We start from the raw sequence: 82913 nt of genomic DNA, 5'->3' as shown, positions 1-82913 counted from the left end.
TAAGCAGTCGCCCATCCCCATCTATTATGCCTCAAATTCCTGACTTAATTTTACGTCATCATTAAAACGTAGATATTATGTCAAAAAAAGCAGAAATGTATGCTCATATAGCATCATGGAAAATTAGTGGTTTACAACAAAAAGCTTATTGTCAACTTCATTCAATTAAGCTATCCACTTTTCATTATTGGGTAGTAAAACAACGTAAAGAAAATACAAATCCAGCTAAGGGGAGTTTCATCCCTGTCAAAGTACCGAAGAAGGTTGAACAGACCGTTAAGACCGTTACTCTCGAATATCCCAATGGAGTAAAACTCCATCTTTCAGATCGAGAACTATTAAAAGAAGCAATTCATTTTTTCTAATGTTATCTCTTCGTAATACAGATCGTATTTACCTGTACAGTAAATTTACAGATATGCGAAAAGGGTTTAATGGGTTGAGTAATATCGTTATTTCTTTAATGGAACTGGATGTGACTAATGGAGATATTTTCGTTTTTATTAATCGAAGTAAAGATAAATTGAAACTGCTTCGGTTTGAAAAAGGCGGTTTTTCATTGTATTATAAACGTTTGGAAAAAGGTCGGTTTGAGCTTCCAAAAGGGTTCGACAAACAGAAAAACATCTCTTTATCTTCGACAGAAATTATGATGATAATTGAAGGTGTTTCTTTAGAAAAAAGAGGTCAAAAAGTACGTTTTTAGTATTAAAATCGCTACTTTTGTAAAGTGAGTAAGGATGATAAAATAGCGAATTTAGAACAAGAAAATGCACAACTGAAGACACAGTTGTCAATGCTTCAAAGTATGCTTTACGGTTCTAAATCAGAGAAACGAAAACAAGCGGATATACCCGATAATCAGCTCTCTATTTTCGCTCAAGACAAAGAGCAGAAAACGGAGCCTTCTCAGGAGATTACCGTTCCTGCTCACAAACGCAAAAAGAAAAAGCCTGTACGAACAGCTTTACCAGAGCACCTGGAACGTGTAGAAGAAGTGATTGAACCTGATCACGATTTGGATGGATGGCATAAAGTGGGTGAAGATGTCACGGAAGTACTCGAATGCGAGCCTGCCCGTTTATTCGTTCGTAGAATTATTCGCCCTCGTTACGTTCGTGATACACATCAAGAGAACAGCGAGTTTAGTCAAGCAAATTTACCATCAGATCTACCATTTCCTAAGTCAAGTACATCGGCAAGTTTAGCCGCACAGATGGTCGTGAGTAAATTTATCGATCATATCCCCATCCATCGTTTTATCAAGCAATTTGAAAGACAAGGTGTTTATCTAAAAAATACAACGCTCATAGACTTACAAAAAAGAACGGCGGATAAACTGAGTATTTTATACGACACGCTCACTCAAAAAATACAGCAAAGTAACTACCTTCAAATCGATGAATCGACCATAAAGGTGATGGGAACAGGTAAAAAAGGAAAACCACACCAAGGATATATGTGGTATTACCTTGATCCTAAAGCCAAATTATTATCGATTCATTATGCAAGCGGTCGAGATCGGAAATATTTAAAAGAACATCTGCATAATTTTTCAGGTTATGCTCAAACCGATGGCTATAAAGCTTACGATTATTTTGATCAGACAACAACAATTACACAGCTCAATTGTTGGGCCCACGCACGTCGATACTTTTTTGAAGCACATAAAGGTGGAGATAAAAGGGCATTGGAGGCGGTGAACCTTATTGGTCAGCTGTACGAACTAGAAAAATCACTGAAAGAAGAATCTAATCCAAAAATCATCTATCAGCAAAGGCAAAAGTATGCTCTTCCAGTAATCAATACACTTTTTGAGTGGGCAAAAAAGCTAACCGTCTTACCTAAATCTCAGTTAGGAAAAGCAATACATTATCTTCTCAATAGAGAAAAAGGACTCCGAATGTACTTAACTGACGGTAAACTTTTGATTGATAACAACCCCATAGAAAATAAAATTCGTCCACTTGCTATTGGTCGAAAAAATTACATGTTTGCAGGAAATGAAGAAGGAGCAAAACAAGCTGCCATGTTCTATGCCTTTTTTGCAACAGCCAAAATGAACGACATTGAACCTTTTGAATGGCTAAAATCAACGCTAGAAAAAATAGATGATCAGCCAATCAATAAAATTGAGGAATTACTGCCGGTGAAGTAGTATTTAGCGGGATGGGCGATTGCTTACTTTTTATATTTTCCTTTCATATTTAAAATAATAAATCAGGTTTATTGTTCTAATGTATTTTTGAGAAAAAATCAATAGTTACATATTTCAATATCTTTATTATTATTTGCTTATTACTAATAGATAAACATTTATTAGTAACTGTATAGACAATAATATTGTTGTTATTTACTCATATTAGCGATAGTTTATTTTTAGATGGAGGGGATTTTTTCATAAATAGTATCTGTAATTGATATTCATTTTATGAATAGTAGGTATAAAAAATTGAAGCAATTTCTAAAAGAAAATTGCTTCAAATAATAATTAGTCGTTTTATGATATATTTCAATATTTGTAGGTAAAGAATCAATGTTTTTTACATCGAAAGAGCTTAATCTTTGATAGGATAATATTCAAAATTAATACGAATTTGCACCTTTTGAATATTAAAATATGTAACCCTAATTACATATTTGTATATTTATTGGTTTTCATAGAATAAAAAATAGTTGCCGATTTTAAAAAGAAGATTGGGTCAATATATAAATCTTTCTCTTTAAGTTAGTTAACCTTTAAAGCAGATAAGAACACTAATTAATGTTATTTGTATTTTTACTTACCAGTATTAAAGAATATTTAATCGTATATCTGTATTTGCAGAAGTATAACTAATTAAATATAAATCTTGGTACAAGATCCCAGTGTAACTCCGGAAAGCACCCACTAGATTTAGACTTAAAATCTAGTGGGTGCTTGAAAATATTAAAAAAGTGTCCTGTACCAGGATGGTTAAAATTATAATATTATTTACATATCAAAACAATATTTTATCAGACATTATTGAGCATATGGATACAATTAAGTTTATTCTTTTTCGCCAAATTAATAAAATAAAATATTTCCTTTTTAAATATGGGATACATAAATTATTACCATATTCAAAATTATATTTTTGGAGTCATTTTTTTATTTTATCAAAGTGGATATCTGATAATAATAGAAATATTAGTTATTCTATGTTCCCTTCTAAAAAATATTTATATGATAAGAGATATTCTCTGTATCAATATATTATCGATACCGAAATACAAAATATAGAAATTGATTATTTTGAGTTTGGGGTTGCAAATGGGAAATCATTTGAATGGTGGTTAGATAATATAAAGAACAAGAATGCGTCATTTTTTGGATTTGATACTTTTACGGGATTGCCTGAAAATTGGGGATATTTTTTTAGAAAAGGAGACATGTCCTGTCATAATATATTACCTACAATTAATGATACAAGACATCAGTTTATTCAAGGTTTATTTCAGGAAACATTATTAACATTTTTAAAATCGCACAAAATAAATAAGAAAAAAATAATACATCTTGATGCTGACTTATATTCCTCTACATTGTTTGTGTTAACTACAATATCCTCTTATTTAAAAAAAGGGGATATAATTATATTTGACGAATTTAATGTCCCACTTGGAGAATTTAAGGCTTTTAAAGATTGGATCGAATCCTATTATATAAAATATTCTGTAATTGGAGAGGTAAACAATTTTCATCAAATAGCTATTAAATTAATATAATAACAGTATAAATAGACCTTGAAAATAATCTATTTTCTCGAAGTAACCCTTAAGTTCTTTAAAAACATTTGTGGATTTTATAGATTGATGAGATCACGCCTTATCTAAAGCATTAAACAACCAAAAAAACTTTATAAGGTAGAGAATCACGAGATAAATTTTATTTTTATATACAAAAATGCTACTATAATATATAGTAGCATTTTTCAAATGAAATTAACTATTATTTATTTTTTACCTCTACTTTATATTTGATAATATTAAAGAATATCTAATTATTAAATTGTGTCCAGACTTACATAAACATAAGTAATTAAGTTTTAGGGTTAAAATAGATGAAAAATTGTCAAGATAAATCATTAAAATACTATTCATCAGTAAGTAGTAGGAAATTATTAGCATTATACAAAAAAGTAGTAATTATAAAATATTAGGGAAATTCAGGTTTATTACTGAAAATGATCATAAGTCAATTATACAAAATAGTAATCAGCAAATATGGAGCAGTAGTAATGAGATTTATTAAAATCGATTTAGTATTATATCTGGTAGAGTGATTTACAGTTGGAGGGTTGTTACTTAGTATTTTTTTTTAAAATATTATAATGTAAATAAAATCTAATGTATATAAACATATAGTAACATAATAAAAGATGTTTAGATAATTTTCGTTGTTTTAAAAAACAAATTTAAATTTCAATGAAAAATTCGATTTTTTACCTATTCAATTTATTGCTATTAATTTCTTTTCCCTTATTAGCTGATGATGAGGATGAAAAAAATAAAAACATTAGTTATAATGAAGTTAATGCTCCTGAAATAAAAACAGATCCATTTTCTGAAGGCTTAATAAATGAAACTTCTTTAGATCTTTTTATACAAGGGGAAAGGATAATGTTAATAGATATAGAAACTGATAATGTGCTATTTCATTCTTTAAAAGAAGGGAAGGACTTTGTAAGAGTCTATACTGATGTTACAGATGGTAATAAAGTTTTATTAATTTGGGAGATTAAGGGAGATGATAAAACAGGAAATATAAAATGGAAAATATTTTCTTATAAAAAATTCCCATCTACAGGCTGGAGACCTGTAAATAATAATACAACAAAGGTATTGTCGTTTAAGTAGGTTTAAGTATAAATTAAAACTTTAACGTCTGCATAATGTAGCAAATAACATACAGTCTTTTAAGTGTAGACCCAAACTTTGTGATTTATTGTTCTCAATAGATATTTTATATAAGTATAGTTATGTTAAATATAATTATTTTAACCTTTCTATTACAAGTTATATATTCATCTATCCATCCTTGAATTTGATCTATAACACTTTCAAGATTTTCTAAGCAACTTTCATATACGTAGTTTCTCTTAAATGTCCCAATAAATGAATGATTCACACATACCATTAGATTGAGGTGAATACGTTGGAGTATTACAGTTTTGAACTCCCCACTCATTTAATGACTTCACTAATTTATTTTCTATATATTCAGGACCATTATCATGTAAAAATTGTAATCTATCTTCTTCAGAAGACTGTTGCATTTCTTTTATCTCACTTTCTGAGAAACGCTTATATAAAGCATCTTGATGAATATGATATATTTCTATATATAAATGTAGCAACTAAGCAGCATGTATCAAGAATCCAATTGATTGTTGATGTTTATGTATTAAATCATTAAGCTACCAAAAAAACATTATTATGAGATAAATTTCTATTTTTCACATACAAAAATGCCACTATAATATATAGTGGCATTTCTTAGATTTAATTTTAATTAACTATACTGTACTTAATTCTTTAACTTAGTATTCTTTATCCGAGGTAATATTAAAGAATATGTAATCATAGAACTGTACCTGTGATTACATAAGCATAAATAATGTGATTTTTGTCTCAAAAAGGATCGGGGGTTGTTTACTTTTGGGTTAAAATATAGGGAAAACACAAGTTTGTCTTGTAGATGATCATAAGCCGATTATACAAATATGGTATTTGGACACATAATATTAACAGTTGTAGGAATTTAAAACAAAGAGGGCATAACAAGAGGCATTAGAAATTATCTTATATGGCTCTTCTCATTCTAAATTTCAATATAGTTCAGTGTAAAACAAGATATTCAGACATATCACCAATAACCTCATCATCATTTCAATTCAATATAGTTTAGTGTAAAACCAATTGGGAAGGCGAAGCACAGCCAGACAATATCATATTTCAATTCAATATAGTTCAGTGTAAAACGGTGGCTGAACCAATTTTAAAAGAAGAAAGAAATTTCAATTCAATATAGTTCAGTGTAAAACAAAGCGGGGTTGTTGATCCTGATCGATTGAAAGGTATATTTCAATTCAATATAGTTCAGTGTAAAACGAAAACGTGTAGCATCAAACCCATGTAAAAACAACAATTTCAATTCAATATAGTTCAGTGTAAAACTATCAGTTGATGATCTTGCAATCATATCACCTTGTTTATTTCAATTCAATATAGTTCAGTGTAAAACGATTTAGCGGGAAGAATATTAAAGAAAGAAAATGATATTTCAATTCAATATAGTTCAGTGTAAAACATTAATAACCCTTCTGAATCTTCCATCATTTCCATATTTCAATTCAATATAGTTCAGTGTAAAACTCCATTTATGGAAGAGTTAACAACTTATCTTAATCAAATTTCAATTCAATATAGTTCAGTGTAAAACACATGTCGAAATTATGATGGCGTAACTCATATACAGTATTTCAATTCAATATAGTTCAGTGTAAAACGAAGCAGGCACAGAAGCAGTCGTTCCTCTAGAGAAAATTTCAATTCAATATAGTTCAGTGTAAAACTGATATGCCTCCACTATGAATCCAAAACCCTGCAGTATTTCAATTCAATATAGTTCAGTGTAAAACTTGTCGCTGCTATCACGATGAAGATGACGAACTTATATTTCAATTCAATATAGTTCAGTGTAAAACATTTAGAAGGGGATGCTACGTTAGAGGGATTGCTATTTCAATTCAATATAGTTCAGTGTAAAACTCCAGTCGTCAATGTCCTGCTGGGTGTCTATGACTCTATTTCAATTCAATATAGTTCAGTGTAAAACATTAACAGGCGTTGATGATCTTGGCCGTACTGTTACATTTCAATTCAATATAGTTCAGTGTAAAACTTAACATGCAAACAATTATACCCAGTATTTCATTATTTCAATTCAATATAGTTCAGTGTAAAACTAGTTTAACTCCCCTAGTTATTATTTCGCGAGAAATTTCAATTCAATATAGTTCAGTGTAAAACTTACTTTTAATCCAAGCTCAGGAACTTCAGCAGTATTATTTCAATTCAATATAGTTCAGTGTAAAACTATCATCTGTCTACACCTCTTCTGTGAAAGATCAAGATTTCAATTCAATATAGTTCAGTGTAAAACTCTTAACGTAAACCTTAAGAAGAGAACCTGGTACTATTTCAATTCAATATAGTTCAGTGTAAAACAGTTGCTTTGTTGTCCACTCCTGCGTCACGTCGTCAAATTTCAATTCAATATAGTTCAGTGTAAAACTCTGTATCGGGGCGATTCGGGGGAGTGCTTGTGTGATTTCAATTCAATATAGTTCAGTGTAAAACATGAAGTATAGCTAAACGACCTCCTTTATTATCCAAATTTCAATTCAATATAGTTCAGTGTAAAACCAGGGGCCGTATAAGTTACTAAATAAGTACCTTCATTTCAATTCAATATAGTTCAGTGTAAAACCGTGTGTCAATCAATTATTTTGCCCGTATGATGATATTTCAATTCAATATAGTTCAGTGTAAAACTTGTCGCTGCTATCACGATGAAGATGACGAACTTATATTTCAATTCAATATAGTTCAGTGTAAAACATTATTCTTGCAATGAAACTTCAAAGGCTCCGTTGGATTTCAATTCAATATAGTTCAGTGTAAAACAATAACGAAACCAATATTACTTTAACTGAGCTTACCTATTTCAATTCAATATAGTTCAGTGTAAAACTGAAAGAGCAGACCCAACGAGTGAAACGTATAGTGAATTTCAATTCAATATAGTTCAGTGTAAAACAAGATAAATGTACTTTCTATCTTTTGTTTTTCTTTTATTTCAATTCAATATAGTTCAGTGTAAAACTGTTTTACAATCGTGAAGAATCGCCTTCTAATCATATTTCAATTCAATATAGTTCAGTGTAAAACGAACAAAACAGCGATAAATTAAGAGTTGCTTTTGTATTTCAATTCAATATAGTTCAGTGTAAAACCCGCCACTACTTCTAATAGCTGTATCGCCTGCAAAATTTCAATTCAATATAGTTCAGTGTAAAACGCTGCCCCGAAAGAAAATTTAGATTTATCTTTTCGCATTTCAATTCAATATAGTTCAGTGTAAAACTATTGTGTCCTTTAGAATTTAGCTCACTAATTAATCTATTTCAATTCAATATAGTTCAGTGTAAAACCCCGTGTAAAAAGGTTTAAAAGTATCGTAAATATAAGCAAATAGGTGTGAAAAGTTTTCTGTTTTTTTACTAGAAAAGTCGTCGATCCTTATTCATAAGATTTACCCCTTTCTACGACAACAACTTTAAATGACTGAAAAATAATAATTTATGAATATCAAAATTAATACTATTAAGATTGTAGTATTGATTTTAAGTTCATCGACGACTAAAGAAAGTTATCTATAGAAGATTTTTCCTGACCGATGATTTCCTTGTTTAGCCATTTTTTACTTTTGTTATTGAAGATAATTAATGAATCACCTTCCTGCATAATTTCATTAGCGTCTGCTTTTAGACTTGATAATTGACTGTTTGTAAGTTCTCCTTCAAATACCGAATTTTGGATCCAATTGAGGTATTTCCTACATAATCTGAGCATTTTTCCTACTCGCTTTGTATTGATGTCATATACCAAAATTATATACATAATATAATATTTTACTTTTGTTCTACTACTTACCACCATGCTTTAAAACCTTGATATTGTTCGATACTCATTAGGTGTTTTGAGAGTTTATAACATTCCAGTTTTATGAGATGCTTATAGCTTACATGTCGTCCAATTTTTCTGTGTTTGATAGTATCTGTAAGTTTATCATCCCATGCTTTCATAATTATTTTCCTTCCAGATTCTTTGAGTAAGCAAGCATTTATTTCACTCTTAAAATGTTTTACCTGAATGTGCTTTTTGTTTACCAACGAGAAAATTAATCGATCAACAAGAATTGGTTTGAATATTTCTGCTATGTCTAACGCAAGTGAATACCTTCTGACACCCGGTTCATGTAAAAAGCTAATTGTTGGATCTAATTGTGTGTGATATATCATGTCAATACATGCTGTGTAACAAATCATATTACAGAAACTAATTAGAGCATTGATTGGGTCTGTGGGAGGTTGTCTTTCTCTTCCATTGAAAGGAAATGTAGGAATAATTTTATTGAAAGCTGAATAATAAACTTGTCTGATATTGCCTTCGATTCCCATTAACTCATCTACTCTGGTAGTGTGTTTGATTTGCTTTATCAGTTCCTCAATGATAAGAATCTCTTCAGAAGTATTTTTATTTCTGTTCTGATAGTATTTCAAATTTTTAAGCATGTTAAATGCTCCAACATTGATAAACTCTTGGGCTAAAGTGATTCTTTTTTTAGGATCACTATAATGAAGGCTTTGCTGTACATGTAATTGCCCTGCATGAAGGTATTCTTTGGGGTAAAAAGAACCGGTGTAATGTTCGTAATAATCAAAAAAATGAACTCCTATTCCGTTTTTGCCGAGGAAATTATATAGTGCAGAGTTGGCATCTAGGCTCCCAAATACATACAAATTAGCAACTTGTTCAATTGGTAAATATCTTGTTTGCCCTTCGTTTTCATTTTCATCTACAGGTACAAACTTCAAGGTATTGTCTTTTCGGCTAAGTCGACCAGGATTAAATAAGTAAAATGATTTTTTCATAATATTTTTATTCTCCGCTCCAGCAAAAATCAAAATAGGAACACTTTTTACATTTACTTATTGGAAGCTTGTCGGGACAAGCTCCTTGGATTATTGTATCTGCTTGGTTAATCCAACTTTCAACAAGGTCTTGATCTTCTTCTTTATCCCATTCCACTGTTTCTGTGATTCTCAATTTAGGGTATTCGATAATAGCAGTAGGTTCAAGTATTCCAATCTTATGTAATAGATATAAGTAATATTTTACTTGAGCATTGTGAGCGAATGATTTTTTATTTGATTTTTTGATTTCATGAATTGTATTTGATTTCGGATCAAAAAAGTCGATTTTTGCTATTCCTAAATCTAATTCCTGCCATTTTAGTGCTCTTTGCGGGTAAGTCGTTTTTCCTATTAATTTACCTTCAGCAACAAGCTCAGAGGTACTTTCCATTCTTAAATGATGGGCGTGCAACCAAAGCTTTCTGTGACATATGTATAGGTAAGAAACGATTGTTGGTGTTATGGTCATGGTATTGGCATGAAGAAAAGAGGTCTCCTAATTTTTTAACTAAGAGACCTCTTTAGAGTTAAAGAGTGACTTTCTCTTGTGCTGGATTGTGTTTTGATAAAAGCTCAATTATTTTTGATTTCGCATCATTGATAGCCGTTGGAGAAGCATTAAAACTATTGGAATAAGCAGCTGCAGATTCTGTGATAAATGCATCATCACTTAAAATTAATTGAGCGTGCTCTTCTTGATCAAGCTCTGCTCTGATTGCTCCTGATACTTCATGTACGTTTGTGGATGTTGCAACTGCCAATATTTCCATCATAGAGAAGTTACGAGATTGATTGGAAGTAATTCTCCAGTTCAAAATACCATCTACAATATGAGGAATAAGCATTTCTCTTTTCTCTTTTGGAAGAATTAGCTGATCATCCTTCTGTTCCCAACCTTGTTCTAGAAGTTTGTCTTTCACTTCTTCTGTAAGTTCGGAGTCAATTTTAGAAAACTTCACGCTGAAAAGACGGTTGAGATCTATGGCTACATCAAATATAAAAATACCTGTAGCAGATCTTTGCTCTTGAAGGAATTTAGAAGTGAAAGATCTTGAAGAAAATTCTTCTAATAACTGATCAACTGCCTCTTCATCTAAGATATTATCTCCTTCTTTGAATACCACAACATTGTTGTTTCTATCTCTTCTATCGAATGTACCTGTTGTTTCATTTACTCCTGCTAAAAGCGGGTGAATAGGTCTCATAGCTGAAATGGATAGGGGAGATCTTCTTTTGATATTTGAAGATTTATTGATATTCATCCAACCGCCAAGTAATTGATCAACATAAGTTGGATCACATGGTGTAGAAACTGCACCTTCTGATACTTCAGTTTTACCTTTCTTCTTGGAAACGACACTTTCAAAAGTGGTAGGAGCAAGCTGGAAATTTCCCGAATTAGCTATTTCTTCAATGATACAACGTTTTACTTGTTGTCCTGAAGAATAGGGTAACCTTTTATTAAAGGTAGGATCCCAATACGTCTTTTGACCATCTGCGACGTTGAAGATAGTATGGTCTACCTTTTTTGCGATGCTAATATATAATGTATTCATGATATTTATTTTTTGGTTTAATTGATTAGTTAAATTTTTCCAGTTTGGCATATTCTAGTTTTACTAGTAATGCAAACATCTTGAAGTCTGATTTATTCAACTTCAGTAAAACGGATTGAATTTCTGTGATTAGGTTTTTGTAATCACCTTCTAGATCAGGAATAATTTCACAAAGTGTATCGATGTAATTTGCTTTGGTATTATTACCGAAAAGATCTTTTTCCACTTTGTTTTTACGATCTGTTTTCTTTGTGGAGTTTCTATATTCCACTAACATTTTAGCTGTTTCTTCTATTAATTTCTGTGCTTTTTCCAGTTGTGTTCCTAACATTACTAATAGATATGTTTTTAGTTGAAAATAATTTTTTTCATCATACTTATATGCTTTCTGCATTTCGAGCATTTTTTCAAGGGAAGGAGGTTGTAGGGTTCTCATACTTACACGCATGGTATCTACAATTCTCATGGATGATAATCCAAATAATGCTCTGAACTCTTTGCTATCTAGCTTTTTACCTGTCAAGTGTTCATACATTTTGCTCAGAGATCTGCAGTATTTGAAATCAAGGACTAAAAATCCCATGGTAGATTTCATCTGTCCAATAGCTCCCATAGAGGGGGTTACTTTGTTTAATTTCTTGCCATAGTATTTGTTCAGTGTAAAGTAAAGCTCAGACCAATAGATAGGTTCAATCATTACTCCTTTTTTATCTGGTTTAAAGAACCCTTCTCTATCTAAAGTTTGAAAGTCTGTTTGACCTTTATAGCGATTTGAAAGTCTATAATTCAGCCATTGACCATTCCAAGATGCTAACTTATTAGGTTGCAAGTTTGTGGATTCATCATTAAGAAGCTGTCTGTAAATTTTCCATCCTTCAAATACTATAGTAAGTATTTCGGGTTCAGAGAAGTATAAATTTTGACCTCCAGCCATTCCAACTTCTAATGAATAGCCTATAAAAGCTAGCATTGAATCTTCTTTTCCGTTTCTCATCAAGATATTAGAAACTCCAAAAGATGTAGCTTTTAATGCTTTCGCATCACTTGCAGGAAACCCAGGAGCTATAGCATCATCCAGAACTTCAAAATCTTTACTTTCATAATCTGCAATATGATCGGCTAGACTTCGATTTTTAAATGCTGCATTTGAAAATGGAGAATTGATACAATATATAAGGTTATTATTCACTCCATCATCAAAAAGAATATGAACACATTCCTTAAAAAAATCTTCTAAAGATTTTTTTTGGGTGTTATATAAAATTCGACCCGTGTCTGTTGTTATCATCGTTTATCATTTTAGTATTTAACCCTAGTTCAGAATAAGCTCTATTAGGTATTACAAATGGTCTTGCTCCAGTTTCTAACTGAGCACAATTTCTAACATGATAGGTGCTAGCAGGAATTTCCATCAACATCTTTTCTTCATAGTTTGCTCTCTCATATTGACTTACTTCTGATTCAAGGATTACTTTTACTGAATCAATTTCAAGAAGTTCTATGAAGGTAGATTTAGTATTACTACAGAGCTTTTCTATGTTGATAGATTGATCATTTTTGAAAATACAGTGTGTATCAATATCCATAAGATCCACCTCTGGATAGACGTAATCAATTTTTTCCTGCATACTCGTCTGGTGAAGAATTGCGTCATTTGGAAGCATTTCGTAGGTTCTGTCTAGTATTTCTAGTTCATAAGGAAGAGCTTCTTTTTCATCTTCTGGCGGTGCAATGACGTAAATTGGTTTATGAATTCTTGTCTTTGCATCTAAAGATGAAGCAACTCTTTTCCGGTGTACTCTGCCTAGTCTCTGTATCAGTGCATCTAATGGAGCTACTTCTGTGACCATAATATCAAAGCTGATATCAAGAGAGACTTCAACAATTTGTGTAGAAACTACAATACATGCTTCTTCCATCGTATTGTAATGATCAATCAAGTCTTGCTCTTTTTGGTTTCGTTCACCTTTTTTGAACTTACTATGCACCAACATAGTATCGACATCAGGGTAAAGTTCTGATAGGGTAGTATACATCTGTTGTGCATTAGCCACTCTATTACATATTACAAGCACCTTTTGCTTTTTCTGTATTGCTTTTTGAAGTACTGGTAAAGTTGATTCGAAGTCATCAACCTTATGAATTGTATGTCTGTCATAGGTAGATAGTGTCTCATCATCAAATGAAACTTCATAAGTATCTTCTCCCAATCTTTTCAAGATTTCTTTATACAACTTTGTTGGAATAGTGGCAGTACCTACGTGAATTCTACATCCTAGATCTTTTAATACTTCTATGAGCTTCAGGACTATTGCTTGTGATGCTCTATTATAAGTATGCACTTCATCTAGGATAATATCACACCCTTTGACATCTAACAGTTGAGCTTCATACCCTTTCAGCCCAAATATCAAACCTGCTAGTTGATGAGGAGTTAAGATAGTAATACTTGCTCCCACTTTTCCTTGAAGTTCTGTTTCAAAATCAGTACCTCTCCGCACCACTTTAGAAGCAGAGTGTTGTACTCTAAGGTCGAGTTCAGGATTATCAGCTCTTAAATCTTTACCAATACGGTGAAGCATGGCATTGATGGAGGCTTGAAAAGGGAGTGTATAAAAAACTCTACCTTTTGTTCGCTTCATCATAAAATTGGTTTTGCCTGCTCCTGTTGGTGCTACACATAGTGTATGTTTTTTCTCAGATGGAGGTATTTCAGATATTGGATATAACGGGTGGGTTGTGTTGTAAAACCTAAGATCAGGTGTTTTGAACATTCGCTCCAATGAAAGTTCTGTATTGTCTACCATTGCAGATGCAATATGATCAGCGCCCATTAGTATACCTTTCCATGTTGATACACCAAAATCAATACTTTCACAAAAGTCTAAAACATAATCAAATGCTTCTCTTGCTTCATCTTCAGAAATATCCCTATATTCAATACCAAATGCTTTCCATATAGGTGCTGTTTCTTTTGACCATATTTCCCAACCTTCCAGGTGCCAATCGATGAATTCTTCGTCTTCCTTCAATAAATCTAATATTCCTCTGTTACTAGGATCATTCTGTATAGATTTATGATGCGATACTACTAACTCAATAAGTATATCCCATTCCTCTTCAGGGAATAATGGAAGGAAAAATAAGGCCCCCAATTCATGCCGATATGCTCTTTCTGGTCGAATACCTTTTAAATATTCTTGAAACCAAGGGTGGGCTTTTCCCATATCATGTAATACAGCACCTTTTTTACAGATTTCTACATCAACATTGAGGTATTGAGCAAATTTGATAATGGAATGATATACATCTTCTGTATGTTCAAAAAGACTTAGCTGATGCCCTTTATAGTCTTCCGACTTGGCTTTTAGTTTATTAAGTTGTTCTTTCAAAATATTCCAAGTTACCAGTCATTTTATCACCTGTATACCTGTTATACCCTACTACAATAGTGTCTCCTTTTACCAATTCAAAACCTTCATATTGAAGGTCGAATTCTTCTTCAGTTATCTCTTCTATGTGAATGGGGAAGATGATATCCTCATTACGAGCGAGAAATAAATGAGAATTAAATGCTACTTCTGCTTCTTCTTTTGTCTCGAATAAGAGTGAAAGCTCTGGGTTTAGCATAGTGTACCTAGTGGCTATTCCTGTTTCTTTTTGATTCATTTTATTCTTCACAAAGAAACCTCTTCCTTGGACAGTCTCCTGTTGAGGGGTGAGAATATCAAACTTGATTCGATGTCTTTTGATCGCTCCGTTTGCTTCACCAAATAGCATAATTTCCATTCCTGTGACCATAGATGGTGTGAGAAATTGCTGTGATGCAATCTTATCATTTCTTACGGCATCCCAAGGTTTGATGAAACCAAAGTCTCCTTTATATTTTACTGCAAACATAATTATTTACTTATAGCTCCTAGACCAATACCTGTTGAATTTCCTATGCCTACATTCCATGCAAAAGCAATGGTTTCAGGTGTACCTTTGATGTATACAGGGCATATACTGCATATATTTCTTATATCTCTGTACTTTACTTCAGTGGTACTGCTTTTTTTATAGTGTGGGTCAAACATAATCTGAACCTCATCATCATATCCTGCAGCCTTCAATTTTTTATTCATGAGGTCAGTCATGTATTCATCTGCTTTCTTATCACCTGCAAAAAAGTATTTATTGTCCCTTTTGACTAGTACTGGTGAATCCACAAAAAAGTGTTCGATTTTTTTATCGAAAACGGGATCTGATTCAATACTCACTTGTTCTACGGTAATGCCTGAAAACATGGTATTGTCTTTCTTTATACCGAGAATTATCTTTTTTATAAATTCTTTATCAATAGAAGAGATAAAGAATTTTAAGCCTGATTTCTTTGCTGTACCAAAATCACCATTGAACTTAATTCCATCAATATTTGAAATTGAGTAAGTGGAATATTTTCCATCATGTGATTGGTAATTACCTAGCCATTTGTGAAGTGTACCTTTTAATTTAGGTTTATAATACCGAGGTATTTTTCCCGTATTAGTAGTACATGATAAGTGTAGTCTCATTGAATATTTTATTTTTATTTATAAACAAATTTATTCCATTTCTATCCATTATTAGTGGGCAAAGAAAATCAATAATTCTTGCAGTTCAATGTTTTTTATATTTCTAGTTATACTTAAAATAAACTTACTTACGAAGTGATTCGTCACTACCAATGTTCAATTTTAATTACTTTTCCGCTATTTTATTTTATCATTTTATTTCAATTTTAGTTATTCACGGTAAGATATTCTGTTAGAACGTATTCTTAGTATATTCTTAAATTTTCAGTTATGTCAATAGTATTGATTATTAAAAGTTATAATTATCAATTATTCGTTAAGATAATATCAAAGAACGTATTCTACTTACGTAGTTAAGAAATTATTTGATTCTATAAGAATTCTCTACAACCACCTTCGGCTCCACTCGATTAAACAATAGCTCCCTATATAACTTCATACTATTCTCAGCTGTCGGCTCTTGTCTTTCTGGCCACTGTACGACTTCTGAAGTTTCAGCATCAATAATTCCAAGTAGTTCCTTATAACCACTTTCTGCTATTTTCTGTTGTGCAACTTCTACTAAATGACTAGGAACAGCGAAGAAAAAGAAGTTGGTCCAGCCTAAATAATCCAGATACTTATCATCTCCCATAAGATCTGACTTGGACACTTTGATTTCAATTCCTGCTGTGAGTAAATCATCTCCATAAGCTGAGTAATATGGTTTCAAAGTAAATATCGCATCAAATCGTCTTCTTTGTGGTTTAAGTTTCCCAAATCTTGTTTTCTCTTCGGTTGGAATGCGAACAGTCACTTCTTTGTAAGTATGACATTCAGGTGGAGTGCTCATTTTTTTGATGAAGGAAAATTCTCTTTCGCAGAGTGTTTTCATCCAATCTTGTTTGATAGAAATTGCTTCGTAGACTTCTGCTGCATTCATTTTACTTTGCTCTTCTCCTACTAGCATGACGGCATTTTCTTCTTTCAGCTCTAAGGCTTTTTTAACCTCATTGTCTTCTAATTGAAACTGTTGGTCGTGTTCTGATTTTAAGGCTTCCCATGTGAGCTTAATGTCTGTATGGTTGGAAGTGCCGTCTATAATTTGTTGTGCGTATTTGTAGGTCACATCATCGGGAGCTAATTTCTCAATCTTGGAGAATGTTTCTAGTTGGTAAGGGGTAGTTTTTGCTTCGTGTATGTCTTTAGGATTATCCGATGCTATAATTCCAAGAAAGGTTCTAGATGCTTTGAAAATTCTCCAGATGTAACCACTTGTTACTTTGGTATCAAAAGAGATATGATTTACCCAAGCGGTAAAGTTCTTGAAACTTCCTTTGAATAGTTGCTCTTTTTTGACAATCAACATCAACTCCCCTATTTTCTTCCAGGATCTCTCTTCTGTGGAAAGTAGGGTTTTGATTTCAGATTCTATGGAAATTAGTGTATTCATATTTACTCTACTATAGTTGAGTAAATATAGTGAAGTTTTATGTATTTTACTATACTATGGTATAGTAATAATAAGCCTTTTATGATTTTAATATATATGAGTTAACTTTGATTTTAGAAACAGTTACAATTCTTTTTAGTCAAAAAATAAAATTCCTTATGAAGGCAAGAAAATCACAATGTTTTTAGATGATGCAGGAAACATTAAAACAACATTTCCAAATCTTTAATTATGAATTTATTTAGTAAGTATAATTTAGAAATCAATAGTAGTAAGACTGTTGTAACGGTTGATGAAGACAAGCAAATACTTTCACATTTTATTGATTATTGGAATAATGTAGATGAAATAAAAGAGGATTTGTTACCTGAAATCGAATCTGTATTAAATGGTTTAAAAGATTATAATGATATAGGAGGAGATGTTGTAAGTCTTGCTTATGTTAAAAAAGACAACACATCGTTAGAGATGAGTGATTTAGGTTTTGTAGATTATATTCTTCCTACATCAGATTTTAAGGGTTTGATGTTAGAATGGATTGAATTTTTAGAGAGCCAAAGGAGCTAAAAAGATAAATATTGATCGAGAGATCAGGCTTTTTTACTTATATGTGAGCTTCTTATTTATAGAAATAAGGAAGGAAACGAAAGCAAATCATCCCTAATAACCTACAGTATTTCCTGGAACAATATGGCTGCTTGAAATATTTTCGCTAGGCACATACATAGACGTGAATATGAAAACACTAAGCTATCATGACTTGAATGGTTACATTAAGAAAAATTCTGGAATACCATTGTAGGATTTAAAAAACTCTGTAATCTTTAAGGTTGATAGTTGAGTGATAAATAACATAATTATTACCTTAACTAGGTAATAAGAAGAATTGATCCATTAAATCTTAATTTAAGATTTGTATATTTTTGGGAATAATTAAGCAGTCATACGTATCATAATGAAACAATGTTCTAAATGTAATGAGGTAAAGTCTATGGAAGATTTCTTCAACAGAAAGGCTACCAAGGATGGAAAACAATCTTTTTGCAAATCATGCCATAAAGAGGCAAAACCATATAACGAAGAACGTAAAAAGTACTACGTTGAATACAATAAAAAGGGAAAAGAACATATCGCTGAGGTTCAGAAAAAGTACCGAGCTAAGAATGTCGAAAAAATAAAATCGGACCACAAGGCTTGGTATGAAGCAAACAAAGAGCATAAAGCTGAATACTATAAAGAATGGCATGCAAAGAACCCTACTAAACAAAAAGAATACAATGATCGAAAACGAGATAAAAAACTCTCAGAAAAAGACTTGCATTAAATGTGGAGAAACAAAGCCCAAAGAAGAGTTTAATAGAAATAATTCGAAAGATGGTAGACGGAGTGACTGTAAAGTATGTAGTAGAAAAGCAAACAAGCTATATCGTGAAGCCAACAAAGAGAAACTTGCACAATACAATAGAGAATACCGTGTAAACAACTTGGAAGCTGCTGCTGAACGTCAAAGAAGATATTATCAGATGCATAAAGATGATCCTGTGTTTAAGGAAAAGCAGCGACTGAAAAGATTGAAACTGAAAAGAAATAAATCTTAAATGTATTTACCATTATATTGATTTAGTATTTAGAGCAATCAGTAAAATATTAACTATGAAAGTCATTGGCACCACAGAAATTTCATTTGAAATTGAAAATATTCTAAACAAAGCAAACAAACAGTTAATTCTAGTCACACCATATATTAAACTAAACCCCAGGTTACAAGCTCGTTTATCTGAAGCTTTTTCAAAGGTTGAAAACATCTATATTTTTCATCGACAAAATGAACTCTTGGCTGCTTCAAAAGAGTGGTTAAGTTCATTCTCCAATGTTAGATTATTTCCAATTAGAAATCTACATGCTAAGATCTATGCTAATGATTCTCATTTGATTATTTGCTCTATGAACTTGTATGAATACTCTCAAATCAATAATCATGAAATTGGGGTTATTTTAGAAAAAACTAAGGATAAAGAAGCTTTTGAAGATGCCTTAAATGAGGTGTCATTAATTCTGAAAACCGAGTTTCCGGATCAGTCATTATAAGAATACAAGATCCAATACTATGGAGTGTTATTGCTAAATACGGTACTAATAAATTTACTAAAACTACCCTCCTCCTTACTCAACTCAACATCTTCAACCCTCACCAACTCTAAAAACAAAGGAACCAACTTCACTACGTCATACTTCTTTAAAATTACCCTAGAAGACAACTCATAACTATCAGGTGTACTTTGCATCACCTTCAAGCAAATAGAATCAATCATACGGTACAATTCTTCTTTCTTGTAATCAAAAGGAATAGGGCCATTCTGCTTGATGTAAAGGTTTTTCGTTTTGGTCACTGTTTGCACTGATACTTTTAAAGTCTTGGCAATCTCACGAACCGACATTCCAAAGGCAGTATAGGTGATAATATCCTTTGTTCTTTGGCTGGAAACGAAGTCTTTTTCCTCAATCTTCTTTCGACCAAGAGATGTTTTATTCTTCTCTAATGTGGTTACTCGTTTGCTTATCGTACTAAGTGATCTCAGTTGCTTTCCTATGGTTTCTAGTACATGCTCAGGAAGTGAAAAGTATTCTGTTTTGGCATCAAAGGCTGTTATATTATACATCTTAAATTGCATCTTGAAGAAGTATTCCAGGTAACTTTTCTTGTTGATGATGTATAAGGGAGTGATCTCAATTTTCTCGAAGTAATGCTTTAGGTCTGTTTTGATTTCTTTCTCCCGACTTTTAAAATCTCTCCCTGTTATTCCAATCTTATAGAAAGTGCTTCCATCAGCAACTACTTGTATAAAGTAGAGTTTCTTAGCATCAAGATTAGAAAGGTATAGTAGCATATTATTGACATCTTCCAAAAAGTATTTATCAGCTTTATTAAAGCTCTTGATACATAGAATGACCTTCTGATACAATGCATAGAAATTACTTGGTAGAGGTTTGTTATCATGATAAACAAAGATCTTCTTATCATCTTCATCAATGTCAATTACATCAGGTAACCAATGAACTGATTTCTCAATCAACTGTACCTTATGATCGAATTTCTCATATTTGAAGTGTCCTTTCGTATAATGAAACTCCTCAACAAAATCTCTAAATGAACCTATAATGCGTTGATTAATACCTTTCTTTAATGTTGCTGCAAAGTTCTTGATTAACTCATCATTCTTTTTCGTCCTTGATAGTTTGTTTGCTTTCTTGAAGTGATTGAATGTGGTTTTTACTTCTTTGACTAATACTTCTTCCTCCTCTAATACAATCTTAATACCTTCATACATTTCAATGGATGAGGGAATGTAATCTTTAGCAAATTGAATATAGCTTCTAAAAGTATTGAACCCTCCTTTAGTAATCAATCCTGGTGTTCGCATGTACTCTTTGTACATATCAATCATTGAAGGACTACCTGCAGGATTTTCGCCTGTCAAAGAAATACACGATGTACCTTTATCCTTATGAGCAAAGTGACTTTCTTTCACTCTACCCTTTTTGGGAATCAGTGTTTTTCTACAATTGTTGCAAATGAAGGAGTGGCTCTTGTCTGCTTCTTCGATATTGACAAGTTTCTTGAGGTCAGTATCAAAAGCATATTTTATAGCAATCATATTTATTAGTACATGATGTAATGATAAATATACATATAAAGACGTAGAGTTATAGTTTTCCTTACCAATTTCTAGGTGCCTTGTATTTATTCTTGACTGTAATAATAGTCATGATGATACTGAAAGTTAAGACTGTAAATTCTAGTATAGTCATTTTAGTAATCGTCAGGTTGGTATTTTGTATTTAAGGAATTGATTTCTTTAGATTTCCTTTCTGTTCAAATCCTCATTATTCTCTTCCTTTTGCTTCTTAGCTTCTTCTAGCTCCTTTTTTCGCTGCCTATTTAATTTAGCCTTAAATGTCTTCAAATCTGTATATTTCATCCAAAAGGCTTCGCATCTATCTTCAAATAAATCCATGTCAATGTCTAGATATTTTCGTTCATACCCTTCAAAATTCTGTTCTGGCTGATCGTTGTATATGACAGTTGCAATTTTACTCTTTATGAAATCTACCCTTTCCCAATATGTATGATCTTTTAATAATTTGGGATTATTCAAGAGCATTAATGCAAACTCAATATCCTTCATACGCTCTTTTGGAACTCTGTAGTTATTGATACTGTCTTTGATATATAATGACAAAATAAAAGTGACTGATTCTAAAAATGGAACAGTGAGTTGTGTAATTTGTTTCTCTCTTTCAGGTGTAGGGCTTCTATCTAATTTTTTCTTTAAACGATCAATTTCTCTTTGATGAATTTCTCGTCTTAAATCCTCATAAGCTCTATGAATGGAAACCTCACCATTGATCACTCTTTGCATTTCTTCCAAGCTACGTTCCTTTTGAAGCTTATTAAACTTAGTGACATTGGCTCGAGAAACTTTGGCTATTTTTGCAATTTCAGCATTGGTATTGATCGGTTTTTCACCTTTGGCTAAATTTAGCTTAACCCCTGCTTTTTGATTGCTTTTGGCTTTTTCGGAAATAAACTCAGTCAGCTTAATCGCTAAATCTATACGTTCAGCATCTGTGGCATTTCTTCTGCCTAACTGATTTTTAAGCATCCATACTTTGATATCTTCAATAGAATCAAATTGTAATTCTAATGTTGCAAATTCTTTTACTCCTAGCTCCTTCCCTACTTTGAATCTGTGGTGGCCGTCAACGAGTATCTTTTTTCCATTCAACTCTGTTAGAATCAAGGCATCCCTAATTCCTTCAGCTTCTATAGATTGTTTAAATTGTTCTAATTCGGCAGGCTGTTGCTTTCGAATGTACAATTCTAATTCTTTTAGAACATCAATGTCTTTTTCGGTAAGGTATGTTGGTCGGTTGCTTTGATTCAAGGTTCTAAGATTTTTACTTTTATAGATTTTATCTTAGTCTAAAGATAATTATCGTTAGTAAAATTAAGGTTTTTATGTAGCACAGAAAAGAAACTAGCATTTAAAAATTACCATTTCTAAACGGTATGAATCCCATGCGTGATTTTACCCCAAGAAACCACAGGTCTTTTCTCTACTACATTAGGGAAACGGTAGATACAATCTACTCCTTGCATCATGACTTTGAATTCTTGATTGACGATACCAATAAATAACTCCCCTACGGATACTTCATTTTGCTTGCCTTTATCTACAACCAATATATCGTCTTTGAATAGCTTCCAATTTTTAATGTCAGCTGCCATTCTTACGAAATAGGTGGCATAGCTTCTATTAATGATGTTGTCTGCATAGTCTTCAAAAAATGCATTTCCGTTGATGCTTAAAATATCGTTCATTTTTGTTTCCAGTTGTGTCTAATTTTTGTGTAAAAGTAGATGAGAAGAACGTATTGATGGTACGTGCTTAATATTTTTAATAAGAGATAGACAAAGCTATATGATCCGCATATTCTTTATCCACCTTTACTGCAGCGTCATACAGTTCTGAATAAAACTCATTCTTTCTCTTTTTATGTTTCAATAGATTGGTAAACACGTTCTCAGATGGTAAATACCACATGAAATTAATCAAATGTGGGTAGGCTTGCTCAGGTAATTTGTCGGTAGATAAATCCCTAAATAATAATGCTGATCCTGTAGTCAGATGGTCCATAGAATGCATGATAGATGTTAGAAAGAAAGCCTCTGGATTTACAGGTAATTCATGTTTGGTAGCTAGATAATATACAGCTTTTCTTGTTTCGATTAAAAAGTTGGAGAACCTTGAATAATCTTTCAGAATTGAAACTGTCGCTCCATGGTTTTTTAAGTCTTTACTCACGTTATTGAGATATATCTTAGAGGCAATATGTCTTTTGATACCTACATGGTCAGCTGGGTAAGTATGAGCTACACTATTAAGGTATTGGCCATAGATAAATATATCATCCCACTTTTCTTTATCCTGTTCTGATAAAGTTAAGTAGTCTGCATAAACGTTATTGGAAAAAGAATGTAATAGTGGATGAATATAAAAAGAAGTGACTGTACTTAATACCAATAACTGCTCTGATCGTTTTACGATGTCTAATCCATCAAACTTAAATTCAATAATTTTTGTCCTCTCCAGACTATAATCTCCTTCTTCAATTTCAAACAACACAAAGATGTTTACTTTCTTCCCGTCCTGAAAAAATGGAGAGCTTAAATCTTCAATCCTGAGAATGACTTCCAACTTATCTCCCCTATCTTCAACATCCAATAAAGTAAGAATGGTACTATTTAGCATATAAGCTACCAATTCATTTTCAGAAGGTGACTTGGCGAAGAATATATGTAAAACTCTGTAAGCTATAAATTTTAGAAACTGTAAAGAGTAGTTGACTTTTAGTTTAATGATGTGAAGAGAGTGTTTCCAGGATATAGCAATAGGTCGTATAGGATAACGATCAACATGTTGATAGAAACCATCTTTCCATGGTAGTTTTTTGCTATCTACTTCATTGTTTATTTCATTAAAAACAAGGATTGAATCTTTGATTCTTAAATGAATTACTAATACTATTAAAAGTTGAGATACTCCAAAGAGTAGAACACAATTCCTATAGTAAGGATTGGACAAGATACCTCCTATGTGAATGGAAAACAGCCCAGATGAAACTAATAAATAGATATACTTTTTCGATGTACTGATTGCTTTATCACGCTTTGTAAATTCCTCCTTGTTGAGTCTTACACCTTCTAATTGATAGTTGTCGTCGTATAACATAGAGTATAATTAGTTGTATAGTTGATTATTTTAATCTGTCGTAAATAGTTATTGTATTATCTTTTCACTAATTAGTGTCAGGTAATACTTTCACAAATGTATTAGCAAAAGAAGAAGGATAAAATCCCCCAAAAGGGGTAAAAGTCAACATCTATAAGAAAAAATAAACCCAAAGAACAAAGTCCTTTGGGTATTTCTGTTTAACGATTCTATGTTCCTAACGAACTTACTGTATTTATGTTTTTATAAACCAAAATGTTTTTGAATAATCTGCTTTTTAAATTTCATTTTAAAAACCCAAGGAGCAAAACCCCTTGGGTTTAACTGTTTTTTTACGATTCATAATTTTTATCTTTTGAATATTTTTAAACAGTATCATAGTTACTTAAATGATATAAATAAGTACTATTATAAATGTTGACCCAATCAGCTTAATTTCATTTTCTTGAAAGTAAGTTGGTCTAAAATATTTTTTGTGGAATTATGACTTACAACAATCTGTTTTTGTTGCAAATGTGATCTGAATCTCTATAAAATTGATCTAAAAAAAGAGTTTGATTTTTCATGAATCCTTAAGTTGTAATTAGTTTTTGATAAATCGTTGACAGGTGCAATTATAGTATATGTTATTTAATATTTACAAATAATTAGTTCGATTTTATATGAATATTATAATAAAATATTCATATATTTAAATTAAATACAAAAAATAATACGTTTTTCTAAAACTATTTACTCAAATCTCATTACTACATTATGGCTAAAAAAATCATTATCTGTGCTGATGGCACATGGAATCGACCTGAACAAAACATCAACCCTCTTCTGGACGAAGTAGATCACCCAACGAATATTTTGAAAATTGCTAGAGGTATCAATTGCGATAATAATCAACAAGTATTTTATGATTTCGGTGTAGGTTCGTATGGTACTATTTTTTCAAAAGGTTTCAATGGAATGACAGGAAACGGACTGGATAAAAACATCAAAGATTGCTACCGATATATCGTTCAAAACTATTCTAATGACGACGATATTTATCTGTTTGGTTTTAGTCGTGGTGCTTATACGGTAAGAGCACTATGCGGTCTAATTAATAACTGTGGGATCTTGAAAAGCCAAAACGCGAATAAAATCGAAGAAGCATTCAGTCTCTATAAAAATGAAGATAATAAACCAAGCGATGATGAATCAGAAAATTTTAGACAAACATTTAGTCACGCATCTAAAAGAATAAAATTTGTTGGTGTCTTTGATACTGTTGGAGCTATGGGTATCCCAATTTCATTTCTTGGTCTATTTGATGATGATGTAGAGCTATACGATCGAAAAATTGGGAAGAATATTGACACTGCAAGGCAAGCACTTGCTATTGATGAGGAAAGAGGTGATTTCAAACCAACTATTTGGGATAAAAAAGATGATATTGATATTCAACAAGTATGGTTCTCTGGCTGTCACTCTGATGTTGGGGGATTTTATGGTCCCACAGAAGGTTACGGAGTTTTGAGTGATATTCCATTGCATTGGATGGTCAAGGAGGCTTAAAGTGCAGGCTTAGAATTTGAAGATCATTTGATTAGTCCATTGCCAGATCAAAACCACCTTGCTCCTATTCATGAATCTAGAAAACGAATTTACAGATTGAGATCTAAATATGAACGACCAATAGATGAAGTTCCAACAGGAGTTTGGATTCATGAATCTGTTAAGAAAAGGTGGAATGATAATGATGGATATCGTCCTGATAATTTACAGAAATATTTAAACGAAAACTCTGATTGGGATGGTATTAGAAATAAAGTATTGGGTTCCTAAAATGATTTAAGGGAGTATTACAGATATGTGATACTCTCTCCCTCCCCTCAATAAATAGGAGTGAAATCTGAACTCTATCTCCATTAATTCAGAGTTTAATTTCTTTACTATTTCATAATTAAGTTTCCTTTTTTAAAAAGAACAACTTTTATGATACATCTAAAAGAATATTGCCATTTCTATAAAAAAAGAGATCTTCAAAACTTTGAAAATCTCTTTTTTGTATAAACCTCGTTTGCTAGAACATCATAATATAATTCTAAGCATCTTTCTTTGATTTCATCATCGTCGAATTCTGGAACAAATTTGTTCTGCATCTTTCTTAGATGTTTAGTGGTAGTAATACTATTAACTGCTTCATCAAATTCTTCTGCTGCTTCATCAGAATCACTTTCAAAGACTCCATTGTCAATTTTTTCAATTAGTGAATTTAAATCTCGCTTACCTAAATCAAGCATCACTTCATGCTCTTCTAAAGATTCTTCGAGTAAGCTTACATAGGATAGAATGAATTATGATTCCAGTTTGTAATTTGCCATTGATAGTTTGTGTAAAAAATCCAACATTTAATTAATAAGTATAATTTATACCTAATCATCTAAATTGATCTTTAGCAATAAACCTTATTAACAAAAAACCTAACCGTAAAACCTATACAACAGTTGAATTCTTTATATTTAAATCTCTAATCCAAAAAATTAACATTTAGCAATATGCCCTCTTCTCAAAAAAGTACAATTTTCGGCAAAAAGTATTACGTATCCAAACCACTAGTTGAGGGTATCCATAGAATGGTTATTTTGTATCCCCCCCCTATCCCCCCATTAGGTAAAGGACTTTTCTTTGTTTTTCTCTTTCTATTGGAATCACAACATCTAATAGCACAAAATTCAATTTCAGTTAAGCAAAATTTTGACACTATATCCATAGCTAAATTGACCGATCTTGAAGAGAGCATCATGGTATATTACCAAAAGGATTTTATTGCTGACTACATTGCTTGGCAAGACGATGGTAAAGGTAGAATTTGGAGCTATATGCCTGATGTTGGTTTTGCATTTGGATTACCTACTATGAACTTATCAACACGACATATCAAGTCTGCAAAGAAGCAAGAGAAACAAAGAAAGCAGAAACTCGAATCCATCAAGGAAAAGCGAACCTTACTCATGAATACAGACATCCAAAAACTTAGAGTCTTGTATGAGAAGTTTATCAATGACCAGGAACAGCTTGCAGAGAAAATGAAAGTTTTGGAAATCGATCAGAAGATACTCGACATCTACACCGAAGGTTACGAGCAGAATGAAATTGATCCACTCACCTACTTGAATCAACAGAAGTCACATCTACAAAGTGAGTTGATCATACATGAGTTCATCCGAAACCTCCAGGAGCAGAAGACGATGATCTATATATTGGCCAAGTATCAGCTTCCCAATTACACTCTAGCAGTAGAAAACCTGCCAGAAAATTGATGAAACAAATATGATCTTAATCATAATCGAACAATGTTGTACAATAGAATCTTAGAATAATATCACAATTACTTAGTTTATACTTAGGCAACAATCCGTTCATTTTGAGTTTATACTACTTGATAATATATTAGCGACCGATTTGAAATTGTAAGGATAGTAATCTTTACTAATAAAGCTATATCTCAAACTAATACTACTAAGAGAGCGATTCTCTTAACGATTTTTTTACTACATCATGGACATACAAATATCAAACTCTCTACCTCAAAGCTATTCTATATTCGATAACTCGCTATTTAAGAATAACCAACTATCGGTTAGAGCAAAATTTCTCTTACATTATTTATCCAACCGTCCAGAAGGTTGGATCGTTCAACAAATGGATCTTCGAAAGGTGTTGGGTGATCAAGGAAAAGTACTTGGAGAAAAGACTCTACGAAAAGTCAATAAAGAACTTGTAACTGCAGGCTATATGAAACTTGAAACTATTTACTGCAAAGAAAATAAAAGAGCACATGGCCGAAGGTATCTCTTCTCGCCTACTCCAATTTTTGACAATCAACCTAAAATCAAAATAAAGGATAAGCATATAGTAGATAGTGTGCATTCCAACATAGAATTGGAAAGTTCGATGGACTCTAAATCACAGAAAAGGCCAAAAGCAGAAAGTGACAAAAGTGCCGTTTCTGCTGAAAGTGGTCTAAACAGAAACGGCACAAAGCAGAACTTCTGCAATGGAGAAGTTCACCAAAATGCCTGTATTAGTAATTCTAGAATTCAATTAGTAAATAAAGAAGAAACTAAAAACAAAGAAAGCTATAGCTTGCAGCTCTCTTTTGAAAATTGTTTAAAATTTTGTGAGGAATATATAAAAGAGCGTCAGTTGAATATCAAGATTGATCAAAGTAAAATTCCGGAATTTATCAACTACTACCAATCAAAAGATGTGGCCTTTCAAGAACATTACTCCTGGCAATCTGCCTTAAAAACTAGGATAGAAAAATATCCTTCAATGATTGTGGAAAAGAAGAATAGTAAAACTTCATCAGGAAGGGTAAAACTCACCGACATCAAAACGATACACGAGTTTAAAGAATACTGCAGCAAGAAGAAACGTTACCAGGAGTTTTACAACAACATCAGCAATCAATGTTGGGCCGAATCCGATAATAACGAAGCAAATTATGCCATGATGATGGAAGCTCGATTCAGATTGATCAAGTCAGAAATAACGTTACAGAAGACATGGAGTAAAATGGAATATAAGGTTTGTCAAAGGTTGAGTTTAACAACGTAAAATTAGGTTTAAACGTATTTGCCTTATTCTATTCCTCCTCAATAAACTTCTTTAGGGTATGTTTATTCGGGAAGTTTTGACTATCTCTGATAGCCATTTTAGTATCATTGATTTCCTTCCAAATACCCCATTTCGGATTTTGGGAATATCTATTTTGTGCTTTTTTGATCACTGCTTGAGTTATTCCTAATTCCTTTAAACGTACCGCTAATTTTGAAATTTTCTCTTGAAACTCTATTTCTTTTGGAGACATTGTAGGCTCTTGATTAAATAAGTCTTGTTGTTGTGGCTGCGGTTTGGCCTTGGCTTCAGGCATTGGAGTAATATCAATACAATTTCCATTTTGCTGAACCAATAACTCTTCAATAGTTGAATTAATTATCGCATTTGATAAGCCCATAGATCTCATTGCCTCTACCTTAAGCTTATTCTCTGGAGATAAACGCTGCTCTTTCGATAGGTTTAACTGAGGTTCTATGGTTTTCTTACTAAACATAAAATGAATGTGGGTATATTTTCTTCCCATCATTCTTAAAGCTTGATAAGAGAGGTTGATATCTGACGTTTCATTAATACTATTTACTGCTAGTTCTAATACTGAGTTTTTAAAAGTGCTATAATTGTTATACGATTTCTTGTCTTCAACACCAAGCACCGCTTTTAGTTCATTAAGTGCTACCTTTCTTTCATCATACTTCCCTACTCCTCCTATTAGAAAATCATATAATCGAACAGCATGGGGAGATTTCATATCCTTCAAATTACTGTAAAGATATTGAGTAAAGTTTTTAGAAGGACCTAGAAACTTTTTAAATGAGCGGTTAAACTTAAAAGCTACTCGTGTTTTATTGAGTTCTATAGTTTCAAAGAGTGTGATGTATTTTCTATTGAAATCATCCGACTCATAATCTTCCATTGTCACCCCACTACCCTCTTTGATTTTAGCTGAAGTCAGCTGATCACAAGCATTGTCAATATTCTTAATATCCTTACCACCCGGTTTCCTACCCAAAAATTGAGATACTGGAAATTCCAATACCTTATCAAGATCTTGATCTTTTAGGGTAAATGCATACAATAACAGCTTCTGTGCTGTTAAGTTCAAAGATGTTTTTTGATGGGCACGAACTAAACCATTGTGCCTTTTCACCATTACTTTTGAAAATATGCTTTTCATTCCAAGTAAATTTTGAGTTGTAGGTAAATCAATAGAGCCTTAGCATACACTAAGATTGCTGATATTCGCGTATCGTAAAACAAAGTAGTATTTCATCCATTAGTAATAAAAAAAGTCGGACTTCTACTATGTTTAATTTAAATCTATGGATAAACAAATGAATAAAAACATAATACCCTCAAGTTTTTTCATAAAAGGTGGTCTATCCACTATGTTTTAAATGAGTAAACTCCTATGTTTTAGAAAAAACTTTGATTTTAAAGTAGCTAGTAGGTTTTAAGAAGCCAATACTTCAATCAAATAGTGGACTATTCACTACGTTTTAGAGTAATATTCATCTTTTGATACCTGAAAAAGACTTCAACATTGTATTTAATTGATTGAAATACCCCAGTCTTATACTTATTCACACGAAAAGGTGGTCTATTCACTATGTTTTAGGGTAACTTCCTATGATTTGATGCAAAGTCCTACGTTTAATGGGGCAACCTCCTACACCCTTTTCGGACTTCTACTATGTTTTAGGTGGTCTAACTACTAGAATTAATTTTATTATATTACACTAAATCAAGTAGTTACGGAGTACATAAGAATAAATAATATAAATAAGAATATATAAGGCTAATAGATCAATATCTCTATTTTTTATTATTTAATTTTCTTTTTTCTCTAATAATACTACCCAATTACAGGGAATTCATGCTACTAATTACAATAAATTCTCTTCAAGGTGGTCTATCTACTATGTTTTAAAGCCAATTATTAGTGTTTAGACCATAAAATAGTGGTCTAAACACTATGGTTTACATCAAAAGCATAGGATTTTGCACAAAATACAGTTGATAATAGCTATCCTTTTGGTCTATCCACTATGATTTAAGTTAAAACGTAGTGAATAGACCGTACTTTAGAAGTAACTACTATTTAAAAGGTGGTCCATCCACTATGGTTTAGAATTAAAACATAGGAATTTACTCAAAATACAGATGAAAATGATCTATTATAGTGGTCTATTTACTACGAATTAGGTTAAACCATAGTGAGTAGACCAACTTTTAAGCCTAATCGTATGGACTATTTACTATGTTTTAAATAGAATTGCCCCATTCTAGAAGCAATAACAGGACATCTACTATGTTTTACGATAAGTCAAAGATCACATCAATACTAAAAAGTACATTTTTTGTCTTTTTGGTAAGTATTGACTCTGTAAAAGTGAAAAAAAACACCCAAAAAGTCAATATTTGTACTAATATTATTGATTTATCCTCTGAAATAGTAAAAAAATGTACTAATTATTTTTTTTGATTCAATTTTTTGTGTTGATTTGAAGTATCAAAATAACCGTTGTAATACATGACACAGAAAGATATACTTGATTTCCTTCGTGAAAACGATATGTTTAAAGTCTCAGTAGTAGAGAAAAAAGCTGGGATTCCCACTAGGTCTTTATACAAGGCTTTGAATGGAGAACAAAATTTAAAACCTGAATACATCGAAAAGTTGATCAAGGTGCTGACACCTATGGGATTAAATTTAAAAGAGAAGTTCAAGGTCGTGAGTATCATTAATAACAAGGGTGGGGTTGCCAAAACTACTACAGCTTGTAATTTAGGTGCGGCTCTTTCTCGATTAGGAAAGAAAGTATTGTTAGTAGATGCGGATCCTCAGGGAAACTTGACACAACATTTAGGTTATAAAAATCCTCAAGTGTTTGAAGGGAAGGAGCTTTCTGATATTATCGAAAATAAATGCGATGTCAATATAGCGATTTTGAAATACCAGGATAATCTACATTTAATACCTTCTACCACCAATCTTGATTTTACCAATAAGAACTTAAACCGTAATTCAGGTCCATCTTCTTATAAATTGGTAAAACGTTTATTGATTGATAAGTTGGAAGCAGATTACGATTATATATTCTTTGACTTATCACCTTCTTTTGCATTGATAACAAATGATGCTTGTTTGATTGCTTCTAACCGAGCGATTATTCCTGTAGATGCGAGTGAATTTGCTTTTAGAGGGATCCAAAATGTAATCAATCACATTGATGATTACAAAGAAGAAAATGCGAGTCTTGATATCTTAGGTTTCTTGTTCACCAAATCCGGAAGGACGAAAGATATGAATAATTACAAGAAAGCCCTGAGAGATACAAACTACAGAGTTTTTGATACTGAAATAGCTGTTCGTGATATGGCTTACAATAAAGGTCCTATTTTAGGTAAAGATATCTTCAGCCTTTATGAAGATAAAAGCTTAAAAAAACAGGAAAAAGATGGGATCAAGAAAGCAATGGAAGAACACACAAGTCTAGCCCAAGAGTTTATTGCATATGTCTAGTGAGATTAACATGAACGATTTTTTACCTGGTAGCAAGAAAAAATCGAAACTAATTGAGTCAAAAAAAGAAGAGATGTCTTCTGATCCTATCCATATTTTACCAGAGTTAAAAGAATGGATTCGTCCTTTGACAGAATCGGAGCGATTCAACTTGAAGAAGAGTATCGAAGACGAAGGAGTGCGTGATCCAATAACAGTTTTCCATAATGAAAGTGGACAAAAGGTATTGTTGGATGGCCATAACAGATACGCAATAGTTCAAGAGCTAGGAGGAGAAGATAACGGTTATGAGCTTCAAGAAGCAGTAGTTGAAATCGACTCTTTGGAAGATGCTAAACTCTGGATGATTAAAAACCAAGTTGGTAAGCGTAATCTATCAAAACGAGAGATGTCTTTCTATCGTGGTAATCATTATCTGACAAACAAATCTGGTCAAGGGCAATCTACGGGAGCTGGAAAATTGCATGAACTTTTGGCTGATGAATACGGCGTTTCTCCAAAATCTATTCAAAATGATGCAATGATTGCTACTATTTTGAATTGTTGTTCTGCAGACTTCCGTTATGCCTATTTTGATGGAGAAATAAAAGTAACTCTAGAGCAGTTTAAAGCAGTCAAGTCAAAACTTAGCAACGGAGAATTGGATGATGAAGCTTCTATCGAAGCCTTCTTGAAAGGTGAAGCAATAGCTATTAAGAGAGATTCACGACCTGCAGTAAATCCTCAAAAGAAGTATAGCTTCAATAAATTTGTGAAGACATTAAATACCTTAGTGGATGCAGAGCTGACAGATGAAATTTCTGAAGCTGAAAAGTTATCCATGGAAGGACACATTAAATCTCTTGTGAAAAAATATAATCTAGACGTTTAAGTCCTTAGATCGTAAGTAAAAAGTAATCCCCAATTACTATCACTTATTCCAAAACTCAAAGTCTTAAAAATAAAAAAGGGATACCCCCCGGTATCCCCTATTACTCCAGTTACTCCCCAGTAACTAGAATAAATCAATTCCATATATCTTATTGGTGTCTCTCACAACGACCAATAGGGTCATGTTTCACCTCAAAGATAAAAAGAAAAATGAAACCTTTGAAAGTCATTGACTACTCATTGATAGTTTTGTCAATGTTGTATTCAACGTATGTTACCTTCATGTATTTGAATGAGTACACCACCCCCTTGATTTCTATTCCCTCAGCATTATTTCTCGTATTCTTAGGTCATCATTATACCTTTCAATCCTTAGAGTATTTCAAGCGAAGAAAATCACTCAATCAATATTCTATATTAGCCGTTGTCATTATGGGTTTGGTTTTCTATTCCGAATGGAACGGACAGCTTCAGCACGCAAAGTCTGTAACAGGAATACCAACGACAGATTTGATCGATCAACAAATTTTACAAGTACAAGAAACCATCAATGAATCTTCCAAACATACAGTTAATGGAAAAACCAATTGGGCGAAATACCAGACGTTTTTAGATTCACAAAAACAACTGAGAAAGTTAGAAGAAAAGAGAGAAGCACAATTGCTCTTGATTGATGATAAGTTAGTAGAAGCGGAAAATACCGCCAATAACTTTAGAGTATTTTCTATAGTCTTGTTTGTATTGGCTTTCCTTGCTTCATCCGTAAATCATGATACGATTGACTCTAGTTTAAAGGAAGTAAAATATGACTTAGAAGAAGAGATCGACGAGCAGAAATTGAAGGTGATTTCATTGATCAAAAAAGGAGAAATCAATAGTGTGAAAATGCTTATGGATTACTTCAATATGCAATTGAAAGAGGCAGAGTATTTATTTGAGAAATTTTCACCTAAGTCTAAGTTTGGATTGAAAGCTAGTTGAAAATTGTATTATTGTAATATGAATAATGTTATTTGATATCAAAAATTGTATTATTTAAAGTGGTAAAATTTACCACTTTCATAGTAGTAATTTTTTACCACTATGGATAGTTGAAGAAAAGCGGTCATTAGATCGCTTTTTTTTGTGTTCTATGGGAATATTTTTTTGAACGTACTTCTGGTAGGTTCAAGTCGTCTACTTTAGCTACAAACAAACATTTGATGATGGAAAAACTATTGCCTTATACCGACCTGAAGAGTTATGTGATTTTAGATATTGAAACCACAGGCTTGACACCTCAAGATGAAATCCTACAAATAAGCATTGTAGATTATAGAAATGTGATCCTCTTGGATCAATACTTTATGCCACGAACTATCAAAGAATGGAAAGAAGCAGAAATGATCAATGGCATTACCAAAGAGAAAGTACAGTATGCCCCCTACTTTGATGACTATTGGATGAATAAAATTATTAGCTTGATAAAAGGAAGAACAATATTGATTTACAACAAGAAGTTTGAAGAACAGTTTTTAGATTTATCTGCAGCCAAGGAAGTGGTGTGTGTGATGCAGCTGTTCGCTACTCAGGTATTCAAAGAATGGAAAGCGGACATTGGAGAATATAAAATGCAGAAGCTAACAAAAGCTTTTCAGTTCTATTGGAGTAATCTTGATATCAAACAGAGAAAAATTGTGCAGTCGGCACATAATGCCGTTACAGATTGTATGATGACAAATATCGTTTGGAATCAGATGATGAATGATGTGGAAGAGAAGGTGAAGTTGGTTTCTTGAAATGAATATTAATTATCATCCCAGTCTAATCTTCTACCTGTTCATTTGATAATAACCTGTCAGATATTATCTCCGAACGATATCCCTCCCGCACAAAAAGGAGTACCTTCTACCTACAATAATTCCAAGTACGATAATTATTTCATCTAGAAGCTACCCCTTTTTTTCTTTCCCGCCTGTTAATCACCCCCCGCTTGTCTGCCCTAAGAAACTATTACTAAAATTTAGAATTCTTTTTCGATCAGAGCATCCAAGCTCCCGCATAGGCCACCACCTAAAAATCACTTCCGCAAGCTTCAGTCATTTTCATGTGGTTACCTATCTTTCACACGCTGAAGGGCGAGTCTTGTAGTATATTTCAAGTATTGTGTTCCAAGTTAGTTCTGTTGGGTTTCTATGTCGTTTGAAATATTATCCATCGTACCCACCCACCGATAGATTCGTGTGGTCTGTTAGTTATTCAACGCCCCTGATTAGTTGATGGTCCGTTGTGCCACCCTCACAAAAAGCCATGCTCTAAAAACTTACAGGTGGGGAAAATATAAACCTTTCAGTCTTTAGAGCATCGCTTTTTTCCTTCCCGCCTAACGTAAGGCCCCGCTTGTCTGTCCTGTTTTAAAAGTGTCAGGTAACATGAAATAAAACCTTCCAATTTTAAAACATCACAGACAAGATCCCGCATAGGCAACAAGAACAAAACCACTTCCGCAAGCTCCAGTCGTTTTATCCTTGTTACCTATTTTTGCCAACCCGCGATGGATAGTTTTGTGGAGGGTAGAGAGGATTGTGTTTCAAGGTTGTTTTGTTGGGTGTTGTGTCGTCTAAGAGAATGTCAACCATGCCCACCCTCAAAAGAGGGTATCATTATTTATTAGATTGTCAATACCCCGATTTTTGGTATTAGCGGTATTATCATAGATGTTGAGACTCTCTAAAGTAGGGTACTTTCTATTTAATAATCGTAGCTATTATCTTAATTTTTATTTGTTACTAGGTATACAATTAAAGATAAACTATAAAACTATATTTAATTCGACCAAGCATACTATTTTTAGTTTTAGCAATTTTATTCGGTTGTTCATCTTCTGAAGAGTTGAATCAAAACGGTGATAATTAATTTAAGAATATACTGATTACAAAATGATATTATAATGGAATCTCTATTTAAAAACATGTACTCCTATAGGGAGAGAAAAGATAAAGGAAATTTAGAAAACTATTTGATTGAAATTTTCTCATATGTATTAAAGTATGATCCGGATTTTAGAGTAGCATTTATGTCTGAAATTGGAGTAATTGATCTTTCAGGTTTTGATGTAAAAACACAATCAAGTTATAGTGTTTTAGGTAGGCCAGATGTAGAAATTAATTGTAATGACCATTTCATATTGATTGAATGTAAAGTAGATGCTTCAGAAGGACAAGATCAATTGAAAAGATATTGCGATATTCTGAATCTAAATTCGAAAAGTAAAAAGAAGACATTGGTTTATTTAACCAAATATTATGAGAATAAAGAAATTGATAAAGATCTAAATATAGATTTCAAGTCTATTCGATGGTATGATATATTCCAATTGATTAATAAACAAACAAAAAATCAATTAAAGGAACAATTGATTATATTTTTAACTGATATGAAGATTGCAATGAATAATAGTATAAAAGACCTTAGTGATTTACAAACTTTGCCAGGTACTATAGCTACTATGGACGAAGCTATTGATAATGCTCTTAAAGCATTTAATCATAAATTGATTAAGGGAACAGTATCTCGTTTTAAAAGACTTGAAGTAGGTAATTATTATCAGATCATGCATTTTGATGAAAAAAGGAATTATAATCTTGATATTGGATTTTTTGGTATTGATAGTGAAAAACCTAAAATGGGTGTCAGAATATATATTTCAAACAAGAGAAAGGAAAACTTTAATATCGTTCACTTTGATTCTTTATCTGATAATTGGAATAAAACAAAATCCATTACTGGCTTTTATTTTGAGTATTTAGTTGACCTTTCTCATATGATTAATAATAATGAAGGAGGGGTATTAAATCTAAATAAGCAACTAATTGAAATAATCAATGACTATGATAAAACGATTAATATTTAGTTAGTGATCATTTTACTCATGATATACTAATTATTCATTTCTGACTTTGGTTATCTATGGTCTGTATATTTGTTTTAATAAATTGATGTTTCACTAAAGGCTATCTTATTCAAGATTTCGAGTCTGCAAGGCTTGTTATTTATTTCACCCAGATTATTTGATATTCATCGATATAATATGTCTTCGCATCATGGCCGACGCTCACAAAAAGCATAAGCAAAGAGTAGTGGGAATTGATTGAAAGTGCTACTCTTCACTTATTCCTTTTTTGCTGACCCGCCGGAACGTTGTGGCCATCGCAAAAGCCAAAGAAAAAAGCTCATGTTGTCAATCGAGGTGTTCACTTTTTTCTATAGCTTTTGCTACCCGCTTGCCAGTAAAGAAGAAAAGAAAACTTTCGCAAGCTTCAGTATTCTTTTTTACTTTACAGGCAATTTCCCTCTTAGTGACAATTGTTTTTCAATTAAGCTTAATTATTGATAATTAGCTTTGTTTTAAATAATGTACGTATAATATCGTTAGTAGAAATAATGTTATTTCATAGTGACATTCTTTTTTCAAGTCGTAGCTAGGATAGGGGTTACTCCACCGTTCGTTCGTAAAGAAAAGCAGAAAAGCAAGGCGGCATCTCCAACTCCGGCAAACCCCTAACTCCCCAAATGCTTCAAAATTTGGTCAGAAAAAAAGTAACAAACAAGGGTATATAAAACTCGTACCTCGCCCTTGTTTGTTACTTTTTTCCTGCCCTTTTAAATTTTCGCATTTGGGGGTGTTAGGGGCTTGCCTCAAGTGCGGGGTGCGGGCTTGCTTTTTTTCTGCTTTTCTCTACTCACTCACTACTATTTATTTAGGGGGCGAAGGGGGGCGTGGTCTCGCTATTTGGCTTCTTTTTTCCAAACATAAACCTCTAAAAATCAGTAATTTAAATACTGATTTTAATCATTTAATTAACTGTAAATCAATTAGTTAAGTATAGTAAAAAGCCGTATATTAGAGTATCGAAAGTAAGGGAAGACGTTCTTTTACAAAGGCCAATAATACTAGTTTAGGCCAAACTATTTTTCACAAAAAAAGTGGTAAAACTCAAATGCCAATCTGCAGTTTCACCACTTAAACAAAATGTTATTATGCAATCTATACATTTCATTGTTGCAGAACAAATCATCCCTATGTTTGTTCATTCAGCAGCGTGTGCTATTGCAGATTATAAAACTGCAAAGAAAGAATCTTACAACAGCCTGGTATTTGCCGGCAACATCAAAGCCGCTCAAGAGCTGGGTATCTCTCCAGAGGTCAACAAAATGCAAATGCACCGAGAAAGTGCATTGTTCTTCTTAGAACAAATAAAAAACCTGTACAAACTAGCTACTGCAAAAGGCTTTCATTCTGTATTCATTAAATCCCTAGAAAACGCACGTTATCACATTCGTTGCAAGGTCCAAGAAATCGAGCAAGCCAGAGAAATCCAAAAGCAAAAAGAATTCGCTTGGGCTTCTCAATATACAAAACACTACGAAGGAGGTTCATTCGAGTTACCATTTTAATTTTTACGGTTCAAATTTCTCATTTGCTCACTGCTTTTGCAGTGGGCACAAATTCAAAAAACTATGTTATTCTACAAAGATAATTCAAGATACTATGTACTAGGTGCTAACGGTTTTATTTTGGTTTCAGATGGTTGTTTCAGCTATTTATATACTACAAACATCGTAGGTTTTAAGGTGCCTAAAAGCACCATTAAGTACCTTTCAAAAAGAGTTCAAAAGCCAAAAGAAAAAGATGCGGATCCAATAAAAACAGTAATCAACTTTGGTATCCAGTATGTTCCTGGTTCTACTACTATCAATAAATATTCTTTTACACCGGAAGAAAATAGAATTTTTCAAGTCATGGAGCAAAATCTAAAAGACTATCAGCAGTTGGAAAAATTCAGAGAACTACAAAATCAAGAGGTTAAACAAGTAGTCAAACAAGAAATTTCAGAAGAGGTAAAACCATCAGTAGAGTTTTCACTAAACGGTGCAGGGTAATTCTAAATACGCACTAAATACTAACGATTCATAGTAGTAACTGCCTCCGGCAGTTGCTACTATTTTCAAATTTCTAAATACAATTTTTCAAACTCTCAAAATCAAAGAACAATGGTTTTAGCTATCAAAGATCAAAATCATAAAATGTCTATTATAGAGCACGAGGTAAATGTTTTTTCTTCAATAGAAGATCATCAAGATACAGAAAAAGGTTCTGTAATTTTTACCCTAATGGTTGGAGAAAAAGAACTATTTGCAGAAATCAATTTCACGATCAATTATAAGCTTATAGTAACGCAAGGATCCTATTGGGTGCCTGAATATAGAGAACTTGTTTACCAAGGAATAGCTTTCAATTTCAATACCTTCAAATTGCAAGACGAAGAGCAGTTTATCAACCGAGAAGAAAAGAACGCTTACAAAGCAGGTGCTAGAAAATTAATAGCAAAAAAGGTCAACGAAATGGAAGAAAGGCCAGACGAATATTTCGAGATCCATTGCTAAACGGTTCACACCATTCAAAAGTAAGTTTCTAAATACGTACTGCTTTCGGTTCAATTTGCCCCCTATCGTTTTTGGGGGCATCCTTAAAACTTATTTCAAACTAGAATTTCGATTCAAAAACAATTTATTACGATGACACAAAAAAATGTAACACCCCAAAACAAAAAACAAGCTGTTAAAAGAAACTCAAATACAGCGAACACTCAAAACTCTTCTAAGGTCAATCAAGAAGTGCATCCAGAGGAATTACAAGAGGTAATGCCAAATGAAAATCAGGTAGAAGAACAGAAGCAAAGCCAAGAAGGGATCCAAGAGGTAAATCAAGAAGAAAACCAACCAACCATAAAATACTACGAGGGAGCACCTTTACAGTATAGAGCAGACTGTAAAAACGGCAAGTTCAATATCAACGGACGTAGAGAGGTAGGCGATGAAATGACCATCACACCCGTAGCATGGCGTTTTTTTACAGACGACATCTTAGGAATGGGAAAAAAGAATTGGGTAGAGCTGTTTTTTATTAACGATACCAATTGCCTTTCTGTGGTTTTATTTCATGGGTACAGCAGAGAAAATTTAGAAAACCTAGCTTCAGATCTTTTTTACAGCGATGTAACATTGGCTGATATTAATTTGACCATTTCATTTGAAAAGAAGCAAAATAAGTCAGCAAAGAGTACTTACTACATTGCCAGTTTTACGTTCGATGTGTTGGACGAGGAGGAAAGGGAGATCCTAAAAGAAAGTATCAAGGCTTTTAATATTTACCGAAAGGAAACACTAAACGAAGATTGCGAATTTCAAGATACACGTAATTTTTTCAATCCTTTTTACATAGAGAATACAATCGCTATCGAAATAGGGGAGGAGCCAAAAGAAACGGAATAATAGATTGTATGTAACAGTTGTTCTTAGGGGATAAAATGGGTGGAGCCGTTGGCTTCGCCTATTTTCTAAGGACAGATTCAAAATTTAAACACTCATTCAACGACTTATAATAAGTCACATTAAACGATTCAAAAAAATGAATACTACTTTAATTGAAAATACATTAAACGAATACAAGGAGAATTTCACTCAACAGTTGATACAACCAAAGGTAAGAACCTTTGTAATGCCTGATAAAGATTACAGAAAGCATCCTGCAATTTCCAATTCGGACCTTTCCAATGCCAAGAAGATCATCAACGGTCAAGCGATCAGAAAAAATACAGATGCCTTTCGTAGAGGTCGTTTTATTCATGAAGCGATCCTGGAGCCGTCCAAATGGAAAAATACAAAGTCGTTTCTTCCTTCAGAAGAAAGAACAGAGGTAGACGAGTTGGCCAATATTGTTTTGCATAATTCTACTTTCAAACACCTGATAGGAAAAGGCTATTGGAAGTTTGAGCAGTGTGTTTTTTGGGAGGATCCCGTAACAGGCATTTCATGTAAAGCAAAAATGGATATGCATTTGGGTGTCTTAATCATCGGAGATCTAAAAACCACCCGTAGAGAATCACATGAGGACTTTTTGAAAGATGCATTGCATTTCGATTACGATAAACAGGCCGCATTTTATTCTACACCTTTCTATGCTAAACTGTTTTTATTGATCGGTATTTCTAAAAGCAGAAAGACTTTAGGTAGGCTATTTTTTGAGGAAGTGAGCAGAGAAAGCGATTGGATGAAAAGTGGTAAAGAGAAAGTCAATACTTTATTGACAGCTATCAACAAGGATCCAGAGCTTTTAAAAGCAGTTTATGAAGCGAGGGGGTGTTAACCCTCTCTTTTTCAATTCAATTTATCATTAACTGATTACAAAACATTCAAATATTATTAAGATGAATACTAAAAGAAATACAACACCCAAAACGAAACACACCAATTTTAAAAATAGGCTGATCATTGCAGGTTCTAGAGAGATGAATTTATGCCAGTCAAGTTATCAGATTTTAAGCAGCTTTGTGGAATCTTACCTGGAGGAAAATAATATGATTCCATGGAATACAGAAATTGTTCTTGGAGGAGCAAAAGGAGCAGATGAAATAGGGGAGGACTTCGCCTTGAATAATGGTTTTCAGATCAAGAAGTTTTTACCTGATTGGAATTTAGGGAAGAAAGCGGGGCCATTGAGAAATAAACAGATGGCGGAATACAGTACTCACTTGATTTGCTTTTGGGATGGCAATAGTAGGGGTTCTAGATCGATGATTCATATCGCTCAGCGAATAGGATTGGCTGTGAGAGTGGTGAATTACAATATTGTGAGTATTGTGTTGGATCAAAGGCCTTTAGTTGGGAAGGAGTAGGAGATTAATTCTAGTTTGGTCTTTTGTGGGCTGAACTAGAATACTTGAATTATTAACAAGTATTTATTTTAAAGTATGGTGTTTTTAATTTTAAAACCCACTCTTTGAAATAATTATGTATTGTATGTTAAACCTAAAATAGTTTCAAACATTAACAGTGATATCTAAAAATTGAAATCTTTCAAAACTAGAATATAATAATATTGAAACATACAATGGAGGAGGTATATCATACCAAGACACTGATAATATTAAAGTAAAATCTTATGGGAAAAAGAAAAAGGGGAGTGTAATCTGAACGCTGTCTCGATTTAATTCAGAATTTAATTTCTTTCTCAGTTCATAATTAAGTTTCTTTTTTCAAGAAGAACAACTTTTATGATACATTTTAAAAGTGATATTTCATTTTTGACAAGGGTGACGACGAAGGAGTCAATTCATTTTCCCTTTTCAAAGATGAAGTATCGCTTTATTTTTGTGTCAAAAAGTGTTTATCTTACTTAATATCCATCGGCATTCTATCGCCAAATTTGATTCTTAATTGTTGTGCTGTTATTGCCCAGTTTACGATAGGCATTGTCCATTTTTTACTAATGTTATTAAGAGCCAAATAGATTAGTTTTAATACAGACATATCATTAGGGAATACACTTTTATTTTTAGTAACCTTTCGTATTTGTCTATGAAAGCCCTCCACTGCATTTGTTGTATATATCATTTTTCTAATCATTGGGTCATAAGTAAAATAAGCACTCAATTCTGACCAGTTTCGCCTCCAGGATTCTATTACAATAGGGTACTTCTTTCCCCATTTTTCATCTAAATTATTTAATTCATCTTCTGCAATTTCTTTAGTCATTGCCTTGTAAACCAGCTTTAAATCCTTCATGAACTCTCTTTGGTCTTTGGAGGCAACATATTTTATTGATCCTCTAACTTGATGAATTACGCATTTTTGAATCTCTGCTGCCGGATAAACACTTAAAATTGCTTCAGAAAAACCTTTTAAGTTGTCTGTACAAGCTATTAAAATATCTTTTACCCCTCGATTTTTTAAATCTGACAATACTTGAAGCCAAAAATTCGCACCCTCACTATCAGATATATACATGCCTATCAACTCCTTTCTGCCATCTTTATTCAGGGCTAGGATATTATAAACAGCTCTAGACTCTGTACGACGATCTTCGCCTTTAACTTTAAAGTGAATTGCATCCATCCAAACAATAGGATAAACACTATCTAGGAATCTATTTTGCCATGCTTTTACCTCAGGTGTTATTCTTTCAATGATACTTGAAAGGGTTTGATCACTAATTGATACGTCATACAACTCCTTTATGTGTGATGATATATCTGACAAGCTCATTCCTTTCGAATAAAGTGATAGGATTTTTGGAGCCATATTGTCGGCGAGTATAGTTTCACGTTTTGGGATAATCGAAGGTTGAAAACTAGAATTTCTGTCTTGAGGTGTTGTCACTTCAATTTCTCCAGCTATTGTTTTTACTGTTTTTGTCCGTTTACCATTACGCTTATTTTTCACCTCAGGCTGTTCCAGAGATTCTTCCTCTAAATGAGAGGCCATTTCTGCTTCTAGAGCACTATCTAGAAATTGTTTTAATAATGGTGCAAATACACCACCTTCACCTGTAAGGGATTGACCAGATAATAGTTGTTTGAGTGCCAAATCTCGCATTTGCTGAAACTCAGCACTCTCTTTTGTGAGTTGCTTTGCCATAACTTTTCAATATATAAAATTTAAAAATTACGGACAGCGTTTATTTTATACTCTCAGAAAAAGCGTAAAGCCAAAGTCAAGCCAAAGTCAAACCTAAACAAAGTGAAAAATAATTATTTGAGAACAAACTGAGCAAATTACTGAAGATGTATAGATCACAAGTGTAGTCACCCCATAATCATTATAAGTTCTCTTTCATCAAAATCAAAAGACTCTCCATTCCAAGTAGCTTCACCAGCTTCCAAGCGTGTAGTATCTCCTTGATTCCATTCTGATGCCACAATATCTTCTATGACATCTTCCAAAAAGACTCTTTCACCAATTTCTAAGTCCTTTGGTAATAGATAAGCAGCATATGGATTTGGAAAATGATAAGGATAGTACCAATAAAATTTACTTCCACCACTTCTAAAATCTCCTACTTCTTGATATTTATTCTCTGAATCATTCCAAACTACAGCTACTTTCCTTTTGATTTTTGGAGAGGGTTTCACTTCTTGGAAGAGGGTTTTGAAGCCGTCTTTGACTCCCTGATTGATTTCTTCTAGTGTTCTCGCTGTTTTGATAGTTCTCATATTATTTACGTTCTCTGGTAATCGAAATATTTACTTGATTGATATTTATACTGATACATTGATCAGGATTTTTATCAAATAAATTGATAAGCATCTGATCGGTATGATGTGTAATATCGATGATTGATTTATGACAGTGAGAGCAGTGATAATGTTGTTCTTCTTTTTTCAAATTTTTGATTTCCAGGTTTAATGGACACACTACGGTTTTGAGGTATTTGAGTTGATCGGTGAAGAGCTGTTTTGTGTCGATGTTATATTTCATGGGTATAAATGATAATTGGAATAATGAGAGTAATAAGATACGATATTTTTGAATAAACTATTTGAGGTTGATTTGAAGAACAATTCTTTTTGCTTTCCATTTTGTAAAACAAAATATTTTCCCCAATTTCGATTCGTTATTTCTAAAATACTGATACTGTCAACTTTTAACGATGAAAACAACTATTCAACTTCTCAGCATCTTGCTATTGCTATCAAATTACATCTTCGCTCAGGATTATCTGCCCAGTAAGGTAGACGATCACCAAATTGAAGAGTACACACAGTACACCCTGTCTTATAACGAACAGCATGAGCAACCCGATTGGGTGTTTTACGAGTTGACGAAATCAGAAGTCCTCAACAAAAGAGATCGTTGCAAAAGGTGCTTTGATGAAGATCCGAGAATTACAACGGGTTCTGCTACTTTAGAAGATTATAGAAGCTCAGGTTTTGATCGTGGTCATTTGTCTCCTTCTGCTGATAACTATTTGTCTGATGCCAACAACCGAGAGTCTTTCTTGATGTCAAACATGTCTCCACAACTCCCTTCTTTCAATCAAGGGATTTGGGCGGACTTGGAAGAATACGTTCGAAAGATGGCGATACAGCATGAAAAGGTATATGTCACAACGGGTCCAGTATTCCAAAACAACTTGGGAGCAATTGGAGAAAACAAAGTGACGATTCCTGGTTATTACTATAAAGTTCTGTTACGTTTTGATGATGGTAAACCGAAAGCGATTGGTTTCTTATTGCCACATTTTGGAGCAGTAGGGGAGATTCGTGATTATGTGGTACCTGTGAATACGATTGAAACGCTGACAGGAATTGACTTTTTTACTGACTTGGGTTCTAAAGAAAATTCTATCGAGTCGAAAGATGATTTGGGACCTTGGGGTTTGAAAAAGATGAAGTAAGAACTAATGATATAGGGTTTGGATAAATTTAGCTAAACCCTACTTTTAATAAAGTACTCTCAAAAACTATTACTATTTGATGATCAAGAAACAATTGCTACTACTAACAATTCTATTATCGTTATTTTCTTGTGCTTCCCAAAATAAATTAGAGATAACGACTTATTGTTTAGATTCTGTAAAAACCTACAATAACGGTGGAAGCTACCGTAAAATAGAGAACTATTACTTCTTTAAGGATGGTTCGTTTCGAAAAGAAAGTCAATCATATTTACATATTGCTGCTCATAATCGAGTTGAGATGATAGAAAGCCAATATTCAGGGCGATACTTAATCTCAAATGGGAAATATCTGGTGACTTCTTTTGATGGCATTGAATCTTATTACCTTTCTACTGATGTAGAGTGTTTCAAATTGGAGGAAAGGAATGAGGTGGTGTTAGCTGATACTTTGTGGGTTGATTTGGAGGGTTTTGAAGAGGGAAGTGTTTCTTTTGTATCATTTAGTAAATGTGAGTAATTTTATTAACTCCAATTTAATTTTCTATCTTCTAAAATAATTTTATATAATCTAATATCTCTAAAACTACTTTCTCATGATGGCCTACAACCACCTCGCAGGAGGACTAACTTTTACTGCTACATTCTGTTCAATATATGATATCAATGTCTTTGAAAAGCCTGATTATCTTGCTTTAACTTTAGTGAGTTCTATTCTTCCAGACATTGACAATCCAAGAACAATTTTAGGAAGATGCTTCTATCCAATTTCAAAATGGTTGGAAACCAATTATGGCCACCGAACCATTACCCATAGTATTTTAGCAAATATCATTTGGGGGGTCTTGCTCCTTTTGATTGAACGGCTCAGCGGGGGAGAGCATTTAGTAATTATTGGTATGTTGGCGTATTTGTCTCACTTGATATTTGATATGTGTACCCGTTCGGGGATTCCGTTTTTTTTCCTTTCTCAAAGGTAAGGTGTGTACTTCCTGCCAATCCTAAAATGCGTTTACGAACTGGAGAGGTGAAAACGGAAGCGATCATCTTCTTTATTTTTATTGGATTGAATTTACTCTCTTTGGATTTAATTGCTAATGGGTTCTGGACCACCTATAACAAAGCATTTGCCACGTTTTCCCATGTGAGAAGGGAGAAATTACATGATCCGAGTCCTTTGTTTTTGACGGTGCAAAATAAGTTGACAGGGGAATTCGATAGTGGTTATGTGATAGAAGCAAAAGAGAAAGAAGCACAGTTGTATTTACCTCATGCTTCCAAAGAAAAGAAGTTTCTACTTACTGATAATGAAACCTACAAGGTAGTTGATTTTAAACATACTGATGTGGAATTGAAATCGCAAAGAATCGTTTTCGAGGAAATCAGTTTGGATAGCTTAAACCGTTTGTTGGATGCTGTTATTTTAGAGTTGACTGTTTTTAGTAATCTGCAGTTTTATCATTATAAAGAGGGGGTGAAAAAAGTGGCGAGTAACGTTTCTATGGAGTTGGTTACTTCGCCAAAGATAACAGCTTTAGAGGATGGAAAAGAGGAGCTAAAAAATAAGTTACAGTTGATTCATGAGAAGTTGAAAGAGGAGAGAAATAATGAAGCAGAGAGTCGACTTGAGTTTAAAAGCTTGAAAAGAGAATTAGCGACTTTAGAAGGTAACTTTGATGGGTTGTCTGATTACCAGAAGGGAAAGGCAATTAAGGAAATTAATCAGTTGGAGAAAGAAGTTGAGGGGTTTGAAGTGTATCAGGCGGATACTTTGAAGTTGAAGATGGATGAGCAGGTGGTTTTGGAGAAGTTAGGTATTGAGGGGGTATTTAGTGGGGTTGTTATCCAAATATTTATTTAACGGTTAGTTATTGATGTTAATAAAATACATTTGATTATAAATAAAATATTCATAACATAAAAGAACAAGAAATTAATTCTGTAACAAATCGGTAAGTCAGAAATGCTCTAAGTTTTACTATGATTCGTTGAGCTTAGGTTACATAATCAAAATTTCAGGACATAGACATATTTTAACTGAAAAGGGCATCAATTATTAGAAACCAAAGAATTTGAGAAAATCCCTGAAAAAGAAGAAATCTCTCAAGCAAAAAAATCAAATAAACTTTCAAGAGAAAGAAGTATTTCAATAAGCAAAGAGAATAAAAATTAGACTATTATTGGTATTGCTATCAGTTTTGTATCTTTCTTGATTGGTTATTACATTAACAACTAAATTAATATGGTATTGATAAAAATAGAAGTTTGACGAAAAAATCTTTTATACAAGCTATTTTATTTATTTCTCTTATATTTACAACACCCCCCAATAGATATATCCCTCCCCAAAATTGTATCTAACCAAACGCTACTCTCTTGACTATCAATAACACTACATTAAATACTCGTTCCGATAGAAAATACCTCACCATTGAGGAGCAGGAAGAATTGATTCGTATTTCTGCTGATCATAGTCGTAATCACACACTCATTTTATTGATGCTTCATGCTGGTTGCCGTATTACTGAAGCTTTAAATTTGACAATCTCTGATATTGATTTTCGGGCACGATTGGTATTTGTGACTAGCTTAAAAAAGCGACCTGATCATAAGATACGTGAGCGTAAGGTGCCGATGTCTTCTCGTTTGTATAAGGCTTTAGTGACGTATTGTACGCAGCAACACTTTAACGAAGGGCAGAAGTTGTTTGAGAGAAACGGTATTAATCTAACTAGGGGAGCAGTAAATAAGATTCTTCGTAAGTATGAGATGAGAAGTAGTTTATTGGCAGGTACGAATATTCATCCTCATAAGTTAAGACATACATTTGCAACTATGCTCCGTACTGAGGGAGCGAAGACAGAAGATATCAAGGATGCATTAGGCCATCAGAATATTGCGACTTCTTTAATCTATGCACATCAAGAACCTAAAACTTTAAAGGAACTCGTAGAATCCTCTACCAATAGAGGCAAGAAAAAAACATGGGTAGGACAGAAGCTAGAGTTAGTAAAAAATGGAGTGTCAAATGTCTTCGGTAAGAAAACAATGGTGCTACCTAATATCAATACACTTTCAAAACGCCCTGTTGGTTTGGTGGGTAGAAAAGCTGAGATGCAGCGATTATTATCTTCTATGCATCGTGATATCAATACCATCATTTTAGGAGATACGGGAGTAGGGAAGAGCTTTGTATTGGAGAACATGATCAATACAGTAGAGAAGAAAGTATTGAAGTTTGATGATACGAGAGGGTTGAAAAAAAGCTTGACCAATACTTTACTATTGCTTTTTGATGGAGATAAAGAAGAAGTAAAGCGTTTGATGTTCCAGGATATTGAGCAGAGGGAGTTACATATTAAAATTAGTAAAGAGAACACCTTGAACATTGCGAAGATGATGTGTCAGGTGTGTGAAGCAAAAGAGTACATTTTGTGTTTTGATAACTTGGATGATATTTCTCCAGCTTCGGTTCGAGTGATGGAAATATTGGCGGAACATTTTGTAATTGTGGGTACGGCTCGTAGTGTGCCTGTTTCTAAGGCTACTTTCTTGTGGAGTTTTGAGCGAATACAGTTACAAAACTTGAAACGTAATGATGCTATGGGTTTGATCTATCGACAAACGTCTCATTTGGAATGTGAAGATCTAGCACATTTGAAAACGGCTATTTGGGAATCTAGTCAAGGGAATCCGAGAATGATTATCCAACTTATAGATCGGTTGTCTAAGGAAAGTTACTTGGATAAAGATATGGTGAATGAGATTACGGAAACTTATTTAGGAAGGGAGCTGAAGCAGTTGGATATGTCGGTTTATTTCTTGTTGCTGTTTGGAGGCCTTGCGGTATTAAGGTATATGAGTGCTGAGGTAGGGAATAATTCTTTGAGGTTTATTGGTGGTGGGTTTATGATTTTCTCGCTGTTTGCTAGGTATTTCTTTAATAGTTTTAGAAGGGGAGCAGTGTAAATATTTTTTATAATAAAAAACTATACATCCTTATTCAATATCTATACTTTCATTTTACTACCAAATAATTAAAAGAGATACTTTAATTGTTGTAATTGACAAAAAGACTCTGTTAAACCTCTATTTTCATACTTCTAAATAAGCATACATTTATTCTTTTATATAAAAATTTCTTCAAAACAGAAAACACCCATTAAAACTAGATAGGAATTCTATATTTAATGGGTGATAAAATCTACTTATCATTTAGCTTCAAAATTGAAGTAAAATGATTAAACAAATATTTTTTTTATATAAAAAAGCATTTTATAAAAAAAAGATTGTCGGTTATAATACAACTTCAATAAAATTATAAATTCCTTCTCATTATTAGTAGTACTCATTAATTTATCATAACTATTTTCTGTAATATTTTTTAAATACAAAGAACGGTTATTTCTTAATGTCACCTTTAAAGAACAACTCCTTTTATCATAAATCAAAAAATCAATAGTTGAAGAATGAGGAAAATAACATTTCTCAACTAAAATTTTTTTAATAATTTCCATATAAAGTCAACCATTTTTAATGACTAAACATTATTTCTAAAAAAGAAAAAACTTTACCTTCCAAAAAAAATATTAAACATCATAAATGTAGGGGTACCGTTAAATAAGATACCCCTAAATATAAATCATAATAAAATCTACATTTTTATTAATTTCTTTTTTAAAGTATTATTACCACATCTTACAATTAAAATATATAAACCTTTTTGATCTAAAATTTCATTAGGGATTTTATGATAAAATATATTGGAAGAAACGCCATTAAATGTTTTTTCAAAAAAGATTTCACCATTAATATTGACCAATTGAAAATATAAATCCATATTCTCAATATCACCTAAAACATTAATATTTATATCTGAATTATTTGGAAGAGGATTAGGTGCAAAAGTTACATCAAAAGAGGGTTTAATATTATTCGAAACTACTTTTATTGGTCCAAAGTATTCCACTCGACCATCAAAATCTACTTGTTCTAATCTATAAAAAGCATCCGTTGTATTAATTTGATCGATATACTCATAATCAATAGTAATATTACTATTCCCATTAGCTTCAATACTTCCTATTGTTTTCCATTGTTTTGAATTATTAGATTTTTGTATATTAAAATGTGATGCATTTACTTCAGTAGCTGTTTGCCATTTTAATATTACATCATTATTTAATACATCTTTGGAAGCTTTAAAAAAAGTCAATTCTACTGGAAGATCACTATTATAATCGATATTATTAGCTATCATTGTTCCATGATCATAAATTTCTACAGAATTCTGATGTTCTTCTTCAAACTCTGCTCTTGCACTTGCAATTTCAGCTGAACTTAATGTTGCATCATTACAATCTGAACAATTATTATAGTTTGGTGGAAAAGATATATTTCCAACAACTTCTAACGTAGCATTTGGCTCAATAGTTAAAGTAGATCCATATCTTAATACTAAATGCCCATTAACTTTAACATATGTATTAGATTTTATTATTAAATGCACACTATGTGTAGCAAAATATGTAGAATCAAAAGTATTTGATGTCAAATCTAGCACACCAGTTATAAACGAATTTGAATAATTTAATATATAATCTATACCATCATTAGGATCATCATCACCGTCTTGAAATATGACGGTAATATCTTTACTAGTTGCTGTAATTTCTTCATAAAAAGTTGAAGTAGGCTCATTACATTGTCCAGATACGTTGAAAGTAACATCATTATTAATACCATTTGTGGAACACTGTCCAAATAAACTTGACATTGATGTATTAGAAATAAAAATTATAGCGATTAAATAGTATAAAGTTTTCATAAGTATAAACGAGAGATAAAGGAATATGTATTAACTATAAGCTCAAGCCTTATTGAAGCTTTGAAATGAAATAGAAGTTATATTTATATACTTATTATCAGTTGATTATGATTCGTTTATTGACAAACATAAACAATGTTATGTGTAGTGGTATTTAAATAAAAAAGTACTTAGATCTAATAAATTAAGTCTAAGTACTTTTTATTTTAAGGATGGATCAACACATTATCTACTTACTTTAATACCCTTCAAAGAAGCAGACACAGAGTTTATCAATAATTTATTATCTAACACAGTAGAATTATATTTAACAAAAATAGAATCTTTAGTTTGTAATACATTATATATTTTATATTGATCTCCTTTTACTTCGTAAGTAACATCTTCAATAGTTATTTGTTGACTATCAATAAGCCATCCAATACTGTCATTTACTGTAAAACTAGGTTGCCCTAGTTTTATTTCCCAAATACTTCCATTGTTGGGTACAATACGTAAGGAAGTAGAGTTATCAGAAGGTAAAGTTTTTATAAAACCATTAAAATTTTCACTTTTAACTACATCACTATCCCCAATCTTGCTATAATAATTAACGACCGATTTATATCTAAAAGTGTTTATATCAGAAGTATTGATTGCTTCATCTTTACTAATTGGGTCACACGAAAAAAGTGACAAAATTATTAGATTAAGAACGATATATTTTTTAAAATTTTCCATTATCTACCAAATTTAATTCCAAATAATAATTGAATGTTTTGATTGTAATATTTTTTTTGATCACTTACAGTGATATCCGTAAACCCTTTATTGTACCTACATTCTACAAACAATCGACTAAGTTCTACACCTAAACCTGTAGTAATACCAAAATCAGTTTCCTTGAATAAATGCTGTATATCTTTACTATTATTAAATTTATTCTCTTTACGTCTCTGGGCACTTAATAACGTAGCTCCATACCCCCCGAATTTCACGTAAAAATTTTCTGTTATGTAATAATTAAAAATAATAGGAAAAGAAAAATATCTCAGTGCATCAGTATATTTCTCTACTTTGTCAGAATACCCTAACTCATGATATAAATCCGAATATTCATTAACTTGACCTAATGAGTTATAAAGCGCATCCACTTCCAGTGAAGTATTATCGCTTAAAAAGAAATTAAATTTCAATCCAAATAATAATGACGCTTTAGACTGAGTTCTTACAGAAGTAAAATTAGAACCTGTACTTAATCTAGGAGGTTCTCCATTAGGTATAGACCAATTAGGTCCCATAAATAAGCCAACCTGTACTCTATCTTGAGCATTTGAATCAATTATAGCACACAGTACTCCTAGTATACTAATTATAAGTACTCTAAAATAATTTAGTTTTGTCATTTTAAAAAAAGTTTGTTTATGATGAATAAATTAGAATGATTAAATATTTTGAAATAACATTTGGTTATTTAATATTTTGATGACACCTCTTTGATAAAAAATTTTACCTTCATTTTTCATCTCATTCATAACCTTAGTTACTAATGGACGTGAAACTCTAGTGAGTTTTGAAATGTCTTCATGAGAAAAATTATGATGAATTTCATTAGATTTTTTATATTCATGTAAGTGATATATAAATCGTGAAATTCGTTCATAAGGAGTTTTGAATGATAATACCTCAATTCTAGATTCAAGAAAGAAAATATTTTTCTGAATTGCTTTAGTGATTAATTCATTGAATTTATCACAATTATTTTTGAGAGATTTAGCATCAGTACAAGATAAATAATATAATTTAGCACCTTGGTTTCCTGCAGTGATATATATATCATTCATATGAAACAAATCCAATAACATCTTTTGGTTGAAAAAATCGCCTTCCTGTAAAATTTCATAGACAATTTCTTCTCCAGATGGACTTATTTTAGAAATAAATACTTTTCCTTCACCAACAAGAAAAACCCTTTTATTGTTAGTATTTGAATTAATTACCATTAATTCATCAGGAACCAATGAGATTGTGTTTTTAAAAAATGGAGAGAACTCCATACGCAATGATGATGTAAGCATAGTGATCACATGGGATTAAAGATTTATTTGATTAGTTTGTAAATTTATATTACTCTCTAAATCAATAGATAATAAAACAAATACGGAATAACGTACACAGTGTTACACGAAGGAGTAACTCTTAAAATTTATTAATAACCATTATCAATACAAAACAATGGTTAAAAACAAGAATACTACTAACGAGTCTTATATACGTTAAAACAATAAATTTGTAATTAGGCTTTTAAATTAAAAAAGAGAGAGATTCAAAAGTGAATTTACAAACAGAAGACATCTATTTTCGAAGGTTGGACAATAAATAATTGTTAATGTTTTAATTTTAATTATTTAGTTTATTTCAACTAATAATAGTCTAACTAACCTTAACCCCAAAGGTAAAAAATCACACATAAATAAAATGTAATCATAGATACATTTACTAGGGCTATTAACAACTAGATTTGTTGAAATCATTAAATATCAATAATAATTTTCAAAAAATTAGAAATGTGTTTATATAATTATTAAACTTATTTATTTATTTATAGTGTTTTAATGAACTGATATATAGATAAATAAAATAACTTATACCTTTTAAAGTCCACAGTTAAACACTGAAAAGTCCTTGTGTATTGATTTATTAGTCCATAGAAGCGCCGTAAACAATAAGTATCGATTATGGACTATTTAAGGTGTACTCGATTAAACAAGTAAAAGTCCTTGATTTGATACATAATTGTTGGATAATTGAGGTTATATAGTGTATTACTATACAAAAACAAGAAATTAAATGTATCGGCAGAGTTATTGTGGACTGTTAGAGGTGTAATTTTACACCTCTAACAGTCCACAATAACTCTGCCGATAGAGAATCATAAATAATGTATAATGGAAATTTTAACTCGAATTCAGGGAGAAAGAAATAAGAGAGTAAAAAAACATAATAACTTAGTACAATCTAATCAGAAGAAAGAATTGTCAGTTTTAGCTCAAAAGCTTTTATTATATGTTTTTACTATTAAATATAATCAAGATGAATCGAACAAAATTTATTATCGAGATTTTTTAACGAGTGTTGGTGGTAAGTCTAAAATACATATAGATATAGCCTGTCAGCAATTATCAACTCAAACTATACATATAGATTTGTCCTCCAACAATTTTTTGGATAAGAAATACATACCAATATTTGAAGTGATACATCTTAAAGGGAGTTATGTGTATTATATTTTTAATAGGAGGATTAAAGAATATATTAATCCTACAGGTAATTATTTGTCATTTGATTATATGAATGTTATTAATTTGAGAAAAGATCATACACCAAGGCTATATGAATTATTAAGAAATGGAGTTGGTAAATATCCAACAAAAATGTATTCGTGTCTTGATTTAATAGAGAAACTGGGCTTAAACAAACATAATTATTTAAATAAAAAAGGAGATGGTTATTCTTTCTCTACTTTGACAGAAATGATAAAAGAAAAGATTTCTCATATAAATGAACATACAGACATAAATATAACTTTCGTAACAAATAAAAAAAGAAATTATTCAAATTATATCTTTTACAGAGAAAAGAAATCCACAGTAAAGGAGCCAGTGTCCAAAAAGGGAGGGGTGCATTTAGAGTTTGAGAAGTACTATAATTTATTTACGGAACATGATCGTAATCAATCAAAAATCCACAAAGTATTTGAATCCTTTTGTGAAAAATTAAGACAGGAAATACATTTAAAATATGGAGAAGAAAAATTGAATGAAAAATTGAAATGTGTGATTGTAAAATATTTTAATAGTTTGTTAAAGACAATTACCGATGTACAAACTCAATTAATTTTACTTGAAAGTATCATGTTAAATTATATAAACAACGATATTAAATCCCCTTTAGAGGGATTTAATGAGAATAAATGCCTGAAAAATAACAATGTAGACTCATTTAAAAGTCAACCTAAATCTTTGGGTAACAATATTGTAGTAAAATCAAATAAACAATTTGAAGAAAAACTCCATAAACTAAAGATAAGACTATTGGATATTGGCTTATCAAATGAAGTGATCCAAGAAGCTCAAGAAAAGTATGTGGATAATCCGAAATGGAATATTTGGCCAGAGATAAATGATGTACGGATGGCAATAAGAGATAGTCAAAAATTCCCTAATAAGTACACCTTAAAAAAATTTATTTTGGAAAGTTAATACGATAATATTCATTAAATTAATAATGAATTATTGATAACTTAATATTAAGTTAATACCTGTTAATTGTATTTCTGAATACAATTCTTAATAAGACTAAAGTTGATATTTGTATTCGTAATTAAGCTATACTTGAAAAAGAGGGAGTTCAAGTGTTTTATTAATATGTGGTTGTTTTATTAATATCAAATTTATCTTTATGATTTCACCGGAATTTTTATCTTTTTGGGCGAAAAGTACAGAATTATCTAGTAATGAAATTTTACCTGTATTTATACCAAGCAATAAGACAAGGGTGTATTTGGTGATGGAGGGGAAGTTGATTATTTCTAGAATTGTAGGCAATACCGGGGAAGAAATAGTACAAGATATACTAACACCTGGGGATGTTTTTAATCAGAGGTTATTCATAGGTGTCGATATGTATAATAATTTGACTGCAATAGCAGGTAGTAAAGGAGCAAAGTTACTTTATATGTCGACTAATGATGTACATCTTCTGAAGAAAAATAATATTGTTTTTGAAGAAATGATTAGCGACTTATTAAAACAAAAGCTTAAAAGCTTAGAAGATCGAATAGAGGTACTATCTTTTAGGAATCCTCATGAACGAATTGTGAGGTTTATCGGTCATCTTCAGAATAAAATGAAAGGATCGAGTAAAATTTATCATAATTATTCACATGATGATATTTCAAAATTAACAAGAGTTCCTCGTCCGTTGGTTACAAAAATATTATTAGAGTTAAGGGAGGAAGGGAAGATTGATTATGCTAGAGGGGTTATTGAAATATTAGACTTTGATCGTATTTTTTCTGATTAATAATAACAATGTGCAGACAATGAACTTTAATAAAAGAAGAATATTAATTGGCTATTATATAGGTCATTATATTGGTGTTTTAGTATTTATTTTAATGTTTTTAATTCACTTTTTAGAAGTGGATATATAGGTTCTAAAGAATGAAAATAAAATTTTGTGTATTTATAATGTTTGTACTAAGTATAAACACGAGTGCTCAGGTTGTATATAAACCTAAATTAGCTTCGGGATACAATAGTTTAAGTCAATGGGAAAATCCAAACAATTGGGAATCTACGAATAAGAATGGATACCCAGGGAAAAATGGAGCAAATGATATAATTGAATTTGGGACAATTGGTTGGGGAGTTAAGCCACTTATTATTAATTTTGATTTAGGTAAAAAAACAGAGAATGTAAAAATTCGATCTGTTTCTTATAATAGTATATTAACTTTAAAGAGGTCAGCTAAAGCAGTTTTCAAAAGTATTGAAGAAAATGCAAAAATTAGTATTCTTTCGGAGAAAGGTTCCTTTCTAAGAATTAAAGAAAAAACGACCTTTAAGAAGGTTCCAACCTCTGTTGAGGTAAGTGGGACCATCATTTTTGAAAGTGATTTAACTTCTGTTCAAACTCAACAATTTACTGTGAATCAGCATGGTGTTTTGATTGTCGATGGGGACTTTTCAGCATCAGGTGCTAATATAAGCATCGAGGAGAAGGGGATTTTTGAAATAAAGGGACAGTTTTCTGTAAAGAAGACTAATGGGGCGGCCTCTCTTTCAAAAATTGATGGGGCTTTATTGATCCATAAAGGTATAGATATTAATTGTAATTATCCTTTATATTATTCGGTAGGTAAAAAAGGAGGTATATACGTAGGTCTTGGGAATGGAAAGAAACCATCAGGTGGATGGTGTGATGCTGGTAATTTTAATTATTGTTACAGGAAAGCATTTTGTAGAGATGTAATAAATGGTAAGTATTCAAAAAACCCAATTCCAAATACTGTACAATTACCTGTTACATTGACTTATTTTAAAGGAGAGAAATATGGTGATGAAGTATATTTAAAATGGGAAACGGCTACAGAACTTAATAGTAGAAATTTTGTTGTTGAGGCTTCTAATGATCGTAAGAAATGGGAATCTATTACTGAACTACAAGCTCAAGGTAATAGTGATGTATCGGTTTCTTATGATGTAACCATCTCGGGAAAGTATATGTATTATCGTTTGGTGCAATATGATTTTGATGGAACTTCAGAGAAGTTGGGGGTTTTAGAATTTAATGATAGTGAGCTTTATATTAACGTATATCCTACTTTAATGACCCCAGGTAAAGATATTAATGTGTCATTTTATGAAAATGAATTGGATTATTTATCATATAGTATTATTGATATTCAAGGAGGTTTGATTAAGGATGATGTTATATCTATACAGAATGGTGTACAAACAATAAGAATAGGTATACCTACAAATACTCCATCAGGTATTTATATTTTAAATATTAATTCTGGTAGCAGAAAATATAGTACAAAGTTTATGATAAATTAAAAACCTTATCAAGGAGTAGGATAATGAAAGTTTTCAAAAACATTTCTTGCGTGATAATGGTAGTCATTATTGTTTGTGGATATTATTCGTTGAATAAAAAGTTTAGAAGAAATATGATACCTAAAAAGGTTGAAATATTAGATAAAAATAGAAAAGTCATCAATAATTTGAGATATGATTACGATTGTATTGTTTCTCATCAGTGGAGATTGAAAAGGTTTATTCCTTCGAAAACATTAGTTCGAAATTCGAAAAATGATTCAATAGCATATTCTATTATCGATAACTATAGTTGTTTGGTTAAGAGAAAGGTTATTTTAGATGTGAAAAAAATTAAAGGGAAGTATTACATTGATGGTTATTTTGATATGAAAGAAATGTTACTTCCTAAACAATCATCGAATCAATTGAATATTTTATTAAAATTAAGAAATAAAAAATATTCAAAAAAGATGGTGGAATTTTTCTTACTTCCGTTTGTTTCTTTTAATGCATTACATAATAAAAATACAATAAATAAAGAAATGCTTAATATTATGCCATTGGCTGGAAATAAAGAAATAACAAAAGATAAAGTATTATCTCCGATAGCTGGAAATCATAATATATTCTTTAATGAAAGGTGTACCATGATTATGGTAAAAGTAAATACGAATGAGGTAGGTACTTATTCATTAGTTTATGAGAAACTTAATAGATAAAAGTAATGAAACATAGAATTGTTAATTTAATAGGATTTGTCGTTATATTTTGTTGTATGGTATTTTCCTCTTGTGATAAGGAGGAAGTTAATAAACCCATAATAACGACCCAGTTATCAACTGATATAAAGGATCTTTATGTAGAAAAAGGCAACCTTAAATCTGACAAAGTAATGCTTTATTGTAATGGGGGGCCAGAAAATGTTTTACGATTAGATTATTTTGATGATTTAGAATTATCTGATTATCATGAGGTTTATGTTCATCAATCCAATACTTATAATCTAGATATAATCCAAGGACTGAATGAGAATCTATCATTTGAAAGGGCTATACAGGAAGACCTAGTCTCTGTTGAGATATTGTATAGAGTAGCAAAATATTTTAAACAAAAGGGAAAGAAAGTATACATTATTGGTCATTCTTTTGGAGCAGTTTTGATACCTAAACTAATAGCAGATAAGGAAAATTTAGTAGAAAAATATTTAATTATGGCTGGCCGTTTGGATTTTCCAGATGTGGTTTGGAAAGGGTTTAGAGATAGAAGAGGCTATTATTTTAAAGATGGAGTTGTTCCTACCCGTCAAGATTTTTCTGAAGTAGATGTTACGGAGAAAGAAAAGAAAGAAATGTATGCGGTCATGAGACTTCAAGCAGGGTTTGGTATGTATAGATATACAAAACTACTGAAGGATAAAGACCTTAGTAATGTGATTTATGCTTTTGGAGACAAAGATGAAGCAGTAGGAGGTCTGACGGATGCTGAAGTGGTATTATTAAGAAAAAATAATGCTACTGTTTATGAAATAAAGGGTGGAGGTCATGGTTCAATGTTAGATCCAGTACATAAGGAAAATATTAAAAAATTACTTTTAAAATAATGAAAAAGCTAGTAATATTCAGTTTGTTAAGTGGTATATTTTTATCATTCTATTCATGTAAAAAGAAAGATGAAAATATTAAACCAAAGAAAGAGAGTAAAGTAGAGAATACGAATGAGGAAAGTTCTTCAACTATTAAAACAAAATATGTTCTTTCAGAGAAAGCCTATTTTCCTGAGAGCTTTGATTATGATGAGAAAAACAATCAATTTATCTTGGGTTCCCTTAATAAGGGAGAAATAGGTAAGCTCAACCCAGTGAATGGAGAATACACTGTTTTGGCTAAAAATGATGATTTCGTAAACATTACAGGGATTTATACTGATGAAAAGAATAATAGGATAATTGCGGCTATTTCTGATATTGGAGTAGGTGAAAAATCTTCTATTAATACAGTTGCTTCTTTAGGGAAATTAGGTTTTTTTGATTCGAAAACAGGTGATTTGATTAAATTATTGGATTTAAGAAAGAGTGTATCGGTTGATAATGGAATATTTCTAAACGATATAACAATGGATAAAAAAGGTAATATTTATGTTACTAATTCTTTTGGTAATTCAGAAATATTTAAGGTAAATGACAACTATAAAGTATCTGTATTGGATGTTATGAAAGATTTAAATGCAAATTTGAGTGGTGAGTTAGGTGTTACAGGCATTACTTATCATCAGTCTACAAATAGTTTAATTGTAGGACATAGTGCACTAGGGAATTTGTATGCAGTACCTTTATCTTCTTTAAAACCATATCTTTTGGCAGATAATATTGAATCAGTGGATGGTATAGAATTATTAAAGGATGATGAATTATATATTACACAAAATGCTGTAGGCAAAATTAAATCGTTTAAATTAAGTGTTGAAAATAAAATAATTCAGGCAAAAGTAAAGGATTCAAAATCGGTTGGATTTACTAGTTATCCTACAGCTGTAACATCGTACAAGGGACAAAAAATTTATGCACTTTATAGTAATTTAATATCCCTTTTTATGAAAAAAGATGGTACAGAAAATTTTACGATTGTCGAATATTCAAGTATTTAGTTTTTGTGAGATATATTAGACACTCCATTGTGGAAAAATATTATTTTCCTGACTCGTTAATCTTTGATTCCATGCTTTATGATAAAAGAAGTAAGTTATTAGAGGTTACTTTATGTAATGAAAGAACAGTTTATTATAGGTTGGTATCAGAAGAAACTATCCTTAACTTAATAAGTTTTGTTGACTCAGAAGAAAAGTTCATTAAGTTATTATGTAGTCTGGAAAGAGAATGTTATTTTTTAGGTAAACTAAGATCGTTTATAGCACTAATTTAGTTTAATTGTAAGTGTGGTGACAAAAAAATAAAGTTATTATATCGAAATTTTGAGGTTTAATAACCTAAAATTTTTATGTGTACCAACTTAAATAAAAACGGTAATATATTTTTTATTTTTTTGTTAATATTAATGTGTTGTGATGGTTTTAGTATTGCTCAAAGTAATAGGAAATACATTTTAAGCTCTGATAGCTGTAAAATTGAATCGTATCGAAAACAATATTTGGAAATGCTCAAAATGAAAGATTATAAGGAAGCGTCTAGATATTTAAATGAGTCGGCTGTTTTATATTGGAAAAATTATCAGATTGATCAGGCTGATAGTTGTTTTCGTCTTTCAATGAAACTGAACGAGAAGGTTGGCAACGATAATGGTATTGCTATGATTCACAGTAACCTAGGAATGATGTATGCAGACAAAAAAGCTTATGCAGAAGCTTTAAGTCATTTTATGGCTTCTTATGATTATAGAGTTTTAATGAAGGATCGGATTGGTCAGTATTCTACAATATTAAATATTGTTACTACATTGAATGCTTTAGAGAAATATGATGATTCCATTAATTTGTTACTGAAAGGTCTTGTTTTGGCTAGGGAAATGAATGATGTACCTAAACTGAAAAGTATTTATGGTATGTTGAGTGAGACCTATGAAAAAAAGGGCGATATAAATGAATCGCAACATTATTTTGGTTTATATAAAACATTACATCAATTAATTGTCAATAAGGCAATTAGACAACATGAGAAAAAAGTTTATGAGGTAATATTGGAAAAACAAAAGGCGGAAATATCTGAGCAGAAAAAAGCTATCGAACTAATTAATGTAAAAGATAGTCTTTTTGTTTTAGATTCTACTAATAGTTTTTTAGAAAGAGAGAAAATTACTTTGGCTAAAGAAAAGGTGTTGATTCAAAAGGAATCTAATTTAAAACGTCTTCAAGTAATAGAAGAGAAAAATAAGCGTAGAACTCAAATAAAGTTAATATCAGTTATTGTTGTAGGTTTATTAGTCATTTTATTATTTGCTTATATTCATATTCTAACTATTAGAAGTAAAAGTAAAATTATCACTGATAAAAATGCGATACTGGAGCAAATGAATAAAGAAATTAGTAGCTCTATTAATTATGCTAGTTGTATTCAAAGAGCGTTATTAGATCAGGAGGAAGATCTTTTGAAGATAAATAGTTTTGCATTTTTAATTAACCTACCAAAGAACATTGTTTCTGGAGATTTTTTTTGGAAATCTGTTACTGATAATAAAATTTTTTTAGTTGTTGCCGATTGTACTGGACACGGAGTACCTGGTGCATTTGTATCCTTAATAGGAGCAATTCTTTTAGATGAGATAATAAATAAAGAAAAGATAGAAGAACCATCAGATATCTTGAATAGACTTCATGAGAAATTTAATAATGTTTTAAGACAAAAAGAAACACAGAATACTGATGGAATGGATTTGTCTTTGTGTGTTTTTGATCTCGAAAATAGAATAATGAAGTTTTCTGGTGCTCATAACCCTGTCCTAGTTTATGAAGAAGGGGAAAAGAAAATATATAAAGGAAATAGATTAGGAGTTGGAGGTATTCGACCTTATAAAATTGCTAATAAATTGTTTTCTCAAATAGAAGTGGAGTTAAGAGAAAATCAGAACATTTATATGTTTTCGGATGGGGTAATAGATCAATTTGATAAAAATAATGTTAAGAAATATACTTTAAGACGGTGGGTTAGTTTTTTGCAAACAATTCAACATCAAAGTTTTATCGATCAGAAAACAAGTATTGAAAATGAGATAAAAAAATGGAAAGACAATGTTGATCAAATTGATGATATAATTGTATTGGGTTTTTCTACGAATATGTTTTTTAATGGGGAGTATAAAAGTTTATCTTAAATGTTGTATAAAAAATATATTTTTTGTTGGCTACTATTGTTAATTTATTCGATAGTTTATGGTCAAAATTATAACGATCGCCCTAAAGGGTATTTTGTTGATTCATTAAATAATTATTATCAACAAGTAGATTTGCCTGTGTATTTATATGTTGGTGATAAAACTGGAGCAATACACCAATTGGTTTCTACAGATCAAAAAAATATTATTTTTTTGGATGGTGAAGGAAGACATGTCTTGAAACATTATGATGCTATTGAAAAGGTGGAACAGAAGTTTATTTTAAATAGCGATGGTACTGCGCCGAAATCAAGATTGAAATTTACATCACCTTTCAGGTATTATGATATAAATCAAAAAAAGTTATTCTTCGGAGTAAATTCAAAAGCACTTTTATTATCAAAAGATAACATGTCAGGTGTTCGTGAACAGTATGTATCGGTAAATGGTCAGCCTTTCACATTATGCAGTGATACATTAGTGTTTCAGAAAGAAATGGATTATAATATAAAATATTACGCTATGGACAATGTTGGAAATAGGGAAGAAGTTTCAGAAGATATTTTTACAATTGATCATTCTGCTCCAAATACTTTGTTGGTATTAAAAGGAAATCATATCGATAATATTATTTCTTCTGAAACTAAAATACAGCTTATCAGTAAGGATACTATCTCAGGGGTAAAAAATATATATTATTCCATTGATAATAATAGTGATTATAGATCATATAATAATGGAGAAAATATAATATTGAAACCATTTTCAGATGGGTATCATACAATTAGTTTTTATGCCGTTGATCGTGTTGATAATATAGAAAGGATGCATTATCAGGAATTATTTCTAGATAAATCAGCTCCTATTACAGCAAGTGATATTATAGGAGACCGTTACGTAACAAAAAAAGGAGACGTCTATTTTTCAGGAAGAACAAAGATGAAATTAACGGCCGTTGATAATAAATCAGGTGTCAAAGAAGTAAGATATTCGATAAATGATCAAGGTGATATGATATACAATAGTCCTTTTTATTTACCTCAAATACAAGGTAAACATCAAATAAGGTTTTATTCCATAGATAATTTAGGGAATGATAATTTATTTGAAGATAGTGTTGTAAATCAATATACTCATATTGTAAATGAAGTATATTTAGATTTAACAGGACCTAGTATTGATTTTAAAATTAATGGTCCATCCTTTTTAAAAGAAGATACTGTATATATATCACCTAAAACAGAATTGCATTTTAAGGCTTTTGATAAAGAGTCAGGTCTTCAGAAAATAACTTATAGCATTGATAGTAATTTAGTGGAGACAGGTTATGAAAAGCAGATTAGTATTAAAAAAGAGGGGTATCATAAAGTTACGGTTTATGCTTATGATCAAGTTAATAATAAAAATACAAAAGTTAAATATTATGCAGTTGATAATAAAGGCCCACAAGTATTCTTACACCCTTCTGTTAAATCAATTTATGTAGATAATGATATTGATAAGTATCCTTATTATATGAATATGTATTTGGCTGCTACAGATGATTTAACTAGTGTTACTAGTATTCGTTATTCGATAAATAATAAATCATATCAAGAGTATACTGGTGTGATAAAAGGATTTAAAAGGAATAAAAAATATGTATTGAATGTTGAAGTAGAAGATATGGTTGGAAATATAGAACATCTTTCTTATTCATTTAGGACTTTAAGAAGGAAGGACGAAAAACAAGGTATAACGCAATGAGGTGGTTTAATATGTTGTTCTGTTCAAAAAAACAACAGGTCCTTAGTGGGATAGTAGATAGCTTTAGTGAGGATTATATCAAAATAATAAACCGAGAAAATCTTTACATTATTAAAGTTTTAATAAAAAATAATAGTTGCGTTAGATACGATACAAAACAAAATTTTTTAAACAAAAAAGTTTCCATAAAAATTTTATTTACTGATAAATATGGAATAGAAGTAACTACATTAAATAATATTAACATCATATGACAAATTTTTTATATCTAATTTTTATTGTACCAATTTCGTCATTACCCTTAAAGTTTTTGTATTACGTTTCGGATGTATTTAGATATGTAGTTCAATATGTTATACGATATAGGGTAAATGTGGTAAGACAAAACTTAAAAAATTCTTTTCCTAATAGAACAAAAAAAGAGTTATCGGAAATAGAAGTAGGATTCTATCGATTTTTCACAGATTTTATTTTTGAAAATTTAAAATCTTTTTCACAAAATGCTGATCAAATCTTGAAGAGATATGAGATTGGTGATACTAGTATTTTCGAACGGTACAAAGATAGAAATATATGTCTTATTACTGGACATTATGGTAATTGGGAAAATATAGCTGTGATCTTAAATAAAGTATTAAAGCATCAGGTTGTTTGTATATACTCTCCCTTAAAGGATAGATATATTAATAAGCTAATGTTTAATAATAGAAGTAAAACAGGGATGGAGTTGGTTCCTAAAAATGAAGTTCCTACTTTTTTGAATTTTGGTTTTTCAAAAAAAAAGAAAGCTTTGGTTTTTGCAGCTGATCAGTCGCCTACTTATTCAAGAAAAGTAGTGTGGACAAAGTTTTTAAATCAAAGTACAGCAGTTTTTCGTGGTCCTGAAGTGATCGCAAAGAAAAAAGATATGGTTGTCATTTACCTAAGAGTTCAACAATTGGAAAGAGGGAGATACTCTTTGAATTTTCTTTTAATTGAAGAAAATCCAAATAAATCCAAAAAAAATGAGATAACATGTAAACATACTAGATTGTTAGAGCAAGATATTAAAAATAATCCTTTTTGTTGGTTATGGTCTCATAAAAGGTGGAAGTTAAAGAAAAATTAAGACTGTTTTTTATGATTGTGTTTGTACTGACAATAATTCTCATTTAGAATTCAGACATTTATCAATGTATAGTGCACGAATTTTCACAGATGTACTGACAATAATTGAATTGAAACGGAAAAATTAAGTCATCATATTTTGTGTGATGACTTTTTCTATCCATATAAATAAAAAAACATAATTAAAATCTATGAAAGCTTGTATGTTATTATTGCTTGTTTCGCTTTTTATTTTTTCTTGTAAAAAAGAAGAAGAAAAGCCTCCTAATAAAAGGGTTCAAGATGAAAAGAGAGGAAATAAGGATGTTTCTTTGATTGAAGAGGAAGATAAGATTGAAGAGGAAGATAAGATTGAAGCAAATGAATTTACATATATTCCCAAAGGTATTGATTATGATTTTGATAGAGGATTTCTTTTAATAGGATCGAAAAAAAATGATATAATTAAGTTAGACTTTAAAACAGGGGTTAAGGAGATGTTTGTTTCAGACCCCGACCTCAATTATATAACTAGTATTTATTCTGATGAATTTTTATCTCGACTAATTGTAGCAACAAATAGTAACATTGATTTTAGTAGGGATAAATCTAATACAGCAAAGGTGTTTATATATGATTTACAGACAGGAGAAAGACAAGATATTATAGATCTTACCCCATTATCTAATGGGGAAGAAATTTATATTAGTGATTTAATTGTTACTCATAGAGGAGAAATAATTGTTACTAGTAGTTTTGGAAAACCTAGTATTTATATCATTAAAACTTTTATAGATATTAGTACTAAAAAATATCTGTATGAGAAGAGTTTGTATTTGTCAATACCCAATATTAAAGAGACAGAAGTTGGAGAATTTGGTTTAACAGGGATTGAATATCATGCTCCATCTCAAAGGTTATTGGTAGCTCATAGTTCCCTTGGTAAAATATTTGAAATCGATAGGAACCATAATTGTAATGTGATTCTTGATCAAGTAAATAAAGTTTCAAGTTTAGAATTGAGTGCAATTAGAGGAGATACACTGTATGTCATTCAGGGGAACTTAAATGTAGTAAGAAGTTATTTGCTCGAAGCTAATTTGGTTAATAATAATCACCTATTGAGTCCATTATATATTAAAAATTGGATGATTACAGGCAAGCCATTATCAATTGTTGATGCTAAAAAAGAAGGTGTTTGGGTAAGTGTGAATCAATGGGATGAGGAAATAGAAATTTCACCTAATATTCAAAGAATTAATTTTGAATAGGTAAAAGAATTAAACGAAAAAAGTGTAATGTATTTCTGATTACAAATTTATATATATAATAAATATACATTTGTTACCATTATGGGTAGCTAGTATTTTATTTAGCTATAAGTAGTTTAACAAAGTTACAAGGAACTGGTTTTATCTGTTTAAATTACTCACTTTCAAACCTGGCGAGAGCGTTTTGTTAGTGTTTAATTTGGAGAACTAGTTTTAAGTTGAGGCCATGCATTTTTTGCATGGTCTCGATTAACCTTATGTATTCGTGGCTATAATAAAAAGTATGATAAACTAATGAAAAAAAGAGTAATTTATGTTGCTATAATCTTCTTGATATGTGTATTACATAATAATACGTTTTCACAGAGAATAAATGGAAGTTCTAATATTGTAAAGGGCACGTTGTCTAATGGTATGACTTACTATATCAAGAAAAATGATAAACCTGTCGATGAAGTGCAATTTAGATTAATTATCAAAGCAGGTTCAATTTTAGAAGACGAGGACCAAAGAGGATTTGCTCACTTTTTGGAACATATGGCATTTAATGGTTCAGAACATTTTCCTGGTAACAGTTTGATTGATTATTTTCAATCTATTGGCGTGCAATTTGGTCACGATATTAATGCATATACTGGCTATGATGAAACAGTGTATATGTTGCCTGTTCCAAATACAGAAAAAGAAACACTGGATAAAGCTTTTTATTTCTTTGGAGATATTCTAGGAGGTTTATTAACACTTAGTAAAAAAGATATAGATGAGGAAAGGGGGGTTATTCATGAAGAGTGGAGAACCACTACGGGTTTGAATGATAGAATGAGGCAGGAAATGTATCCATTGCTATATTTTAATTCCAGATACAAAGATAGGTTGCCAATAGGGTTGATGGATGAAGTGGTTCTTAAAGAAGGCAATGAGGAAGCACTGAGACGTTTTTATAAAGATTGGTATCGTCCTAATCTTGCGACGTTATTAGTAGTGGGCGATGTGGATGTAGTAGAAATTGAACAGAGAATTAAAGATACATTTGAAACAATAAATAATCCGGTGAAAACAAAAGAAAGAGTATACTATGGTGTTAACAATCACGACAATACCCTTATTAAAAGAATTAATGATAAAGAAATTACATCTACTACAATTAGAATCATCAATAAAATTCCTAAAAGAAAAGAGCAAACGTTAAATGCCTTTAAAATAAAGGTAGCTAACATCTTGTATACTTATATGATCAATGAACGATTGGAAGAAAAGTCAAACATAAAAGATGCTCCTTTTATGTTTGCCTCATCGTATATATCGGAGGGTTCAGGAGATAAAGATAGATATATATCTACTGCTTCAGTAAAGGAGGGAAGTATTATTGAAGGAATCAAAGGTTTGATGAATGAGTTGTATAGAGTTAAAAAATATGGTTTTACACAAGGAGAGTTCGAACGAAAAAGGGCTATTTTAGCTAAGGACATTCAAACAGAGGGTTTGGAGAAAAACACCTTGAAGTCAGCTCAATTAATGGAGCAATTAATGGAACAGGTTTTATCCAATCAAGAATGTATAACCTCTGATTTAAGACATGAGTTATTTGTAAAGGCAATAAATACTATTAGTAAAGAAGATGTGGAAAAATTAGCAAATCAGTATATAAATAACAAGAATGCTAATAGAGTAATATTTGTATCTGCTCCAACATCTGTCAACATACCCTCTAATGAGAAAATTAAATTTGCATTGGATAATGTTGACTATGATAGTTTAGAACCTTATTCTGCAGAGGAGTTATCTGGTCCTTTAATAGAAAAAGAACCTCAAATAGGTAGGTTGTTAATAACGAGTACAGATGAAATATTAGGTACAACAACATTGACTTATGAGAATGGAGCTGAAGTTGTGATTAAACCGACGCTTTTAAAAAATAATGAAATTCAATTTATGGGTTCCAGAGAAGGGGGGTATTCCAGGGCTTCTGATGAGCAGTTTAATAATGCATCATTATCCGCATCATTAGTACAATTGGGCGGGCTTGGGAGATATAATAAACAACAGGTTGAAAGATTGATAGGTGATAAGAATGCTTCTGTTAGTGTAAACATCAATCGGTTTTCTGAAACTATTGGAGGTAAATCAACAGTTGAAGATTTTGAAACTATGATGCAACTAATTTATCTAAAGTTTACTGCCCCAAGAAAAGATAAGGATCAGTTTGATAGATTTATTTTAAATAAAAAAGAGTACAATAAGAACAGGTTAAATAACCCAAATAAATACTTTGCGGATGTGATCAATAAGACGTTGTATAACCATCATCCAAGAGTAGCTACATTACTTTCTCAAGAAGAGATTGAGGCATTAAGTTTGGATGATGCTTATGAGTTTTATGTGTCTCGTTTTCGCTCTGTTAGGGGAATGCGTTTTGTATTTGTTGGAAATATTAATTTGAAAACTTTTCAACCATTAATTGATAAATATATTGGAGGGCTTCCGGGTGATAAAATTCCAAATAAATGTATTGACAGAGGATTGAAAGTATTGAATAAGAAGATTTCTACTGAAGTAGCCAGAGGTAAGTCTGAAAAGTCGAAAGTAGTTATTCGATTCCAAGGCAAGTATGCAAATGGGCAGTTGAACAGAATAAAAATGCAATTGTTAAGTGATCTGATGACTATTCGTTTGACAAAGAAATTAAGAGAAGAATTGGGAGGGACGTATTCACCGTTTGCATATAGTAAAGTATTGGATAAGCCGTTCAACCAGTATCAATTTAGTATTATTTTTACTTGTGATCCTAATCAAGCGAGTGCTTTACAGAAAGTGGCACTTCAAATTGTAGATGATTTGAAAAAAGAAGTGGAATTGGAGGATCTTGAAAAAGTCAAAAAGGCTACGATTAAAAATAGGGAGAGGGCATTGGCGAGAAATAATTATTGGGTGGATTTATTGTTGTCCGATAAAAGAAAATTAACAACAAATTATTTGAAATATAACAAACAGGTAGAAGTAGTTTCTCAAAAATCAATAATGAGACTAGCTAAAAAATATTTAGACATACAAAAAGTGAAAATATTTTTATTAAGTCCGGAGGTATGAAAACAATCGATATAAATAAAATTCTATTTCTTAAATGTCTGCTTTGTTTAATTACTCAATTATTGGTTGCTCAAGATGTAATAAAAGTAAAAGGTATTGTTACGGATTCAGAAACTGGAGAACCTTTAATTGGGGCTAATGTAATTATTCATGAAACAGGAGAAGGTACCGTAACTAATTATGAAGGAAATTATAAGCTAATAGGATTAACGAAGAATACAGTTTTACAGTTTTCATTTCTTGGTTATGAGGAGTATACTATAACAGTAGGAGAGCGGACCATTATAGATGTTCAATTAAATCCAGCATTAGAAAACCTTGAATCAGTAGTTATTTTTGGAGAAAACCAAAAAGATTTTAGAAGTATTACAGGTTCTGTAGATAGGGTGGATGCAAGTGTATTTTCTTCGGGAACGCCATCGGCATCTTTTGAACAGCTGTTACAGGGGCAAGTTTCAGGTTTGGCTGTTCAGGTCAATGGAGAACCTGGAGAACCTTCCCAACTTAGAATACGTGGTAATAATTCTTTGGGAGTACGGTCAGTAGATGAGAAACTTTCTACTTTTAATACTGCGAATGAACCATTATATATTTTAAATGGAATACCTATTTCCTCAGAAATATTTTCTACAATTAATCCTTATGATATTATAGAAGTTAAGGTTTTGAAAGATGGTTTGTCTACTGTGGAATACGGAACAAGGGGAGCCAATGGTGTAATAGAAATATATACTAAAAGGGGGATAATTGGTAAAACAAATTATAATGTAAGGTATAATCATACTATACGCCCAATTGGAGGGCTTGGTGGAATATCTTTAATGGATTCGAGAGAAAAATTAGCTTTAGAAAAAGAACTAGAGATTACTAATGGTTTCGGATATATTTATTCACCTAAGGCAGGAGATTTACTACCTGTGAAAGAGTATAAAGAAGAAAAATATAAAGAATTAGAAGATATTAATACTAATTGGTTAAAAGAACTTTCTAGAGTAGGTCATGTAAAAGATCTACAGATGAGTATGTCAGGAGGGGTTTATGGGACAAGATATTTTACTTCCGCAAATTATTTTGAAGAGGAAGGAGGGTATGAAAATTCATGGGCAAAACGTTTTTCTACTCGTTTTAGCCTTGATCATAATTTAAATGATAATTTCTCTTTAGGTGTTGATGTTTCAGTGGCAAGAAGTCAACGCTCAAAATCGTTAACTAGTCCTGCTAGGTTAATTTATACACTTCAACCATATGAGACGCCATCGGATACGTCTTTTATAGCGAGAAATACCAATAATGGAGGGGTGAATTTTAAAAATCCTTTTGATGAATTGTTTAATAATTATAGAAAAAATATTCACTGGCGATCTAATATTAATCCTAAAGTAACTTATAGAATAAGAGATACTAAAATTAAGTTGGAATATGGATTAGCATATAGAGAAGGTGAAAACACAACAGTATCACTACCTAATGATCAAGGGGTAACCGATAGACAGAAGTCTGGAAAAATATCTAAAAATAAATCCTCCTTCATGAGAAATAGAGTGAATCTAAGTTATGAATTAAGGAAGACTTTAGATAAACATACTCTATTTGTTAACTTGGGAGGAGAATATATTAATAATCAAAACAGGTCTTTTGGATATTTAAGTAATGGTATCTCCGAAAAAGTAGATCCTTCGATAGGAGCAAATCCTCAAGCAACAATAAACAATACAAAATATGAAGATGCCTTAATTGGTCTAGCGGGTAAATTCTCTTATAGTTATTTGTCCAAATATGATATTGTAGGATCTATAAGGTTTGATGGTTCATCTATTTTACCTAAAGGTGAACAGTTTGTTGGTGCATATGGGGTTGGTATAGCTTGGGATTTGAGAGGAGAAAATTTCATGGCCAGCAGTTCGGTCTTCGACCTTTTAAAATTTCGATTTTCTTATGGTTTGAATTTTAATTCTGGAGGAATTAGACAAACTTTGGGACTGCCATATTATGACTTTACCAATAATGATATTTATAGAGGTCAACGAATGATTAATCTGGTGGAATTCTATAATCCAGATTTAAGGTTCGAGAAAACAAAACAATGGTCGACAGCTATTGACTTTAGTATTTTCAAAAAACGTATTTACGGAACAATAGAGTCATATGTGAAACAGACAGATGATCTACTTTCTAATATTAATATACCAACCAGTAATGGGTTCGGTAGCCTGCTGCAAAACATAGGTTCACTAGAGAATAGGGGTATTGAAATTTCATTTAATGGTGTCCCTATTAGAACAAACCATTTTCGATGGACTACGAGAATTAATTTAGCATATAACGTTAACAAGGTTACAGATTTAAAGGGACAAGACCAGATTCAGGTGGGAACAGAAGGGCTTTTCAAATTAGGAGAACCTATAAATTCAGCTTTTGTCAAACATTGGGGCGGAGTCAACTCTTTAAATGGGCAGCCTGTTTTTTACACAGAGAATCGTGGTTTGGTTTTAGATAACAATGCTCCCCAGTTAGTAGGTTTTGGTGCATATGATCACCCTTTTGTAGGCGGTTTTACTAATGTAATCAATTATAAAGATTTAGAAATTTCTTTATTGTTGAGTTATGGTATAGGAGGAGTAAATTATAATAAATTAAAAAGTAGAATGATTCAAAATACAAAAAATGGGGAAGTTCCATTTAGAGGTTTTTTAGGGCAAATATGGTTAAACCCGGGTGATGTAAAACCATATCCGTATCCAAAATTCTTTTCAAGTAATACTCCGAATTCTATCTTCTTAGAAGATGCCAGTTATTTGAGAGTAAAAAATGTGACGATAAGATATAATTTACAGCAATATTTTAAACTTAAAAACACAGGTAATATTATGCTTACAGTCCAGGGCAATAACTTATTTACTTTTACAAAATATGAAGGTATAGATCCTGAGGTTACAGGTATAGGGCAACCGTTGCTCCCTTCTTATACTTTAGGTATTGATGTCACTTTTTAAGTAATTGAATGATGAGAAGTATTATATTATTTGTCTTTATTTTTGTTAATGCGTGCTCACTTATTGATATTTCTCCTGATCATGTAGTATCCACAGAAAGGGCTTTTGATAGGGTAATAGATTATCAGATGGCTTTAAATAGAGTATATTATTCTTTGACCAGTCCTTTAATGAATGTGTCAGCGACAGATTATGCTACTGATGATTACACTCATGTTATTGAAGGATATGCACCAACAAATTATTATATTTATCAATGGAATTACCACTCTCAGCCTCAACCTTCCATATGGAGGAATCAGTATAAATTAATATCAGAAACAAATGTAATTATTGATAATTATAGCATTGTTCACGTTAAGAATGATGAAGAGAAAACCCAAAAGGATCATATTCTTGCTCAGGCTTTGGGATTAAGAGCCTGGTTCTTTTTTAATTTGGTCTATATATATGCTCCGGCATATAACAAAGTCAATGAAAGTCTTTTAACTATTCCGCTAAAATTGAAATTAGACAGAGAATATCTATCACCAGCTTCGTTAAAAGATGTATTTCTACAAATACATAATGATTTAGAAAAGGCAGAAGAATTGTTATCTGATTTTAAACCTGCAAAATTAGATAAACAATATCTGTTTGATCTAGATGCAGTAAGGGCTCTAATTGGACGAATTGCGTTATATCAAGGAGATTATAAAAGAGCAAAAAAATATGCAGGATATTTTATAAATATACCACTCTTAGATAAAAAAGATTATTGGAAGCTTTGGGGGAATCAATATGATTTAGAAAATAATGAAGTTATTTTTATGACACATAATTTATCAGATTCCGAAGCAGGAGCATTATTAGATTATCATCAACAGTATGAAACTAATAACGTAGTTTTGAATTCAAATTTTGTAAATACCTTTGATAAAGAAGATATACGTATAGAAGATCAATATATTCATTCAAACACACGTAGGCCATTAAAGTATTTATACATTAAGAATAGCAATAATGATAAGGAAACTTTGATGCTTAATTATAAGTATTTTAGACTTGCCGAACAGTATTTAATATATGCTGAGTCAGTTTTGAAAACTAATGAAAAAGAAGCGTTAACTGTTTTTAATCAGTTAAGAACCTCTAGAGGAGTTAAGCCTTTGATGAATTTGAGTTTAAATGATATTATCAAAGAAAGACGAAAAGAGTTTTTTCAAGAGGGACTTCGTTTCTATGATTTAAAAAGAATATCAGATAAACTTGATATTGTTGTAGAAAGGGCAAATGGCAATAAATTAATACCAAAGTCTGATAAATATACTTTTGATATTCCTTTGGACGAAGTTAATTCAAACCCCTATATCGATGATTAGAAAATTATATATATTATTAGTAATAATAATTAGTTCTTGTAATCAGGAATTATTTGATAAGGTTTACAAGGGACCTCCTTTTGTAAGTTTGAGTGACGAACAACAACTTATTAAGTTTGATCAATCAGTGCAACAAAAAAAAATAGTTTGGTTAGATAGCATACTAATTAATGAACCGATAGATATACCTATAATCGTTAGCCTTAATGAGGAAATATCTAAAAGTAAAAATAATCTCGGTGTGAGATTTAGATTTCAGGATAAGGTAAAGATAAATGCGGGTGCATCGTATGGATATTATACTATAGATGCAGAAATAATAGATGAAAAGCTTTTATCAAAATCTGAATTAGTATTGTATATCGAAAAGGTAGATAATGATCTAGTCATTCCTGGTTTGCAGGGAATAAAAAAAGAAAATGAAAAAAGACAACCTCATTATAAGTCTTATTTTTTTAAACAATAATAGATAGTTATGAAACTAATGAATCGTAAAAATTTTATCACCGTGTTATTTTTAGCACTAACAGTATTTTCTTGTAAAAAAGATGAAACAGTAGCTCCTAAAGAATTAACGAAGAAGGAGCGTCAAGAAATCACAAGGAAAGAGTTAGCAGTTGTATCTAACTCAACATTTGAAACCATTGTAACCAGTAAGTGGGAACTAGTAGAGTTTGTTCCTTCATCACAAATGAAAAAAGCGGCAGCTTCTCAAGATTTGTATGCAGTAACTACTATAAAAAAAGGTAAACAGGCTCTTGATTTTGGAATGACGTTATCTTTTGAAAAATTGGATAAAAAGTATTCTTTAAAAGTAAAATTTAAAGATTCTGGGGATCCATTAGAGAAAAAAATTGGGGATTATCAAGAAGCAACAACAGGAGTTCCTGGTTCTTGGGGGTTAATTCCAAGTGCGGAATTTTATATGGCTGAAATTAGAGCAATAATGGCAGCTCCATTTGCAGCAGATGATCTAAGTGCAGAAGATATTCAAAATTCTGATACAGGAGAGATTAATGTTGAAGTGATTCAAAATGATGTATCAAAATTGAATTATGAAAACATGCTTTTAAATTATTCTAAAATTATAAAGGAGAACAAAGATAGAATATACTTAAATGATAATCAGCAACTTATTGTAGAAGCAACAGATAATACTTATGGAACAGGTACGTCACATTATGTTTATAAAAAAGTAGTGAAATAATTTAACTTCATTGATTATAAAATGTATTTGAGAGTACAAAAATTATGTTTCATAATGGATACTTTTGATTAGTACAAGTTAACAAGTTATAGTAAATAAAGTTTTTGCAAGGGGGGAGATTCCCCTCTTACATTTTTACTAATATTGAACAAAAGGTGTCAAAGTCTTGTTTTTTAGTGCTACTATTGTAGAGCGTGTAAGTAAGTGTCGCAAAATGGAATAAAATTTTGGTAAATTATACTAATGATTTTATTGGCTAGTTTATCAATAAACTAGCCTTTTTCGTATAATTATATTATCTGTGAATTACTATATGGTTTAGTGATCAAGTTTTATTGACAAAGGATACTAAGTTGGTTGTTATAATTATGAAATATTGCAGTCGCTTGACTCTATTCATAGGGAGGTTTCAGAATGGATTTTAAAAACTTATATTAAATATAACAACAGTGTAAATATGACTATTTATAAAAATAAAATTTAACGATTTCAATGTGAATAAATCGATTATCCAAGAGTCCTTTATTTATAATAGTTCTGATATATGTAAAATATTCAATAAGCTCTCTCGAGATATGAAGAAACTGACATAAAATTAATCGTGCATCTACATACATTTATTAATATGGTTAAAGTATATATTTGGTATATAGTCATAAATTATTCATTGATATGTGTACCTAGGTTGATATATAACAAGGTGGCGAAATAATTTTTAATAAAAATGAGAGGTCTAATTATAATTAATCTGATAGGTTGTGTGTTTTTTTCATGTGATAATAAAGATGAAAATATTAATCCTAATTTTGCTTCTATTTTGTCTTCGCCTAGTAAAATAAAATATATTCTAAATAATAAGTCTTATTATCCGGAAAGTTTTGATTTTGATGAAAAAAATAATCGATTTATTATAGGATCTTTTAATAACGGTGGAATAAAAACTTTTGATCCAATTAGTGGTAAGTATACAGATTTGGTAACGGAGAATTATGGTTTTGTGAGTATTACAGGGATTCATGTTGATGAAAAGAATGATAGGATAATTGTTGTTTGTTCTGATCTTGGAATAGGAGAAAAGTCATCTATCAATACTGTTGGAGTTTTGGCAAAATTAGGAGTTTTTGATTTGAAAACAGGAGGGTTAATGAAAATACTTGATTTGGGTAAATATGTATCTCTTAATAATGGAATATTCCTAAACGATATAACAATAGATAAAGAAAGTAATATTTATGTTACTAATTCTTTTGGTAATTCAGAAATATTTAAGGTAGATAACAACTATAAAGTATCTGTATTAGATATCATGAAAGATTTAAATGCAAATTTGAGTGGTGAGTTAGGATTTACTGGTATTAATTATCACAAGTCGACAAATAGTTTGATTGTAGGACACAACAATTTAGGGAAGTTGTATGCGATTCCATTGTTTTCTTTAGAACCATACCTTTTAACAAATGGTATTGAGTCAGTGGATGGTATTGAGTTATTAGAAGACAATGAATTATATATTACACAAAATGCTGTGGGCAAAATTAAAGCGTTTAAATTAAGTGTTGAAAATAAAATAATTCAAGCAAAAGGAAAGGATTTGAAATCTGTTGTTTTTAACAATTGCCCTACCGTTATAACAACTTACAAAAAAGAATGAAATGTATTTGAGAGAACAATTATTTATGTATTTAATAGATAAATTGTGGACACAGTATAGCAAAGTTAGTTAAAAAATAATAGTTTTTTAAGCTAATTGACAGGGGGAATTTTTCCCCCTTTCATTTTTCACAGTATATATGTTTTTTAGGGAAGAAGTTCCGAATGAACATCATATAACTAGTAAATGAGAAGGATGTTTAGTCAATGATATGTCATCTAAAATTCAATTTACAAAACGTAATGTATTTGTGGTTACAAATTTTCATATATAATAAATATATATTTGTTTGAATTTGAAGTAGTTAGTTTTAGTTATTAAATAGTTTAGCAGGCTTACAAGAGATTGTTTTTTGTCCATATTTGTATTGGCTTTCAATGTCTTAGTTGATAGGATATTTTGTGTAGATAGTTTACTTTTAAAGTTAAGGCCATGTATTTTACATGGTCTTAGTTAGTCTTTTGTAATTCATGGAATATAATAATAATTGCGAAAAAAGTGGAATTGGAAGATCTTGAAAAATAAAAAGTCAAAATAGAGGAGGCATTGGTGATGAAAAATTAAATGTAATTGAGAAGACAATTATTTCTATATTAAATAGATATATTGTGCACGTACAAAGTGTAGTAAATTTTGTTATTGAAATAATAATATATTTTTTATACTATGGGTTAATTAATTGAAAGGGGAGATTTTTTCCCCTATTCATTTTAGGTTAAAAATAAGTTAGATAAAAATTAATTATTCTCTATTTGTTTTGACAAACAAACATCCATCCTAAATGACACTCATTTAGGATGTTTTTGTTTGTGGTGTCTTGCTAATAGGGTAACTAACTGAAAACAAGTAGGCAGAAAATCATGGCTCAATAATAAAGGTAAACTAGCACTAATGTTTTTGAAATTCTATTCTGATTTAAGCGATGAAAAATTAGTTGAAAGATTAAATACAGATTGGGCTTATCAGATGTTTTGCTTTCGACTTTTAGGAGATCACGAAGTGATCCAAGATATTACTTTACCTAGTAGCATTCGCACTTACCTTTCCTCTAATGTTGATATGAATGAACTCCAATTTACCCTATTGGAACATTGGAAAGGAGATATTGAATTTTCTAATTTATTACTGATGGATGCTACTTGTTATGAAAGTGATATAAGACATCCTACAGATCTGAAACTTTTGTATAGAGCTTAAATTAAAACGCCCTAGGAGTAAATATAGAGAACAGAAAGAAAAGTATTTAAATTATTCAAAACGTCGTAGAAAAGGATATAAACTCACAAGAAAAAGAAAGTGTTCAATGCTTTATCTGTTGAAGAAGGGGTTAAATCAACTTCAGGAAGTTTTAGATACTGGGTTAGTCCATTTGAGTGGAAAAGAAAGAGATAAATTACGGACAATCAAGAAGGTGCGGTTTCAGCAACAATGATAAGATGACATCTTCTGATTGAAATAAGATTCAAAGTGAAGATCAAAAAAATACCCATCAAAATAGATTTAAAATCTTAATGGGTGCTAGAATCTATTTTCCAAGAGTCTCTAAAAAGAGATTCCATAAAGTAGACTCTCTTTAATCATAAATTAAATAGTGCACGAGTTCATTATGAGGAGACGAATTTAATAGATCTTAATTATATAAAATGTAATTAAGATTACTAAAATTAGTATTTTTTGAATCTAAATTGTGGTATTCGCAGTATTTAAATTAAAGTTTATGAAGAGGTATTATGTTAATAAGAATCCACAATCTAGTGGAGAGCATGAGGTGCATAGTGAGTTTTGTTCGAGATTGCCATCAGCAGGAAATAGATTTTATTTAGGGCTGTTTTCAAGCTGTGCTGAAGCGGTTTCGAGAGCAAGTGTTATGTACCCCTCGGTAGATGGTTGTTACTATTGTTGTAATGAGTGCCATCGGGGATAATAAAAGCGTATTAATTATTCTGTTAGCTAGTTTCTATAAGTTAGCATTTTGCCTCTCTTTACAAAATGTGGTTTTGTATGAGGATAGTTTTAAGTTCTGCTTGACTATGTATGTGCTAAACACCTTCAAGATGTATTTTTTGCTTAAGTATCTGTATACTGTTATTGAATAATAAAAATGAATATTAAATATAATTGTAAACATTTTAAAGGTAATATACCGTGTTTGCCAAATAAACTTAGAGATCAAGATTGTAGAGGATCTTGTGATGATTATATTGAGATTTCAAAAAAAATATTAATCATAAAATTAGGAGCAAGAGGAGATGTACTAAGAACAACACCTCTTTTGAGGCGGTATAAGTCAATATACCCTGACGCTCAATTTACATGGGTAACGTTATATCCAGAGGTATTACCCGATAACGAAATTGATATTGTATATAAATTTAATGGAGTAACGATATTTTCTGTATTGAAAATGTCTTTTGATATTGCAATTAATTTAGATAAAGATATAGAAGTTTGTTTATTTTTTAAAGAGGTTAATTCTAAAGAAAAGTATGGTTTTACTGCACATAATGGTCATATTTATCCACAAACTAGTTCCGCTAAACACAAAATATTAACAGGTTTATTTGATGATTTTTCAAAAAAAAATACTAAAAGTTATCTAGAAGAAATATTTGAAATCTGTCATTTAAAATTCAATTATGAGGAGTATTATATTAATGTTGATGAATCATTAAAAAATATCTGGGGAAATACATTGTTGTCTAAATCTTCAGGTAAAGAAATTATTGGTTTGAATACTGGAAGCGGAAAAAGGTGGCTTACAAGACAATGGACAGAAGAGAAATGGATCAGGTTGATTAATTTACTTCAGAGACATGGTTTTTTCGTAATGGTTTTAGGAGGGAAAGATGAAGATGAACAAAATTTAATTTTATCAACAAAAACTGGATGTTATTATCCGGGAACATTTAGCATTAAAGAATTTATAGCGTTATCTGATTCTTGTGATATTATTGTTTCTCAGGTGACTTTTATGATGCATGTTGCAATTGGATTAAAGAAAAAGTTAGTACTATTAAATAATATATTTAATGTCCATGAATTTGAAATGTACGGGAGAGGTAGTGTTATTCAACCGGATTCAGGTTGTGATTGCTATTATGAGCCTTTTTGTGGAAGACCTAAAAGTTGTATGCATGATATAACTGCTAAAGAAGTATTTAATCATATTATTGACAAAAACATATAATGAAAATTGCTTATTTATCAACGTTTTATCCGTTAAGAGGAGGGATAGCTCAGTTTAATGCTTCATTATATTATGCACTTAAAAAAGAGCATGATGTAAAAGCTTTTACTTTTTCACGACAATATCCTGAATGTTTATTTCCAGGTAAAACACAATATGTTACAAAAAAAGATGAAAATGCGATTAAAATTGAGAGTGTGGAAGTTCTTGATACGATAAATCCATATACTTATATAGAAACAATTAAACATATAAATAATTACAAACCTGATATTTTATTAATGAAATATTGGATGCCATTTTTTGCTATACCATTTGGGATAATAGCTAAATTTATTGACTCTAATATAAAGGTGGTAACTATTTTGGATAATGTGAAACCACATGAAAAAAGATTTATTGATAATGTTCTAACTAAATTTTTTTTAAAACAGAATGATGGTTTTGTTACAATGAGTTATTCTGTTTCTAATGATTTGAACACTATTTATCCTAAAAATACACATATTCAGTTAACTCACCCTAATTATGAACATTTTGGTTCTATCATTAATCAAAAAGTAGCTCGTTTTAAATTGAATATTTCTCCTCATAAAAAGACAATCTTATTTTTTGGTTTTATTCGACCTTATAAAGGTTTAGATATGCTTATTGAAGCATTTTTAAAGTTGGATGATACTTATCAATTAGTTATAGCTGGTGAATGTTATGGAGATTTTGCTTCTTATCAAAAGTTGATAGATCAATCAGGGCGATATAAAGATATTTATGTTCATAATTATTATATAAATGATAAAGATGTTGCTACTTTTTTTAGTGCTAGTGATGTCTGTGTACTTCCATATAGAACCGGAACCCAAAGTGGAATAGCATCGGTTGCGTTTAATTACTATTTACCAATAATAGTAACAGATGTTGGTGGACTAGGGGAAGTTGTTTATGATGGTATTAATGGTTATATCCTTAAAAAAAATAGTAGTTTAGAATTAAAAAATATTATTCAAAAATATTTTAATAATAATGTAAAATTTAATTTTCGTAAAAATATTAAAAGAATATTAATAGATGATTCTTGGGATAGTTTTGCTAAAAGTGTTATTCAGTTTTTTTGTAGGATTTAAATAAACTAGAATTTTGAAGCACTTAAGTTTAATTGGAATAGTTGTATTTACATAGAAAAAAATTGAACAGTTAGAAAAAGATCTTCAAAAGATAAAAATATAACGTGATTTATTTGAAAAAAGTTGTAAACCCAATCTCCTAATAATATTCTAAAAAGAAATATCTATTTTAATATTCGTCTAATGTTTATAATAGATACCACTTGTAACTATGGGGATTCTAATACTAAAGAAAATATGATAGAATATCTATAGAAGGATATTTCAAGTGCTCTTGTTTTCTGATAGTTAACATTTAACAAAAATTACCTACAAAGAGAGGGTCAAACATTAGCCTAACCCTCTTTTGTAATACAATGTATCTGTTCATTAAAGATTTTCTATTACATAGTTGAAATAAATAGTCTTTCATCCCATTAGATAAGAGGAAGATTATTGTAATTTTGTCCTTAAAGGAATTTCATTTAAAAGGTTGAAATAATATTCAGTACCTTCCGTTTTTTCATACCAAGTAATATCTCCAGCAAGTCCTATTATAGACTCAAAACCTTTAATTACAGTATCTAAAAAAAATTCACTATTTGTAGAAATACTAAATTTTTTAACTATTCTACATTGAAAAAAAAGAGATTCTGAAATTATTTGCGGGTCTGAAAATTTATTATATAAGTCTTTATAAATAAAAGGATTTTCTATGGATGCAGAAACATGAGCGTCGTATTTATTATGTATTGAAGTAATAAATTTTTCAAGGTTATCTATATCAAGATGACCATCTTCAAATAAAGCTTCATATCGTACAATCAACAATTTACTATGTAATACATTATTAATATTTACAGGTGAAACATTTTCTAATCCTTCCATGAACTCCATTTCAGAAACAATTTTTATGTTTGCACCATTTTTAATTAATAATTTTGTTTTGGAAATTTTGTTTCCATAATTACCTATTTCCCAATCTGTTGGGATTATTGACCCAACAACGAGATAATCTAGATCTTGATTAATTAGAACTTGTGAGTTGCCATTTCTAAGAATTACTTCTTGTTCAGCTTTTTTTCGTTTTAATTCTGCTAAACCACCTGTGAAGCAATAATTTTTACCTTTAAAATTCATTTATTGTTACTTTATTAATTTATTTTGGAATATCTATCTTGATTAAAATGAAAGAAACATTTTATATCATAGATTAAATATCTAAAAGCCAATTTATTACTTTATAATCTTTTGATTAGTAATCATAAGAACAATTGATATTATTTGTAAGATGTTGGGTATTTCTTGCCTTTAATATAGAGATAGTAAGGTTAGATTATTTGTGAATTAATAAAACTACTGGCGTAATTGTAAAATAGTTGCTGAATAAAAAAACCCGAGTATTGCGACAGTTAATACTCAGGTTTTTACTACTTTTAGCAAGCAGTTGATTAACAAAAAGGAAGTGTAACTAAAATAGCTAACCTCCCAAACAATAAATCTCTATGATTTAATCTATACTTAAATCGTTTTTAATTTACTATGCAGAGTGACAAAGGTGATAAATTACAATATTATTTATTGTCTCTATAGTTACAATTTAAATACTTTTTTGAGTGTGTCTATAAATTTCAACATTTAACAAATAAAGGTTTTTATAG

General features: G+C 31.1%; 70 protein-coding genes, 1 pseudogene and 1 CRISPR repeat array. Of the genes and pseudogenes, 47 read left to right on the top strand and 24 right to left on the bottom strand.

All coding sequences use genetic code 11. From position 1 onward, the window contains the following. The first annotated feature begins 77 nt into the window (after positions 1–77). The 5 genes from tnpA (at position 78) to MY04_RS28040 (ending at position 4881) form a co-directional block, all read left to right on the top strand. The gene (tnpA, locus tag MY04_RS28060; RefSeq protein WP_066207001.1) at positions 78–365 is read left to right on the top strand and encodes an IS66 family insertion sequence element accessory protein TnpA; all 288 of its coding nucleotides are present in this window, start codon (positions 78–80) and stop codon (positions 363–365) included. Then, positions 365–706, top strand: coding sequence for an IS66 family insertion sequence element accessory protein TnpB (tnpB, locus tag MY04_RS28055; RefSeq protein ID WP_066207775.1), 342 nt, complete (start codon positions 365–367; stop codon positions 704–706). Before tnpA ends, tnpB begins: the two co-directional genes overlap by 1 nt. 24 nt (positions 707–730) lie before the next feature. Continuing rightward, on the top strand, positions 731–2158 hold the full coding sequence (gene tnpC / locus MY04_RS28050; RefSeq protein ID WP_169055558.1) for an IS66 family transposase: 1428 nt from the start codon (positions 731–733) through the stop codon (positions 2156–2158). A gap of 857 nt (positions 2159–3015) precedes the next feature. Next, positions 3016–3750 carry a class I SAM-dependent methyltransferase gene (locus tag MY04_RS28045; protein ID WP_158297973.1) on the top strand — a complete coding sequence of 245 codons (735 nt, stop codon included), beginning with the start codon at positions 3016–3018 and terminating at the stop codon, positions 3748–3750. A 699-nt stretch (positions 3751–4449) separates the two neighbouring features. Further along, the gene (locus MY04_RS28040) at positions 4450–4881 is read left to right on the top strand and encodes a hypothetical protein (RefSeq protein WP_066217056.1); all 432 of its coding nucleotides are present in this window, start codon (positions 4450–4452) and stop codon (positions 4879–4881) included. Between the two features lie 242 nt (positions 4882–5123). On the opposite strand, the gene MY04_RS28035 is transcribed toward MY04_RS28040, so the two are convergent. The 10 genes from MY04_RS28035 to MY04_RS27990 all read right to left on the bottom strand — a co-directional run bounded on the left by MY04_RS28035 (position 5124) and on the right by MY04_RS27990 (position 17329). Continuing rightward, complete coding sequence (locus MY04_RS28035; RefSeq protein WP_066217051.1) at positions 5124–5381, bottom strand: DDE-type integrase/transposase/recombinase; 258 nt, start codon at positions 5379–5381, stop codon at positions 5124–5126. A 463-nt stretch (positions 5382–5844) separates the two neighbouring features. After that, a CRISPR array of direct repeats spans positions 5845–8240; the repeat unit is 30 nt; unit sequence ATTTCAATTCAATATAGTTCAGTGTAAAAC. Positions 8241–8448: 208 nt separating this feature from the next. After that, entirely contained in the window at positions 8449–8709 is a 261-nt protein-coding gene (gene cas2 / locus MY04_RS28030) for a CRISPR-associated endonuclease Cas2 (RefSeq protein WP_066217071.1), read from the bottom strand. A gap of 29 nt (positions 8710–8738) precedes the next feature. Beyond that, the gene (cas1b, locus tag MY04_RS28025) at positions 8739–9743 is read right to left on the bottom strand and encodes a type I-B CRISPR-associated endonuclease Cas1b (protein ID WP_066217047.1); all 1005 of its coding nucleotides are present in this window, start codon (positions 9741–9743) and stop codon (positions 8739–8741) included. Between the two features lie 7 nt (positions 9744–9750). After that, positions 9751–10254 (bottom strand): CRISPR-associated protein Cas4, encoded by a 504-nt coding sequence (locus MY04_RS28020; RefSeq protein WP_066217044.1) that lies wholly within the window; start codon positions 10252–10254, stop codon positions 9751–9753. A gap of 58 nt (positions 10255–10312) precedes the next feature. After that, complete coding sequence (locus tag MY04_RS28015) at positions 10313–11341, bottom strand: hypothetical protein (RefSeq protein ID WP_066217067.1); 1029 nt, start codon at positions 11339–11341, stop codon at positions 10313–10315. Between the two features lie 25 nt (positions 11342–11366). Further along, positions 11367–12629: a hypothetical protein gene (locus MY04_RS28010; RefSeq protein WP_066217039.1), complete on the bottom strand. Its 1263-nt coding sequence runs from the start codon at positions 12627–12629 to the stop codon at positions 11367–11369. Next, complete coding sequence (locus tag MY04_RS28005) at positions 12595–14733, bottom strand: CRISPR-associated helicase/endonuclease Cas3 (protein WP_066217036.1); 2139 nt, start codon at positions 14731–14733, stop codon at positions 12595–12597. Before MY04_RS28005 ends, MY04_RS28010 begins: the two co-directional genes overlap by 35 nt. After that, positions 14717–15241: a hypothetical protein gene (locus MY04_RS28000; RefSeq protein ID WP_066217032.1), complete on the bottom strand. Its 525-nt coding sequence runs from the start codon at positions 15239–15241 to the stop codon at positions 14717–14719. Before MY04_RS28000 ends, MY04_RS28005 begins: the two co-directional genes overlap by 17 nt. A 2-nt stretch (positions 15242–15243) precedes the next feature. Continuing rightward, a complete protein-coding gene (gene cas6, locus MY04_RS27995; RefSeq protein ID WP_066217028.1) occupies positions 15244–15897 on the bottom strand; it encodes a CRISPR-associated endoribonuclease Cas6 in 654 nt (217 codons plus the stop codon). A 361-nt stretch (positions 15898–16258) separates the two neighbouring features. After that, entirely contained in the window at positions 16259–17329 is a 1071-nt protein-coding gene (locus MY04_RS27990) for a hypothetical protein (protein ID WP_066217024.1), read from the bottom strand. 231 nt (positions 17330–17560) lie between these two features. On the opposite strand from MY04_RS27990, the gene MY04_RS27985 reads away from it, so the two are divergent. The 4 genes from MY04_RS27985 (at position 17561) to MY04_RS27970 (ending at position 19417) form a co-directional block, all read left to right on the top strand. Further along, a complete protein-coding gene (locus MY04_RS27985) occupies positions 17561–17896 on the top strand; it encodes a hypothetical protein (protein ID WP_066217022.1) in 336 nt (111 codons plus the stop codon). Between the two features lie 388 nt (positions 17897–18284). Then, on the top strand, positions 18285–18653 hold the full coding sequence (locus MY04_RS27980; RefSeq protein WP_158297972.1) for a hypothetical protein: 369 nt from the start codon (positions 18285–18287) through the stop codon (positions 18651–18653). Continuing rightward, on the top strand, positions 18607–18927 hold the full coding sequence (locus tag MY04_RS27975) for a hypothetical protein (RefSeq protein ID WP_066217018.1): 321 nt from the start codon (positions 18607–18609) through the stop codon (positions 18925–18927). Before MY04_RS27980 ends, MY04_RS27975 begins: the two co-directional genes overlap by 47 nt. A 55-nt stretch (positions 18928–18982) precedes the next feature. Next, on the top strand, positions 18983–19417 hold the full coding sequence (locus tag MY04_RS27970) for a phospholipase D family protein (protein ID WP_066217014.1): 435 nt from the start codon (positions 18983–18985) through the stop codon (positions 19415–19417). Positions 19418–19434: 17 nt separating this feature from the next. Here MY04_RS27970 and MY04_RS27965 read toward each other — a convergent pair whose 3' ends face one another. The 4 genes from MY04_RS27965 to MY04_RS27950 form a co-directional block, all read right to left on the bottom strand. Beyond that, positions 19435–20985 (bottom strand): competence protein CoiA family protein, encoded by a 1551-nt coding sequence (locus MY04_RS27965; RefSeq protein ID WP_066217012.1) that lies wholly within the window; start codon positions 20983–20985, stop codon positions 19435–19437. Positions 20986–21186: 201 nt separating this feature from the next. Beyond that, positions 21187–22275 carry a ParB/RepB/Spo0J family partition protein gene (locus MY04_RS27960; RefSeq protein ID WP_066217008.1) on the bottom strand — a complete coding sequence of 363 codons (1089 nt, stop codon included), beginning with the start codon at positions 22273–22275 and terminating at the stop codon, positions 21187–21189. A 116-nt stretch (positions 22276–22391) separates the two neighbouring features. Further along, entirely contained in the window at positions 22392–22712 is a 321-nt protein-coding gene (locus tag MY04_RS27955; protein ID WP_066217006.1) for a hypothetical protein, read from the bottom strand. A 76-nt stretch (positions 22713–22788) separates the two neighbouring features. Further along, positions 22789–24123, bottom strand: a complete 1335-nt coding sequence (locus tag MY04_RS27950) for a hypothetical protein (RefSeq protein ID WP_066217003.1) — start codon at positions 24121–24123, stop codon at positions 22789–22791. Positions 24124–24879: 756 nt separating this feature from the next. Between MY04_RS27950 and MY04_RS27945 the strand changes: the two are divergent. After that, positions 24880–25941, top strand: a pseudogene (locus MY04_RS27945) (DUF2235 domain-containing protein). Between the two features lie 197 nt (positions 25942–26138). Here MY04_RS27945 and MY04_RS27940 read toward each other — a convergent pair. Then, positions 26139–26399 (bottom strand): hypothetical protein, encoded by a 261-nt coding sequence (locus MY04_RS27940; protein WP_066217000.1) that lies wholly within the window; start codon positions 26397–26399, stop codon positions 26139–26141. A gap of 501 nt (positions 26400–26900) precedes the next feature. Between MY04_RS27940 and MY04_RS27935 the strand changes: the two genes are divergently transcribed. After that, positions 26901–27419, top strand: a complete 519-nt coding sequence (locus MY04_RS27935; protein WP_336234763.1) for a TolC family protein — start codon at positions 26901–26903, stop codon at positions 27417–27419. 238 nt (positions 27420–27657) lie between these two features. Further along, positions 27658–28719, top strand: coding sequence for a hypothetical protein (locus MY04_RS27930; protein ID WP_066216994.1), 1062 nt, complete (start codon positions 27658–27660; stop codon positions 28717–28719). A gap of 28 nt (positions 28720–28747) precedes the next feature. Here the strand turns inward: MY04_RS27930 and MY04_RS27925 are convergent, their stop codons facing one another. After that, entirely contained in the window at positions 28748–29896 is a 1149-nt protein-coding gene (locus tag MY04_RS27925; RefSeq protein WP_066216991.1) for a replication initiation protein, read from the bottom strand. A gap of 1356 nt (positions 29897–31252) precedes the next feature. Here MY04_RS27925 and MY04_RS27920 point away from each other — a divergent pair. From MY04_RS27920 to MY04_RS27870, 11 genes are all read left to right on the top strand, one after another. Next, positions 31253–32245: a ParA family protein gene (locus tag MY04_RS27920; RefSeq protein ID WP_066216988.1), complete on the top strand. Its 993-nt coding sequence runs from the start codon at positions 31253–31255 to the stop codon at positions 32243–32245. A 10-nt stretch (positions 32246–32255) separates the two neighbouring features. After that, positions 32256–33116 carry a ParB N-terminal domain-containing protein gene (locus tag MY04_RS27915; protein WP_158297970.1) on the top strand — a complete coding sequence of 287 codons (861 nt, stop codon included), beginning with the start codon at positions 32256–32258 and terminating at the stop codon, positions 33114–33116. A gap of 431 nt (positions 33117–33547) precedes the next feature. Next, positions 33548–34096: a hypothetical protein gene (locus MY04_RS27910; protein ID WP_158297969.1), complete on the top strand. Its 549-nt coding sequence runs from the start codon at positions 33548–33550 to the stop codon at positions 34094–34096. 221 nt (positions 34097–34317) lie between these two features. After that, positions 34318–34893 (top strand): 3'-5' exonuclease, encoded by a 576-nt coding sequence (locus MY04_RS27905; RefSeq protein ID WP_084006211.1) that lies wholly within the window; start codon positions 34318–34320, stop codon positions 34891–34893. Positions 34894–36044: 1151 nt separating this feature from the next. Further along, positions 36045–37007 (top strand): PD-(D/E)XK nuclease family protein, encoded by a 963-nt coding sequence (locus MY04_RS27900; protein ID WP_066216978.1) that lies wholly within the window; start codon positions 36045–36047, stop codon positions 37005–37007. Between the two features lie 1127 nt (positions 37008–38134). Next, a complete protein-coding gene (locus MY04_RS27895) occupies positions 38135–38551 on the top strand; it encodes a hypothetical protein (RefSeq protein WP_066216975.1) in 417 nt (138 codons plus the stop codon). Between the two features lie 63 nt (positions 38552–38614). After that, positions 38615–39037, top strand: a complete 423-nt coding sequence (locus MY04_RS27890) for a hypothetical protein (protein ID WP_066216972.1) — start codon at positions 38615–38617, stop codon at positions 39035–39037. Positions 39038–39148: 111 nt separating this feature from the next. Beyond that, complete coding sequence (locus tag MY04_RS27885; protein ID WP_066216969.1) at positions 39149–39541, top strand: hypothetical protein; 393 nt, start codon at positions 39149–39151, stop codon at positions 39539–39541. Positions 39542–39673: 132 nt separating this feature from the next. Next, the gene (locus MY04_RS27880) at positions 39674–40429 is read left to right on the top strand and encodes a hypothetical protein (RefSeq protein WP_084006210.1); all 756 of its coding nucleotides are present in this window, start codon (positions 39674–39676) and stop codon (positions 40427–40429) included. Between the two features lie 136 nt (positions 40430–40565). Next, the gene (locus tag MY04_RS27875; RefSeq protein ID WP_066216966.1) at positions 40566–41303 is read left to right on the top strand and encodes a PD-(D/E)XK nuclease-like domain-containing protein; all 738 of its coding nucleotides are present in this window, start codon (positions 40566–40568) and stop codon (positions 41301–41303) included. A 61-nt stretch (positions 41304–41364) separates the two neighbouring features. Continuing rightward, a complete protein-coding gene (locus tag MY04_RS27870; protein ID WP_066216963.1) occupies positions 41365–41832 on the top strand; it encodes an SLOG family protein in 468 nt (155 codons plus the stop codon). Between the two features lie 496 nt (positions 41833–42328). Here MY04_RS27870 and MY04_RS27865 read toward each other — a convergent pair whose 3' ends face one another. The 3 genes from MY04_RS27865 to MY04_RS27855 form a co-directional block, all read right to left on the bottom strand. Then, complete coding sequence (locus MY04_RS27865) at positions 42329–43573, bottom strand: IS256 family transposase (protein ID WP_066216960.1); 1245 nt, start codon at positions 43571–43573, stop codon at positions 42329–42331. Positions 43574–43740: 167 nt separating this feature from the next. Continuing rightward, on the bottom strand, positions 43741–44148 hold the full coding sequence (locus MY04_RS27860) for a hypothetical protein (RefSeq protein WP_066216956.1): 408 nt from the start codon (positions 44146–44148) through the stop codon (positions 43741–43743). A gap of 1 nt (position 44149) precedes the next feature. Next, positions 44150–44413 carry a hypothetical protein gene (locus MY04_RS27855; RefSeq protein ID WP_066216953.1) on the bottom strand — a complete coding sequence of 88 codons (264 nt, stop codon included), beginning with the start codon at positions 44411–44413 and terminating at the stop codon, positions 44150–44152. A 172-nt stretch (positions 44414–44585) separates the two neighbouring features. Between MY04_RS27855 and MY04_RS27850 the strand changes: the two genes are divergently transcribed. The 5 genes from MY04_RS27850 (at position 44586) to MY04_RS27830 (ending at position 49301) form a co-directional block, all read left to right on the top strand. Further along, complete coding sequence (locus tag MY04_RS27850) at positions 44586–45332, top strand: DNA/RNA non-specific endonuclease (RefSeq protein ID WP_066216950.1); 747 nt, start codon at positions 44586–44588, stop codon at positions 45330–45332. Between the two features lie 79 nt (positions 45333–45411). Next, a complete protein-coding gene (locus MY04_RS27845; RefSeq protein WP_066216947.1) occupies positions 45412–45852 on the top strand; it encodes a hypothetical protein in 441 nt (146 codons plus the stop codon). Positions 45853–45928: 76 nt separating this feature from the next. After that, on the top strand, positions 45929–46312 hold the full coding sequence (locus tag MY04_RS27840; RefSeq protein ID WP_084006209.1) for a metal-dependent hydrolase: 384 nt from the start codon (positions 45929–45931) through the stop codon (positions 46310–46312). A gap of 26 nt (positions 46313–46338) precedes the next feature. Then, positions 46339–47193: a hypothetical protein gene (locus tag MY04_RS27835; RefSeq protein ID WP_066216944.1), complete on the top strand. Its 855-nt coding sequence runs from the start codon at positions 46339–46341 to the stop codon at positions 47191–47193. Between the two features lie 515 nt (positions 47194–47708). Then, positions 47709–49301, top strand: coding sequence for a tyrosine-type recombinase/integrase (locus MY04_RS27830; protein ID WP_066216942.1), 1593 nt, complete (start codon positions 47709–47711; stop codon positions 49299–49301). A 685-nt stretch (positions 49302–49986) separates the two neighbouring features. Here the strand turns inward: MY04_RS27830 and MY04_RS27825 are convergent. The 4 genes from MY04_RS27825 to MY04_RS27810 all read right to left on the bottom strand — a co-directional run bounded on the left by MY04_RS27825 (position 49987) and on the right by MY04_RS27810 (position 53216). Further along, complete coding sequence (locus tag MY04_RS27825) at positions 49987–51108, bottom strand: T9SS type A sorting domain-containing protein (RefSeq protein WP_066216936.1); 1122 nt, start codon at positions 51106–51108, stop codon at positions 49987–49989. A gap of 276 nt (positions 51109–51384) precedes the next feature. After that, the gene (locus MY04_RS27820; protein ID WP_066216931.1) at positions 51385–51879 is read right to left on the bottom strand and encodes a hypothetical protein; all 495 of its coding nucleotides are present in this window, start codon (positions 51877–51879) and stop codon (positions 51385–51387) included. Then, positions 51879–52544 carry a PorT family protein gene (locus MY04_RS27815; protein ID WP_066216928.1) on the bottom strand — a complete coding sequence of 222 codons (666 nt, stop codon included), beginning with the start codon at positions 52542–52544 and terminating at the stop codon, positions 51879–51881. The genes MY04_RS27820 and MY04_RS27815 overlap by 1 nt, the downstream gene beginning before the upstream one ends. 39 nt (positions 52545–52583) lie before the next feature. Beyond that, complete coding sequence (locus MY04_RS27810) at positions 52584–53216, bottom strand: Crp/Fnr family transcriptional regulator (protein ID WP_066216926.1); 633 nt, start codon at positions 53214–53216, stop codon at positions 52584–52586. 870 nt (positions 53217–54086) lie between these two features. On the opposite strand from MY04_RS27810, the gene MY04_RS27805 reads away from it, so the two are divergent. The 19 genes from MY04_RS27805 (at position 54087) to MY04_RS27715 (ending at position 81273) form a co-directional block, all read left to right on the top strand. Next, on the top strand, positions 54087–55400 hold the full coding sequence (locus MY04_RS27805) for a replication initiation protein (RefSeq protein WP_066216924.1): 1314 nt from the start codon (positions 54087–54089) through the stop codon (positions 55398–55400). A gap of 199 nt (positions 55401–55599) precedes the next feature. After that, on the top strand, positions 55600–56223 hold the full coding sequence (locus MY04_RS27800; RefSeq protein ID WP_066216922.1) for a Crp/Fnr family transcriptional regulator: 624 nt from the start codon (positions 55600–55602) through the stop codon (positions 56221–56223). A gap of 167 nt (positions 56224–56390) precedes the next feature. Beyond that, entirely contained in the window at positions 56391–57761 is a 1371-nt protein-coding gene (locus MY04_RS27795) for a T9SS type A sorting domain-containing protein (RefSeq protein WP_066216920.1), read from the top strand. Positions 57762–57784: 23 nt separating this feature from the next. Next, positions 57785–58462, top strand: a complete 678-nt coding sequence (locus MY04_RS27790; protein WP_158297967.1) for a hypothetical protein — start codon at positions 57785–57787, stop codon at positions 58460–58462. 5 nt (positions 58463–58467) lie between these two features. Then, positions 58468–59343 (top strand): alpha/beta hydrolase, encoded by an 876-nt coding sequence (locus tag MY04_RS27785; RefSeq protein ID WP_066216913.1) that lies wholly within the window; start codon positions 58468–58470, stop codon positions 59341–59343. Beyond that, positions 59343–60386 (top strand): hypothetical protein, encoded by a 1044-nt coding sequence (locus MY04_RS27780; RefSeq protein ID WP_066216910.1) that lies wholly within the window; start codon positions 59343–59345, stop codon positions 60384–60386. The genes MY04_RS27785 and MY04_RS27780 overlap by 1 nt, the downstream gene beginning before the upstream one ends. A gap of 515 nt (positions 60387–60901) precedes the next feature. Continuing rightward, the gene (locus MY04_RS27775) at positions 60902–62563 is read left to right on the top strand and encodes a SpoIIE family protein phosphatase (RefSeq protein ID WP_158297966.1); all 1662 of its coding nucleotides are present in this window, start codon (positions 60902–60904) and stop codon (positions 62561–62563) included. Next, positions 62564–64309 carry an OmpL47-type beta-barrel domain-containing protein gene (locus MY04_RS27770; RefSeq protein WP_066216904.1) on the top strand — a complete coding sequence of 582 codons (1746 nt, stop codon included), beginning with the start codon at positions 62564–62566 and terminating at the stop codon, positions 64307–64309. 250 nt (positions 64310–64559) lie between these two features. Next, positions 64560–65417, top strand: a complete 858-nt coding sequence (locus MY04_RS27765; RefSeq protein WP_066216899.1) for a lysophospholipid acyltransferase family protein — start codon at positions 64560–64562, stop codon at positions 65415–65417. A 190-nt stretch (positions 65418–65607) separates the two neighbouring features. Further along, the gene (locus tag MY04_RS27760) at positions 65608–66666 is read left to right on the top strand and encodes a hypothetical protein (protein WP_066216896.1); all 1059 of its coding nucleotides are present in this window, start codon (positions 65608–65610) and stop codon (positions 66664–66666) included. Between the two features lie 294 nt (positions 66667–66960). Next, a complete protein-coding gene (locus tag MY04_RS27755; protein ID WP_066216893.1) occupies positions 66961–69753 on the top strand; it encodes a M16 family metallopeptidase in 2793 nt (930 codons plus the stop codon). Continuing rightward, positions 69750–72746: a SusC/RagA family TonB-linked outer membrane protein gene (locus tag MY04_RS27750; RefSeq protein ID WP_066216891.1), complete on the top strand. Its 2997-nt coding sequence runs from the start codon at positions 69750–69752 to the stop codon at positions 72744–72746. Before MY04_RS27755 ends, MY04_RS27750 begins: the two co-directional genes overlap by 4 nt. Positions 72747–72754: 8 nt before the next feature. Beyond that, positions 72755–74107 carry a RagB/SusD family nutrient uptake outer membrane protein gene (locus MY04_RS27745; RefSeq protein WP_084006206.1) on the top strand — a complete coding sequence of 451 codons (1353 nt, stop codon included), beginning with the start codon at positions 72755–72757 and terminating at the stop codon, positions 74105–74107. Then, complete coding sequence (locus tag MY04_RS27740; protein WP_066216885.1) at positions 74100–74573, top strand: hypothetical protein; 474 nt, start codon at positions 74100–74102, stop codon at positions 74571–74573. The genes MY04_RS27745 and MY04_RS27740 overlap by 8 nt, the downstream gene beginning before the upstream one ends. A 9-nt stretch (positions 74574–74582) precedes the next feature. Then, positions 74583–75314: a hypothetical protein gene (locus MY04_RS27735; protein ID WP_158297965.1), complete on the top strand. Its 732-nt coding sequence runs from the start codon at positions 74583–74585 to the stop codon at positions 75312–75314. Positions 75315–76038: 724 nt separating this feature from the next. After that, positions 76039–76965, top strand: a complete 927-nt coding sequence (locus tag MY04_RS27730) for a hypothetical protein (protein WP_066216878.1) — start codon at positions 76039–76041, stop codon at positions 76963–76965. Positions 76966–77856: 891 nt separating this feature from the next. Continuing rightward, complete coding sequence (locus MY04_RS27725; protein ID WP_066216876.1) at positions 77857–78162, top strand: hypothetical protein; 306 nt, start codon at positions 77857–77859, stop codon at positions 78160–78162. 904 nt (positions 78163–79066) lie between these two features. Beyond that, positions 79067–80152, top strand: a complete 1086-nt coding sequence (locus tag MY04_RS27720; RefSeq protein ID WP_066216874.1) for a glycosyltransferase family 9 protein — start codon at positions 79067–79069, stop codon at positions 80150–80152. Continuing rightward, positions 80152–81273, top strand: a complete 1122-nt coding sequence (locus MY04_RS27715) for a glycosyltransferase (RefSeq protein WP_066216872.1) — start codon at positions 80152–80154, stop codon at positions 81271–81273. The genes MY04_RS27720 and MY04_RS27715 overlap by 1 nt, the downstream gene beginning before the upstream one ends. Before the next feature lie 432 nt (positions 81274–81705). Here MY04_RS27715 and MY04_RS27710 read toward each other — a convergent pair whose 3' ends face one another. After that, on the bottom strand, positions 81706–82392 hold the full coding sequence (locus tag MY04_RS27710; protein WP_066216869.1) for a BRCT domain-containing protein: 687 nt from the start codon (positions 82390–82392) through the stop codon (positions 81706–81708). Positions 82393–82913: the final 521 nt, after the last annotated feature.

The sequence above is a fragment of the Flammeovirga sp. MY04 genome (assembly GCF_001682195.2).
Classification (GTDB): domain Bacteria; phylum Bacteroidota; class Bacteroidia; order Cytophagales; family Flammeovirgaceae; genus Flammeovirga; species Flammeovirga yaeyamensis.
This window is presented reverse-complemented; position numbering and strand designations above follow the sequence as displayed.

Coding starts and splice junctions, on each gene's coding strand:
- tnpA (WP_066207001.1), top strand. CDS start 78: ATGTCAAAAAAAGCAGAAATGTATGCTCATATAGCATCATGGAAAATT.
- tnpB (WP_066207775.1), top strand. CDS start 365: ATGTTATCTCTTCGTAATACAGATCGTATTTACCTGTACAGTAAATTT.
- MY04_RS28045 (WP_158297973.1), top strand. CDS start 3,016: ATGGATACAATTAAGTTTATTCTTTTTCGCCAAATTAATAAAATAAAA.
- MY04_RS28040 (WP_066217056.1), top strand. CDS start 4,450: ATGAAAAATTCGATTTTTTACCTATTCAATTTATTGCTATTAATTTCT.
- cas2 (WP_066217071.1), bottom strand. CDS start 8,709: ATGTATATAATTTTGGTATATGACATCAATACAAAGCGAGTAGGAAAA.
- cas1b (WP_066217047.1), bottom strand. CDS start 9,743: ATGAAAAAATCATTTTACTTATTTAATCCTGGTCGACTTAGCCGAAAA.
- MY04_RS28020 (WP_066217044.1), bottom strand. CDS start 10,254: ATGACCATAACACCAACAATCGTTTCTTACCTATACATATGTCACAGA.
- MY04_RS28015 (WP_066217067.1), bottom strand. CDS start 11,341: ATGAATACATTATATATTAGCATCGCAAAAAAGGTAGACCATACTATC.
- MY04_RS28010 (WP_066217039.1), bottom strand. CDS start 12,629: ATGATAACAACAGACACGGGTCGAATTTTATATAACACCCAAAAAAAA.
- MY04_RS28000 (WP_066217032.1), bottom strand. CDS start 15,241: ATGTTTGCAGTAAAATATAAAGGAGACTTTGGTTTCATCAAACCTTGG.
- cas6 (WP_066217028.1), bottom strand. CDS start 15,897: ATGAGACTACACTTATCATGTACTACTAATACGGGAAAAATACCTCGG.
- MY04_RS27990 (WP_066217024.1), bottom strand. CDS start 17,329: ATGAATACACTAATTTCCATAGAATCTGAAATCAAAACCCTACTTTCC.
- MY04_RS27985 (WP_066217022.1), top strand. CDS start 17,561: ATGAATTTATTTAGTAAGTATAATTTAGAAATCAATAGTAGTAAGACT.
- MY04_RS27980 (WP_158297972.1), top strand. CDS start 18,285: ATGAAACAATGTTCTAAATGTAATGAGGTAAAGTCTATGGAAGATTTC.
- MY04_RS27975 (WP_066217018.1), top strand. CDS start 18,607: ATGATCGAAAACGAGATAAAAAACTCTCAGAAAAAGACTTGCATTAAA.
- MY04_RS27970 (WP_066217014.1), top strand. CDS start 18,983: ATGAAAGTCATTGGCACCACAGAAATTTCATTTGAAATTGAAAATATT.
- MY04_RS27965 (WP_066217012.1), bottom strand. CDS start 20,985: ATGATTGCTATAAAATATGCTTTTGATACTGACCTCAAGAAACTTGTC.
- MY04_RS27955 (WP_066217006.1), bottom strand. CDS start 22,712: ATGAACGATATTTTAAGCATCAACGGAAATGCATTTTTTGAAGACTAT.
- MY04_RS27950 (WP_066217003.1), bottom strand. CDS start 24,123: ATGTTATACGACGACAACTATCAATTAGAAGGTGTAAGACTCAACAAG.
- MY04_RS27940 (WP_066217000.1), bottom strand. CDS start 26,399: ATGCTTGATTTAGGTAAGCGAGATTTAAATTCACTAATTGAAAAAATT.
- MY04_RS27935 (WP_336234763.1), top strand. CDS start 26,901: ATGGTATATTACCAAAAGGATTTTATTGCTGACTACATTGCTTGGCAA.
- MY04_RS27930 (WP_066216994.1), top strand. CDS start 27,658: ATGGACATACAAATATCAAACTCTCTACCTCAAAGCTATTCTATATTC.
- MY04_RS27925 (WP_066216991.1), bottom strand. CDS start 29,896: ATGAAAAGCATATTTTCAAAAGTAATGGTGAAAAGGCACAATGGTTTA.
- MY04_RS27920 (WP_066216988.1), top strand. CDS start 31,253: ATGACACAGAAAGATATACTTGATTTCCTTCGTGAAAACGATATGTTT.
- MY04_RS27915 (WP_158297970.1), top strand. CDS start 32,256: ATGAACGATTTTTTACCTGGTAGCAAGAAAAAATCGAAACTAATTGAG.
- MY04_RS27910 (WP_158297969.1), top strand. CDS start 33,548: ATGGGTTTGGTTTTCTATTCCGAATGGAACGGACAGCTTCAGCACGCA.
- MY04_RS27905 (WP_084006211.1), top strand. CDS start 34,318: ATGATGGAAAAACTATTGCCTTATACCGACCTGAAGAGTTATGTGATT.
- MY04_RS27900 (WP_066216978.1), top strand. CDS start 36,045: ATGGAATCTCTATTTAAAAACATGTACTCCTATAGGGAGAGAAAAGAT.
- MY04_RS27895 (WP_066216975.1), top strand. CDS start 38,135: ATGCAATCTATACATTTCATTGTTGCAGAACAAATCATCCCTATGTTT.
- MY04_RS27890 (WP_066216972.1), top strand. CDS start 38,615: ATGTTATTCTACAAAGATAATTCAAGATACTATGTACTAGGTGCTAAC.
- MY04_RS27885 (WP_066216969.1), top strand. CDS start 39,149: ATGGTTTTAGCTATCAAAGATCAAAATCATAAAATGTCTATTATAGAG.
- MY04_RS27880 (WP_084006210.1), top strand. CDS start 39,674: ATGACACAAAAAAATGTAACACCCCAAAACAAAAAACAAGCTGTTAAA.
- MY04_RS27875 (WP_066216966.1), top strand. CDS start 40,566: ATGAATACTACTTTAATTGAAAATACATTAAACGAATACAAGGAGAAT.
- MY04_RS27870 (WP_066216963.1), top strand. CDS start 41,365: ATGAATACTAAAAGAAATACAACACCCAAAACGAAACACACCAATTTT.
- MY04_RS27865 (WP_066216960.1), bottom strand. CDS start 43,573: ATGGCAAAGCAACTCACAAAAGAGAGTGCTGAGTTTCAGCAAATGCGA.
- MY04_RS27860 (WP_066216956.1), bottom strand. CDS start 44,148: ATGAGAACTATCAAAACAGCGAGAACACTAGAAGAAATCAATCAGGGA.
- MY04_RS27855 (WP_066216953.1), bottom strand. CDS start 44,413: ATGAAATATAACATCGACACAAAACAGCTCTTCACCGATCAACTCAAA.
- MY04_RS27850 (WP_066216950.1), top strand. CDS start 44,586: ATGAAAACAACTATTCAACTTCTCAGCATCTTGCTATTGCTATCAAAT.
- MY04_RS27845 (WP_066216947.1), top strand. CDS start 45,412: ATGATCAAGAAACAATTGCTACTACTAACAATTCTATTATCGTTATTT.
- MY04_RS27840 (WP_084006209.1), top strand. CDS start 45,929: ATGATGGCCTACAACCACCTCGCAGGAGGACTAACTTTTACTGCTACA.
- MY04_RS27835 (WP_066216944.1), top strand. CDS start 46,339: ATGCGTTTACGAACTGGAGAGGTGAAAACGGAAGCGATCATCTTCTTT.
- MY04_RS27825 (WP_066216936.1), bottom strand. CDS start 51,108: ATGTCAAGTTTATTTGGACAGTGTTCCACAAATGGTATTAATAATGAT.
- MY04_RS27820 (WP_066216931.1), bottom strand. CDS start 51,879: ATGGAAAATTTTAAAAAATATATCGTTCTTAATCTAATAATTTTGTCA.
- MY04_RS27815 (WP_066216928.1), bottom strand. CDS start 52,544: ATGACAAAACTAAATTATTTTAGAGTACTTATAATTAGTATACTAGGA.
- MY04_RS27810 (WP_066216926.1), bottom strand. CDS start 53,216: ATGCTTACATCATCATTGCGTATGGAGTTCTCTCCATTTTTTAAAAAC.
- MY04_RS27805 (WP_066216924.1), top strand. CDS start 54,087: ATGGAAATTTTAACTCGAATTCAGGGAGAAAGAAATAAGAGAGTAAAA.
- MY04_RS27800 (WP_066216922.1), top strand. CDS start 55,600: ATGATTTCACCGGAATTTTTATCTTTTTGGGCGAAAAGTACAGAATTA.
- MY04_RS27795 (WP_066216920.1), top strand. CDS start 56,391: ATGTTTGTACTAAGTATAAACACGAGTGCTCAGGTTGTATATAAACCT.
- MY04_RS27790 (WP_158297967.1), top strand. CDS start 57,785: ATGAAAGTTTTCAAAAACATTTCTTGCGTGATAATGGTAGTCATTATT.
- MY04_RS27785 (WP_066216913.1), top strand. CDS start 58,468: ATGAAACATAGAATTGTTAATTTAATAGGATTTGTCGTTATATTTTGT.
- MY04_RS27780 (WP_066216910.1), top strand. CDS start 59,343: ATGAAAAAGCTAGTAATATTCAGTTTGTTAAGTGGTATATTTTTATCA.
- MY04_RS27775 (WP_158297966.1), top strand. CDS start 60,902: ATGAAAGATTATAAGGAAGCGTCTAGATATTTAAATGAGTCGGCTGTT.
- MY04_RS27770 (WP_066216904.1), top strand. CDS start 62,564: ATGTTGTATAAAAAATATATTTTTTGTTGGCTACTATTGTTAATTTAT.
- MY04_RS27765 (WP_066216899.1), top strand. CDS start 64,560: ATGACAAATTTTTTATATCTAATTTTTATTGTACCAATTTCGTCATTA.
- MY04_RS27760 (WP_066216896.1), top strand. CDS start 65,608: ATGAAAGCTTGTATGTTATTATTGCTTGTTTCGCTTTTTATTTTTTCT.
- MY04_RS27755 (WP_066216893.1), top strand. CDS start 66,961: ATGAAAAAAAGAGTAATTTATGTTGCTATAATCTTCTTGATATGTGTA.
- MY04_RS27750 (WP_066216891.1), top strand. CDS start 69,750: ATGAAAACAATCGATATAAATAAAATTCTATTTCTTAAATGTCTGCTT.
- MY04_RS27745 (WP_084006206.1), top strand. CDS start 72,755: ATGATGAGAAGTATTATATTATTTGTCTTTATTTTTGTTAATGCGTGC.
- MY04_RS27740 (WP_066216885.1), top strand. CDS start 74,100: ATGATTAGAAAATTATATATATTATTAGTAATAATAATTAGTTCTTGT.
- MY04_RS27735 (WP_158297965.1), top strand. CDS start 74,583: ATGAAACTAATGAATCGTAAAAATTTTATCACCGTGTTATTTTTAGCA.
- MY04_RS27730 (WP_066216878.1), top strand. CDS start 76,039: ATGAGAGGTCTAATTATAATTAATCTGATAGGTTGTGTGTTTTTTTCA.
- MY04_RS27725 (WP_066216876.1), top strand. CDS start 77,857: ATGTTTTTGAAATTCTATTCTGATTTAAGCGATGAAAAATTAGTTGAA.
- MY04_RS27720 (WP_066216874.1), top strand. CDS start 79,067: ATGAATATTAAATATAATTGTAAACATTTTAAAGGTAATATACCGTGT.
- MY04_RS27715 (WP_066216872.1), top strand. CDS start 80,152: ATGAAAATTGCTTATTTATCAACGTTTTATCCGTTAAGAGGAGGGATA.
- MY04_RS27710 (WP_066216869.1), bottom strand. CDS start 82,392: ATGAATTTTAAAGGTAAAAATTATTGCTTCACAGGTGGTTTAGCAGAA.